108 protein-coding genes, 2 rRNA genes and 3 pseudogenes (2 of these 113 cut by a window edge) are annotated in these 94,829 nt (G+C 37.2%); 99 read left to right on the top strand and 14 right to left on the bottom strand.

All coding sequences use genetic code 11. From position 1 onward, the window contains the following. The 4 genes from FA707_RS00250 to FA707_RS00265 all read left to right on the top strand — a co-directional run. Nucleotides 1–1,016, top strand: the 3' portion of a protein-coding gene (locus FA707_RS00250) for an ABC transporter ATP-binding protein (protein WP_210409622.1). Its footprint begins 868 nt before the window's first position; 1,016 of the gene's 1,884 nt are visible here — the last part of the coding sequence; its start codon lies off the left edge, out of view; it ends in the stop codon at nucleotides 1,014–1,016. Between the two features lie 93 nt (nucleotides 1,017–1,109). Beyond that, on the top strand, nucleotides 1,110–2,279 hold the full coding sequence (locus FA707_RS00255; protein ID WP_136952350.1) for an iron-containing alcohol dehydrogenase: 1,170 nt from the start codon (nucleotides 1,110–1,112) through the stop codon (nucleotides 2,277–2,279). Between the two features lie 89 nt (nucleotides 2,280–2,368). Then, nucleotides 2,369–2,875, top strand: a complete 507-nt coding sequence (locus tag FA707_RS00260) for a hypothetical protein (protein ID WP_136952351.1) — start codon at nucleotides 2,369–2,371, stop codon at nucleotides 2,873–2,875. An 80-nt stretch (nucleotides 2,876–2,955) separates the two neighbouring features. Further along, nucleotides 2,956–3,687, top strand: coding sequence for an alpha/beta fold hydrolase (locus FA707_RS00265; RefSeq protein ID WP_168177318.1), 732 nt, complete (start codon nucleotides 2,956–2,958; stop codon nucleotides 3,685–3,687). A gap of 183 nt (nucleotides 3,688–3,870) precedes the next feature. Here FA707_RS00265 and gpmA read toward each other — a convergent pair whose 3' ends face one another. Both gpmA and rpiA read right to left on the bottom strand, forming a co-directional pair. Then, complete coding sequence (gpmA, locus tag FA707_RS00270; RefSeq protein WP_136952353.1) at nucleotides 3,871–4,557, bottom strand: 2,3-diphosphoglycerate-dependent phosphoglycerate mutase; 687 nt, start codon at nucleotides 4,555–4,557, stop codon at nucleotides 3,871–3,873. Nucleotides 4,558–4,594: 37 nt separating this feature from the next. Beyond that, a complete protein-coding gene (rpiA, locus tag FA707_RS00275; RefSeq protein ID WP_136952354.1) occupies nucleotides 4,595–5,272 on the bottom strand; it encodes a ribose-5-phosphate isomerase RpiA in 678 nt (225 codons plus the stop codon). Between the two features lie 357 nt (nucleotides 5,273–5,629). Between rpiA and rpsL the strand changes: the two genes are divergently transcribed. The 55 genes and pseudogenes from rpsL to FA707_RS00550 all read left to right on the top strand — a co-directional run bounded on the left by rpsL (nucleotide 5,630) and on the right by FA707_RS00550 (nucleotide 43,640). Then, the gene (rpsL, locus tag FA707_RS00280) at nucleotides 5,630–6,049 is read left to right on the top strand and encodes a 30S ribosomal protein S12 (protein WP_135253815.1); all 420 of its coding nucleotides are present in this window, start codon (nucleotides 5,630–5,632) and stop codon (nucleotides 6,047–6,049) included. 50 nt (nucleotides 6,050–6,099) lie between these two features. Next, nucleotides 6,100–6,570 (top strand): 30S ribosomal protein S7, encoded by a 471-nt coding sequence (rpsG, locus tag FA707_RS00285; protein ID WP_136952355.1) that lies wholly within the window; start codon nucleotides 6,100–6,102, stop codon nucleotides 6,568–6,570. Nucleotides 6,571–6,658: 88 nt separating this feature from the next. Beyond that, complete coding sequence (gene fusA, locus FA707_RS00290) at nucleotides 6,659–8,749, top strand: elongation factor G (protein WP_136952356.1); 2,091 nt, start codon at nucleotides 6,659–6,661, stop codon at nucleotides 8,747–8,749. A 123-nt stretch (nucleotides 8,750–8,872) separates the two neighbouring features. Beyond that, nucleotides 8,873–10,060 carry an elongation factor Tu gene (tuf, locus tag FA707_RS00295; protein WP_136952357.1) on the top strand — a complete coding sequence of 396 codons (1,188 nt, stop codon included), beginning with the start codon at nucleotides 8,873–8,875 and terminating at the stop codon, nucleotides 10,058–10,060. A 141-nt stretch (nucleotides 10,061–10,201) separates the two neighbouring features. Continuing rightward, nucleotides 10,202–10,984 carry a hypothetical protein gene (locus FA707_RS00300; RefSeq protein WP_136952358.1) on the top strand — a complete coding sequence of 261 codons (783 nt, stop codon included), beginning with the start codon at nucleotides 10,202–10,204 and terminating at the stop codon, nucleotides 10,982–10,984. Nucleotides 10,985–11,209: 225 nt separating this feature from the next. After that, nucleotides 11,210–11,518, top strand: a complete 309-nt coding sequence (gene rpsJ / locus FA707_RS00305) for a 30S ribosomal protein S10 (RefSeq protein WP_136952359.1) — start codon at nucleotides 11,210–11,212, stop codon at nucleotides 11,516–11,518. A gap of 25 nt (nucleotides 11,519–11,543) precedes the next feature. Then, nucleotides 11,544–12,176 (top strand): 50S ribosomal protein L3, encoded by a 633-nt coding sequence (gene rplC, locus FA707_RS00310; RefSeq protein WP_135253809.1) that lies wholly within the window; start codon nucleotides 11,544–11,546, stop codon nucleotides 12,174–12,176. Between the two features lie 26 nt (nucleotides 12,177–12,202). Continuing rightward, nucleotides 12,203–12,826, top strand: a complete 624-nt coding sequence (gene rplD, locus FA707_RS00315) for a 50S ribosomal protein L4 (protein WP_136952360.1) — start codon at nucleotides 12,203–12,205, stop codon at nucleotides 12,824–12,826. Continuing rightward, nucleotides 12,826–13,113, top strand: coding sequence for a 50S ribosomal protein L23 (locus tag FA707_RS00320; protein ID WP_136952361.1), 288 nt, complete (start codon nucleotides 12,826–12,828; stop codon nucleotides 13,111–13,113). The genes rplD and FA707_RS00320 overlap by 1 nt, the downstream gene beginning before the upstream one ends. 44 nt (nucleotides 13,114–13,157) lie before the next feature. After that, on the top strand, nucleotides 13,158–13,988 hold the full coding sequence (rplB, locus tag FA707_RS00325) for a 50S ribosomal protein L2 (protein ID WP_136952362.1): 831 nt from the start codon (nucleotides 13,158–13,160) through the stop codon (nucleotides 13,986–13,988). Between the two features lie 41 nt (nucleotides 13,989–14,029). Then, entirely contained in the window at nucleotides 14,030–14,308 is a 279-nt protein-coding gene (rpsS, locus tag FA707_RS00330; protein WP_136952363.1) for a 30S ribosomal protein S19, read from the top strand. 22 nt (nucleotides 14,309–14,330) lie between these two features. Beyond that, nucleotides 14,331–14,678 (top strand): 50S ribosomal protein L22, encoded by a 348-nt coding sequence (gene rplV, locus FA707_RS00335; RefSeq protein ID WP_136952364.1) that lies wholly within the window; start codon nucleotides 14,331–14,333, stop codon nucleotides 14,676–14,678. A gap of 12 nt (nucleotides 14,679–14,690) precedes the next feature. Continuing rightward, nucleotides 14,691–15,347 carry a 30S ribosomal protein S3 gene (gene rpsC / locus FA707_RS00340; RefSeq protein WP_135253803.1) on the top strand — a complete coding sequence of 219 codons (657 nt, stop codon included), beginning with the start codon at nucleotides 14,691–14,693 and terminating at the stop codon, nucleotides 15,345–15,347. Between the two features lie 2 nt (nucleotides 15,348–15,349). Further along, on the top strand, nucleotides 15,350–15,784 hold the full coding sequence (gene rplP, locus FA707_RS00345) for a 50S ribosomal protein L16 (protein ID WP_135253802.1): 435 nt from the start codon (nucleotides 15,350–15,352) through the stop codon (nucleotides 15,782–15,784). Beyond that, on the top strand, nucleotides 15,774–15,965 hold the full coding sequence (gene rpmC / locus FA707_RS00350; RefSeq protein WP_135253801.1) for a 50S ribosomal protein L29: 192 nt from the start codon (nucleotides 15,774–15,776) through the stop codon (nucleotides 15,963–15,965). The genes rplP and rpmC overlap by 11 nt, the downstream gene beginning before the upstream one ends. Nucleotides 15,966–15,986: 21 nt before the next feature. Beyond that, nucleotides 15,987–16,250: a 30S ribosomal protein S17 gene (rpsQ, locus tag FA707_RS00355; RefSeq protein WP_135253800.1), complete on the top strand. Its 264-nt coding sequence runs from the start codon at nucleotides 15,987–15,989 to the stop codon at nucleotides 16,248–16,250. Between the two features lie 51 nt (nucleotides 16,251–16,301). After that, complete coding sequence (gene rplN, locus FA707_RS00360) at nucleotides 16,302–16,670, top strand: 50S ribosomal protein L14 (protein ID WP_135253799.1); 369 nt, start codon at nucleotides 16,302–16,304, stop codon at nucleotides 16,668–16,670. A gap of 32 nt (nucleotides 16,671–16,702) precedes the next feature. Continuing rightward, a complete protein-coding gene (gene rplX / locus FA707_RS00365; protein ID WP_135253798.1) occupies nucleotides 16,703–17,014 on the top strand; it encodes a 50S ribosomal protein L24 in 312 nt (103 codons plus the stop codon). Nucleotides 17,015–17,041: 27 nt separating this feature from the next. Continuing rightward, the gene (rplE, locus tag FA707_RS00370) at nucleotides 17,042–17,581 is read left to right on the top strand and encodes a 50S ribosomal protein L5 (RefSeq protein ID WP_136952365.1); all 540 of its coding nucleotides are present in this window, start codon (nucleotides 17,042–17,044) and stop codon (nucleotides 17,579–17,581) included. Nucleotides 17,582–17,599: 18 nt separating this feature from the next. Next, complete coding sequence (locus FA707_RS00375; protein WP_016184192.1) at nucleotides 17,600–17,785, top strand: type Z 30S ribosomal protein S14; 186 nt, start codon at nucleotides 17,600–17,602, stop codon at nucleotides 17,783–17,785. Between the two features lie 36 nt (nucleotides 17,786–17,821). Continuing rightward, the gene (gene rpsH, locus FA707_RS00380; protein ID WP_135253796.1) at nucleotides 17,822–18,220 is read left to right on the top strand and encodes a 30S ribosomal protein S8; all 399 of its coding nucleotides are present in this window, start codon (nucleotides 17,822–17,824) and stop codon (nucleotides 18,218–18,220) included. Between the two features lie 30 nt (nucleotides 18,221–18,250). Continuing rightward, nucleotides 18,251–18,787, top strand: coding sequence for a 50S ribosomal protein L6 (gene rplF, locus FA707_RS00385; protein WP_136952366.1), 537 nt, complete (start codon nucleotides 18,251–18,253; stop codon nucleotides 18,785–18,787). Nucleotides 18,788–18,824: 37 nt separating this feature from the next. Beyond that, entirely contained in the window at nucleotides 18,825–19,181 is a 357-nt protein-coding gene (gene rplR / locus FA707_RS00390; protein WP_136954133.1) for a 50S ribosomal protein L18, read from the top strand. Nucleotides 19,182–19,201: 20 nt separating this feature from the next. After that, on the top strand, nucleotides 19,202–19,702 hold the full coding sequence (gene rpsE / locus FA707_RS00395; RefSeq protein ID WP_136952367.1) for a 30S ribosomal protein S5: 501 nt from the start codon (nucleotides 19,202–19,204) through the stop codon (nucleotides 19,700–19,702). A 13-nt stretch (nucleotides 19,703–19,715) separates the two neighbouring features. Then, nucleotides 19,716–19,895, top strand: a complete 180-nt coding sequence (rpmD, locus tag FA707_RS00400; RefSeq protein ID WP_136952368.1) for a 50S ribosomal protein L30 — start codon at nucleotides 19,716–19,718, stop codon at nucleotides 19,893–19,895. Nucleotides 19,896–19,934: 39 nt separating this feature from the next. Next, a complete protein-coding gene (gene rplO / locus FA707_RS00405) occupies nucleotides 19,935–20,375 on the top strand; it encodes a 50S ribosomal protein L15 (RefSeq protein WP_135253791.1) in 441 nt (146 codons plus the stop codon). Continuing rightward, nucleotides 20,375–21,673 carry a preprotein translocase subunit SecY gene (secY, locus tag FA707_RS00410; RefSeq protein ID WP_136952369.1) on the top strand — a complete coding sequence of 433 codons (1,299 nt, stop codon included), beginning with the start codon at nucleotides 20,375–20,377 and terminating at the stop codon, nucleotides 21,671–21,673. Before rplO ends, secY begins: the two co-directional genes overlap by 1 nt. Before the next feature lie 60 nt (nucleotides 21,674–21,733). After that, the gene (locus FA707_RS00415; RefSeq protein WP_136952370.1) at nucleotides 21,734–22,384 is read left to right on the top strand and encodes an adenylate kinase; all 651 of its coding nucleotides are present in this window, start codon (nucleotides 21,734–21,736) and stop codon (nucleotides 22,382–22,384) included. 202 nt (nucleotides 22,385–22,586) lie between these two features. Then, entirely contained in the window at nucleotides 22,587–22,805 is a 219-nt protein-coding gene (gene infA / locus FA707_RS00420) for a translation initiation factor IF-1 (protein ID WP_135253788.1), read from the top strand. Nucleotides 22,806–22,835: 30 nt separating this feature from the next. After that, complete coding sequence (gene rpmJ / locus FA707_RS00425; RefSeq protein WP_009488082.1) at nucleotides 22,836–22,949, top strand: 50S ribosomal protein L36; 114 nt, start codon at nucleotides 22,836–22,838, stop codon at nucleotides 22,947–22,949. A gap of 21 nt (nucleotides 22,950–22,970) precedes the next feature. Beyond that, complete coding sequence (rpsM, locus tag FA707_RS00430) at nucleotides 22,971–23,336, top strand: 30S ribosomal protein S13 (RefSeq protein ID WP_136952371.1); 366 nt, start codon at nucleotides 22,971–22,973, stop codon at nucleotides 23,334–23,336. A 30-nt stretch (nucleotides 23,337–23,366) separates the two neighbouring features. Then, the gene (gene rpsK / locus FA707_RS00435; RefSeq protein ID WP_136952372.1) at nucleotides 23,367–23,756 is read left to right on the top strand and encodes a 30S ribosomal protein S11; all 390 of its coding nucleotides are present in this window, start codon (nucleotides 23,367–23,369) and stop codon (nucleotides 23,754–23,756) included. A gap of 78 nt (nucleotides 23,757–23,834) precedes the next feature. Next, nucleotides 23,835–24,773, top strand: a complete 939-nt coding sequence (locus FA707_RS00440; protein WP_135253785.1) for a DNA-directed RNA polymerase subunit alpha — start codon at nucleotides 23,835–23,837, stop codon at nucleotides 24,771–24,773. Nucleotides 24,774–24,802: 29 nt separating this feature from the next. After that, on the top strand, nucleotides 24,803–25,183 hold the full coding sequence (rplQ, locus tag FA707_RS00445) for a 50S ribosomal protein L17 (protein ID WP_136952373.1): 381 nt from the start codon (nucleotides 24,803–24,805) through the stop codon (nucleotides 25,181–25,183). 336 nt (nucleotides 25,184–25,519) lie between these two features. Next, nucleotides 25,520–26,359, top strand: coding sequence for an energy-coupling factor ABC transporter ATP-binding protein (locus tag FA707_RS00450; protein WP_136952374.1), 840 nt, complete (start codon nucleotides 25,520–25,522; stop codon nucleotides 26,357–26,359). After that, nucleotides 26,335–27,210: an energy-coupling factor ABC transporter ATP-binding protein gene (locus FA707_RS00455; RefSeq protein WP_168177405.1), complete on the top strand. Its 876-nt coding sequence runs from the start codon at nucleotides 26,335–26,337 to the stop codon at nucleotides 27,208–27,210. The genes FA707_RS00450 and FA707_RS00455 overlap by 25 nt, the downstream gene beginning before the upstream one ends. Further along, a complete protein-coding gene (locus FA707_RS00460; protein WP_136952376.1) occupies nucleotides 27,207–28,004 on the top strand; it encodes an energy-coupling factor transporter transmembrane component T family protein in 798 nt (265 codons plus the stop codon). The genes FA707_RS00455 and FA707_RS00460 overlap by 4 nt, the downstream gene beginning before the upstream one ends. A gap of 68 nt (nucleotides 28,005–28,072) precedes the next feature. Further along, nucleotides 28,073–28,822 (top strand): annotated as a pseudogene (gene truA / locus FA707_RS00465) (tRNA pseudouridine(38-40) synthase TruA); the annotation flags it as partial. A 319-nt stretch (nucleotides 28,823–29,141) separates the two neighbouring features. Next, entirely contained in the window at nucleotides 29,142–30,431 is a 1,290-nt protein-coding gene (locus FA707_RS00470) for a GntP family permease (protein WP_136952378.1), read from the top strand. Between the two features lie 37 nt (nucleotides 30,432–30,468). Beyond that, entirely contained in the window at nucleotides 30,469–31,596 is a 1,128-nt protein-coding gene (locus FA707_RS00475) for a glycerate kinase (RefSeq protein ID WP_210409623.1), read from the top strand. Nucleotides 31,597–31,727: 131 nt separating this feature from the next. After that, the gene (locus FA707_RS00480) at nucleotides 31,728–32,771 is read left to right on the top strand and encodes a CdaR family transcriptional regulator (RefSeq protein WP_136952380.1); all 1,044 of its coding nucleotides are present in this window, start codon (nucleotides 31,728–31,730) and stop codon (nucleotides 32,769–32,771) included. Between the two features lie 275 nt (nucleotides 32,772–33,046). Further along, on the top strand, nucleotides 33,047–33,475 hold the full coding sequence (gene rplM / locus FA707_RS00485) for a 50S ribosomal protein L13 (protein WP_154299948.1): 429 nt from the start codon (nucleotides 33,047–33,049) through the stop codon (nucleotides 33,473–33,475). Between the two features lie 13 nt (nucleotides 33,476–33,488). Then, nucleotides 33,489–33,881, top strand: coding sequence for a 30S ribosomal protein S9 (rpsI, locus tag FA707_RS00490; RefSeq protein WP_136952382.1), 393 nt, complete (start codon nucleotides 33,489–33,491; stop codon nucleotides 33,879–33,881). 192 nt (nucleotides 33,882–34,073) lie between these two features. Then, on the top strand, nucleotides 34,074–34,952 hold the full coding sequence (locus FA707_RS00495; protein ID WP_136952383.1) for a hypothetical protein: 879 nt from the start codon (nucleotides 34,074–34,076) through the stop codon (nucleotides 34,950–34,952). Further along, nucleotides 34,936–35,418, top strand: a complete 483-nt coding sequence (locus FA707_RS00500; RefSeq protein WP_136952384.1) for a hypothetical protein — start codon at nucleotides 34,936–34,938, stop codon at nucleotides 35,416–35,418. The genes FA707_RS00495 and FA707_RS00500 overlap by 17 nt, the downstream gene beginning before the upstream one ends. 77 nt (nucleotides 35,419–35,495) lie before the next feature. Further along, complete coding sequence (locus FA707_RS00505; RefSeq protein ID WP_136952385.1) at nucleotides 35,496–36,830, top strand: FtsK/SpoIIIE domain-containing protein; 1,335 nt, start codon at nucleotides 35,496–35,498, stop codon at nucleotides 36,828–36,830. Nucleotides 36,831–36,962: 132 nt separating this feature from the next. After that, entirely contained in the window at nucleotides 36,963–37,277 is a 315-nt protein-coding gene (locus tag FA707_RS00510) for a hypothetical protein (protein ID WP_136952386.1), read from the top strand. A 189-nt stretch (nucleotides 37,278–37,466) separates the two neighbouring features. Beyond that, complete coding sequence (locus tag FA707_RS00515; protein WP_136952387.1) at nucleotides 37,467–38,276, top strand: rolling circle replication-associated protein; 810 nt, start codon at nucleotides 37,467–37,469, stop codon at nucleotides 38,274–38,276. A 22-nt stretch (nucleotides 38,277–38,298) separates the two neighbouring features. Further along, nucleotides 38,299–38,577 (top strand): helix-turn-helix domain-containing protein, encoded by a 279-nt coding sequence (locus tag FA707_RS00520; protein ID WP_136952388.1) that lies wholly within the window; start codon nucleotides 38,299–38,301, stop codon nucleotides 38,575–38,577. Between the two features lie 56 nt (nucleotides 38,578–38,633). Next, a complete protein-coding gene (locus FA707_RS00525; RefSeq protein ID WP_136952389.1) occupies nucleotides 38,634–39,863 on the top strand; it encodes a tyrosine-type recombinase/integrase in 1,230 nt (409 codons plus the stop codon). Nucleotides 39,864–40,118: 255 nt separating this feature from the next. Continuing rightward, nucleotides 40,119–40,472, top strand: a complete 354-nt coding sequence (locus FA707_RS00530) for a hypothetical protein (RefSeq protein WP_136952390.1) — start codon at nucleotides 40,119–40,121, stop codon at nucleotides 40,470–40,472. 25 nt (nucleotides 40,473–40,497) lie between these two features. Further along, nucleotides 40,498–40,941 carry a hypothetical protein gene (locus FA707_RS00535; protein ID WP_136952391.1) on the top strand — a complete coding sequence of 148 codons (444 nt, stop codon included), beginning with the start codon at nucleotides 40,498–40,500 and terminating at the stop codon, nucleotides 40,939–40,941. Nucleotides 40,942–40,956: 15 nt separating this feature from the next. Next, nucleotides 40,957–41,580, top strand: coding sequence for an HD domain-containing protein (locus tag FA707_RS00540; protein ID WP_136952392.1), 624 nt, complete (start codon nucleotides 40,957–40,959; stop codon nucleotides 41,578–41,580). Between the two features lie 19 nt (nucleotides 41,581–41,599). Further along, on the top strand, nucleotides 41,600–41,890 hold the full coding sequence (locus FA707_RS00545) for a hypothetical protein (protein WP_136952393.1): 291 nt from the start codon (nucleotides 41,600–41,602) through the stop codon (nucleotides 41,888–41,890). A 344-nt stretch (nucleotides 41,891–42,234) separates the two neighbouring features. Continuing rightward, nucleotides 42,235–43,640: pseudogene (locus tag FA707_RS00550) on the top strand (IS3 family transposase). Between the two features lie 134 nt (nucleotides 43,641–43,774). Here the strand turns inward: FA707_RS00550 and FA707_RS00555 are convergent. Further along, on the bottom strand, nucleotides 43,775–44,629 hold the full coding sequence (locus tag FA707_RS00555) for a MurR/RpiR family transcriptional regulator (protein WP_136952395.1): 855 nt from the start codon (nucleotides 44,627–44,629) through the stop codon (nucleotides 43,775–43,777). A gap of 147 nt (nucleotides 44,630–44,776) precedes the next feature. Between FA707_RS00555 and gnd the strand changes: the two genes are divergently transcribed. From gnd to FA707_RS00610, 11 genes are all read left to right on the top strand, one after another. Further along, nucleotides 44,777–45,673, top strand: a complete 897-nt coding sequence (gene gnd / locus FA707_RS00560) for a phosphogluconate dehydrogenase (NAD(+)-dependent, decarboxylating) (RefSeq protein WP_136952396.1) — start codon at nucleotides 44,777–44,779, stop codon at nucleotides 45,671–45,673. 17 nt (nucleotides 45,674–45,690) lie between these two features. Further along, nucleotides 45,691–46,698, top strand: a complete 1,008-nt coding sequence (locus FA707_RS00565) for a D-isomer specific 2-hydroxyacid dehydrogenase family protein (RefSeq protein ID WP_136952397.1) — start codon at nucleotides 45,691–45,693, stop codon at nucleotides 46,696–46,698. After that, entirely contained in the window at nucleotides 46,699–47,802 is a 1,104-nt protein-coding gene (locus tag FA707_RS00570; RefSeq protein ID WP_136952398.1) for an iron-containing alcohol dehydrogenase family protein, read from the top strand. Between the two features lie 10 nt (nucleotides 47,803–47,812). Then, nucleotides 47,813–48,649, top strand: a complete 837-nt coding sequence (locus FA707_RS00575; protein ID WP_136952399.1) for a PTS mannose/fructose/sorbose/N-acetylgalactosamine transporter subunit IIC — start codon at nucleotides 47,813–47,815, stop codon at nucleotides 48,647–48,649. 19 nt (nucleotides 48,650–48,668) lie between these two features. After that, a complete protein-coding gene (locus FA707_RS00580; protein ID WP_136952400.1) occupies nucleotides 48,669–49,529 on the top strand; it encodes a PTS system mannose/fructose/sorbose family transporter subunit IID in 861 nt (286 codons plus the stop codon). Nucleotides 49,530–49,550: 21 nt separating this feature from the next. Beyond that, a complete protein-coding gene (locus FA707_RS00585; protein WP_136952401.1) occupies nucleotides 49,551–50,057 on the top strand; it encodes a PTS sugar transporter subunit IIB in 507 nt (168 codons plus the stop codon). Between the two features lie 36 nt (nucleotides 50,058–50,093). Continuing rightward, nucleotides 50,094–50,951, top strand: coding sequence for a hypothetical protein (locus FA707_RS00590; RefSeq protein ID WP_136952402.1), 858 nt, complete (start codon nucleotides 50,094–50,096; stop codon nucleotides 50,949–50,951). 31 nt (nucleotides 50,952–50,982) lie between these two features. Then, nucleotides 50,983–51,423, top strand: a complete 441-nt coding sequence (locus FA707_RS00595) for a PTS sugar transporter subunit IIA (RefSeq protein WP_136952403.1) — start codon at nucleotides 50,983–50,985, stop codon at nucleotides 51,421–51,423. Nucleotides 51,424–51,443: 20 nt separating this feature from the next. After that, nucleotides 51,444–52,511, top strand: coding sequence for a mannonate dehydratase (gene uxuA / locus FA707_RS00600; RefSeq protein WP_136952404.1), 1,068 nt, complete (start codon nucleotides 51,444–51,446; stop codon nucleotides 52,509–52,511). 19 nt (nucleotides 52,512–52,530) lie between these two features. After that, nucleotides 52,531–53,172 (top strand): bifunctional 4-hydroxy-2-oxoglutarate aldolase/2-dehydro-3-deoxy-phosphogluconate aldolase, encoded by a 642-nt coding sequence (locus FA707_RS00605; protein ID WP_136952405.1) that lies wholly within the window; start codon nucleotides 52,531–52,533, stop codon nucleotides 53,170–53,172. A 112-nt stretch (nucleotides 53,173–53,284) separates the two neighbouring features. Further along, nucleotides 53,285–54,007 (top strand): HAD family hydrolase, encoded by a 723-nt coding sequence (locus tag FA707_RS00610; RefSeq protein WP_136952406.1) that lies wholly within the window; start codon nucleotides 53,285–53,287, stop codon nucleotides 54,005–54,007. Nucleotides 54,008–54,176: 169 nt separating this feature from the next. On the opposite strand, the gene FA707_RS00615 is transcribed toward FA707_RS00610, so the two are convergent. The 3 genes from FA707_RS00615 to FA707_RS00625 all read right to left on the bottom strand — a co-directional run bounded on the left by FA707_RS00615 (nucleotide 54,177) and on the right by FA707_RS00625 (nucleotide 57,032). Further along, complete coding sequence (locus FA707_RS00615; RefSeq protein ID WP_168177319.1) at nucleotides 54,177–55,013, bottom strand: S41 family peptidase; 837 nt, start codon at nucleotides 55,011–55,013, stop codon at nucleotides 54,177–54,179. 226 nt (nucleotides 55,014–55,239) lie between these two features. Further along, a complete protein-coding gene (locus FA707_RS00620) occupies nucleotides 55,240–56,019 on the bottom strand; it encodes a PHP domain-containing protein (RefSeq protein WP_136952408.1) in 780 nt (259 codons plus the stop codon). 110 nt (nucleotides 56,020–56,129) lie between these two features. Next, entirely contained in the window at nucleotides 56,130–57,032 is a 903-nt protein-coding gene (locus FA707_RS00625) for a LysR family transcriptional regulator (protein WP_136952409.1), read from the bottom strand. A gap of 183 nt (nucleotides 57,033–57,215) precedes the next feature. Here FA707_RS00625 and FA707_RS00630 point away from each other — a divergent pair, with 183 nt between their 5' ends. The 11 genes and pseudogenes from FA707_RS00630 to FA707_RS00680 all read left to right on the top strand — a co-directional run bounded on the left by FA707_RS00630 (nucleotide 57,216) and on the right by FA707_RS00680 (nucleotide 67,667). Beyond that, nucleotides 57,216–58,403: an acetyl-CoA C-acetyltransferase gene (locus FA707_RS00630; protein ID WP_136952410.1), complete on the top strand. Its 1,188-nt coding sequence runs from the start codon at nucleotides 57,216–57,218 to the stop codon at nucleotides 58,401–58,403. Between the two features lie 19 nt (nucleotides 58,404–58,422). Continuing rightward, nucleotides 58,423–59,094 carry a CoA transferase subunit A gene (locus FA707_RS00635; protein ID WP_136952411.1) on the top strand — a complete coding sequence of 224 codons (672 nt, stop codon included), beginning with the start codon at nucleotides 58,423–58,425 and terminating at the stop codon, nucleotides 59,092–59,094. Further along, nucleotides 59,078–59,707 (top strand): annotated as a pseudogene (locus FA707_RS10500) (3-oxoacid CoA-transferase subunit B); the annotation flags it as partial. The gene FA707_RS00635 and the pseudogene FA707_RS10500, both read left to right, overlap by 17 nt. Before the next feature lie 21 nt (nucleotides 59,708–59,728). Further along, nucleotides 59,729–60,502, top strand: a complete 774-nt coding sequence (locus tag FA707_RS10505) for a 3-hydroxybutyrate dehydrogenase (RefSeq protein ID WP_136954134.1) — start codon at nucleotides 59,729–59,731, stop codon at nucleotides 60,500–60,502. Between the two features lie 79 nt (nucleotides 60,503–60,581). Further along, entirely contained in the window at nucleotides 60,582–61,919 is a 1,338-nt protein-coding gene (locus FA707_RS00650) for a GntP family permease (protein ID WP_136952412.1), read from the top strand. 188 nt (nucleotides 61,920–62,107) lie between these two features. After that, the gene (locus FA707_RS00655) at nucleotides 62,108–62,986 is read left to right on the top strand and encodes an AraC family transcriptional regulator (RefSeq protein WP_136952413.1); all 879 of its coding nucleotides are present in this window, start codon (nucleotides 62,108–62,110) and stop codon (nucleotides 62,984–62,986) included. Nucleotides 62,987–63,078: 92 nt separating this feature from the next. Next, nucleotides 63,079–64,158, top strand: a complete 1,080-nt coding sequence (locus FA707_RS00660; RefSeq protein WP_136952414.1) for a Gfo/Idh/MocA family protein — start codon at nucleotides 63,079–63,081, stop codon at nucleotides 64,156–64,158. An 18-nt stretch (nucleotides 64,159–64,176) separates the two neighbouring features. Next, nucleotides 64,177–64,917, top strand: a complete 741-nt coding sequence (locus FA707_RS00665; RefSeq protein WP_136952415.1) for a sugar phosphate isomerase/epimerase family protein — start codon at nucleotides 64,177–64,179, stop codon at nucleotides 64,915–64,917. Beyond that, on the top strand, nucleotides 64,914–65,639 hold the full coding sequence (locus FA707_RS00670) for a ThuA domain-containing protein (protein WP_136952416.1): 726 nt from the start codon (nucleotides 64,914–64,916) through the stop codon (nucleotides 65,637–65,639). Before FA707_RS00665 ends, FA707_RS00670 begins: the two co-directional genes overlap by 4 nt. Continuing rightward, entirely contained in the window at nucleotides 65,639–66,607 is a 969-nt protein-coding gene (locus FA707_RS00675) for a sugar phosphate isomerase/epimerase family protein (protein ID WP_136952417.1), read from the top strand. The genes FA707_RS00670 and FA707_RS00675 overlap by 1 nt, the downstream gene beginning before the upstream one ends. 13 nt (nucleotides 66,608–66,620) lie before the next feature. Next, entirely contained in the window at nucleotides 66,621–67,667 is a 1,047-nt protein-coding gene (locus tag FA707_RS00680; protein WP_136952418.1) for a Gfo/Idh/MocA family protein, read from the top strand. A gap of 57 nt (nucleotides 67,668–67,724) precedes the next feature. Here the strand turns inward: FA707_RS00680 and FA707_RS00685 are convergent, their stop codons facing one another. Then, nucleotides 67,725–68,858, bottom strand: coding sequence for a trans-sulfuration enzyme family protein (locus FA707_RS00685; RefSeq protein ID WP_136952419.1), 1,134 nt, complete (start codon nucleotides 68,856–68,858; stop codon nucleotides 67,725–67,727). Nucleotides 68,859–69,167: 309 nt separating this feature from the next. Here FA707_RS00685 and FA707_RS00690 point away from each other — a divergent pair, with 309 nt between their 5' ends. From FA707_RS00690 to FA707_RS00700, 3 genes are read left to right on the top strand one after another with little or no spacing between them, the layout of a single operon-like run. Continuing rightward, a complete protein-coding gene (locus FA707_RS00690; protein ID WP_136952420.1) occupies nucleotides 69,168–69,527 on the top strand; it encodes a Rid family detoxifying hydrolase in 360 nt (119 codons plus the stop codon). A 13-nt stretch (nucleotides 69,528–69,540) separates the two neighbouring features. Further along, the gene (locus FA707_RS00695; protein ID WP_136952421.1) at nucleotides 69,541–70,875 is read left to right on the top strand and encodes a CoA-disulfide reductase; all 1,335 of its coding nucleotides are present in this window, start codon (nucleotides 69,541–69,543) and stop codon (nucleotides 70,873–70,875) included. Nucleotides 70,876–70,899: 24 nt separating this feature from the next. Beyond that, nucleotides 70,900–72,312, top strand: a complete 1,413-nt coding sequence (locus FA707_RS00700) for a cation:dicarboxylate symporter family transporter (RefSeq protein ID WP_136952422.1) — start codon at nucleotides 70,900–70,902, stop codon at nucleotides 72,310–72,312. Between the two features lie 56 nt (nucleotides 72,313–72,368). On the opposite strand, the gene FA707_RS00705 is transcribed toward FA707_RS00700, so the two are convergent. The 3 genes from FA707_RS00705 to FA707_RS00715 form a co-directional block, all read right to left on the bottom strand. Then, a complete protein-coding gene (locus tag FA707_RS00705) occupies nucleotides 72,369–73,025 on the bottom strand; it encodes a helix-turn-helix transcriptional regulator (protein ID WP_136952423.1) in 657 nt (218 codons plus the stop codon). Between the two features lie 181 nt (nucleotides 73,026–73,206). Further along, entirely contained in the window at nucleotides 73,207–74,577 is a 1,371-nt protein-coding gene (argH, locus tag FA707_RS00710) for an argininosuccinate lyase (protein ID WP_136952424.1), read from the bottom strand. 44 nt (nucleotides 74,578–74,621) lie between these two features. Next, a complete protein-coding gene (locus FA707_RS00715; RefSeq protein ID WP_136952425.1) occupies nucleotides 74,622–75,815 on the bottom strand; it encodes an argininosuccinate synthase in 1,194 nt (397 codons plus the stop codon). A gap of 232 nt (nucleotides 75,816–76,047) precedes the next feature. On the opposite strand from FA707_RS00715, the gene FA707_RS00720 reads away from it, so the two are divergent. Beyond that, complete coding sequence (locus tag FA707_RS00720; protein WP_136952426.1) at nucleotides 76,048–76,986, top strand: AEC family transporter; 939 nt, start codon at nucleotides 76,048–76,050, stop codon at nucleotides 76,984–76,986. Between the two features lie 108 nt (nucleotides 76,987–77,094). Then, complete coding sequence (locus FA707_RS10570; protein ID WP_281277685.1) at nucleotides 77,095–77,223, top strand: hypothetical protein; 129 nt, start codon at nucleotides 77,095–77,097, stop codon at nucleotides 77,221–77,223. A 45-nt stretch (nucleotides 77,224–77,268) separates the two neighbouring features. Here the strand turns inward: FA707_RS10570 and citG are convergent, their stop codons facing one another. The 3 genes from citG to FA707_RS00735 all read right to left on the bottom strand — a co-directional run bounded on the left by citG (nucleotide 77,269) and on the right by FA707_RS00735 (nucleotide 80,342). Then, on the bottom strand, nucleotides 77,269–78,162 hold the full coding sequence (citG, locus tag FA707_RS00725) for a triphosphoribosyl-dephospho-CoA synthase CitG (protein ID WP_168177321.1): 894 nt from the start codon (nucleotides 78,160–78,162) through the stop codon (nucleotides 77,269–77,271). Beyond that, nucleotides 78,143–78,841 carry a GntR family transcriptional regulator gene (locus tag FA707_RS00730; RefSeq protein ID WP_136952428.1) on the bottom strand — a complete coding sequence of 233 codons (699 nt, stop codon included), beginning with the start codon at nucleotides 78,839–78,841 and terminating at the stop codon, nucleotides 78,143–78,145. Before FA707_RS00730 ends, citG begins: the two co-directional genes overlap by 20 nt. Nucleotides 78,842–78,998: 157 nt before the next feature. Next, nucleotides 78,999–80,342, bottom strand: a complete 1,344-nt coding sequence (locus FA707_RS00735; RefSeq protein WP_136952429.1) for a CitMHS family transporter — start codon at nucleotides 80,340–80,342, stop codon at nucleotides 78,999–79,001. Nucleotides 80,343–80,578: 236 nt separating this feature from the next. On the opposite strand from FA707_RS00735, the gene FA707_RS00740 reads away from it, so the two are divergent. The 11 genes from FA707_RS00740 (at nucleotide 80,579) to FA707_RS00785 (ending at nucleotide 89,480) form a co-directional block, all read left to right on the top strand. Continuing rightward, entirely contained in the window at nucleotides 80,579–80,905 is a 327-nt protein-coding gene (locus tag FA707_RS00740; protein ID WP_136952430.1) for a hypothetical protein, read from the top strand. A gap of 10 nt (nucleotides 80,906–80,915) precedes the next feature. Continuing rightward, nucleotides 80,916–81,308: an acetyl-CoA carboxylase biotin carboxyl carrier protein subunit gene (locus FA707_RS00745; RefSeq protein WP_136952431.1), complete on the top strand. Its 393-nt coding sequence runs from the start codon at nucleotides 80,916–80,918 to the stop codon at nucleotides 81,306–81,308. A 21-nt stretch (nucleotides 81,309–81,329) separates the two neighbouring features. Next, nucleotides 81,330–82,451 carry a sodium ion-translocating decarboxylase subunit beta gene (locus FA707_RS00750; RefSeq protein ID WP_136952432.1) on the top strand — a complete coding sequence of 374 codons (1,122 nt, stop codon included), beginning with the start codon at nucleotides 81,330–81,332 and terminating at the stop codon, nucleotides 82,449–82,451. A 21-nt stretch (nucleotides 82,452–82,472) separates the two neighbouring features. Next, on the top strand, nucleotides 82,473–82,598 hold the full coding sequence (locus tag FA707_RS10575) for an OadG-related small transporter subunit (protein ID WP_281277686.1): 126 nt from the start codon (nucleotides 82,473–82,475) through the stop codon (nucleotides 82,596–82,598). A gap of 21 nt (nucleotides 82,599–82,619) precedes the next feature. Continuing rightward, a complete protein-coding gene (citC, locus tag FA707_RS00755) occupies nucleotides 82,620–83,627 on the top strand; it encodes a [citrate (pro-3S)-lyase] ligase (protein WP_136952433.1) in 1,008 nt (335 codons plus the stop codon). After that, nucleotides 83,617–83,922: a citrate lyase acyl carrier protein gene (gene citD / locus FA707_RS00760; RefSeq protein WP_136952434.1), complete on the top strand. Its 306-nt coding sequence runs from the start codon at nucleotides 83,617–83,619 to the stop codon at nucleotides 83,920–83,922. Before citC ends, citD begins: the two co-directional genes overlap by 11 nt. Continuing rightward, nucleotides 83,910–84,797, top strand: a complete 888-nt coding sequence (gene citE, locus FA707_RS00765; protein ID WP_136952435.1) for a citrate (pro-3S)-lyase subunit beta — start codon at nucleotides 83,910–83,912, stop codon at nucleotides 84,795–84,797. The genes citD and citE overlap by 13 nt, the downstream gene beginning before the upstream one ends. Beyond that, entirely contained in the window at nucleotides 84,798–86,327 is a 1,530-nt protein-coding gene (gene citF, locus FA707_RS00770; protein ID WP_136952436.1) for a citrate lyase subunit alpha, read from the top strand. After that, the gene (citX, locus tag FA707_RS00775) at nucleotides 86,308–86,847 is read left to right on the top strand and encodes a citrate lyase holo-[acyl-carrier protein] synthase (protein ID WP_136952437.1); all 540 of its coding nucleotides are present in this window, start codon (nucleotides 86,308–86,310) and stop codon (nucleotides 86,845–86,847) included. Before citF ends, citX begins: the two co-directional genes overlap by 20 nt. Before the next feature lie 13 nt (nucleotides 86,848–86,860). Further along, nucleotides 86,861–88,255, top strand: a complete 1,395-nt coding sequence (locus tag FA707_RS00780) for an oxaloacetate decarboxylase subunit alpha (RefSeq protein WP_136952438.1) — start codon at nucleotides 86,861–86,863, stop codon at nucleotides 88,253–88,255. A gap of 85 nt (nucleotides 88,256–88,340) precedes the next feature. Next, complete coding sequence (locus FA707_RS00785) at nucleotides 88,341–89,480, top strand: NAD(P)-dependent malic enzyme (RefSeq protein WP_136952439.1); 1,140 nt, start codon at nucleotides 88,341–88,343, stop codon at nucleotides 89,478–89,480. A 104-nt stretch (nucleotides 89,481–89,584) separates the two neighbouring features. Here FA707_RS00785 and FA707_RS00790 read toward each other — a convergent pair whose 3' ends face one another. Continuing rightward, nucleotides 89,585–91,609, bottom strand: a complete 2,025-nt coding sequence (locus tag FA707_RS00790; protein ID WP_136952440.1) for a KUP/HAK/KT family potassium transporter — start codon at nucleotides 91,607–91,609, stop codon at nucleotides 89,585–89,587. 854 nt (nucleotides 91,610–92,463) lie between these two features. On the opposite strand from FA707_RS00790, the gene FA707_RS00795 reads away from it, so the two are divergent. Together FA707_RS00795 and FA707_RS00800 are read left to right on the top strand one after the other, a co-directional pair. After that, nucleotides 92,464–94,024, top strand: a 16S ribosomal RNA gene (locus FA707_RS00795). A gap of 237 nt (nucleotides 94,025–94,261) precedes the next feature. Further along, nucleotides 94,262–94,829: ribosomal RNA gene (locus FA707_RS00800) — 23S ribosomal RNA — on the top strand; it runs 2,349 nt beyond the window's last position. The 16S and 23S rRNA genes sit together here, the layout of an rRNA operon.

Consider the following 94,829-nt stretch of genomic DNA (forward strand, 5'->3'; position numbering starts at 1 on the left):
GTGGAGTGATGGCGATTAAAGAAACCATCACAGTCGGGGTAGTCGTAGCCTTAGCTTCTTACTTGAACCGCCTATACGGACCGATTACGTCACTTTCGAACATTCAAGTTGATGTTTTAACAGCGCTAGTGTCATTCGAGCGAGTTTTTGAAATTTTAGACTTAGAACCAAGCGTAAAAGAATTACCAAATCCAGAAGATTTAAGAACATTCGTTGCTGACAATGGTTCAAGTATTACGTTTGAAAATGTTAGTTTCCGTTATCCTAAAGATTCTGAAGTGAGCTTAGGTAGTTTAGAAACGATTTCTGATGAGCGTGGCGATAGCGATGAAATGATTCTGAAAAACATCAGCTTCAACATTGAGCCAGGTCAAATGGTGGCCTTAGTTGGACCAAGTGGTGCTGGTAAATCAACCTTATCTGGTTTAATTTCTCGTATGTATGATCCAAACGAAGGAACTGTAAGTATTGCGGGTAAATCATTGAGAGATGTGAGTCTAGATTCAATTCGCGAAACAGTCGGTGTCGTGAGTCAGGATGCCCATATGTTCCATGATACAATCGCGGCCAACTTACGTTATGCAAAACCGGATGCAACGGAAGAAGAAATGATTTTTGCGCTGAAAGAAGCCTATATTTATAATCTAGTGGAAGATTTACCTCAAGGGTTAGAAACCGTGATTGGAGATCGTGGTTATCGTTTAAGTGGTGGCGAACGACAACGTTTAGCGATAGCTCGTCTATTATTGAAATCACCAAATATCGTCGTATTGGATGAAGCAACAGCTCATTTAGATAGTGAAAGTGAACACTTCATTCAAGAAGCATTTGAAACAGCTTTGGCTGGTCGTACATCAGTTGTCATCGCCCATCGTTTATCAACTATCCGTAAAGCAGATAAGATTATTGTCTTGAAGAGCGGAGAAGTGGTTGAAATGGGAACACATGATGAATTGATTGCTAAAGAAGATGGTGTCTATCATGAATTACATGATTTACAATTTAGCGACGACTAATCATCGGTAACGTTTTCAATAGAAATCAAATAGGGTATAATGGGTAGCGTACAGTGATGTGCGCTACTTTTTTAATTATAAGGAGGAAACATCATGGAAAATTTTCAATTTTATGCCCCAACTAAGGTGTTGTTTGGCCGTAATCAAGTCGAGCAATTACCTGAGTCATTAAAAGCCTATGGTCAAAATGTGTTATTAGTATACGGTGGCGGCAGTATTAAGAAAAATGGTTTATACGATAAAATCCAAACCTTGCTAGGTGAGGACTTTAATCTTTTTGAATTAGCGGGGGTCGAACCTAACCCGCGTATTGAAACGGTGCGTAAAGGTGTCGCTATGTGTCGTGAACATCAAATCGACGTAATTTTAGCAGTAGGTGGTGGTTCTACTATTGACTGTTCTAAAGGGATTGCGGCCGGTACGTTTTACGACGGGGATCCTTGGGACTTTACTGGCGACAGTTCATTAGTAACTGAGGCCTTGCCAATCGTAACGATTTTAACGTTAGCAGCAACGGGCTCTGAAATGAATGGTGGTTCAGTGCTAAGTGATATGAGTAAAAATGAAAAGTTAAGTTTCCATAGCCCCTTAACGATTCCGAAAGTTTCAATTTTAGACCCAGAAAACACGTACAGTGTGCCAGCTTATCAAACAATGGCGGGTTCCTCAGATATTTTCAGTCATCTGATTGAAAACTACTTTAGTAAAGCTAAAGGAGCAGAAGTACAAGACCGTATCGCGGAAGGCTTAATGAGAACGGTGATGCAATATACACCGATTGCTTTAGAAGAACCAACAAACTACGAAGCGCGTGCTAATTTAATGTGGGCGAGTTCACTAGCGTTAAATGGTCTAACTGGTCGCGGTAAATCAGGCGCTTGGACGTGTCATGCGATTGAACATGAATTAAGTGCATTCTATGATATTACACATGGTATCGGTTTAGCTATTGTCACTCCACGTTGGATGGAATACGTGTTAAACGAAGAGACTGTTGATAAATTCGCAATGTTTGCCGTGAACGTGATGGGCTTAGCGGTAATTAACGATAAATACGCATTAGCTAAAGCCGGTATTCGCGAGTTGAAAAACATGTTTACTGCTTGGGGTGTTCCGATGACGTTACCAGAAGTAGGCATTGATGAAGAAAAACTATCCCTAATGGCTCAAAAAGCGATTGAACATAGTGCCTTATCAACGAGCTCATATGTCACGTTGACAGCGGAAGATGTACATCAAATTTTGACAAACTGTTTAGTCTAGTGAATTGCGAGGAACTGGCGTCTTGAAGGCGTCAGTTTTTTATTACAAAAACGTTTATTTAAAGGTTGTTTTAAGAAAAGAGGGGTAGTATGCGAAAGATAGTATTGGTAATTAGTTTATTTGGACTAGTTGTGTTAGCAGGTTGTCGAAAAGATGACATAGGAGATAAGGTCCAAGAATTAGCACCAGAAATTCATCAAGTGATTTCGGGATATCGCGTTAATGAGAGTGGGTATCTGGCGTACACTGATCAACAGGCAGAATCACATGTCGTGTTTGGCACGCAAAAGAAAGGGCAATATTTAGTCGTTTATTTGTGGTCATTATTGGAAGGTTTTGATCAAGCGGAAGGGTTGGAGGCTGTAACCGGAGAAAGTGTTCCTCTAACGATGAAACTGTTGAATGAAGGTGGTGACTATCAAGTGGCTGAAGTTATCTATCCGGTGGACGGTGAAGGGTATGGTGATTCTATAGAGGAGATGTTTCCTAAAGAATACTACCAACAATTAATGAATGAGTCCGTAGAAGAGCATAATGAACGGATTAATAAATTATCAGAAGAAAATAAAGTCAAAATTGATTTTAAGGATAACTAATTAAATTAGTGAAGCACTAGAGTCGCAAGATATTTATGTTTGCGTTACACTATGGCAAAGATATGAAGAAGGTGACGGCAGTGGACAAACAGTTGGTGACAAGAGATGGGGCAGTCATTGCCTACCAAATATTAGGCCAAACAAATAAAGAAGTGGTGTTGTTTTTGCATGGCAACAGTCAAAATCATCATTATTTTATTAAACAAAAGCAACGCTTCAGCCAACAGTTTAAGACGATTTGGTTAGATACGCGTGACCATGGACGTTCGACCAATCCCCAAGAGACGTTAACCTTTGAGATGATTGTCGAGGATTTGCACGAATTAGTCGTGCGGGAACATATCACCAAGCTTTCGATGGTCGGATTTAGTGACGGCGCTAACGTTGCCTTGTTATTTGCCAAGTATTATCCGAGTTACGTTAAAAAATTAGTCTTGATCTCACCTAATGTGACAGTTGCGGGAATCAAGGCCTTCCAACGTTATAAGACTGAACTGTTGTTGAAAGTGTTGCGAGGCCTATGTCTAAAGAAATGGGCGCGACGAGTTCAATTATCCTTAACTGACACAGGGTTGAGCAAAGATGATTTACAGCAGTTCACCTTTCCTATTTTACTAGTACAAGGTGAGCGTGATGTCATTTATGCGGGGCATTTAGAAAAAGTTGCTGAGCAATTGTCGCATGCAAAATTAGAAATTGTGAATTACACCGGACATTCGGTGCCGTTTTTAAGGCCACGTTGGTTTAATGAGCGTGTTCTGTCTTTTTTGAATGAAACTACTAGTGTGCATATAGAAAAAAGGGAGCTGTGACATTTTTTTGTCACAACTCCCTTTTATATATAACGACATTTGTGAGGCACAACCTCTTGGTAAACGGTGTTCCTAAAGCAGCTTCTACGGAATTAAGCCGAAATATCTTGGGAATTTGAGAAGCAATTCCCAGCTATTCCTACTAAATTCTTGAAGCTAATCGCTTTAGGCACAACCTCTTGTTTATAAATAATATTTTTGATGATAACTCAAGTCGTCGTTTAACTCGTAAACAAGCGGTTTTCCAGTAGGAATTTCTAAGTCGAGTACTTCTTCTTCGGTTAATCCTTCGAGATGCATCGCTAGTGAACGTAACGAATTACCGTGAGCGACAATCAAAATGGTCTCGTTGTGTAATAATTTAGGCGCGATATGATCTTGCCAAAATGGTAAGGTACGAACTAACGTTGTCGCTAAACTTTCACCACGTGGTATGACATGTGGGTCGATATCGTGATAACGTGGGTCTAAGGCTGCATCACGTTCGTCGCCAGGTTCTAACAAGGGTGGTAAGACATCATACGAACGGCGCCATAATTTGACTTGCTCCTCACCATATTTAACAGCAGTGTCGTGTTTGTCTAAACCTTGTAAGGCGCCATAGTGTCGTTCATTTAAGCGCCATGACTTAAATTCAGGCACCCATAATTGTTCGATTTCTTCCATGACAATATGAGCGGTTCTAATAGCACGTTGCAAGACAGATGTATACACTTCGTCAAACTGTAGATCATGAGCTTTTAAAGCTTGCCCTGCTTGCCGAGCTTCTTCAATTCCTTGGTCACTCAAAGGGACGTCGGTCCAACCAGTGAATCTGTTTTCAAGATTCCAAATACTTTGACCATGTCGAATAAAAACGATTTTTTTCATGAAGTATCGCCTCCTAATGTATTAAACAACTATAATGCTAAGCGCGGGGAGTTAGTGTTTCTACGCCTGATGGACGTCCAATAATCACTGTGTTGACCATATCTAAGAATAAGCCGTGCTCAACAACTCCGACTTGATTTGTTAAGTAAGCCGCTAATTCCGTTGGGTTTTCGATTTTTCCTAGTTGTAAATCGATAATGTAGTTTTGGCTGTCAGTTTTTACTATCTCGCCAGTTTCGTTAGTTCTTAAAACAGGGTTCAAGCCTTTCGCGCTAAATTGGCGCATTAATTGGTCAGAACCGTATGGAATGACTTCAACCGGTAAGGGAAAAGCCCCCAAGTGTTCCACCATTTTTGATTCATCAACAATCCAGATTACTTTATCAGAATAAGTTGCGACAATTTTTTCGAACAATAGGGCAGCACCGCCACCTTTAATCCCTTGGAAGTCAGCGCTAATTTCGTCAGCGCCGTCAATGGTTACGTCTACATGTTCGACTTCATCGATACTCTTTAAAGGGATGCCTAGTGCTAGCGCTTGGGCTTCGGTTGCTTTAGAAGTGGTAACGCCTGTAATGTTTAAACCTTCTTCTTTTACACGACGACCGATTTCTTCTACCATATAGTAAGCAGTAGAACCTGTTCCTAAGCCAACGGTCATCCCATCTTTAACATAAGTTGCTGCTTCAATTCCAACTAATTGTTTTAAATTCATGAAAATAATTCGCTCCTTTAATTTAATACCTTTATCTTACCGCTTTAATGACTAAAAAAACAGTCTTGTCCTAGTTAAACGGTTAATTTCTCTGTAATTATTTTACTGTTAGTTTAATAAAAAAAGGATAAATAAATTTAAAGATAAATTGTTGACAGAAAAAAAACGCCGTGGTAAGATATTGAAGGTGCTTTATGTACAGGTTTATATTTAAATATGAACGTTCTGACTGTCTACAGAAAAGCATTTTAAAAGATAAATATATTTGCAAGTTAGCTTGCAAAACTTTTTTATCTCAAAAAATGAACCACCAGGATGTGTGGTACTAGAAAGACAGCTAGGGAAGGAGGAAAAATAATGCCAACAATTAATCAATTGGTACGTAAATCTCGTAAACCAAAAACAACTAAATCTGACTCACCTGCGTTAGGTAAAGGCTATAACAGTTTGAAAAAAGCTCATACTAACACAAACGCTCCTCAAAAACGTGGAGTTTGTACTCGTGTAGGTACTATGACGCCTAAAAAACCAAACTCAGCTTTACGTAAATTCGCCCGTGTACGTTTATCAAACAACATTGAGGTGACTGCTTACATTCCAGGTATCGGTCATAACTTACAAGAACATAGCGTGGTTTTAATCCGCGGTGGACGTGTAAAAGACTTACCAGGGGTACGTTATCACGTAGTTCGTGGTGCTTTAGATACAGCTGGTGTAGCTGATCGTAAACAAAGCCGTTCTAAATACGGTGCAAAACGCCCTAAAGCAGCAAAATAATTTTAAATTAAAACACATAAAAAATTAGAATTCTGGAAGGAGGAATTTGAATGCCTCGTAAAGGCCCTGTCTCAAAACGTGAAGTATTGCCAGATCCAATTTACAAATCACAAGACGTTACTCGTTTAATTAACCGTGTAATGGTAGATGGTAAACGTGGAACTGCTGCAAGCATCATTTACAACGCATTTGATATTATTAAAGAATCAACAGGTAACGACCCATTAGAAGTTTTCGAACAAGCAATGGATAACGTTAAACCTGACTTAGAAGTTAAAGCTCGTCGTGTGGGTGGTTCTAACTACCAAGTACCAGTTGAGGTACGCCCAGCTCGTCAAACAGCTTTAGCATTACGTTGGATCGTAGACTTCTCTCGTAAACGCGGAGAACACACTATGGATCAACGTCTAGCTAAAGAATTAATGGACGCTGCTAACAATACAGGTGCTTCAGTTAAAAAACGTGAAGACACTCATAAAATGGCAGAAGCGAACAGAGCATTTGCTCATTTCCGTTGGTAAGATTTTCAATACTTTTTATTTGAAGTATTACGAACAATTTATTATAATCGGATAATTTATTACTGACATATGGAGAGGAGAAATTACTGTGGCTAGAGAATTTTCACTTGAAAAAACTCGTAATATCGGTATCATGGCTCACGTTGATGCGGGTAAAACTACTACAACAGAGCGTATTTTATACTATACTGGTAAAATCCATAAAATTGGTGAAACACATGAAGGTGCTTCACAAATGGACTGGATGGAACAAGAGCAAGAACGTGGTATTACTATCACTTCAGCTGCTACAACAGCACAATGGAAAGGTTACCGCGTAAACATCATCGATACTCCAGGGCACGTGGACTTCACAATCGAAGTACAACGTTCTCTACGCGTATTAGATGGAGCAGTAACAGTTCTTGACTCACAATCTGGTGTTGAACCACAAACTGAAACAGTTTGGCGCCAAGCAACAGAATATAAAGTACCACGTATTGTATTCTGTAACAAAATGGATAAAATCGGTGCAGACTTCCTATACTCTGTAAAATCTTTACATGATCGTTTAGGAGCTAATGCTCACCCAATTCAATTACCAATCGGTTCAGAAGAAAACTTCACAGGAATTATCGACTTAGTTAAGATGAAAGCCGAAATCTATACAAACGATTTAGGAACTGACATCCAAGAAACTGATATTCCAGAAGAATACATGGAACAAGCTAAAGAATACCGTGAAAAATTAGTGGAAGCAGTAGCAGAAACTAACGAAGACTTAATGATGAAATACCTTGACGGTGAAGAAATCACTGACGAGGAATTAGTTGAAGGCATTCGCCAAGCAACAATCAACGTTGAATTCTTCCCAGTATTAGCTGGTTCAGCTTTCAAAAATAAAGGGGTACAGTTGATGTTAGATGCTGTTTTAGCATACTTACCTTCTCCATTAGATATCGATGCTATTAAAGGTACTGATTCTAAAACTGGTGAAGAAATCACTCGCCCTGCTGATGATTCAGCACCATTCGCATCATTAGCATTTAAAGTTATGACTGACCCATTCGTAGGTCGTTTAACATTCTTCCGTGTTTACTCAGGTGTACTTGAAAGTGGATCTTACGTATTGAACGCTTCTAAAGATAAAAAAGAGCGTATCGGACGTATCCTACAAATGCACGCGAACACTCGTGAAGAAATCGATACTGTTTACTCAGGTGATATTGCTGCGGCAGTTGGTCTTAAAGATACTACTACAGGGGACACGCTATGTGCGATGGACTCACCAGTTATCTTAGAATCAATTGAATTCCCAGAACCAGTTATCCAAGTCGCTGTTGAACCAAAATCAAAAGCTGACCAAGATAAAATGGGTGTTGCTTTACAAAAACTTGCAGAAGAAGATCCATCATTCCGTGTTGAAACTAACGTTGAAACAGGGGAAACAGTTATCTCAGGAATGGGAGAACTTCACTTGGACGTTCTTGTTGACCGTATGCGTCGTGAGTTTAAAGTTGAAGCTAACGTAGGGGCTCCTCAAGTATCTTACCGTGAAACATTCCGTGCACCATTAACACAAGCTGAAGGTAAATTTGTACGTCAGTCTGGTGGTAAAGGTCAATACGGACACGTTTGGGTTGAATTCACTCCAAACGAAGAAGGTAAAGGCTTCGAGTTCGAAAATGCAATCGTTGGTGGTGTGGTTCCTCGTGAATACATCCCAGCTGTTGAAAAAGGATTAGCTGACTCTATGGACAACGGGGTTCTTGCTGGATATCCATTAGTTGATATTAAAGCAAAACTTTATGATGGTTCATACCATGATGTCGATTCTAACGAAACTGCTTTCCGTGTAGCTGCCTCTATGGCATTAAAAGCTGCAGCTAAGAAAGCTAACCCAGTAATCTTAGAGCCAATGATGAAAGTTACTATTACTGTACCAGAAGATTTCTTAGGAGATATTATGGGACACGTAACAGCTCGTCGTGGACGCGTTGAAGGTATGGAAGCTCATGGTAACTCACAAATCGTGAACGCTATGGTTCCATTATCAGAAATGTTTGGTTACGCAACTACATTACGTTCTGCAACTCAAGGACGTGGTACATTCATGATGGTATTCGACCACTATGAAGACGTTCCTAAATCTATTCAAGAAGAAATCATCAAGAAAAATGGTGGATCTTCAGCTGAATAATAGCTAGGGCTATTCATTTTAGGGAAAATCATGTAAAATATAATTTGAGATTAAACTCCCGTCTGTGTGGCGGGAGGTTTATCGAATAAAAAAACATATATATATTAGGAGGAACATATTAAAATGGCTAAAGAAAAATTTGACCGTTCTAAACCCCATGTAAATATTGGTACAATCGGACACGTTGACCATGGTAAAACTACATTATCAGCTGCTATCGCAACTGTATTAGCAAAAGCTTTAGGTGGAGAAGCTAAAGGTTACGATGAAATCGATAACGCTCCAGAAGAAAAAGAACGTGGAATTACAATTTCTACTTCTCACATCGAGTACGAAACTGAAAACCGTCACTACGCTCACGTAGACTGCCCAGGACATGCTGACTATGTTAAAAACATGATCACAGGTGCTGCTCAAATGGACGGAGCTATCTTAGTAGTATCTGCTGCTGACGGCCCAATGCCACAAACACGCGAGCATATCTTATTATCTCGTAACGTTGGTGTACCATACATCGTTGTTTTCTTAAACAAAATGGATATGGTTGATGACGAAGAATTATTAGAATTAGTAGAAATGGAAGTTCGTGACTTATTATCAGAATACGAATTCCCTGGTGACGATACTCCAATCGTAGCTGGTTCTGCTTTACGCGCTTTAGAAGGCGACGAAGAATACGAAGCTAAAATCTTAGAATTAATGGCTGAAGTTGATGCTTACATCCCAACTCCAGAACGTGACCATGACAAACCATTCATGATGCCAGTTGAGGACGTGTTCTCAATCACTGGTCGTGGTACTGTTGCGACAGGACGTGTTGAACGTGGACAAATCAAAGTTGGTGACGAAGTTGAAGTTATCGGTATTGCTGAAGAAACTTCTAAAACAACAGTTACTGGTGTTGAAATGTTCCGTAAATTATTAGATTACGCTGAAGCTGGAGACAACATCGGTGCATTATTACGTGGTGTTTCACGTGATGATATCCAACGTGGTCAAGTATTAGCTCAACCAGGAACTATTACTCCACATACAAAATTTAACGCTGAAGTATACGTATTGAGCAAAGAAGAAGGTGGACGTCATACTCCATTCTTCGGTAACTACCGTCCTCAATTCTACTTCCGTACAACTGACGTTACAGGTGTTATCGAGTTACCAGAAGGAACTGAAATGGTTATGCCTGGCGACAACGTAACAATCGACGTTGAATTAATCCACCCAATCGCTATCGAAGAAGGAACTCGTTTCTCAATTCGTGAAGGTGGACGTACTGTAGGTTCAGGTGTTGTTTCAACAATCAAAGCTTAGTCTTTGCTAACTTACAACGTTATTAAGCTAGTAGCTTCGGCTACTAGCTTTTTTTTTGTTCCAAAAATAAAATTTTAGTTGTTTCACCTGTATAAATAAGGTATCCTATAAAATGAATGAAGAAAAATTGGAGGTTTCGAAATGAATAAAAAGAGCTTTCTGATTCTGTTATTATCGGCTATTTTTGCTTTGGGCTCAATTGTAATTGGTGTAAAATATTCTAAAGATCAAACAGAAAAACTAACAGCTAATCTCGTGGGTGAAACAATCTCTACCGAAAAAAATAAAACAAACGAGAAACAAACAAAAACAACGAATGAAAATACAGATAATAAATTAAGTGCGGAAGATTTATATTTGAATGATAAGCACGTGTATCTTGCTAAAAAGATAAGTGACAAAAAAATTAGCGAAGTAAAAAAAGTTGTTAAAGATTCAGAGGAACAATTGATGTTAGTTGAAAATGCTAAAACTAAGTGGGCAGCATTAAAAGAAGTTAACAATTTGTTTAACGATAATGTCCTAAAAGGCGATAAAGTAACTGAAGCTAGCTTTAAAGATGAAACAAATGAAACGGATATCGAACGTGTACGTAATATAATAGAAGAAACTTTATCTGACGATGCGTTTAAAACCACATTATTAGCTATTCTATCAGGCGAAGAAGTATCTGTAGCAGTCGAAACAAATGAACAAACGGATAGTGAATCAGTTGCAATCGAACCAGGAACAGATGAAGCCTACGCGGAATCATTAGTTGCTGTTTTAGTAGGAGAAGAAGGTGTTCGACCATCAATGGAATTTACATACGAAGACTATACAAATGCGAGTGCAGTAGTGGATGGTTTAGCTGAAGGTGAAGCTAAAGATTACTTACGTGCTCAATTAGCAAGAGTCCTTGAAGCCTATCCATGGTTGCAATAAAAATTAAAAAAATAATCAAAAAAAGCTTGCATGCAGGCTTTTTTTTTTGTATACTATTAGAAGTGTTGTGCATAGACAATCACGACACAGGGGGCTATTCGAAGAAAGCCTTCAGGCTGGGAAGCGAAAGGTTGCGACACGCCCGGAAGAGTTGCCATGGAAGGTCGTATCGGATATTTTCGTGGAGCTATGTCTAATTTTAAAGTAGGCGAAGGAGGGAAAAATATGGCAAAGCAAAAAATTCGTATTCGTTTAAAAGCGTATGAACACCGTATCTTAGATCAAGCGGCGGAGAAAATCGTTGAAACAGCAAAAAGAACTGGGGCAGACATTTCTGGACCAATTCCATTGCCAACAGAGCGTTCTCTATACACAGTAATCCGTGCGACACATAAGTACAAAGATTCTCGTGAACAATTTGAAATGCGAACTCACAAACGTTTAATTGACATTGTGAATCCAACACCAAAAACAGTTGATGCTTTAATGAAGCTAGACTTACCAAGCGGTGTAAATATTGAGATCAAACTATAAAAAATAAGATGATGGAGGTGTAATCATGACCAAAGGAATCTTAGGAACAAAAGTAGGTATGACACAAATCTTTACTGAGAACGGTGAGCTAATCCCTGTAACAGTTATCGAAGCGGCTGCTAACGTTGTTTTACAAGTTAAAACAAACGAAACAGACGGTTACGAAGCTATTCAGGTTGGTTTCCAAGACAAACGTGAAGTTTTATCAAACAAACCTGCTATGGGTCATGTTGCAAAAGCAAGTGCAACTCCTAAGCGCTTCATTAAAGAATTTACTGATGTTGAGCTAGGAGAATACGAAGTAGGACAAGAAATTAAAGTGGATGTTTTCCAAGCTGGAGATATCGTAGACGTTACTGGTACCACTAAGGGTAAAGGTTTCCAAGGGGTTATCAAACGCCATGGACAAGCTCGTGGACCAATGAGTCATGGTTCTAGATATCACCGTCGTCCTGGTTCAATGGGTCCTGTAGATCCGAACCGCGTATTTAAAAATAAAAAATTAGCTGGTCAAATGGGTGGCGACCGCGTGACAATTCAAAACCTTGAAATTGTACGTGTTGACGTTGAGAAAAACGTTATCTTAATCAAAGGTAATGTACCAGGTTCTAAGAAATCATTAGTTCAAATCCAGCAAGCAGTTAAGTCTGCTAAATAATTGTTGAAGGAAGGAGGAACTAAGGAATGACTACTGTAGCATTATTCAAACAAGATGGTACTAAAAATGGTGAAATCGAATTAAACGACGCTATTTTCGGTATCGAACCAAATGAAAGTGTCGTATTCGATGCAATCATCATGCAACGTGCTTCTTTAAGACAAGGAACACACGCAGTTAAAAATCGTAGCGCAGTCCGCGGTGGTGGCCGTAAGCCATGGCGCCAAAAAGGAACTGGTCGTGCACGTCAAGGATCAATCCGCTCACCACAATGGCGTGGAGGTGGCGTTGTATTCGGACCAACACCACGTTCATACAGCTACAAACTTCCTAAAAAAGTTCGTCGCTTAGCAATTCGCTCAGTATTATCTGAAAAAGTTGCTGAAAATAATTTGGTGGTAGTAGATGGATTAACATTTGACGCACCAAAAACTAAAAACTTCAAAGAAGTTTTAGCTAATTTAGAGGTATCTACAAAAGTATTAGTAGTTTTAGAAAGCGGAAATGATTTCGCAGCTTTATCAGCTCGTAACTTACCAAATGTTTCTGTAGTTTCTGCTGATAACGTATCTGTTTTAGATGTAGTATCTAACAACAAAATGTTAATTACTCAAGCCGCTCTTACTCAATTAGAGGAGGTACTTGTATAATGGAATTACATGACTTAATTAAAAAACCAGTTATTACTGAAGCTTCAATGCTTGCTATGGACGAGAAAAAATACACATTTGATGTAGATACTCGTGCTAACAAAACATTAGTTAAACAAGCTGTTGAATCAGTATTTGGTGTAAAAGTTGAAAAAGTTAACATCATGAATGTTAAACCTAAATTCAAACGTATGGGTCGCTACGCTGGTTATACTAGCAAACGCCGTAAAGCAATCGTGACTCTAACTAAAGATTCAAAAGATATCGAATTATTTAGTGCTGAATAAGCAACTAAAATAGCTACTCATTTTTAAGTAGGAGGGAATTTAACGTGGGCATTAAACACTACAAACCAACCACGAATGGTCGTCGTAACATGACATCCCTAGATTTTTCTGATATTACAACTAATAAACCAGAAAAAACATTGTTACAATCATCTAAAAACAACGCTGGTCGTAACAACATGGGACGTATCACTGTACGCCACCAAGGTGGAGGACACAAACGTCAATACCGTTTGATTGACTTCAAACGTAATAAAGATAACGTCGTAGCAACAGTTAAAACTATTGAATACGATCCAAATAGAACAGCTAACATTGCGTTAGTTCACTATGAAGATGGTGTGAAAGCATACATCTTAGCTCCAAAAGGACTACAAGTAGGAGACAAATTAGTTTCTGGACCAGAAGCGGATATTAAAGTTGGTAACGCGTTACCATTAGCTAACATCCCTGTAGGTACTGTAATCCATAACATTGAAACTAAACCTGGTAAAGGTGGACAATTAATCCGTTCTGCTGGTACTAAAGCGCAAGTTTTAGGTAAAGAAGGCAAATACGTATTAATCCGCTTAAACTCTGGTGAAGTTCGTATGATCCTAGGAACTTGTCGTGCGACAATCGGTTCTGTAGGTAACGAGCAACATGAATTAGTAAACATCGGTAAAGCTGGACGTAGCCGTTGGATGCGTAAACGCCCAACAGTACGTGGTAGCGTAATGAACCCTAACGATCACCCACACGGTGGTGGTGAAGGTAAAGCACCAATTGGACGTCCATCACCAATGACGCCATGGGGCAAACCTACATTGGGTTACAAAACTCGTAAGAAAAATAAGAATGATAAGTTAATCGTTCGTCGTCGTAAAACAAAATAATTAGGTTATAACTAACCGTAAATTTTGAGAGGAGGTTCACCATGGGACGTAGTTTGAAGAAAGGACCTTTTTGCGATGATCATTTAATGAAAAAAGTATTAGAGCAAAAAGATTCAGAGAAAAAACAAGTAATCAAAACTTGGTCACGTCGTTCTACAATCTTCCCTAACTTTGTAGGGTTAACTATCGCAGTTTATGATGGTAGAAAACATGTGCCAGTTTACATTCAAGAAGACATGGTTGGGCACAAATTAGGTGAATTTGCACCAACAAGAACATACAAAGGTCACGCCGCTGACGATAAAAAAACAGGCCGCTAATTATTGAGGGGAGGAATTGCAAATGACAGAACAAATTACTTCAGCAAGAGCAACTGCTAAAACAGTACGCACTTCACCTCGTAAATCACGTTTAGTGATCGACTTAATTAGAGGTAAAAGCGTTGCGGAAGCTATTTCAATCTTGAAATACACTCCAAACAAAGCAGCTGGTCTAATTGAAAAAGTATTAATGTCTGCTGTAGCTAATGCAGAAAACAACTTTGATTTAGATGTTGAAAAATTGGTAGTATCTGAAGCATTTGTTAACGAAGGACCAACGATGAAACGTTTCCGTCCACGTGCGAAAGGTTCAGCTTCACCAATCAACAAAAGAACAAGTCATATTACAGTAGTAGTGACTGAGAAATAGGAGGGACATTCAGTGGGTCAAAAAGTACATCCAATAGGAATGCGTGTTGGCATTATTCGCGACTGGGATGCTAAATGGTATGCCGAAAAAGAATACGCAGAATACTTACACGAAGACTTAAACATCCGCAAGTATATTGCGAAAAACCTAGCTGATGCCGCAGTTTCAACAATTGAAATCGAACGCGCTGCAAACCGCGTTAACGTATCAATCCATACAGCTAAACCAGGTATGGTAATTGGTAAAGGCGGATCAGAGGTTGAGAAGTTACGTAAAGAATTAAATGCATTAACTGGTAAGAGAGTGCATATTAACATTGTAGAAATTAAAAAACCTGACTTGGATGCTAAATTAGTCGGCGAAGGAATTGCACGTCAATTAGAAAACCGTGTTGCTTTCCGTCGTGCTCAAAAACAAGCAATCCAACGTACAATGAGAGCTGGAGCTCAAGGGATCAAAACTATGGTTTCTGGTCGTTTAAACGGAGCTGATATCGCTCGTTCAGAAGGTTACTCAGAAGGAACTGTTCCTTTACACACATTGCGTGCAGATATTGACTACGCATGGGAAGAAGCAGACACAACTTACGGTAAATTAGGCGTTAAAGTTTGGATCTACCGTGGAGAAATCCTTCCAGGAGTTAAAAACACTGAGAAAGGAGGGAAATAAACATGTTAGTACCTAAACGTGTAAAACACCGTCGTGAATTCCGTGGGAAAATGCGTGGTGAAGCCAAAGGTGGTAAAGAAGTAACTTTTGGTGAATATGGTTTACAAGCGGTTGATTCTAAATGGATTACAAACCGTCAAATCGAAGCGGCTCGTATTGCGATGACTCGTCATATGAAACGTGGAGGGAAAGTATGGATCAAAATTTTCCCTCACAAATCATACACTTCTAAAGCTATCGGAGTTCGTATGGGTAAAGGTAAAGGGGCACCTGAAGGTTGGGTAGCACCTGTTAAACGTGGTAAAATCATGTTTGAAATCGCTGGTGTATCAGAAGAAGTAGCACGTGAAGCATTACGTTTAGCTTCTCACAAATTACCAGTGAAAACTAAAATTGTAAAACGCGAAGAAATGGGTGGTGAATCGAATGAAGGCTAATGAAATCAAAGAATTAACCACTGCTGAATTACAAGCTAAAGAAAAAGAATTTAAAGAAGAATTATTCAACTTAAGATTCCAATTAGCTACTGGTCAATTAGAAGATACATCACGTATTAAAAAAGTACGTCAATCGATTGCCCGCATTAAAACTGTTTTGCGTGAGCAAGAAGTTAAGTAATAGTGGAAGGAGGCCATACGTATGACTGAAAGAAATGAACGTAAAGTTTATCAAGGCCGTGTTGTTTCAGATAAAATGGACAAAACTATTACAGTTGTTGTCGAAACAAGAAAAACACACAAAGTATACGGTAAACGTGTTAAATATTCTAAGAAATACAAAGCACACGATGAAAACAATGTTGCAAAAGTTGGAGATATCGTGAAAATTATGGAAACTCGTCCATTATCTGCTACTAAACGTTTCCGTTTATTAGAGGTAGTTGAAGAAGCGGTTATCATTTAATCGAGATTTTCCTATAGATTGTAAGTTTAAATCTGAAAGGAGGATACTATAGTGATCCAAACAGAAAGTCGTTTGAAAGTAGCTGACAACTCAGGTGCTAAAGAAGTCTTAACAATTCGTGTTCTTGGTGGTTCAGGCCGTAACAACGCTAACATCGGTGACATCATCGTTGCTACCGTTAAAAGTGCTACGCCAGGTGGAGTTGTTAAAAAAGGTGAAGTTGTCAAAGCTGTAATCGTAAGAACAAAATCAGGAGCTCGTCGTGCTGACGGTTCATATATTAAATTTGATGAAAATGCATGTGTAATTATCCGTGACGATAAGAGCCCACGTGGAACTCGTATCTTTGGACCTGTTGCTCGTGAATTACGTGATAGTAACTTCATGAAAATTATTTCATTAGCACCAGAAGTATTATAATTACATGTTAGTTAAAGGAGGTGCGAGACAATATGTTTGTTAAAAAAGGCGATAAAGTAAAAGTTATCACTGGTAAAGACAAAAACAAAGAAGGCGTAGTATTAACTGCGTTCCCTAAAAAAGATCAAGTCATCGTTGAAGGAATCAACATGGTTAAGAAACACCAAAAGCCTAGTGCTACTGCTCCTCAAGGTGGAATTATCGAAACTGAGGCACCAATTCACGTATCAAACGTAATGGTGGTTGACCCAACTACTGGCGAAGCAACTCGTGTTGGCCACAAAGAGGTAGACGGTAAAAAAGTACGCGTTTCTAAGAAAACTGGAGAAGTTTTAGATAAGTAATAGTAACGAAAGGAGGGACCGACGGAAATGAACCGCCTAAAAGAAAAATATTTAAACGAAGTAACTCCTGCTTTAATGGAGAAATTCAATTATAGCTCAATCATGCAAACACCAAAAGTTGAGAAAATCGTTATCAACATGGGTGTAGGTGAAGCTGTATCTAACACAAAAACTTTAGATAAAGCTGTGGAAGAATTAACGTTAATTTCAGGTCAAAAACCTGTTATTACGAAGGCAAAGAAATCAATTGCTGGATTTAGATTACGTGAAGGTATGCCTATCGGCTGTAAAGTAACTTTACGTGGCGAAAGAATGTACGAATTCTTAGATAAATTAGTAACTGTTTCTTTACCTCGTGTACGTGACTTCCATGGTGTAAGCACTAAATCATTCGACGGTCGTGGTAACTACACTTTAGGTGTTAAAGAACAATTAATCTTCCCTGAAGTAGACTACGATTTAGTAGATAAAGTACGTGGTATGGATATCGTTATCGTTACAACTGCTAACACTGACGAAGAATCACGTGAATTGTTAACACAACTTGGAATGCCATTCCAAAAATAATAAAAGGAGGCGAACTACGTGGCTAAAAAATCAATGATTGCTAAAAACAAACGTCCAGCTAAATTCTCTACTCAAGAGTACACTCGTTGTGAACGTTGTGGTCGTCCACATTCAGTTTATCGCAAATTTAAACTTTGCCGTATTTGCTTCCGCGAACTTGCCTATAAAGGACAAATTCCCGGCGTGAAGAAAGCTAGCTGGTAAACCTATAATCCCGCATAGAAGGAGGTACATAATTCAATGGTCATGACAGATCCAATCGCAGACTTACTAACGCGCATTCGTAATGCTAACATGGTTAAACATGAAATGTTAGAAGTTCCTGCATCTAAAATCAAACTTGATATCGCGAACATCCTTAAAAACGAAGGATTCATCCGCGATGTTGAATACATCGAAGATGACAAGCAAGGCGTTATCCGTGTTTTCTTAAAATATGGTCGTAACGAAGAGCGTGTTATTACAAACTTAAAACGTATTTCAAAACCAGGACTAAGAGCTTATGTTAAAGCTGATGAAGTTCCTAAAGTATTAAACGGACTAGGTATCGCAATCATTTCTACTTCAGAAGGTGTAATCACTGATAAAGAAGCTAGACAACGTAAAATTGGTGGCGAAGTATTAGCTTACGTTTGGTAATCAGTAAAAGTATATAAGGAGGTGTCTTGAGTGAGCCGTATTGGTAATAAATCAATAATCATTCCTGCAGGCGTAACAGTTGAACAAAACGGAAACGTTGTGACTGTTAAAGGTCCTAAAGGTGAATTGAGCCGCGAATTTGCTAGCCAAATCGCAATCAATATCGAAGGAAATGAAATTACTTTAACTCGTGAAAACGATGCTAAAGAAAACCGTTCATTACACGGAACAATGCGTTCTAACCTATTCAACATGGTGACAGGTGTAAGTGAAGGTTTTGCTAAAGAATTAGAACTTATCGGGGTTGGGTACCGTGCACAAATGCAAGGATCAAAACTTGTATTGAACGTTGGATACTCTCATCCAGTTGAGTTTGAAGCTCAAGAAGGAATTACAATTGAAGTTCCTTCAAATACAAAAGTTGTAGTTAAAGGTGCTAACAAAGAACACGTTGGTGAATTAGCTGCTAACATCCGTGGAGTACGTCCTCCAGAACCTTATAAAGGTAAAGGAATTTGCTATGTTGGTGAATTTGTACGACGTAAAGAAGGTAAGACTGGTAAATAGTCTTAACCGCAAAAAATAAATTAAAGAGGTGACAATTGTGATTTCTAAACCAGATAAAAATAAAACACGTCTGAAAAGACATAAACGTGTAAGAAAAAACATTTCTGGTACTGCTGAGTGCCCACGCTTAAATGTGTTCCGTTCGAACGCTAACATCTACGCTCAATTAATTGATGACGTAGCGGGTGTGACGCTAGCAAGTGCCTCTACCTTAGATAAAGAAATTTCAGGTGGAACTAAAGTTGAACAAGCTGCCGCAGTTGGTAAATTAGTTGCTGAACGCGCAGTTGCAAAAGGAAATAAAAAAGTAGTCTTCGACCGTGGTGGTTACCTTTACCATGGCCGTGTTGCAGCACTAGCTGAAGCAGCACGTGAAAATGGACTAGAATTTTAGGAAAAGGAGGATTACCATTCATGGTTTATATCGATCCAAAAGGTTTGGAATTAGAAGACCGCGTTGTAGCTATCAACCGTGTTACTAAGGTTGTAAAAGGTGGACGTCGTTTACGTTTTGCTGCATTAGTAGTAGTTGGAGATAGAAACGGACACGTAGGTTTCGGTACTGGTAAAGCACAAGAAGTACCTGAAGCAATCCGTAAAGCGATTGAAGACGCTAAGAAAAACTTAATTGAAGTACCAATGGTAGGTTCTACCCTTCCTCATGAAGTAATTGGAAGCTTTGGTGGTGGACGCATCTTAATGAAACCTGCTGTAGCCGGTTCTGGAGTTGCTGCTGGTGGCCCAGTTCGTGCCGTCTTAGAACTTGCAGGTGTTGCTGATGTAACATCTAAATCATTAGGTTCAAACACTCCAATTAACGTTATTCGTGCGACAATCGAAGGAATGTCTCGCTTAAAACGTGTTGAAGAAGTTGCTGAATTACGTGGCAAAACTGTAGAAGATATCATCGGATAAGGAGGACATGGTAATGTCAGAATTAAAAATTACTTTAAAACGCAGCGTTATCGGACGTCCTCAAAACCAACGTGATACAGTTAAAGCTTTGGGCTTAGGTAAAACTAACAGCTCAGTAGTTAAGCCTGCTAACGAAGCAATCAAAGGTATGGTTAGAACTGTTTCACATTTAGTGGACGTTGAAGAAGTTTAATATTTAAAAGTTAGACTACAAATAAGGAGGTGCCCAAGTATGAAACTTCATGAATTACAACCTTCAGAAGGATCAAGACACGTACGTAACAGAGTTGGACGCGGAACTTCATCTGGTAATGGTAAAACAGCTGGTAGAGGTCAAAAAGGTCAAAAAGCTCGTTCAGGCGGTGGCGTTCGTTTAGGATTTGAAGGTGGTCAAACACCATTATTCCAACGCTTACCAAAACGTGGATTCACAAACATTAACCGTAAAGAATACGCTGTAATCAACTTAGACGTTTTAGAAAAATTCGAAAACGGAGCAGAAGTTACTCCTGCAATCTTAGTTGAAGCTGGTATTGTTAAAGATGAAAAAGCTGGTATCAAAGTATTAGCTAACGGTTCTTTAACTAAGAAATTAACAGTGAAAGCTGCTAAATTCTCTAAAGCTGCTCAAGAAGCTATCGAAGCAGCTGGTGGATCAATCGAGGTGATCTAATGTTTAAACTATTGAAAAGTGCGTTTAAGGAAAAAAGCATTCGTAGTAGAATTCTATTTACGTTGTTCATTCTGTTCGCTTTTCGACTAGGAGCTCATATAACGGTTCCAGGAGTGGATGTTAAAGCATTAGCAAAACTAAGTTCAAATCCATTATTTAACATGATTAATACAGTAAGTGGTAGTGCTATGGAAAATTTCTCATTGTTCGCAATGGGAGTTTCTCCATATATTACTTCTTCAATTATTATTCAATTACTTCAAATGGACATCGTGCCGAAGTTTGTCGAGTGGTCTAAGCAAGGAGAAGTTGGCCGTCGTAAATTAAATCAAGCAACACGTTATTTAACGTTATTCATGGGATTCATGCAATCTATCATGTTAACTGCTGGATTTAACCAATTTGCGGGTCGCAGTTTCTTAATCGAGAAAGGTCTAAAGACTTATATCGTGATTGGTATCATCTTAACAGCCGGTACAATGTTAGTTACTTGGTTGGGAGAACAAATTACTGAAAAAGGAATCGGAAACGGTGTTTCAATGATTATCTTTGCCGGTATTATCTCTCGTGTGCCAAAAGGAATTAAATCAATTATTGAAGATTACTTTATTAACGTTAAGTCAGAAAACTTATGGAAATCCGTGATTTTTGTTGTTTTATTATTATTAGCAATTTTATTAATCGTGACGTTTGTTACATACTTTAACCAAGCAGAGCGTAAATTGCCGATTCAATATACAAAGAGAGTTGCTGGAGCTCCACAAAGTAGTTACCTACCGTTGAAGGTAAATGCAGCTGGTGTGATCCCAGTAATCTTTGCTAGTTCATTGATTACGACACCAGGTCAAATTTTATCGTTGTTTGCTAACTCAAAAGGTGGCGAAACTTGGTATGAAATATTAAGACAAGTGTTTGACTATAGTACGCCTTTAGGTGGCACTATTTACGGTATTCTTATCGTAGCCTTCACTTTCTTCTATGCTTTCGTGCAAGTAAACCCTGAGAAAGTGGCAGAGAATTTACAAAAACAAGGTAGTTACATTCCAAGTGTGCGTCCCGGGAAAGGTACTGAAGAATACATTTCAAACGTGTTAAAACATTTGAGTGTTGCCGGTGCTATTTTCTTAGCCGCTGTTGCTTTAATTCCAATTCTTGCGCAAAACGTCTTTGACTTACCAGCCGCTATCGGTTTGGGAGGAACAAGTTTGTTAATCGTGATTGGGGTTGCTTTAGAAACAGCTAAACAATTGGAAGGTTTATTGATGAAACGCCAATATACAGGCTTCATCGTGGAGTAAGAGCGAAGTGCTGGAGAGTATTCTTCAGCACTGCCTCGAACTTACTAGGAGGATCAACCAATGAACATTCTTATTATGGGGTTACCCGGTGCTGGAAAAGGTACTCAAGCAGAACGTATCATCGACACTTACCACATTCCACATATTTCTACTGGAGATATGTTCCGTGCGGCAATGAAAAATGGTACTGAACTTGGAAAATTAGCTAAGTCATATATTGATGCAGGCAACCTTGTACCAGACGAAGTCACAAATGGTATCGTGAAAGAACGTCTAGCTGAACAAGACACTGAAAAGGGCTTTTTACTAGATGGTTTCCCACGTACATTTGATCAAAGCAGTGCGTTAGAAGAAATTCTAACAGATTTAGGCAAAAAGATAGATGCTGTTATCGAAATTCATGTTGAAGAAGACGTCTTAATCGACCGTCTAGCTGGACGCTTTATGTGTAAAGATTGCGGTGCAACTTATCATAAACTTAACCACATGCCTAAAGTAGAAGATACTTGCGATCGTTGTGGTGGACACAATTTCTACCAACGCGAAGACGATAAACCAGAAGTGGTTAAAAATCGTTTGGCGGTTAATATTAAAGATAGCGCGCCAATTTTGGCATACTACAAAGAAAACGGCCTTCTACATACTATCGATGGAAATCGTGATATTGATGTTGTATTCGAAGATGTTAAAACAATCATCGACAACATTTAATAACTTCAAGCCCGAAAGAGAAAACACTTGAATGCTTGTGAGTTAAATTAGGTCAATTTGCCCTATGGTTATTAAGACAAAGGCTTTAAATATTTTTAGCTTTATGTTATAATAGACAAGTTGAGTTTTCTCGACTATGTCCGAGTGCCATAGCGATTTTTATCGTGAATGATAACAAACAAGTAATAAGGAGGTACTCAAAGTGGCAAAAGAAGATGTGATTGAAATTGAAGGAACAGTTGTTGATACTTTGCCGAATGCGATGTTTAAAGTAGAACTAGAAAATGGCCATGAAGTTTTAGCTCATGTTTCTGGTAAAATCAGAATGCACTACATTCGAATCTTACCAGGAGATAAGGTAACAGTTGAACTGTCACCGTATGACTTGACTCGCGGTCGCATTACTTATCGCTTTAAATAGTGCACTCCGTAAAATCAAGGAGGTATAATCATGAAAGTAAGACCATCAGTAAAACCAATTTGCGAAAAATGCAAAGTAATTCGCCGTAAAGGTCGAGTTATGGTTATTTGCGAAAATCCAAAACATAAACAACGCCAAGGTTAATAAGTAGGAGGTGTAATATACATGGCTCGTATTGCAGGAGTAGATATCCCTCGTGAGAAACGAGTTGTTATTTCATTAACATACATTTTTGGTATCGGTAAAAATACCGCTCAAAAAGTGTTAGCTGACGCTGGAGTATCAGAAGATATTCGTGTTCGTGACTTAACAAACGATCAATTAGATAAAATCCGTGCTGAGATTGATAAACTTAAAGTTGAAGGTGACTTACGTCGTGAAGTTAACTTAAACATCAAACGATTAATGGAAATCGGTTCATACCGAGGAATCCGTCACCGTCGTGGTTTACCAGTTCGCGGACAAAACACAAAAAACAATGCACGTACTCGTAAAGGCCCAGCCCGTGCTATCGCTGGCAAGAAAAAATAATAATTAACTTATGAAGGAGGTTAGAACTTCATGGTAGCAAAAAAAGTTAGCAGAAAACGTCGTATCAAAAAGAATATTGAAGCTGGTATCGCGCATATCCATTCAACATTCAACAATACTATCATTATGATTACAGATGTACACGGAAATGCTATTTCATGGTCATCTGCTGGATCTTTAGGATTCAAAGGTAGTAAAAAAGCTACACCATTCGCAGCCCAAATGGCAGCTGAAGCAGCTACAAAAACAGCTATGGAACATGGTTTGAAAACTGTTGAAGTTACAGTTAAAGGCCCTGGTTCTGGTCGTGAAGCAGCAATTCGTTCATTACAAGCAACAGGTTTAGAAGTGACTGCAATTCGTGACGTAACACCAGTTCCTCATAATGGATGCCGCCCTCCAAAACGCCGTCGTGTTTAATGAGCGTCTTTCATTTTGAACGTAACTTGAACGTCATTGAACTGAACACTTTTCGTTTTGAAAGGGGTATAGACAAAAATGATTGAATTTGAAAAACCACGAATCACCAAAATTGATGAGGATAGAGATTATGGCAAGTTCGTCATTGAACCACTTGAAAGAGGTTATGGGACTACTTTAGGTAATTCTCTTCGTCGTATTTTACTGTCTTCTTTACCCGGAGCAGCTATCACTAATTTACAAATTGATGGCGTATTACATGAATTCTCAACCGTCCCTGGCGTGAGAGAAGATGTAACTCAAATCATTTTGAACATTAAAGGATTAGCATTAAAGCTTTATGCTGAAGAAGAAAAATCCCTTGAAATAGATGTTACTGGTCCAGCTGTTGTCACAGCAGGCGACATTATTGTCGACAGTGATGTTGAAATTTTAAATAAAGATTTATACCTATGTACTGTTGCAGAAGGTGCAACTTTCCATGCAAAATTGGTTGTAAAACCAGGTCGAGGCTATGTACAAGCTGAAGAGAATAAAACAGAAGATATGCCAATCGGTGTATTACCTGTTGACTCAATTTACACACCAGTGCGTCGTGTAAATTATCAAGTGGAAAATACTCGTGTCGGACGTCGTGATGACTTCGATAAATTAACCCTTGAAGTTTGGACAGATGGATCAATTAAGCCACAAGAATCTATTAGCTTAGCTGCTAAAATTCTTACTGAGCATTTAGATATCTTCGTAAATCTAACGGATGAAGCTAAACATGCTGAAATCATGGTAGAAAAAGAAGAAACTCAAAAAGAAAAAATGCTTGAAATGACGATTGAAGAGTTAGACTTATCAGTTCGTTCATACAACTGCTTGAAGAGAGCAGGTATCAACTCTGTACAAGAATTAACTAATAAATCTGAAGCTGAAATGATTAAAGTTCGTAATTTAGGACGTAAGTCTCTAGATGAAGTTAAGTTCAAACTTAACGAATTAGAACTTTCATTACGCCAAGACGACTAGAATTTTTCTTAAGTAAGGAGGGAAACAACGTGAGTTATCGTAAATTAGGCCGTACAAGTAGTCAACGTAAAGCAATGTTACGTGATTTAACTACTGACTTATTGATCAACGAAAGAATCGTAACAACTGAAGCTCGTGCTAAAGAAGTTCGTTCTCTTGCTGAAAAAATGATTACTTTAGGTAAACGTGGAGATTTACATGCACGCCGTCAAGCTGCTGCTTTCGTAAGAAATGAAGTTGCTGATGTTCGTGAAGAAAATGATGGAATCGTTGTTGAATCAGCTTTACAAAAGTTATTCAACGATATCGCTCCTCGTTATGCTGAACGTAACGGTGGTTACACACGTATCTTAAAAACAGAACCACGCCGCGGAGACGCAGCAAAAATGGTTATTTTAGAACTTGTCTAACATAAAAACTATACCATCACTTTATTGATGATTTATTTAGAGTGTTATGATGTTGAGTCAATTCATTTTGACTTAAGTCTAGCTCGTGGTGGCTACTCCCTAACTTGTGGGTTAGGGAGCTAGCGTTCATCATAAAGTGTTTTTTTTATACATTTTTACATCGTTTGTGTTTTCACAAAAGAAATAGGCTGAATTTGCTTATTTAATTGAATTTTTCAGGTTTTTTAGGTACTATAAGTTATGATAATAAAATGATTATCAGGGTTAGCTAATATAAGCTAGCTTATTTTTTTATATTTTTAGAGTAATGTCAAATACATAGATATGGTGAGAAAAATGAAACCAATTATTGAATTAAGTAAGGTAAATTTTAAATATCAAGAAGATGATGAGCGTCAAGCTTTAACAGATGTGACATTGAATGTTTATCAAGGTGAATGGTTAGCGGTAATTGGACATAATGGTTCAGGTAAATCAACATTAGCGAAAACAATCAATGGCTTAATCGTGCCATCTTCTGGTGAAGTTGTTGTCGACGGGTTACCTATGAACGAGGAAAATGTCTGGGAAATTCGTAAAAAAATCGGAATGGTGTTCCAAAATCCTGATAACCAATTTGTGGGATCAACTGTTGAGGATGATGTTGCGTTTGGTTTAGAAAATCATGGTGTCGCTCGTGACGATATGTTACGTATTGTTAAAGAATCGCTTGAAAAAGTGCGTATGAGTGACTTTGCTTCTAAAGAACCGGTCCGTCTATCTGGTGGCCAAAAACAACGAGTAGCGATCGCCGGTGTGGTTGCGTTAAGTCCAGATGTGATTATTCTCGATGAAGCAACAAGTATGCTAGATCCAGAAGGACGTATGGAAGTTATCAATACGATTCAAGAGATTCGTGAAGAGAAAAATATTACTGTAATCTCCATCACACATGATATTGATGAAGCAGCAAATGCAACACGTGTCTTAGTGATGCGTGAAGGTCGCGTTTTCCAGGAAGGGCTGCCTGAAGAAATTTTTTCAGCGGGTCAAGATTTAATTGAAATGGGCTTAGACTTGCCGTTTCCAGAAAAATTAAAAGCTGAAATGCGCGCTCAAGGTATCGAAGTGCCCGCAGATTACATGTCAGAAGAAAGGATGGTGGAATGGTTATGGACATCCGCTTTGAACAAGTAGGGTTTACTTACCAACCCCATACACCTTTTGAACAAAGAGCGTTGTATGATATTAATTTAACGATAAAAGAAGGCTCGTATACGGCGCTAGTTGGCCATACGGGGAGTGGGAAATCAACTTTCTTACAACATTTAAATGCGTTAGTTAAACCAACTAAAGGGACCGTTAATATCGGGGATCGCGTGATTACGCCAGAGACTGATAATAAAAACTTAAAACCCATTCGTCAGCAAGTAGGGATTGTGTTTCAATTCCCAGAAGCGCAATTATTTGAAGAAACAGTGGCTAAAGATATTGCGTTTGGTCCGAAAAATTTTGGCCGTAGTGAAGTAGAAATTAAGGCAATTACCAAAGAAGTGATCGAGCTTGTTGGTTTAGATGAAAGTTATTTAGAACGCTCACCATTTGAATTATCAGGTGGACAAATGCGACGCGTGGCGATTGCCGGAGTTTTAGCGATGGAACCATCTGTTTTGGTGTTGGATGAACCAACGGCTGGACTTGATCCTAAAGGCCGTGAAGACATGATGAATATGTTTAATCGCCTACATGAAGAAAAAAATATGACTATCGTTTTAGTGACACATTTAATGGATGATGTTGCAGATTTTGCTGATTATGTGGTCGTACTTGAAAAAGGTACAATTATTAAGCAGGGTTCACCACGAGAGGTCTTTAATGATGTTGATTGGTTAGAAGCAAAACATTTAGGTGTACCAACTGCCACACGTTTTGCTAATGAGTTAGTCAAAAAAGGCTTTGTCTTTGAGCACTTACCTCTAACGACAGAAGAGTTAGTCAGTGCGTTAAGGAATCAAGAGTTTGAATTAGAAGTAGGTGACCAAGCATGACAGATAAACTAATTTTTGGTCGCTATATGCCGGGAGATTCAGTCATTCACCGAATGGACCCGCGTGCCAAATTACTATGTAGTTTTTATTTTATCGGAATTATTTTCTTATGTAATAATGTCGCGTCGTACGCGTTAATGTTTGCTTTTACGATGTTGGCGATTTTTTTATCAAAAGTCGATATGAAATTTTTCATACGTGGTGTGAAACCAATGATTTGGTTAATTTTATTTACGGTGATTTTACAGTTGTTCTTCACACAAGGCGGCGAGGTCTACTGGAAATGGGGCGTCTTTTCGATAACTGAGTTCGGGATTCAAAATGCCTTATTCATCTTCTGTCGTTTCGTGTTGATTATCTTCATGTCAACGTTACTAACGTTAACGACACCACCATTATCACTTTCTGATGCGATTGAGTCGTTATTACGTCCACTAAAAGTGATAAAATTCCCAGCGCATGAAGTATCCTTAATGCTTTCGATTGCGCTACGTTTCGTACCAACGTTAATGGATGAAACGGAAAAAATCATGAACGCCCAACGTGCACGTGGGGTTGATTTCAATGATGGGAACTTGATGGATAAGATGAAGGCGATTGTGCCGTTATTAATTCCGTTATTTATCAGTAGTTTTAACCGTGCCGAAGAATTAGCGACTGCGATGGAAGCACGTGGTTATCAAGGTGGCGAAGGTCGTACGAAATATCGTCAGCTGAAATGGGCAATGCGCGATACGCTATGTGTGTTAGTCTTTGCACTTCTGACAGTAGCCTTGATTTGGTTAAGAAAATAAACAAGAGAATATGATGATGTGTAAGGCTGCGGCAATAGTTGCCACAGCCTTTTTTAGGAGGAAAAGAAATGGTTCGATACAAAGCAGTAGTGGCTTATGATGGCACGCGTTACAGCGGTTTTCAGACCCAAGGAGATAGTTTAACCGTGCAATTAGCACTCGAAACCACACTAAAAAAATTAAATAGCGGTAAGCCTGTCTACGTACATGCGTCAGGCCGTACCGATTCGGGCGTACATGCGTGGGGACAAGTGATTCACTTTGATTTACCGCAAGCACGTGACGTGGAGAAATTACGTCATGCGTTCGATACGCAATCACCAGAAGATATTGCCGTACGTTCGGTTGAAATCGTTGAGGATACTTTCCATTCACGTTACTTAGCGACTGAAAAGACGTATCACTATCGCTTAGACATTGGACGCCCACGAGTGCCATTTAAACGTCACTACGCGGCTTTTTATCCGTATACCGGTGATTTAGACGTAGAGCGCATGCAACGCGCGATGCAGTATTTAATTGGCACTCACGACTTCACGCCGTTTTGTGCGACAGGCAGTTCGGTGGAAGACCGTGTACGAACAATTTTTGAAGCGCGTATCGAAGAAGATCAAGTTAATCAGGAACTATTATTCGTCTTCCGCGGCACAGGTTTCTTATACAAAATGGTACGTATCTTAGTCGGAACTTTGATGAAAATTGGCCAACATAAATTGCCTGAAGATGCGTTTAAGTTAGCGATTGATCATCAAAGTAAAGACTACATTGGTCCAACTGCTCATCCAGAAGGTCTATACTTGATGGAAGTGCGCTATGACGGTAAGCCTAAAAAAGCCTATCAAGCAGCGGAGTACATTGATGAGAAGACAGAGAATGAAGGCGTAACTGATATGATAGACGTTATAGGATAAAAAATAACTGAATAAATGATTATAAGTTGTCATTAACAAGGAGGTTAGTGGCAGCTTTTTTAGAGTTTGTAAAAAAAGTGTTATGCATAATTTAAATGCTAGCCAAACCTTGTGCATTTGCACAAGGTTTTTCTATTTTTATTCTATAGTTTATCTAAATGAAAACGCTATAATAACAACTATAGAAAACGTTTTCCTTTTATAAAGAAACTTGGGGGTTTTAGAAATGGCAGAAGCAATTCATTGGTATGGGGCAGTTAGTGGTATTATATTAGCAATTATTCTGATTTTAAAAAAAGTGAATCCAACTTACTCATTAATTATTGGGGCAATAGCTGGCGCGTTAATTGGGGGTTCTGATTTAGCAGAAACTGTAAGCGTTTTGATTACAGGGGCACAAAGTGTAATGGGGACAGTGATTCGTGTCCTAGCAGCGGGTATTTTTGCCGGAATTATGATGGAATCTGGTGCAGCGGTTTCGATTGCACGCACTATCGTTAATAAATTAGGTTCTAAGTTTGCGATTGCTGCGTTAGTTTTAGCAACGATGATTATTACCGGTGTGGGTGTCTTTATTCCGGTGGCGGTTTTAATTGTGTCACCAATTGCGATGGAAGTGGGGAAAGAAACGGGTATTTCTAAACTAGCATTGTTATTAGCAATGTCTGGTGGTGGGAAAGCTGGAAATATTGTGTCACCTAATCCTAATACAATCGCCGCAGCAGGTGGGTTTGATGTAAGTTTAAGTTCAGTGATGATGTATGGTTTTGTCCCTGCCGTTTTCGGGGTATTGATGGCAATATTATTAGCTAATTTAATTAAAAACAAAGGTCCTAAAGTGGCTGAGAGTGACTTTGAATCAGGATCCGATGATAAAGAGTATCCAAGCTTTGGTAAAGCTTTAGTGGCGCCAATTGTCGCAATTATTTTATTAATGTTACAACCAATCGCGCAACTATTAAACATTACAAGTTTAGCAAACTTCGCATTAGATTCAATGTACGTCTTACCAATTGCCGGTTTAATTGGCTTACTAGCAATGAAACAAAGCAACCAAACATTAAGTTATATGAGTATTGGTTTAGAAAAAATGACACCAACTGTCTTAATTTTAATCGGTGCCGGTGCCATTGGTGGTGTGATTACTGCTTCAGACTTATCGGTTCAAGTCGTAAACTTGATTAAACAATCAGGTATTTCAGGAACATTATTAGCACCAATTGCTGGTATTTTAATGGGTGGGGCGACTGCTTCAACTTCTACTGGTGCGATTTTAGCAAGTGGTTCATTCGGACAAGCTATCCTAGATATGGGCGTGGCACCTGTTTCAGCAGCTGTGATGGTTCATACTGGGGCAACGGTTATTGATCACTTGCCACATGGTACTTATTTCCATGTAACAGGTAATGCGATGAAATTATCAATGAAAGAACGTATGCAAATTGTCGGCTACGAGTCACTAGTTGGTTTAACCATGACCATTGTCGCAACGATCGTTTACGGTTTTATTTTCTAACTAATTAAGAACAACATTTGAAAGAAGGACAATCAAGATGAAAACATTTGTATTAGCACCCGACTCATTTAAAGAAAGTATGACAGCTAAAGAAGTATGTGTATCAATGGAGGCTGGCTTAAAACAACAATTTCCAGACGCTAAATTTGTTCATGTTCCAATGGCAGACGGTGGTGAAGGAACGATGCAATCTTTAGTTGATGCGACAGACGGACGCGTTGTTGAATTAGACGTTAAAGATCCATTAGGCCGCACAGTAACTGCTCAATACGGGATTTTAGGAGATGGTCGCACAGGTGTGGTAGAAATGGCGTCAGCTAGCGGGATTCATTTAGTATCACCAGAAGAACGTAATCCTTTATTAACATCAACTTATGGCACTGGTCAGTTAATTAAAGCGTGTTTAGATGAAGGGGTTAGCAAAATTATCGTTGGCATCGGTGGGAGCGCAACAAACGATGGTGGTTCAGGTATGGCCCGTGCGTTAGGGGCAAGATTCCTAGCTAAAGATGGTCATGAAGTGCCACAAGGTGGCGGTTATTTATCAGAAGTCGCAACGATTGATGTTAGCGAACTGGACCCTCGCTTGAAAGAAACTGTCCTAATGGTTGCGTGTGATGTAACAAATCCATTATGTGGCGCAGATGGTGCCTCAGCAGTTTTCGGACCACAAAAAGGTGCAACACCTGAGATGGTGCAACAACTAGATGCTAGTTTAGCGCATTACGCAGAGTTAATTAAGACGCAACTAGGTGTCGATGTAAAAGATGTGCCAGGTGCCGGTGCAGCCGGTGGGTTAGGTGCAGGGTTATTAGCTTTTACAAATTCAACACTAAAAAGAGGGATTGAAATCGTCATTCAATTTACTGGTTTAGAAGAGTATATCAAAAAAGCCGACTATGTTTTCACCGGTGAAGGTGGGATGGATTTCCAAACAAAATTTGGGAAAACACCATACGGCGTGGCTAAAGTCTCACAAAAACATGGTAAAAAGGTAATTGGTTTAGCGGGTAATATCGGTCAAGGGATTGAAGAATTATATGATGAAGGCTTTACGTCAATTTTTGGTATCGTACCAGGCATTGTCGGTTTAGAACAAGCTTTAAAAGAAGGGCCAAAAAACGTTGAGAGAACGTGCCAAAATATCGCCCAATTATTAGCTTAAACGACCAAGATAAGCGTATAATGAAAAAGAGATGATGGAAGTAGGAAACGAATAAACCACCAACTTCCACTGAGACAGTAGGGGTGTGACATCGTCACAGCCCCTTCTTCGTTTGTTTAGGAGGAGTACGGATGATATCAAAAGAGTTAGCGCAAAAGGTCGCTAATCAAGTGATGAAAGACATTGACTATAACATTAATGTCATGGATGATGACGGCCGCATTATCGCAAGTGGTGATGCTAAACGGATTGGAGATATTCATCAAGGCGCGAAAAAAGTGATGGCTTCTAAGACGCGCAATGTCATCTATGAAGACACTGAAACCGAGAAAAAAGGTATTAACGATCCAATTTTTATTAACGATGAATGTGTCGGGGTAGTAGGGATTAGCGGTAATCCTGCTGATGTGATGAAGATTAAAAATGTTGTGAACTCTTTATTTTATTTTTTAATTAGTCGTGAAATTGAGATGACTAAACAATTTAGTGAAAAAGAGTATCGTCAAAAAATGATACGCAAAATGATTTATCAAGAAAAAGGTTTGACTAAAGAAGAACAAGAGTATTTAATTCAACAAGGGTTTGATTATCATGAAGAAAAATATATCATCGTGACGGATGCTCAGTTAAAACCTTATACGGATCGACTATTTTATCATCAAAAAAGCAGTGGCTTGTTAGTGTTGATTTTATCTAAGAAGCAGACAGACTTAAAGGGTGGACTGTCGGAAGTTTTGAAAACAATTGTTAAAGAGATGACCTATTGTGGCGTTAGTCTTGTGAAAGATGACTTTTACCATGGTTACCATCAAGCACGTGGTACACTAGCTTTTATTAAAGCTGTTAAGCAGTCTCAAGGTATTCACTTTTATGAAGAGAACCGCTTGTTTGTTAACGTGTTGCGAGAAGAAGCCCTAAGTAACGAACAGCTGAATCCAGGTATTCTGAGAATGCGGGCAGACGAAATGTTATGCGAAACATTACTAAGTTTCTTTGAACATGATGGGCACATGAAAGAAACCGCTGAAGCGTTAATTATTCATCGTAATACGCTATTGTATCGCTTGAATAAAATTAAAGAATTAACAGGTATAGATCCTACAACCTTTAAAGGGTTGAGCAACCTAATTTATGGATTGGTTTTAATAGAAAAAAATAAAGGTTCCGTAGTGTAAAAAGGTAAACTATCACTAAGAGCACACCCGGATAAGTTGTTATATCAGTCTTTTTAATAAAAAGCACTAAAAAGCCCATAATCACAAGGATAATCAAGGGAGCGAGTGACGTAAGTTTTTTGAAAAAAAAGCAAACAAACATTTGACATTAAGAGAATAAACGGTTAATATGATAGATGGTATTGTTTGCCCCATGATAAGCCCCGGAAACTTGTTATGAAAGTCAAACATTTAGTAGATTGAAATTGGAGGAAAACAAAGTGCGTACAACATATATGGCCAAAGCTGGCGAAGTAGAACGTAAATGGTACGTAGTAGACGCAACAGATGTCCCAATGGGTCGTTTATCTGCAGTCGTTGCATCTATCCTACGTGGTAAAAATAAACCAACATTCACACCTCATGTGGATACTGGTGACTATGTAATCGTAATTAACGCTGACAAAGTAAAATTAACAGGTAAAAAAGCAAGTGATAAAATTTATCACCGTCATTCTGGATTCCCAGGTGGTTTAAAATCTATCTCTGCTGGTGAATTACGCGACAAGAACTCTCGTCGTTTAATCGAATTATCAGTTAAAGGTATGTTGCCTAAAAATACTTTAGGACGTCAACAAGGGTCTAAATTATTCGTTTACGGTGGCGCTGAACATAATCACGCTGCACAACAACCTGAAGTTTTAGACATTACTAACCTAATTTAAGGAGGGAATTTCATTGGCTAAAGTACAATACAGCGGCACTGGCCGTCGTAAAAGATCTGTAGCGCGCGTACGCTTAGTACCAGGTACAGGTAAAATTATTATGAACAATAAAGACATCGAAGAATATATTCCACATGCTGACCTACGTGAAGTAGTTAACCAACCATTTGCGGTTACTGACACTAAAGGTGCATATGACGTTTTAGTTAACGTTAACGGTGGTGGATATGCTGGACAAGCTGGCGCAACTCGCCACGGTATCGCTCGTGCGTTACTACAAGTTGACCCAGACTTCCGCGCTCCATTAAAACGCGCTGGATTATTAACACGTGACTCTCGTATGGTTGAACGTAAAAAACCAGGTCTTAAGAAAGCACGTAAATCTTCACAGTTCTCAAAACGTTAATATATCTTATATATCAACAGTTCAAAGACATTTTCCAATTATTTGGAAGGTGTCTTTTTTTGTGTATTGGGACCAATAGTGGGACGTTTTTCAAAAAAATAGCTTGCGTTAATATAATAATTAATGTATATTTGTGTTAACACGTTTTTGCTTGTTTTTAAAATATTGGGATTAGATAGGAGATAAAGTTAAGTGAAAGACATTGTGGTAGAATGGTTAGAATATTGTGATTTGAATGGTATTAAGCCTTGGGAGTATGATTTTAAAAATGAAGTATTGATTGAAGGGAATAGTTTAAATCAAAATCCAATAGTAAGTATATTTGAATGGTATATAAATAAATCAAACAAATTTTTAGTAGGAGTAGAAATAGAAAATACTGATTTAGCATCAGAAATTTATAGGCTTTTATGGGAGATTAATGAAGATGCAATGTCAAAAAAAAGAAGTTCATTAGATAGGGATGTTATGAATTCTTTTTGGAATATTTATAAAGCCGATATAAAATTAAGTTATGGTTTATATCTAAATAAATGGAGCGACAATAAAATAAATGAAAAAGCTATACAGTTTTTAATAGACAATTACCCTACTTATATTTCTACAAATAATAGAATTTTTCTCTATTCTAAATACACCCATACAATTGGAAATTTTATCATTGAAACTAAAGGATTTAATATGGGAAGAAAGCAAAATGATTATTGGGATCTAGCTTTAAAATTATTGTATGATTTTTTTAAAATAATGGATAAAGATGTATGGATAAAATTTATTGATACATTCATGTTACATTCATTTGTAAATAGTGATTATTCTTTATCGTATTATTGGGATAGAAATAATAATGATTTAGGACCAAATAATGAAGAGGAAATAGTACGATTTTTAAGAATTTCCACTAAATCAATTGAACAACGTGGCAAACAAATGATTAAAAAAATATGCGAAGATAAAAATAAAATAGAATATAAGTTTTATAAAAATTATTTGGTGGATTTAGAAGTGAAATATGCGGAAGATATCAAAAAAGAGTTTGAGGAGGAGTTATCTAATGCCGAGAGTAAATAAAACAGTTCGTTTAGCTTACGAAACAAAGTTATGGATAGACGAGCTAATAAGTAAAAAAGAATTAGAGTTAAGAGAAGAAATTAATAAGGGATTAATACCTAAGTTAGAGAAACATTTATTTGAGAATAGTACGGATATACTGAATGGTGTATCTTGTAACGTAGTGCTAAAAGTTACAAGTGGAAGTATAATTGAACAAGCATACCGAAATACTAGACACTATACTAATGATGAATGGAAAAAAGTAGTGAGAAATATGGAAAGAAGTTTGAAAGAAGTAAATATGTATAAAGAAACAACTGTAACTCCTAGATTATATTTAGATGAAGATATTTTAACGGCGTTAGAATCCTACCAGGATGAATGGCGTTCTAAAGAACCAGGAAAAAGATTAATTAAATTGAGTTATGTAATAAAGGTAGTAGTATTTGCTGATTATTATAATAACTTTAACAAGAATATATAGGCTAAATGCTTATATATTTTTGAGTAATATGTTTATTTGTGTTAACACTAAACGATTATGTAGAGGGGGTAAGGGTATTGTTTAAAAGAAAAGAATGGATTGAAGTAGTATATCCAAGAAGACATCATTTAGGATTACTGTTTCTATATTTGATTTTTGTTTTTATTAATACCTCACTGATAGGAAAAGCAAATGGTTTATTATCGGTAATTTTATTATTAATGAGTATATATATGCATTATAAATTAGTTAAGGTATATATGAAACGTAATAAATCAAAGAGTAAGATGATAGAACGACAAATACAATATATGATTCATACATTAAATTTGTATGATGAAGAGTATGTTGAAGTTACGAAAAATAATAAAGCTAGTATGGAAAAAAAGATATGTAGAGTTATAAGAATTTATTATAAGTTGGACCATAGAAAAGTGTATGTAAGGGTATATCGTGATGGGGATAGATTTACTAAAATATCTAGTTCTAAAGAGTTTTACGAAAGTTTAGAAGCAGCTTTGGGGATGGAATTAGAAAAAGCTATAAAGAATATAAGATATATAGAATTTTCGTTTTTACGATATAAAGATAAGAGAATAAATGTATCGACTGGAACTAAACTATCGCAAGGTACTAAGGTCATGATTACCGAATCTTTGAGTTATGATGTTTCTAAAGTTAGTCATGGTTTAACAGTAGGTTCAACAGGGTCTGGAAAAAGCTTTTTTATTAATTCTAAAATATTGGCGTATGCACAGATGTCAGATAAGAAATATAACTCATGGGATGGAGCAGATATTAGGATTTGTGATCCTAAGGCTAGTGATTTGTATCTGTATAAATTTGTTACAGGCTTTGGACCAGAAAAAGTTGCGTGTGAACCTAATTTAATTGCAAAAATGATTAGGGAAGTTTCTGAGTTAGTTGAAAAACGGTATAGAGAAATGTTTAATGATATTTCTTCTTTTGGTAAGACATTTGTAGATTTTAGAGGATATCCACCAGTAGTAATATTTATAGACGAATATGCGGCATTAATGAAGACGGTAGACAAGAAGAATAAAGAGGAAATAGAAAAACATTTATATAATATTGTGTTAAAAGGGCGTGGATGCGGTGTTTTTGCAGAAATAATTTTACAACGTCCTGATGCTTCAATTATTCCTGGACAAATACGTGACCAACTTCAAGTTAGAACAGGGTTATCTAATTTGTCGCAAGAAGGAAAACAAATGTTGTTTGGTTCTACCGATATAGAATATAAAACAGTAAATGTTAAAGGAGGTGGTTATATTTTTATTGATTCAGTTACAGAACAACCAGTTTATTTTGAAACGCCATTTATTTCAAAAGACTTTGATTTTTTGGATGAGATAGACAAAATTTATAAAAAGAGATTAGGTATAAATTGATAACAGGTATATCTAATTACATCTGTTATTCGAATTGTAATTAGGGGGGTTCTAATTGCAATTTGAATAACGGATTTTCATCAACAATGTTGTTGATGATTAAAAACATAAAAATAGGAAGAGGTATAAATTATGAAATTAAACGATTTTTTAAAAGCGGATTTATTAGGAAATAAATTTTTAGCAGTAAAGGGATACGCTGAGGTGTTAGATAGAGAAACAGAACAATTAGCAGCGTATCGATTGAATGTATCTATTCAAGATGAATCTAGTGATTTCTTTATGGAAATGATTCAAGTTAAAGTAAATAATTTACATCCTACTGTTAGTGTAGAAGAATTAAAAAATAATAGAACAATGGGAGTTGCTTTAAAAGATTTGAATGTAGGGCAATTTAATGGGAATTTGTGGTTTTCATGTACTGATGTACTACCAGTAACTAAATAGATATAGAGTAATGCTTAGAGAAGAATAAGGACAATGACTGCCAACGGAGTTGAGCAAGCGGAGCGTGTCAGTGGAACGGTTGTCCGTTTCTTTTCTTTAGCATTACGGAAGGAAATGCAATTTCCTTCCTAGTATATTTATTATATAAACAAAGATATGGCGAAAAAATACTAGTTAGGTTTGATTTTGATGAACTATTATAATCAAAGAATTGTTCATACCGGACCATATGTTGAAATATGGGATTATGAAAAGTCTATTAGTCTAAACTCTGATACTATTGAGGGTGAAAAAGTTGAGATTGGAGAATCAAAAAATAAAAATCAGAAGAGAAAATCATTTGACGAATTAGATGAGCAAGAGCAACATGAAAGACTAAGAAGAATGAATAAAACTAGATTAGATGCAAAATGGAGATTGTTAAGGATTGTTGACTGTAATTTTGATAATAGTACGTCTTTTTTAACTTTGACTACAAAAGAAAATATTGTTATACGTGATGAGTTTACAAATATGTTTAAGAAGTTTGTTAAAAGATTCAATTATCATGTATATAAAACTAAGAAGAGTCAGTTAAAGTACATAGGTGTACTGGAGAGGCAGAAGAGAGGTGCTTGGCATGCACATGTATTATTATTCAGTGTGCCATTTGTTGAACACAATAAGTTATTAGGGTTATGGGGACACGGAGCTATTAGGATAAATAAATTAGATCATTTGGATGACTTATCAAATGCTGGTCGCTATGTTGTAAAGTATATGGAAAAAGGTATAGGTCAAGAACTAGTTGAAAGTTTTGGGAAAAAGGCATATTTGTATTCTAGAAATCTAAGTAAGCCTATAGAATCTAAAATGTATTTAGATAAACCATTGGATTTAGAAAAGTCTGTAGTTTTGTATGAAACAGAATATGAGGGGAAAATATTCAGAGGGGGCCATTTAGTTAATAACAAGGTTAGGTATAGAAAAGTATTACTTACTAAGGAAGATGAAAAATAATTTTTTGAGAAGGTGATTTTTTATGAATGAAGTAAAAATAATTTTAGAAGATAATCAATTAGATACACTGCGAAATACGATTTATATTTCCTTGATTGATGAAATTAATCGTGCTAGAAAAGATGTAGGATTAGAAAAAAGATATATGAATAAGAAAGAAATATGTGAATATCTTCATGTTGCTAATAATACGTTGGATAAGTGGTTAGAATTAGGATTACCAAGAATAATGATAGGTGGTTCAATAAGATATGATAAGCGTTCAATAGATGAATGGATGAAACAATTTTTACAAAAATGATAGTTTAAGCTTAGGATATTCAAATATACTTTAGCTTTTTAATTGGGGGAATTAAACTGGCAATTACAAAAAATAAAAGTGGAACTTATAGAGTGGAAGTTTATTATCCTAAAGAGGTTCAAGAAATTACTGGTGTGAAAGGAAGATATAAAAAAACTTTTAAAACGCTTAGAGAAGCTAAAGAAGATGAGAAAAAGATACTAGAAAAAATACAAAGAGTGATACAAGAAAAAAATTCTAGAGCGTTGGAAATAAAAGGTAATATTAAATTTAAAAAGTTTTATGAAGAGATATGGTTGGATATGTATAAGAGTGGGTCAACAGGAAGAACAAGACAGATACCAAGTAACGTAACAGTTCAAAATACGAAAGATATATTTCGAATTCATATTTTACCTATGTTTGGTGACTATTCAATAAACTGGCTTAATGAGAATAAAGAATTTGTTTTAAGACAATTAACGGCATTATCTCAAACCTATGCCAATATTAAAATTGTAAAAGGATATGTTAATCAGGTTTTTGAAATGGCAGAATTACTTGATTACATTGAATATAATCGAATAGAAAAAGTAATAAGATATGTTTCAGCTCCTAAAAAACAAAAGTTAAAAGAAGAACGTGAATTAGTAGGGGAATCGATGACAGCTCGAGAACTTATTGAATGGTTAGACGTAGTAAATAATGAATACAATGAAGGAATATTGAGTATGCAAGATTATGTTTTATTTATGCTTACTTTGAATATTGGGGATCGTAAGAGTGAAAGCTATGCTTTACAGTGGAAACATATAGACTTTGAGAATGGCTATATATTATTAACACAAAATTTATCAAAAGTTGGAAACCTTAAGTCAACAAAAGGCAAGAAAAATACCAAAATTGCAATACCTTCATTTTTGATAGAGTTATTAAAAGAATGGAAAGAGTATCAAAAAATAGAACTGAAACAAATTGATATTAAACAGACTAAGGAACAATTCCTATTTACTTATGTTAATGGTAAAGGAGAAATTAACGTACCTGTACATATTGATTATTTAAATTATCGTTTGAATTCAATTCGTAGAAGAAATCCTGATTTAGTAAAATTAAATCCTCATAAATTACGACATACTTATTCAACCCTGGCAAGAGAAGGAGGAGCGTCTATGAGTGAAATTTCAGAGGCTCTAACACACTCTGACACTAAGATAACTGAAACGTATGTAAATACTCCTAATATAGTTAAATTATCAATGTACGAGAAATTTGAGGGTAGATTAAATGAGGAGCGTAGAAAATGATATTAGAGGAGAGCATAATATGAAGACTTTGTTAGTTGGAGATATACATTTAAAAGTACGTCTAATTTTACCAATCATAGAAATAAAAACATAAGAATTAAAATGTGAAGAAATCATATTTACAGATGCTTATGTGGATGATTATTTTCAGGGGTTTTATGTTAATCTATTTATAGATGATTTAAATTATTTATTGAACTGGAAACAAAAAATGGAATCTAAAGGAATTAATTGAAAAGGTGAGGGACTTAAATAATGAAAAAAATAGGCATATTTTTTATTAACAATAATGAGATTATTGTTGATTCAATCTCTTATGAGGAAGGTAGATATTTAAATGGTTTATATGATAGTAATGCAGACCATTGGCAATTATTTGACTCTCTTTCTTATAAATTTAATACAGACGATTATATTGATGTGCCTCGAGGAAGAGTGATTTATAATGAAATCAGTGATAATAGTATTATTTATCTAGATAAGTGCTTTTTATCAAATGATGAAGTATTGGATAAAATTATTGAAGTGTTTGGAATAGAAAAATATGTATTAAAGGCAGATATTCATTATCAGTGCCCAAATTGTTTAGAAGATATTTGGAAAGACTAGAAAAAATCGAAATGGGGAAAATAGAATGAAATATTTATTATTAGATATAGATGATACGATTGCACCTTTAAAAGTTGGTGGTCCAGATATGGTTATAATTGATAGTATGGGAATGGAGTTGGCTATTCCTCAATATATAGCTGATTGGCTAAAGAAAGCATCTGAAAAGGATATTAAAATTTATTGGTGTACAGACCGTCCGCCTATCCTTGGCTATTTAATTCAGAAAACTATAGGTTTTGAAACTGAAGGACAATTAGAATTCTATAATACAAAAGCTTATGAATGGAGTAAACTTTACGGAATAATAGAATTTTGTAATGAACATGAGAATGACTTAGTTGTGTTAGCCGATAATCTTGTGGAAAGAATGACTAAAGGTGTTGAATTACCAAGTAATTTGAAAACAGTTTTACCGTCAGACGCAACATTAACTATTGAAGATTTGAAAATTATTGATAGCCTATAGAATTGAAGTTAAAAAATGAAAGATATGGGTTATGAGCTATATGATTATGTTAAATTCAAGACTAAAGAAAAGAATATTATTGGATATGTAGTCAGTAAGTATTTTAATGGTGAAGGAGTCATTCATTTTTATGATATATATTCTGAAATAGAAGAAGCTTATATTAATCATGTTCCAGAGTCAGAGTTACATTTATTAGCTAAATCAAATAGTATGGCATGTAAAGCATTGAAATTAGCCGTTAATGTGCATAAAAATCAAGTAGATTTAGTCGGTGAGCCTTATATTAACCACATTGTTGCAGTAGGGGAAAAGGTAAAAAAATTTAAGGATGATGATTTGCTAACAGTTGCATATTTACATGATATTTTAGAGGATACGTATATAACAGAAGATATCTTAAGATGTATATTCCCTGATGATATTGTAGATGCTGTTAGAAGCATCACTAAATCTGATAAGTATCAACCTTATGAAGAATATATACAAATTGTTAAGCTAAATGAATTATCCAGGATTGTAAAATTGGCAGATTTAGAACATAATTTAGTACTATCTAGGATAAAAGATTATACTTCCAAAGACTTATTAAGAATAAAGAAATATAGAAAAGCAGTAAAAGAATTATCAAATCTGTAATAATAGAGGATGATATCTAGTGGATAAATTTAAGTTACGTTATATTTGTGAGAATTGTGGGAAAATTGGTTTGTATCATAACGCAGAAGAAGCTCATGAAGAAGGATGGGATTACCCTCCTAAAATCGGAGAATATGGCGTTATAGGACCTAGAACTTGCGGAGAATGTGGTATAGATACTACACTATATTGGGCAATAATTACTGATGAAATTAAAGAACTTTCTCAAATGACATTGAAGCAAAAAGCAACCTTTAATAGAATTTTACATGAACCAGCCAGTATTATTATAAGTGATCTTAATGAGTAGTGACGTAGTAAAAATAGAAGAATTATAAGGGACTGTTATTGGGACCATTTAACTGTAGAAAAATGAAATTTATATATAATAAATTTGTATTAATAATTATTTCTTATGGATAATACAAGGAAAAGAAACTAGATGAATACATAAAGTCATAAACCAGGTCTTAAGAAAGCACGTAAATCTTCACAGTTCTCAAAACGTTAATCGTTGTTATATCAACGTTTCAAGACACTTTCCAATTGTTTGGAAGGTGTCTTTTTTTTTCAAAAAAACAGCAATGAACGACTAGGTTTTGTACTGCCCCCAAAAAGTTAGACCAAAAAATCTAACTTTTGGGGGTATTTTTTATGGTGAAATATGATGAAGAATTTAAAATGAAAGTAGTTATAGATTATTTAAAAGGCTATGATGGTTATCAATATTTAGCTAATAAGTACCAAATTAAAAATAAATCTCAAGTTGAGCATTGGATACGTACTTATAAGGAATTTGGTGAGTCTGGACTACGTCGTAGTCAAATAAATAAAAGTTATTCTGTTCAATTTAAGTTAGATGCGATAGAGTTATATGAAACAAGTGGAAAATCCTATCGTGAAATTAGCAACGGTTTAGGAATAACAAACTATTCTCTTTTAGCTGGATGGGTAAAAAAGTTCAGAGAGAATGGCATTCAAGGACTTTCCAGTAAGAAAGGTCGACCAACTAATATGCCTAAAAAAACTAACAAATCAGCAGCATACCCAGCTAATCAAACAGATCAAGAGCGGATTGAAGAATTAGAAAAACGAGTTCGCTCATTAGAAATACAGAATGCCTATTTAAAGGAATTGAGGAAGCTAAGAAAAATGGAAGCCCAACAACAAATGAAACACTTGCGAAAATCATCCATAGCCTCCGAGGACAATTCAAATTAGTTGAGCTTCTAACAGAGTTAGAATTCCCAAAAGCTACTTATATGTATTGGCAAAAACGTTTTGAAATGGATAATCCAAAGAAAGAATTAGAGGAAGAAATTACCAGTATTTTTTATGAACATGAAGAACGATATGGTTATAGACGTATTACCAACGAACTTAAAACTCGAGGAAGAACGGTTAACCATAAAAAAGTTTTGAGAATTATGAAGAAATTAGGATTGAAAGTCATTAAGTTTATGCGTAAGTCTCGTAAATATAGCTCATATAAAGGTAAAGTAGGGCTAATAGCAAAAAATAGAATTCACAGAAAATTCTATACGTCTATCCCTCATCAAAAAATCACAACTGATACAACGGAATTCAAATACTATGAAAAAAATAATGGGATTTTAACCGTTAAAAAACTCTACTTAGATCCCTACTTAGACATGTTCAATAGCGAAATTATTTCTTACGCTATTTCTAATCACCCGAACGCAAAATCGATTGAGCAAGCTCAATTAGCAGCTATTGAACGAACAAGCGATTGTCCCTATCGTCGAACTTTCCATTCTGATCAAGGATGGGCTTATCAAATGAAAAATTATTCTAAATGTCTAAAGGATAATAAAATATTCCAAAGTATGTCCCGTAAGGGAAACTGTTTAGACAATTCTCTAATGGAAAATTTCTTTGGGTTATTAAAGCAAGAAATGTATTATGGTAAAGTCTTTCATAGTTTTGAAGAATTAAAAGAGGCAATAGAAAAATGGATTCACTACTACAATCATAAGAGAATTAAAGTGAAATTAGATGGTTTAAGCCCAGTGGCTTATCGACTAAAATTAGCTGCATAAAATAAAAAATCGGAGCAGATTTCTCTACTCCGAATAAAGTCTAACTTTTGGGGTTCACTACATTTCATCACTGTTTAATAAATTATTATTTGTGAGTATTATGTCATTCTACAATTACCTCTGCCTCAACTATGCTATTTTTTATTCTCCAATATATTATCTCGTATCTTAGCTAAAGATAAATGTGATTGTTCTTTATTTAAGAACATCAGGATGACATATAGTGAATCCATTATCACTAATTGTGAGATGCGTGAAGCGAGTGCTTCTGAGCGAAATTCGGTTTCTTCTGAAATTGACAAGAAGACGATATCTCCTAGTTTAGCTAACGGAGAAGTTGCATGACTTGTTAGGACAATTACTTTTGCGCCGGCTTTTTTTGATATTTCAGCTAAGTTGACAGTTTCTTTAGAATTACCCGAATGTGAAATACAGATGACACAGTCGTGCTCGTTCAATAAAGAAGCTTCCATTAATTGAATATGATAATCAGTACTATGAATGACCGTCTTAGGTGATCGTAAAAATTTATGATAGGCATCAGTGGCAACAATCTCTGACCCACCAATTCCAAATAAATAAAGCCTTTTAGAATTTTGGATAAGCTCTACAGCAGCTACTAAGTCATCTTCCTTTAGTAACTTTTTAGTCTGAGCAAGAGTTTGGCTGTTAGAATCAAAAACTTTTTGGGCCATGATTAACGGGCTATCTTCTTCACATATGTTTTGATGAATATCTATATTGGTGAATTCATTTTGTTGTATCAGCAAATCCAGTTTGAATTCTTTAAATCCGTTGTATCCTAATTTCTTTGTAAATTGAAACAGTGTAGAATCCGCTATTTCTAGTTCTGCTGAGATATCACTGATTGAACTATGAGAAATAGTAGATGGATTTTCAATGATATAGTCAGCAATTCTTTTTTCTGTAGGACTTAAATAAGTATAAAGCGTTTTTATTTTTAACGGAATAGAAATATTTGGCTCCATTACTCGTTCCTCCTTTGATGAATAAAATATATAAACTCTTTAAGTATAAGATACACGTTCTTTTTTAAAAAATCAATTTTTTTAAAAACGCTTTACAAAAAAAACTTTTTTTGTATAATAGAGTTATAAAGAGATGGAGGCGTTTTCATGGAGATAGGAATAATTGGATTTGGTAAAATGGGTTTGAATTTGGCTTATAACTTGAAAGATCATGGTTATCTTGTCAAAGGAACAGATGTTAATCCAGAAGCAAGAGAACAAGCTGGTAATTACGGAATTGAATCACATGACTCATTGGAACAACTGCTTATGTCGTTTTCGGGAAAAAAGACTTTATGGTTGATGTTGCCTGCGGGGAAGATAACGGATACGGTTTTGGATGAGATTGCACCGTTTGTCTCAAAAGATGATGTGATTATTGAAGGTGGTAACTCAAATTACAAAGATTCAATGAGAAGAGCTAAAGCATTTGCGGAACAAGGCATCCATTATTTTGACTGCGGTACATCAGGAGGTATATCAGGTGCTAGAAATGATGCGTGTCTAATGATTGGCGGCAATCCTGAAGTATTTAAAGAAATAGAAAAAGTGTTTGAAGATGTTTCAGTTAGCGATGGCTATCTATATGCAGGAAAATCAGGTAGTGGTCACTTTCTAAAGATGATTCATAACGGAATCGAATATGGTATGATGCAAGCTATCGGTGAAGGCTTTCAATTGGTAGAACAAAGTGAATTTGACTTTAATCTTGAAGAGGTTGCGAAAGTTTGGAATCATGGCTCAGTCATTAGAGGTTGGTTGATGGAAATCATTGAGCAGCAATTTTCAAACAGTCCACATTTAGAAGAATACAAGGGAACAGTAGCTGCTTCTGGAGAGGCAAAATGGACGGTAGAAACAGCTTTAGAAATGGATGTTGCAGTTCCAACTATTGCGTTGAGTTTGTTTATGAGAAACTTATCTCAAGAAGAAGATAGTTTTTCAGCTAAAGTGGTTTCTGCTCTTAGAAACGGTTTTGGTGGTCATGAGATTGTGAAAAAGTAAGTCTAGGGGGCTGACATATGAAAGGATTCAAAATAGCAATCGTGAATTCAAGTAGCTTTGGTAAAAAGTTTCCGAATCATTTGGAGCGACTGCAAAAGGTTGGGTATGTTGCAAACGTTGATGTTGACGGTGAGATAAGTGGCAAAGAACTGGCGGAAGTGTTGGCTGGGTACAATATAATTATCGCGAGTGTCACACCGTTTTTTACAAAAGAATTTTTTGACAATAAAGATGAACTGTTGTTAATTTCGCGACATGGGATTGGTTATAACAATATAGATATAGAAGCAGCAAAAGAACATGATACGATTGTGTCGATTATTCCAGCTTTAGTTGAAAGAGATGCTGTTGCAGAAAATAATATTACAAATTTGTTAGCATTATTAAGATGTACAGTAGGTTCTAATCAAAGAGTGAAGGAAAACAAATGGGAAGAGCGAGCGGATTTTGTTGGGCGAACATTGTTCAACAAGACTGTTGGAGTGATAGGTGTTGGAAATACAGGTAGTTGTGTGGTTGAAACTTTAAGAAATGGTTTTCGTTGTAATGTTCTAGCATACGATCCTTATAAATCAGAGCTAGAAATTCAAAGTTTTGGAGGTAAGAAAGTCGAGCTAGATGAATTACTTGAAGCTTCAGACATTATTTGCTTATGTGCGAACTTAACAGATGAAAATTATCATATGATTTCAACTGAGGAAATTGCGAAAATGAAGGACAATGTTTATCTATCTAATAGCGCAAGAGGTGCTCTGCTAGATGAAAGCGCTATAATAAGTGCGCTTCAGTCAGGAAAGATTGCTGGTCTAGCAACGGATGTCCTAGAAGAGGAACCAGGAAGAAGCAATCATCCATATTTGGCATTTGATAATGTTGTGATTACGCCTCACACGTCAGCTTATACATTAGAATGTTTAGAACAAATGGGTGAAAAATGTGTAAGAGATGTCGAACAAATAGTACAAGGAGAATTACCAGAACGTTCAGTTCAAGTCTATAGTAAATATATCGAAGGGGGGAGTTAGATGCTTAATGATTTAAACGTCAAAGTTGGACCACAGTTTTATTGTTATCGCGAGGGAGCGATTGATAAAGTACCGGAGCTACTAACGGAATTTCATGCGAAAAATATTTTAATAGTACATGGGACTATTTCGTGGGAAAAGGCACAAAAGAAAATCAATTTTTTATCGGATGAACAATATAATTGGTACTTTCATCAATATACAGGTGAGTGTAGTTACTATGGTGCGAATTTGATTTTAGAGCTTGTAAAAAAACACGACATTGATTTTATTATCGGGGTTGGTGGTGGTAAATTGACAGATCTAGTGGGTTATTCGGCTCATATTAGTAATGTGAATTTTGGAGTTATTCCTACATTAGCCAGTAATTGTGCGCCATGGACACCCTTATCCGTAATGTATAAAGAATCGGGTGAGTCGGAGGGCAAAACAGAACATTTTTTAAGGCAAGCTGCCTTCTTAATTACGGATCCCTATTTAATTATTGATTCGCCTAAAGAGTACTTTATTGCCGGATTAGCCGATACTATAGCTAAATGGTATGAATCAAAAGCGATATTAGATCAATCGCATTTAAAAGAAGAACCCTTTCTGATGATGGCATCTTACACGGCACAGATTTGTAAGGAAGAAATCATTGAACATGCTGAAAAAGCGATAAGTGATATGGAAAAACAAGTTGTTACCGATGATTTTGTTCATTTATCAGAAATCGTTTTTGGTGTTGCCGGCTTAGTCGGTGGGTTAGGCGATAAGTACGCACGTAATGCAGCTGCTCATGCAATGCATGATGCATTAAGTAAATACATTCCGGCTACCCATCATTTTTTACATGGTGAAATTGTCGCATACGGTATTTTTTATCAAATGGCTTTAGAAAATAAATGGCATGAAATTGATCAACTCTTACCATTTTATGAGTCATTAAAATTACCAAAATCATTAAACCATATGGGACTATTTCCTGATGATGAAACAATCATTGATGAACTAGTCGAATTTATTCATTCGAAAAGTAAGGTCCATTTGATTCCAGTGAATACCGATCGAGATAGTTTGAAGCAAGGGATTTACGCATTAGAAAAATATAACAATCAGAATTAGGAGGGTAAATATGGATACATTAACAGTTACTCAAAGTTTGTTAATTGCTTTGTGGGTTGCAGCAGTTATGTCTAGATGGTTAGGTGGGGGAGCTACTTTAACACTAAGGTTTTCTCCATTAATGACAGGATTGGTTGTAGGGATTATTATGGGTGATGTTCCGCAAGCAATGATCGTTACAGCAGCGTTACAGATGATCTATATGGGTGTGTTTTCACCAGGGGGATCAATGCCAGCAGAACCTTCAATCGCAGCTGCTATTGCAGTACCGGTAGCGTTGTTAGGTAATTTAAAACCTGAAGCAGCGATTGCCGTAGCAGTACCTGTTGGATTATTAGGAAGTTATTTATATCAATTGAGATTCTTTATTAATACGTTTTTAGGTAAATATACAGATAAAGCGGTGGAAGATTTAAATTCAAAAGCTATTACTAGATCAGTTATTTTATATCCTACATTGGCATCATTCTTATTATTTGTTCCATTAGTGTTTATCGCATTATACTTTGGAGCACCAGTAATTGCTGATGTTATAACCGCTTTAGAAGGAACTGTAATTATTCACATTCTTGAAGTAGTTGGTGGTGGTTTAGCAGCGATTGGTATTGCGACAACGATTTATGTTATTGGTAGAAAAGATTATTTAGTTTTCTTCTTCTTAGCATACTTCATGAGTGTGGTACTAAAATCTCTGGAAATTACTATGGTAACATATGCGATTTTTGGATTATTGATTGCGTTAATTTTTGTTCAATCTCAAAAAGGAAAAGCTGTATCTGTATCTAACAATCAGTCATCACCAACACCGATGGATGATGATGACGACGATTATGATGATGGATTCTAACATATAGGGAGGGTATAAGATGACTGAATTAGTTAATAAACAACAAACAGCTGCACCAGAAGAAATTACTAAAAAAGATGTAACCAAAGCCTACTTAAGATGGCATTTTGCAAATGAAATTCCCCATTCTTTTGAACGCTATTTGGCACCATCGTTACTATATGCTATGATGCCTATTCTAAAAAAATTATACAAGAATGACGATGATCTAAAGGCAGCTTACAAGAGACAATTATTATTCTTTAACACTCAGTTAAGCTGGGGTGGTGGTGTAATTACCGGTCTGATGTCATCAATGGAACAACAACGTGCTGAAGAAGAGTACAAGAATGAAGAAATTTTGATGCAAGATGATTTAATGTATAACACGAAAGCTGGTTTGATGGGAGCGTTAGCAGGAATTGGTGATGCGATCGATTCAGGTACTGTTCAATACATTTTTATCGCGATTGCGGTACCATGGGCGCAACAAGGTAGTGCACTAGGAGCATTGTTCCCATTTATCTGTTTTGCATTGTATCAAGCAATATTAGGTGTTTTCTTTGCTAGACAAGCATTTTCAATGGGACGCAATGCAACTGGTTTAATGCAAAATGCTGGCATTCAAACAGCTATTGAGACATTATCAGTACTTGGATTATTTATGATGGGAATTCTGGCTGGTAATTATGTTAAAGTTTCTTCAGCCTTGCAATTTAAAATTTCAGGAAAAGAGTTCGTTATTCAAGATATTTTAGATTCGATTATTCCAGGATTATTACCTTTACTAGTAGTTATGGGCGTGTACTGGTTCTATAACAAAAAAGGTTTGAAAGTAACACAAGCTTTGCTTTGGTTGACATTGATTTTAATCGTATTAGCCGCAGTAGGCATATTATAGAAAAGGACGGGGTTAGTTATTATGGGACAAGTTAATTTAGCAAGAGTAGATGAAAGATTAATACATGGACAAGTGATGGTCACACTTTCTCAAAAAAGTGGGGTTAACTCAATTTTTGTTGTAGATGATGTGGTAGCAAAAGATAAATTTATGAGAGACTTATATAAAAATGCCGGTAGCAGAACGGGGCAAAAGACAATTGTTGTTACAAGTGAAAAGGCAAAATTCTACTGGGATGAATACAACTTTAAAGACTATAACTGCATTTTAATAGCTAAGACAGTTAGTGTTATTTATGACTTAGTGACGAGTGGTGTTCCGATGAAAGAATTGAATATTGGAGGTATCGCTCAAAAAAATCCAGATGAGGACCTTTTAGTAACGAAATCAGTTTATTTAAATAAAGCTGATGCTGAAAAATTAAAAGACTTGAATGAAAATTACGGAGTGCAAGATATCTACTTCCAAGCAACTCCTTCAGCACCAAAAACGAGTTTAAAGGATGTTTTAAGTAAATTTGGTTTGTAATAACCAATAACCAACGCGTTAGGAAAAGGTGATACGATGAAACTAGATGAAATATTTAAAGACTGGATATTTAGATACCAATATATTTATAATTCAAGACTGACTGATAAGAAAAAAACTCGTTTCATAAAATCGTTGTTTACAGATATTATGAAATTTAGACAAGACGTTCAGATCATTGAATATAATAGCGATAAAGGAAGTTCACTTAGAAATATCTATGTTGGTGATATTGAAACAGCAGATGAAATCGTATGCACCTATTATGATACAGCCCCTAATTTTTTAGGGGACTATCATTTATTTGATAGGAATAAACAAAAAGCTAGCACAACTAATTTTATTTTATTATCTTCAACTTTAACGATTTTGCTTGGCGTAGTGGGTACGTATTTATATATCAAATTTATTGCAGATAAATTTGAGTTTCTATCGATTCAAACATTAGGATTGGTTGGTCTGTATGGTTTGTACTTTTTAATGCTAAGCAACGTTGTTAAAGGCAATATTTTAAATAAAAATTTAATACGTAATACATCTTCAATATTAACTATTTTAGATTTAATTAGGTCAACAAGTAATACCAAAAGAGCCTATGCATTTATTGATGATGGCTGTTACGGTGATCGAGGGTTGGAACCTTTGCTTAATCAGAAGAAAAAAAGAGCTAAAATAATATATTTAGATTCTATTGGCGCACAGGCACCCCTTCATATTGAGGAAAATATCCAAATAAATGAAACGCAAGCAAGTGAGAATATAACTTATGTATTTAGCGCTAATCCTAGCGAAAGCGACGATTATACCGCGTATTTTTTATCAAAAAAAGATTTAAAAGAGAAAAAAATAAATATAGAGAATATTTCTAAACTGAATGATTTTTTAAAAGGTTAATGGATAGTCACTATATAAACAGGAGGAAAATATGTTAGGAATAGTAATCGTAACACACGGGAAGTTTAGTGATGGATTGAAAGATTCCGCAGAAGTTATCATGGGAGCGACGAACAACATCGCTACTGTAAATTTAGGTCATGGTGAGGATGTTAAAAATTTAAATAAGAAGATTAAAGAGGCGTTGAATGAAGTTAATCAAGGAGAAGGTGTGGTTGTATTAACTGATTTAGTCAGTGCTAGTCCATATAATCAAGCGTTACTTGCTATTAATGATTTAGAACCAGAGTTAAAAGACAAGGTACATGTTATAGGTGGTGTGAACCTGCCAATGCTGTTAGAAACAATTAATCATCAATTATTAGGATCATCAATTGATACTATTGCTAGTGGTATTGTTTCTCAAGCTAAAGAAGGCATTAATAATTGGCATTTTGATGCGCAAGAAGATAACGAAGACGAAGATTTCTAGGAAGAAAGAGGACTGTATAGATGAAATGGGCATTTAGATGGTACGGTGAAAAAGGGGATTCCATCCCTTTAAAACATATTGGTCAAATTCCAGGGATTAACGGTATTGTTGGAACATTGCTTAATAAATTACCCGGTGATGTTTGGGAAATTGATGAAATTACTGAATTGAAACAATCAGTAGAAGCCAAAAATTTAGAGTTACTCGGAATTGAAAGCGTTGCTATTCATGATGCAATAAAAGCCGGTACAGATGAGAGAGATATGTACATTGATAATTACATCAAAACGGTTAGAAATTTGGCAGCATGTGGAATTAATTTAGTTTGTTATAGTTTTAAGCCAATCTTCGGTTGGGCTAAAACAGAGTTATTTTATGAAAATGAAGACGGTAGTTTTTCACTATTATATGATCAAGCAGTAGTGGATAATATGGATCCAAGCGAGATGTATAAGTTGATTAATAGCCAATCAAAAGGCTTTAAACTGCCAGGTTGGGAAGAAGAACGACTAATTAAATTTAACAGCTTAATTCAATTGTACGAGGGAGTTACTGAAGAAAAGCTGTTTGACAACTTAGTCTATTTCTTAGAAAGAGTGATTCCTGTTTGTGAAGAAGTCGATGTTAAATTAGGTATTCATCCGGATGATCCACCATGGGAATTGTTTGATTTACCAAGAATTACCAAAAATTTAAATGATTTAGAAAAAATTATTAACATTATCGATTCGCCATGTAATGGTATAACATTATGTACAGGCTCATTAGGAGCTAATCCGGAAAATGATATGGTCGAAATTATTAATAAAATCGGACATAGAATTAATTTCGTTCATTTAAGAAATGTTAAATTCTTAGGTGAGCGTAAATTTAAAGAGAGCGCACATTTAAGTACAGAAGGTTCTCTTGATATGCACGCAATGATGAAAGCCTTAGTTGATGTTGGTTTTGATAGCGTTATTCGTCCGGATCATGGTAGAACGATTTGGGAAGAAGAGGTAATGCCTGGTTATGGTTTATATGATAGAGCCATGGGGATTACATATTTACAAGGACTGCATGAATCTATTGTAAAAATGAACGGGTAATAAAGGAGGAGACGATTTATTGAAAAATACTAGTGAAAATCTATTAGAACAATTAGCGTCAACCCAATTACTTCCACTATACACGGTGAATAATTTAACGTATTTAGATAAGCTAGAACATTTATTAGTCACAAATGACATTAGATTTATAGAGGTAACATTTAGAACAAAATTAGTTTTACCAGCAATTGAAAAGTTATCAGCCTCTGGTAATTTAATTGTAGGTGCTGGAACAGTTCGAACGCTAGCAGAAGCAAAAGCTGCAGTAGAACATGGTGCAAAATTTATCGTGTCACCTGTTGTCATCCCAGAAGTGATAGCCTATTGTTTGGAAAATGATATCCTGATTGTTCCAGGAGTGGCAACACCTAGCGATATCCAAAAAGCAGTGGAGTGTGGCATTAAAACTGTTAAATTCTTCCCTGCAGATATTTATGGTGGGTTAAATGCCATTAATGCGCTTAGTGGTCCTTATTATGATGTTAATTTTTTACCAACGGGTGGAATTAATCAAAAAAATTTCTGTGATTATCTTAATAATGAAAAAGTAATAGCTGTGGGAGGCTCATTTATTATTTCTGAGAAAGAATTGATGCAGGAAAACAATCAGTTGTTAGAGGATAAACTGACAGAACTTTTGGATAAACTAAAGAATAAATAATATGAACATTTATTTTTGAGCGTTAGTGACTAAGTGAGATTAGAGCCCTTAGGTTTCTTATCTCACTTTTTTGCTATAAATGGCAAACTTAAATATTGGAGGAGAGTATGACATGTACGATAAATCACTGATTATATTTGATATGGATGGTTTAATATTTGATACAGGAAGATTAGCTTATGCTTCATACCTAGATGCTGCAAAAAAATTCGATTTTGAATTAAAGCCAGAAGTATATTATTATTTAACTGGGAGAACCGAAGAGGATATTCGAATAGAGATGAAGAATATTTATAATCGTTCTGATGAAGTTGAGTTGTGGCGCGATTATATTAATCAAACAAAAGAAGAAATCTTATTAAAAGAGAAAAGAGTGTATAAAAAAAGAGGTCTTATTGAATTGTTGTCTTATTTAAAAAATAATAATTATCTAATCGCACTAGCATCCTCAGCTTCTAGACAGAAGATTGACTATTATTTTGAATTAGAAGAACTATCACAACAGTTATTTGATACAATTGTTTCAGGTGATGATGTAGTAAAAGGAAAACCTGAGCCAGAAATCTTTTTGAAGGCGTGTGAAATTTTAGATGTGTCTCCAGGCAACGCAATAGTTTTGGAAGATTCTACAGAGGGCTTAAAGGCTGCAAACAGAGCTGGTATATTTTCAGTTTATATTGAAGATAATTTGGATGATTTACCATCACATGAGGGTAAATATCGACTGAACCAATCGGTAATGAATTTAGAACATTTAGAGAAAAAGATTTATGATTTAGAATTACCCAGCTTGTTGGAGTTGATTGATTATTTGAATCAGAAGGTTAGTATGTAAATTTAGATGTCTAACTTTTGAAATCTATTTTTTGTATTTAGAATGGTGGACGGTCATGTACTCAAAGATGATTTTTTGATGATTACTGAGATGATAAAATGGCTAACTAATGAGATAGAATAAATGTCTAATAAAAAATAAACAGCCGTTACCTATACGTAGCGGCTGTTTATTTTTTATTAAATATTTTTGTCAACCACTCCCAAGCCACTTGTTCCGGATGTTCTGTCACAACATCTGCTTCAATCGGTTGTTCTTCATATATCTTGCCATTTAAGTCTTTAGCTTTTACGCCAGCTAAGGCGACATAATAATTTTTGTATAGTTGAAACGATGCGACACCAGTTGCCAGTCCGGCTGTTGCTTCACCAAATTGTTTTACGTGCGGCTGTCCTTTAAAAGCAACGAGTAAAATCTCCGCGGCACTAGCGGTTCCACCGTTAGTTAAAATGGCAATCGGCAGATTTAGGTATTTAGTCTGTTCATTAAGACTTAGGATTTCCTCGTCATCAATGATTAAATGATTTTCTGCTAGTTTAATTGGGAACTCTTGTTGTTGGTTATCGACGTAATAGAGCAAATCACCTTTAGGGAACAAAGAGGTAACTGCTCCAAACATTGGGATAATATTACCTCCAAGATTATTTCTTAGATCAATGATAACGCCTTTGAGTTCGCTTGCTTGGGCGAGTTGTTTAGTAACACTTTGAATGTAGTCGTTAATCAGCTGGGCATCATCTGAACTAAAGGTCGGTAAATAAATGGTCGCAATCCCTTTATTGATGCGAACAGACGGTGAAACTGGCGTAAAATTAGGTGCACCATTAAGTTCTTCATCGCTAAAAGCTTTTATAAATGAGTGATGCCCACCAGCAATTACGGCAGCACTATTTAACACAGGTAAGGCTTCCTCGAAGCTGTGGGCTTGTTTGGCTAGGGCCTTGAATTCAGGGATTTGTGCTTTAAAATCATGTTCTGTGGAATAAATACCGTAACGTTCCATCATAAAAAGAGCATCATCTACTAAGCGGGTTGTACTAGGTTTGAACAAGTAAATCGGTTTTTTTAGAAAAATGATGCCTAATTTTCCACTAAATAAGAAAGTGAAAGCTAGCAGCAATAGTATGAGATATATGATACAGCGTTTTTTCATCGTTAGGTTCAATTGCTTATTCCTCTCTGCACGTTCAGTCTAGGTAGTCAATGTTTCCCACATTAGATACATAACATAGTTAAAACCTGACTAACCTCAATTTTCCTTGTTGATAGGTTGCGAGTTCATTAATACCGAATCCTTTTAAGAAATGTTTCATTTGGTCATAGCCTAATTCATAATCTTCCGCGCGATGAGCGTCAGAGCCTAAGCTAAATAACTTACCGCCCAGTGATAAATAAAGTGGTACGGCATATTCATAGAGAGCTTGGTTGTGATAGCTAACAAAGCTTTTAGCATTTAATTCAAACGCTAATTCTTTATTGATTGCCGCTTTAAAAACAGGTATCAAGTAAGGTTCGGCATAGTGCTTGAACGTTTCAACATCTAGCGTTAAGCGTCGCACACCATAATCAAAATGTGTCATAATGTTGGCTGGATCGACGGTTTTAATGGCTTCAAGTAGTCGTGTATAGTAATCCTTAATTAACGTTTCGGGCTCTAAAGTTAACACAATATCGTCCATAAAGTCGTATTCACCGTTTTGATGGACGCTTAATAGTTGAACATCGTAGTCATGACCGGCTAAATAGTTCTGAATTAACGGCCAATGTTCCGGTACAAAACCAATTTCAATCCCTTTTAAAATAGGAATATCTTGTTGGGCATTTAGACGGTCGACTTCTGCCGCATAGTCGGCGTAATTCGGCATACTATCCTCAAAGTTGTCCCAGGGGTTTTTAAAGTCAAGATGCTCTGTAGTTACGAGAACCTTAGGGGAACGTGCTAAGTAGTTCTCAAATGTTTCACTTGAATCAAACGAATGATACGTGTGCAAATGTTGATCATAATAGGTCATTGAATTCCCTCCTTTGCAGTCACTGTACCACATTTGAACAATCATAAAAAGCTTCGTTTAATAAAATTGCTATTTTTTAATTTAATAAGCGAATCAATCAGCTGATTCGCTTATTTGGGGTCGATAAAAATGGTGAGAAGTAAGTCTAAAACGAATTGTTCAAGGGCCGTGTAATGTTGTTTTTTTAAGCGACAAAGTGTTACCCTCCAAGGAATAGGCTCATTCATGCGTTTGATTATTAAATCGTCTAAGTATTGTTGTTTAACTAATGGTTGCGGGATGAAGGCAATCAAGTTATCGTTCATGCGCACCGCGTTAACTAAGAAATCCCAAGAGCTAGTTTCTAAACTGATGGTCTGATCGAGTTGTATCTGTTCAAAGCGCGCTTTTATGAGGTGATGATTCATGAATGATTCGTCAAAAATTGCGATGTTTTGATTATGAAGGTCCGGCCAGTTAATCGTCTTTTTTTGGCTCAGATGGTGATTGGGTGACATAAGAAGGACTAACTCAGAAGTTTGAATGAGATACGTATCAATCAATTTGCGAGAGAGTCCTTCGGGATGAAGTAAAACGGCTAAATCAACCGTTTCTAGCAGTAAATCTTGCTTGAGTAATTCGGTGTTTTTTTCTTGAATATCAAAGTGGATTTCGGGATGTTGCATCATAATTTTTGGCAAAATAGAGGAAAAAACTACTGACAGTAGAAAGGGAGGGAGGCCAATCGTAACGGTTCCTTTAATGTCAGTTTGGTGGTTATGAAGATTATGTTGCATTCTATAATATTGTTTAATAAGTTCTTGAGCGTCTTGATAGAAAATTTTTCCGGCTAGCGTGAGTCCGAGTAGCTTGTTTTGCTGACGTTGGAACAATTTAATGCCTTCTTTTTCTTCAAAATTATTGATCATGACACTTAGCGTCGGTTGTGAGATATAGAGGCTACGGGCGGTACGACTGAGATTGAAGTCATTTTCGACAATTGCGATAAAATAACGCAGATGTTTAATATCCATGGTGTTAACCTCCTTAGATATCCCTACTTTAAGTTTAGAAGGGTCAAAGTCAAAAAGCAACGGAAGTCTTTGCCATAAAAAAAAGCAATCGCCCCCTAAAAAATCGGTATTTCTCAATCATTAATGGTCTTGCTATGCTTAATATGTAGGGTTGGTTTTTTCTTTGTAAAGGAGATGCTCGATATGAAAAAAGAAGTGGTAATTGTTGCGGCGGGACGGACACCAATTGGTTCATTTGGTGGTAGCTACAAAAATGTTTCTGCGGTCACTTTAGGGCAAACAGTGGTTGAGGGGCTACTTGAACAAATTAATTTGGAACCGAATTTAGTGGATGAGGTGATTTTTGGGAATATTTTAAATGCGGGATTAGGTCAAAATGTAGCGCGTCAAATTACGATCAATGCGGGACTGCCTGATAGTGTTCCAGCGATGACCATTGATATGCTTTGTGGTTCTGGTTTAAGAGCGGTCGAGCTGGCGGTGCAAAGTATTTTGTGTGGCGATGCAGATATTATAGTAGCAGGCGGGACAGAAAATATGAGTCAGGCCGGGTATTTGCTGCGCGATTATCGTTGGGGAGGTCGTCTGGGTGATGGTCAAATTGTTGACACACTCGTTTATGATGGCTTGACTGATGTATTTAATCAGTATCATATGGGGGGAACGGCTGAAAATATTGCCAAGAAGTATGAAATAACGCGTGAAGACCAAGATCGATTTGCCGAAACTAGCCAGCAACGGGCGACACAAGCGCAACAAAGTGGTCGCTTCCAAGATGAAATCATTCCAGTCATGGTGCCACAACGTAAAGGTGAAGATTTAGTGGTCAGTGAGGATGAATATATCAAACCAAATACCACACTTGAAAAATTAGCGCGGCTACGTCCGGCCTTTATCCGTGATGAGACAGGTACGGTCACAGCGGGAAATGCTTCAGGGATTAATGATGGTGCGGCAGCGGTAATTGTGATGAGTGCAGAAAAAGCTAAAGAACTAGACTTGCCAATTTTAGCTACGATTAAAGGTTATGCCAATGTAGGAGTTGACCCTAAAATTATGGGGACAGGACCGATTCCTGCTACTCGCAAAGTGTTAGCTAAAGCGGGTTGGACGCTAGCGGATTTAGAGTTAGTTGAAGCTAATGAAGCATTTGCTGCCCAATCTTTGAGTGTGATTCGTGAACTAGGTTTAAATCCTGACATTGTTAATGTTAATGGTGGAGCGATTGCGCTAGGTCATCCGATAGGTGCCAGTGGTGCGCGTATTTTAGTCACGTTACTTTATGAAATGGCTAAGCGTGATGTAAGCAAAGGATTGGCGACGCTTTGTGTCGGTGGAGGACAAGGAACTGCGCTACTTGTAGAAAGGTAACCATGAAGGGGATGGGATAATGGCTAAGAAAATAACATTAGCAGAAGCGACGCGTCTAATTAAACCGGGTCAACGGGTGATGGTAGGTGGTTTCATGGCTAACGGAACACCGGAAGCGTTAATCGACGCTTTAGTCGCTAAAGGTGTCAACGACTTAACGTTAATCTGTAATGACGCCGGCTTCCCTGATAAAGGGGTAGGCAAAATGGTGGCAAAACATCAATTCTCAAAAATTATTGCCTCACATATTGGGCTAAATAAAGAAGCGGGCCGTCAAATGAACGAAGGCGAAACAAACATCGAATTAGTCCCTCAAGGTACATTGGCTGAGCAAATCCGAGCAGGGGCTTTTGGTTTAGGCGGCTTTTTGACACCAACTGGGCTTGGGACGCTAGTTGAAGAAGGCAAGACGAAATTTGAGGTCGATGGTCAATTATATTTACTCGAAAAACCAATCAAAGCAGATGTGGCGTTAATTTTGGCTGATCTGGCAGATGAATGGGGGAATTTACGCTATAGGGGATCAGAAAATAATTTCAATCATTTAATGGCGATGAACGCTGATGTCACAATTGTCTGGGCGCGTAAAGTAGTGCCTATCGGGACGATTGCGCCAAGTGATGTGCAGACGCCTCATATTTTTGTCGATTATTTAGTGGATGGAGGTGCGAGCGATGACGAAACTAAGTAAAGCGCAACTACAGGAACGTATCGCCAGACGAGTAGCACAAGAATTACCGAATCACTCCTTAGTAAATTTAGGAATTGGCTTGCCAACTAAAGTAGCCAATTATTTGCCAGAAGGCGTGACGATTACGTTGCAATCCGAAAATGGTTTTGTAGGCCTTGATAAAGCGGGTGATGAGCCAGATCCAACCATTGTTAATGCCGGTGGTCAAGTGGTTGGGATTGTTGACGGCGGTGCCTTTTTTGACAGTGCCACATCATTTGGGATTATTCGTGGCGGACATGTTGATGTAACGGTGTTGGGGGCGTTGCAAGTCGATGAACAAGGCAATATTGCCAACTACTTAATACCAGGTAAAATGGTGCCGGGGATGGGTGGTGCGATGGATTTATTAGTAGGGGCTAAAAAAGTCATCGTCGCAATGGAACACACTAATAAAGGCAAATGGAAAATTTTGAAACAGTGTAATTTACCGTTAACCGCTGTTAAAGTCGTCGATTTAATTATTACGGAGATGGGTGTTTTTTCTGTCGGAGAAGCGGGTGTTGTGGTGGAAGAAATTCATCCAGATTATACGTTAGCAGAGGTACAGGCAGCCACGGAAGTTACGTTAATAACTAAAAAAAGGAGAATTAATATGTCCAAACAAGTTGTTTTTATTACAGGTTCAGCAAGCGGTATAGGTAAACAAATTGGTGAAACCTTCCTAAAAGAAGGCAAAATCGTGATGTTTTCCGATATTAATCAAGAAAAGTTAGATGAAGTAGTGAAAGACTATATTGCGCAAGGTTATGACGCAGATAGTGTGTTGTGTGATGTGACCAGTGAAGACGCCATTAACGCTGCGATTGACACAACGGTTGAACGATACGGCCGTCTAGATATTTTAATTAATAACGCAGGTCTACAACACGTTTCGATGATTGAAGATTTCCCGACTGAAAAATTCGAGTTCATGATTAAAGTCATGTTGGTGGCACCGTTTATCGCTATCAAACGCGCCTTTCCAATTATGAAAAAACAAGGGTTCGGGCGGATTATTAGTACTGCTTCCATTAATGGTTTGATTGGTTTTTCGGGTAAAGCCGCCTATAATTCAGCTAAACATGGCTTGCTAGGGTTAACGAAAGTAGCTGCGCTTGAAGCAGCTGATTCAGGCATAACCGTCAATGCTATTTGTCCCGGTTACGTTGACACACCACTTGTTCGTGGCCAATTTGATGATTTATCAAAGACACGTAATATTCCGCTAGAAAAAGTTTTAGAAGAGGTGCTGTATCCATTAGTGCCACAAAAACGTTTACTAGATGTGCAAGAAATTGCTGACTATGTGTCTTACTTAGCTAGTGACAAAGCAGACGGCATTACTGGACAACCAATTGTATTAGACGGAGGTTATACCGCTCAATAAAGATCTGAGTGAGTTAGAAGGGTTAGTAACATAATTGAAAAAGTGTTGCTAACTTTTTTTTGATGAAAGGAGCAAGACGATGGAGATGATTGCGCCGATTGGTGTGCTAATAGGGCTAGTCGCGATTATTTATTTTACAGTGAAAGAAATCAATATTTTAATCGCTGCCCCGCTAGCCACTTTAATTGTGATAGTGTTGAACAATATGTCAATTGTTGATTCTTTGTTGGGAAAAGAAGCCAATAACTACATGGGAGCCCTGTCAACGTATGTGATGAATTATTTTGCTATTTTTTTACTCGGTTCGATTTTGGCAAAATTAATGGAAGTAAGTGGAGCGACAACCGCCATTGCTGATTTCATATTAAGCAAGGCTGGTTATGAAAATCCTTATCGCGTACTCGTGGCAATTTTTATTATTAGTGCCATTTTGACGTATGGTGGAATCAGCTTGTTTGTCGTAATGTTTGCTATTTTACCATTAGCACGCTCGTTATTTAGAAAAATGGATTTGTCTTGGAATTTGATTCAAGTACCGCTGTGGTTAGGAATCGCAACGTTTACGATGACGATTTTACCTGGAACACCGGCAATTCAAAATGTTATTCCGATTGAATACTTGAATACCTCCTTAACATCAGCTTTAGTTCCCAGTTTGTTAGGAAGTATTGGTTGTGTTATCTTCGGATTATTTTATATGAACTATTGTTTGAAAAAGAGTTTAGCAGCCGGAGAAACCTACGCGACTTATACCGATGGTGGTGAAGAAGAATTGACTGAAAAAGCTTTACCGCCTTTTATATCCAGTATTGCGCCATTAGTTTTATTAGTAATAGTTGCCATTAGTGGCAGTTTATTCGGCAACGAGTTTATTAAAAAAAACATTATCTACGCCGCCTTACTAACGGGAATCGTGGTGGCGTTAGTGTTGTTTTGGTCATTTATTGATAAAAAAATTGCGACCTTAAGCGTTGGGGCAGGTGGCTCGCTGGCGCCAATTTTTGCGACAGCTTCAGCGGTCGCCTTTGGAGCAGTTGTAATGGTCGCGCCAGGATTTGAAGTTTATTCGGATTTGATTTTGAATATACCTGGCAGTCCGCTAATTAGCTTAACGGTTTTAACATCAGCCATGGCGGCAATTACTGGGTCATCTTCAGGAGCGCTAGGGATTGTTATGCCTAACTTTGCGCAGTACTATTTAGACGCTGGTGTACATCCAGAAATGATCCACCGCGTCGCTGCCGTTGCCTCGAATATTTTAACGATTGTCCCCCAATGTGGTGTGTTTCTAACGTTTATAAGTTTGACAGGCTTAACCCACAAAAATGGCTTTAAGCAAACCATTATTACCGTATTTGGCAGTACGTTGATTGCGGAGGTAATAATAATTTTGGTGGGGGCTTTGATGTACGGGTAGCTGCTTGGATGAAAAAATACTGATCGTTTTTTAAAGATTTTTTTATAATAAAGGTCATTTATGTTAAACTCAAATTATAACGATTTTATTAGCGGTTAAGGTGAGTTTTGGCATAAGTGACCTTCATAATTGTGTAATTAATTATGGTGAATATTAGTCATAAATTAAATGAAAATTAAGGAGAAACCATGAGTAGAAGTTCATTTTTTGAAATCCCTAATTTAGATGTACGTTTTCCATTTCGCTCTTTTTTGGATAACGGTCAAAGTTTTGTTTATCCGCATTGGCATAAAGAGGTGGAGTTTATTCGTGTTATTAAAGGTACGGTAAAAATTGGCGTAGATGATCAGCTGCTAACCTTGGCTGAAGGCGATATTTATTTTTTAGATAGCGGTGTGCCTCATTACTTTTTAGCTTCTCCAGAAAGTGTACGCGCAGTTTATCAATTTGATTTGTCGTTATTTAGTAGTATTTTATTTGATCAAAATTTTGGTGAGACTATCACAGAGATTTTTGCGAGTCGTGAAAATTGGAGTCGAAATTGGCAAGATGGGACAACACAAACAATGCATGAATTGTTAAATAGATTATTAAGTAATTACGAGCAATTTCATCAGAATAATTTATACGAATTGCTTCTTGATTTACATCAATTGTTACGTATTATGTTGAAAGAATTGCCTCATAAACAGCAAAAAAGTCGTGCGGTGATGACACTGAATTCATTAAAAGATAAAGAAACAATCGCTAAAATGGACACAATTTTTTCTTATTTAGAAGCTAACTATCATCAAAAAATTAGTTTGGAAGAAATTGCGCAGACCATTGGCTTTAACTCACAATATTTTTCACGATTTTTTAAAAAACAAACGGGTATCACCTTTACGGAATTTTTGACGGAATATCGGATTAATATTGCTAAAGCATTGCTGAGTAGTGAAAACAGTTCGATGATTGAAATCTCTGAAAAATCAGGCTTTAACAGTGTCAAAACCTTTCATCATGTCTTCAAAGATAACGTAGGTATTTCGCCTAAAAAATACCAAAAGTCAATATCTGGGAATTAAAAACTATCCATTGGGAAGAAATCTTTCTTGTTTTTTTATATAGTGTTATTAATAAAGAAAACACTTACAAAAAACAGGAGGGATTTTTTATTATGTCAGTTAAAGTTGGAATTATCGGTTGTGGAGGAATTGCGAATGGCAAACACATGCCAAGTTTAGCAAAAGTAGAAAACGTGGAGATGGTTGCTTTTTGCGATATTATCGAAGAACGTGCAGTTAAAGCAAAAGCGGATTATGGCATAGCCGATGCGAAAGTCTATACTGATTACCGTGAAATGTTAGCGGATACATCAATTGAGGTGGTTCACGTATGTACCCCGAATAGTTCGCACGCAGAAATCTCGGTAGCGGCAATGGAAGCTGATAAACATGTTATGTGTGAAAAACCGATGGCTAAAACGAGCGAAGAAGCACGCCAAATGGTCGAAGCTTCAAAAAGAACAGGCAAAAAACTAACAATCGGTTATCAAAATCGTTTCCGTACAGATTCTCGTTACTTACATGAAGTGTGTGAAGCAGGCGAATTAGGCGATATTTATTTAGGAAAAGCCAAAGCTATTCGTCGTCGTGCCGTACCAACATGGGGCGTATTCTTAGATGAAGAAGCTCAAGGTGGCGGTCCGTTAATTGATATCGGAACACATGCCTTAGATTTAACGTTATGGATGATGGATAATTACAAACCAAAATATGTGGTCGGCAATGCTTACCATAAATTATCAAGTACAAAAAATGCGGCAAACGCTTGGGGTTCATGGGATCCTGAGAAATTCACAGTCGAAGATTCAGCGTTTGGTTTTGTAACAATGGAAAATGGCGCAACGATTACCTTGGAAGCAAGTTGGGCCTTAAATGTCCGCGACGCTGGTGAAGCTCAAACAACGTTATGTGGAACAAAAGCAGGGGCTGATATGATGGACGGTTTACACATTAACGGTGAGAAAAACAGCTTATTATACGATCAAAAAATTGAATTAGAAACTGGTGGTGTTGATTTTTATGACGGTTCAAGCAGCAGTCCAGAATATCTGGAATCCAAACAATGGATTGACGCAATCGTTAACGATACGGAGCCAGTCGTGAAACCAGAACAAGCGTTAGTTGTAACAGAAATTTTAGAAGCTATGTACTTATCATCTAAAACAGGTGAACCTGTTTTCTTAAATCGCTAAGAAAAGGAGCAAAACTAAATGACGAAGACGGCCTTGCAATTATGGAGTGTTAAAGAAGCGTGTGTGGAAAATTTTGCGAAAACATTGTGTGAAGTAGCGGATATGGGTTACGAAGGAATTGAATTTGCCGGTTATTATGACATGCCCGCAGAAGCGTTACGTGAGTTATTAGAGGAGCTAAAGCTTGAAGTAGCAGGTTCGCATATTCCAATCGAACGTTTAAGAGAGTCGTTTGATGACGTGGTGGCGTATGAAAAAACAATTGGCAATCAACGTATTGTCGTACCATGGCTTCAACACGAAACTACCGATGAGTGGTTGGCAGCTTTTGAAGAATTAACGATGTTCCAAGAAAAGTTAGCAGCGCGTGATATGACGTTGATTTATCACAATCATGCCCATGAATTGTTGGATTTTGAAGCGTTTAATGTATTGGCTGAGATGGCAAACCATGTCCCAACGATTAAATTTGAAGTCGACACTTATTGGATTGCGTATGGCGGTCTGGACGTTTTAGACTGGCTAAATACTTATAAAGAGCGAGTAGAATTATTACATATTAAAGAACTGATGGGCACAGGTGATGCGCGCGAAAGTACGGAAATTGGTAACGGCGTGTTACCTATTAGTGACTATGTCGCATTTGCGCAAGAATACGCAATTGAATGGTTGATTATCGAACAAGAAGCGTTCCAAAATCACACACCACTTGAAAGTGCTCGTCTTAATGTTGAACGATTGAAGGAGTTAATGTCATGATTAAAGTTACCGTTTGGAATGAATACCGACACGAAAAACAAAGTGAACAAGTAAGAGCCGTTTATCCTGAAGGAATTCACGGTCAGTTAAAATCATTTTTACAAGAAGAATTTGAGGTAACAACTGCGACCTTGGACGAGCCAGAACATGGTTTAACCGAAGAAGTATTAGCCTCAACTGATGTCTTAGTGTGGTGGGGACATATTGCGCACGGCGAAGTTCAAGATGAGATTGTTAATCGTGTTCATCAGCGCGTTTTAGAAGGAATGGGCTTAATCGTTTTACATTCAGGACACATGTCGAAAATTTTCATGAAACTAATGGGGACATCTTGCGATTTAAAATGGCGTGAAGCCGATGAAGTGTGTCGCATGTGGAATGTAAACCCTAGCCACCCGATCACTGAGGGCGTAGGTGAATTTATTTATTTAGAAAAAGAAGAAATGTACGGCGAGCACTTTGATATTCCAGCGCCAGATGAGTTGTTGTTTGTGAATTGGTATCAAGGGGGCGAAGTCTTTAGAGGCGGTTGTACGTTTAGACGCGGCAACGGGAAGGTTTTTTACTTCCAACCAGGTCATGAAACGTATCCTTCTTACTACAATGAACAAGTGCAACGTGTGATTCAAAATGCGGTGAAATGGTGTCGTCCAACAACTAACGCGTATCCAAAATATGGCTATCATCAACCGTTAGAACAAATTTCAAAGGGGGAAGCATAATGAAATTAGGCGTCTTTACACCAGTTTTTAATCAATTAAGTTTTGAAGAAATGATTGAAAAAGTTGCGGAATCAGGCTTAACGGCAGTTGAAATCGGCGTTGGGGGAAACCCAGGAAATGCCCACTGTGACGTTGAAACATTACTAGCCAGTGAAGAAGCGCGCGCGATTTATTTAACTAAATTAGCTGAAAAAGGTTTAACGATTAGTGCCTTTAGTTGTCATAATAATCCGATTGATCCTAATCCAGTGGTCGCTAAAGAAGCTGATGAAACGTTAAGAAACGCGATTAAATTGGCGTCGTTAATGGGTGTCCCAGTCGTTAATACGTTCTCAGGTATTTCGGGTGCTAACGAAACGGATACGGCGGTTAACTGGCCGGTTTTACCATGGCCGACTGAATACGGCGATAACTATAACTTCCAATGGGAGCAACGTTTAATTCCTTATTGGAAAGGAATTAATGATTACGCGACTGAGATGGGTGTTAAGATCGGGATTGAATTACACGGTGGTTTCTTATGCCACACGCCTTATACGATGTTGAAATTACGTGAAGCAACTGGTGAAGCCATCGGTTGTAATTTAGATCCAAGTCACTTATGGTGGCAAGGAATTGACCCAGTTGGTGCGATTAAAATTTTAGGTAAAGCTGGCGGGATTCATCATTTCCACGCGAAAGATACTTACTTAGACCAAGACAACATTAACATGTACGGCTTAACGGATATGCAACCTTATGGCAATGTCCAAACACGCGCTTGGACCTTCCGTTCAGTGGGCTGTGGTCATAGTATGCAGGAGTGGTCAGACATTATTAGCGCTCTGCGTTTATACGGCTACGACTATGTCTTGAGTATTGAACACGAGGATCCATTAATGTCGATTGATGAAGGGTTCCAACGTGCGGTGACGAACCTACAATCAATTATGATTCATGATCAACCAACTGAGATGTGGTGGGCTTAAGGAGGAACTAACGATGAAAAAAATAAAATTTGTTGTTATCGGTTTTGGGGGCATGGGCAGTTACCATGCACGCGATTTAATTGGCAAAAACGAATTTGTTGAAACATACGGTGTTTATGATATTGACGGCGCTAAAAATCAACAAGCAACAGAGGAAGGTTTTAACGTTTTTGAAAGTTATGAAGCTGTTTTAGCAGACGAACAAGTTGACGCAATCTTAGTGGCAACGCCTAATGACGTCCATAAAGACTTAGTCATTCAAGCCTTACATGCGGGGAAACATGTGGTTTGTGAGAAACCTGTGACGATGAGTGTCGCTGATTTTGATGAAATGGTAGAAGTAGCGGACGAAACAGGACAAACGTTAATGGTCCACCAAAACCGACGTTGGGACCGTGACTTCTTAATGATTCGTGAATTGTATCAAAACCAAATAATTGGGGAGCTATTCCAACTTGAATCACGCGTTCACGGTGCCAATGGTATTCCTGGTGACTGGCGCCATCTACCAGAATACGGTGGTGGCATGGTCTTAGACTGGGGTGTGCATTTACTAGATCAACTACTTTTCTTAGTAGATAGCCCCGTTAAATCAGTCTATGCCGATTTAAGCTACGTCTTAGGCGATCCCGTCGACGATGGCTTTGTCAGCTTTATTACCTTCGAAAATGGTTTACGCGCTCAAATCGAAGTCGGCACTAGCAACTTTATGAAGTTACCACGTTGGTACGTTAAAGGCACACAAGGAACAGCCTTAATTCAAGATTGGGATTTAAGTGGCCAAGTTATCAAACAAGTTGTGACCGATGAAAAAGTCGAGCCAACACCAATCCAAGCTGGCCAAGGCTTAACTAAAACAATGGCCCCACCATCTGAAGAAATGATTGAACCTTTAGCATTACCAGAAGGCATTGCCGAATTCCCAGAATTTTACGAGAACGTCTATCAAGTTATTAACGGCTTGAACGAACCAGTCGTTAAAAATCAAGAAGTTAGAAACGTCTTACAGTTGATTGAAGAAATTTTTGAATCAGCTGAAGGGAATCGTGTAGTGAACTAATTGACAAAGAAAAACCGACTGTTTAGGCAGTCGGTTTTTACTATATGAATGTTGATATTAATCAATGCACGCTTCTAAATCCGCCAGTAAATCTTCCAAATCTTCAATCCCGCATGACAAGCGAACTAGCGTTGGTGTTACGCCCATTTTTAGGCGTTCTTCTTCGGGCATGCAAGCATGTGACATGTTCCATGGGTATGATAAAATTGATTCCACGCCCCCTAGGCTGACCGCGACAATTGGGACATGACAGTTATTAAAGAGTTTTTCAATTTGCGCCACTGTTTCTAATTCGAAGGATAGAACGGCCCCACCATCTGTTGCTTGTTTCATATGAATCTCATGATGTGGGTGTGAACTTAGTCCAGGGTAATAGACCTTGGTAACGGATGTTTTTGATTCTAAAAATTCAGCAATCGCTTGAGCGTTTTTAACCGACTGTTGCATACGCAATCCCATCGTTTTAACGCCTCGTAATAATAACCACGCGTCTTCAACTCCTAGAATCCCTCCAAGTACTTTTTGGTGAACCTTCAATGTTTGATATAAGTTTTCAGAATTTGTAGCCAATAGTCCAGCTACGACATCACTGTGGCCATTAATAAATTTAGTGGCGCTGTTGATACTAATATCCGCTCCTAAAGCAAGTGGTTGTTGTGATAGCGGTGTCATAAATGTGTTGTCGCAAGCGGTTATAATGTCGTGCTTTTTGGCAATCGCGCAAACGCTGCTGATATCTGTAATCGTTAATAATGGATTAGAAGGTGACTCTAAATAAAACATTTTTGTATTCGGTTGGATAGCTGTTTCCCAAGCATGAATATCAGCTTCGTCAACAAACGTATAACTTACGCCAAAACGTTCTAAAAATTCTGTGACTGTTTGGAATGTTCCGCCATAGATGTTTTTCCCTAATACTAAGTGATCGCCGTTAGAAAGTAAAAATAATACAGCATTAATCGCTGCCATACCTGATGAAAAAGCTAATCCGTAATGTGCGTTCTCCAAAGATTTGATACATTCTTCCGCTGCGTCGACCGTTGGGTTAGCAAACCGTGTGTAGCTATACCCTGTATGATTAAAGACGTCAGTTTGATGAAAAGTTGAAGCTTGATACTTAGGAATAGATGAGGCACCGGTCACTGAATCGATGACAGGATAGCCGTGCAATAATTTCGTATTGATTTGCATGAAAACTTCCTCCGAATCGTTAGTTTGTTTAATAAATATTCGTTAACTATATCTTACTGTATAAACGTACCATGTGGAAAAAAAGAAAGTCAACTAAAAGTTGATAAAAAATTATCATAATTTATCAAAAATTAAAATTAGATGAAAGTTAGTGAAAAAATGAACATAAACTATAATATAACGTTTAAAACGTTTTCTGTTTCTTATAAGTTTGTTGACGTACGTTTTTTGATATGCTAAATTTTTAGTGAAAGAACAATCATCATAAAATTTTATCATGATAATAACTAATCGAATGAGGAGATTATTATGTCAAAAATACCAGCAGCAATTGGACCATACGCAACTTATCGTGAAGTGGGAGATTTAATTTTTGTATCAGGTCAATTACCAGTTAATGGGGTAACAGGTGAAATTGAAGCAACAGATATTAAAGGACAAACCAAACAGGTTATGGAGAATATTCAATTAATTTTAAATGAAGTGGGGGCTAATTTTGATCAAATTGTAAAAACAACTTGCTTCTTGAGTGATTTAAGTGGGTTTGTTTCGTTTAACGAAGTTTACGGCTCGTATTTCACGAATGAATATCCCGCTAGATCAGCGTTCCAAGTAGCAGCGCTGCCTAAAGGTGCGTTAGTAGAAATTGAATTTGTTGTGAAAAAATAAAGGGGATTGATGAATGGAAATTATTGTAATTGGAGGGATCGCGGCAGGTATGAGTGCGGCAGCTAAGGCTGCTCGCACCAACAAAGATGCGACCGTAACGGTTATTGAAAAAGAAAATTACGTTTCATTTGGTGCCTGTGGTTTACCTTATTATTTAGGTAATCAGTTTGAAGATGAGCAAGAAATGTTTGCGCGCACACCGGAACAAATGCGTGCGTCAGGCATTAATTTATTATTGGCGCATGAAGTGACTGCCGTTGATTTTGAGAGCAAAAAGTTAACAATAACAAATTTAACAACGAATGAGACCTTGGTTAAAACATACGATCGGCTAATGTTAGCAACCGGTGCAACACCGATTGTGCCACCGATTCCGGGCATCGAATCATCAAACGTTTACACTATTACAAAACCAGAACGTGTGATGACGTTGAAAGCAGATTTAGCTGATTATCAAAACATCGTGGTTATCGGTGGTGGATTCATCGGTATTGAAGTAGCCGATCAGTTAGCGATACAAGGTAAAAAAGTAACGGTTATTGAAGCCGATAATGTCATTATGGGAGGGCCGTTTGATCCAGAATTCTCCAATAAAATTATGGAAGCAGTGAGTGAAGAAGGCGTTATCATTAAGACACAAGAACGTGCACAAGAGTTTGTCACAGCTGATGGTAAGGTGACATTAGTTAAGACGGACAAAGGTGAATACCCAGCTGATGTAGTGATTGTGGCAGTTGGTTTCAGACCGAATACTGGCTTTTTATCAGGTCAATTGGAGATGCTCGCTAATGGTGCGATTGTGATTGATGAGTACGGTGAAACCTCTATCCCAGACGTTTATGCGGCGGGTGATTGTGCGACGATTCATCATCGTTTAGCTGGCACAATGTATATTCCACTCGCAACTGTTGCTAATAAAATGGGGCGTATTGTAGGAACTAATATTGCCTCTAATTCTGAAGAACGTATGGCTTATATCGGAGCGTTAGGCAGTAGTGCCATTAAAGCTGGCGCTTATGAAGCAGCAAGTACTGGTTTAACCGAAAAACAAGCACGTGGTTTAGGGTTAGATATCAAAACGACCTGTATTGAAACCAACAACCATTCGAATTATTATACGGTTCAAGAGAAAATTACGATTAAATTAGTCTACGATGCTAACAGTTATGTGTTATATGGCGCACAGCTGTTTGGTAAAAATGAAACGGTCTTACGTTTAACAGGTTTAGCGACAGCCGTTCATGCAGGTTTGACGACCAAAGAGTTAGGTTTTATTGATTATGCGTACGCACCACCGTTTGCTTCAACTTGGGAAGCCATTAACGTGGCAGCCAATACAGCAAAATAAAACAACTAAAGAGGAGATGGAAGGATGATTGATGTACCGTTTTTTACCCAGTTTTTAAAAATGAGTAACTTTTTCACGATAGGAGCGATTGTCTTATTAGTCATTGCCCTATATAGTTTGAAAGTTATGAAAGAGAAAAAAGTTAATTTCTCGAAACGAATGATCATCGCGTTAGTAATCGGTTTAGCAATTGGTGTAATAATTGATTTAATAGGAAGCAATAATAGTATTTATGTTGATTACGCACGTGGTGAAATTTCAGTTTGGTATGGCTTACTAGGAAGTGGTTTCCTTAAATTAGTACAATTACTTGCAATTCCAGTGGTATTTTTATCAATTATCAAAGTAGTCATTGACGTTAAAGGGGAACGTATTAAACATTTAACGGGTAAAACATTTGCAACGCTTTTAGGTACGACGGCTATTTCGGCTATTGTAGGTATTTTGGTAGTTAAATTATACGGATTGAATGGCGCTGATTTTGCGGCTGATTTAACCGAACAAAAAGTTGAATCAATGGCGAATATCGCGTCTCAAAGTTTCCCAGAATTTTTCTTAAATTTAATTCCTAATAATATTTTTAGTGTGATGAGTGACAATGGAAGTATTGTATCAGTCGTAATTATTGCGGCGATGTTTGCAGTAGCGATTCGTTTCTTACAAGTGAAGAAACCAGAACAAGTCGCGCCATTTGTGACATTATTAGATTCATTAAAAGTAACCGTGAACTCAGTTTTAACTAACGTTATCAAATTAATGCCTTACGGTGTCGTTGCGTTAGTAAGTAACACCATCATTTCAAATGGTATTCAAGCGATTACTGGGATGCTTGGTTTCATCGCAGCGTTATACACAGGTGTGTTTATCATGTTATTGGTCTACATGGTGATTTTAATGGCGATGGGTGTCAATCCATTTATTTTCTATAAAAAAGCGTTCACTACTCTGTTATTTGCCTTCTCATCTCGTTCAAGTGTTGGGACATTACCATACACTATCACAACATTAGAGCGTGACATGGGTGTATCAGGTGAAACAACTAACTTTGTGGCAACTTTAGGAACTGCTGTTGGGATGAATGGCTGTGCCGGTGTTTTCCCAGCGATGCTAGGAACGTTAATTGCGTCAGCAGTTGGGACTGAAATGAACTTCTCATTCTTCGTATTAGTTGTTTTGGTTGTAACAGTTGGATCAATCGGGATTGCCGGTGTTCCCGGAACGGCAACTGTAGCAGCGACCGTTACTTTAAACGGTTTAGGTTACGGTCACACGATTGCAAGTATCGGAGCTATCTTCGGGATTGATCCGATTGTTGACATGGGTCGTACGATGTTAAACGTTGCTGGTTCAATGGTATCAGCGATTATGGTTGATAAGTGGGAAGGGACGTTTGATAAAGACGCCTTTAATCGCGAAGTGAAGCCAGTTGAGGAATAATAAATAAGTCAAATAAACAAGCAGTTTAGCACATTATCTCGTGCTAAACTGCTTGTTTACTTGTGGTTGACGATTTTTAAATAGCGATAAATACTCGGTTCGGAAATATGGAAAATTTCGGCGACTCTAGCGACCGCACCTTTGACTTGGAAAACACCTTTATCATTGAGGTCACGGATAATGGTTAGTTTTTGTTCTTTGTTTAAGGGATGAGTAGGATGGATAAGCTCCCAACTAATCGTTGTTTTAATGATATCTTCTAGCGATTCCTCTAATACTTCAACAGTGTCCAGCGGCTGTTCTTCGTTGAAGTGTACCGGGCTAGTCTGTGTTAATCCGACAAGCGATAAAATATTTGTCGCAAGTTGTTCATATTTACTAACATCCTGATTAATACAGAGTAATCCTTCTAATTGGTTGTTTGATCCTTTAATAAAGAACGTTGCACCACGTAACTCATGCCCGTTAATTGTTTGAGATTTGTAGTTCACAATGAATTCTTGGGTTAGATGATGGTTAGACTGGATAAGTTCTAACGCAAAACCAGTAACAGGAGAATTCAACGTTCGTCCGCTAATATGATTATTTTCAATAGCAGCAATATGATAGTTATCCTTTTCTAAAACATGCAGAATAACTTCAAAATTTTCGCCGAGTGCTTTGCCTAGAAATTTAGTCAGTGATTGATAAAAGTGCAATGTTTCTTGTTTCATGACGCCTCCTAAGTAACCGTAATCATTATATAATCATAACACAAAACCTGATTCAGTATTAGCTTAAACAAGCGCTACATCACAAAAATAAATCAGATAGCGCGAAAATTACAAAGTAATCGTGCTATCTGATAATGTTTGCCAGGATAGTGATGCTCGTATATGGATTGGCGTATTGCTGTTACAGTGATTGCTTAGCTTGTGTAATTTGTAATCTAACTTGTTCGAAACTAGTGCCGCCTGCTGAATTTCGGCGTATCACTGCTTGGCGCGCATCAAGTACCTCATAAATATCGGCTTCAATTAACGGTGAAACGGCTTGATAGTCGCTCAAAGGAATATCTTGGAGATAGTTGCCATTTTGTGTGCATTGTAAGACTAACTTACCAACTATTTCATGAGCTTGGCGGAAAGGTAGCCCTTTATTTGCTAGGTAGTCTGCTAATTCAGTCGCGTTTGAAAAGTCTTTTTGGGTCGATGCTTGCATGTTATCGTTTTTAACCGTCATTGTGTCAATCATACCGGCCATAATTTCAAGGCTAGCGCTGACTGTTGCCACAGTATCAAACATGCCTTCTTTATCTTCTTGAAGATCTTTATTGTATGCTAGAGGTAAACCTTTCATAATCGTCAACAAGCCGAATAAATTACCATAGACGCGTCCTGTTTTTCCACGGATTAATTCGGCCATGTCGGGATTTTTTTTCTGAGGCATAATTGAGCTGCCAGTTGAAAAAGTATCGGTCAATTCGACAAATTGATACTCATAACTACACCACAATATTAACTCTTCGCAAAAACGTGAGAGATGCATCATAAGTAGCGAACTATTGCTTAAAAATTCTAAAATAAAATCACGATCACTTACCGCATCTAAACTGTTCGCATAAATTCCACTAAAGCCTAATTCATTAGCAGTTAATTCTCTGTCGATAGGGAAAGTGGTCCCGGCTAGCGCCGCACTGCCTAGTGGTGAGAGATCAATACGTTTTAAACTTTCATTGAAGCGTTCATAATCACGCGTCAACATGTGATAGTAGGCCATTAAGTGATGCCCGAATGAAATCGGTTGGGCATGTTGTAAATGGGTATAGCCAGGTACTAAAGTTTCGATATGTTCTTCGGCTTTAGCAACTAACACCGAACGGAAGTGCTTGATTTTTTCGATAATCGCGCTGACTTCTTCTTTGAGGTATAAATGCATATCGGTGGCGACTTGGTCGTTACGGCTACGGGCAGTGTGAAGTTTGCCAGCGATTGGTCCGATTTCGTCATGTAACATTTTTTCGATATTAAGATGGATATCCTCATTTTCAATGGTGAACGTTAATTCGTTATTGGCCAGTTTTTTTTGTAAATTCGTTAGGCCGTTACTAATCAGAGTACTTTCTTCAGGTGTTAAAATGCCTGTTTCACCCAACATTTTCACGTGGGCTAAACTTCCTAAAATATCTTGTTTAGCTAAGGCCTGATCGAAGCTGATGGATGCACCAAAAGCGTCAATCCAGGCTTCGTTTTTGCCGTCAAAACGGCCACCCCATAATTTTGTCATCGTCTGTTCCCCCTTAAAAGGTTCTCGTTGTAGGTACTAGTAGATTAATTGATTTGTTGTTGAACTTCAGCGTGCACTTTTGAGGGTAAGCCCCACAATTTGATAAAGCCAATGGCAGCCTGTTGATCAAAGGTATCAGCCGATGTATAGGTCGCCAAGTTTTCATTGTATAAGCTATTCGTCGATTTACGTCCTTCAACGATGACGTTACCTTTGAATAACTTCACGCGAATTACCCCATTTACATATATTTGCGTTGATTTAAGAAAAGCAATTAACGCCTCAGTCAGTGGATTAAACCATAACCCGTCATAAATAATTTGGCTTAATTTTTGTTCAATCATTGGTTTGAAATGAGCTAATTCACGCACGAAAGTTAAATCTTCCAGTTCCTTATGCGCCAACATTAAAGTTATTGCACCAGGACATTCGTAGACTTCACGTGATTTAATGCCCACTAAACGATTTTCGACATGGTCAATACGACCGATTCCATGTTTACCAGCCAAATCGTTTAACGTTAAAATCAACTGACTAAGTGGTAAGGGTTGACCATCAAGTGCAACAGGTACACCTTCTTTAAACGTGATTTCGATAATATCGGCTTGATCAGGTGTCTCTTCTAATTCAGCCGTTAATTCGTAAGCACCGGTTGGTGGTGTCGCCCAAGGATCTTCTAAGACGCCACATTCACACGCACGTCCCCATAAGTTTTGGTCAATCGAATAAGGAGAGTCTAAATTGGCTGGAATGGGAATATTGTGTTCTTGTGCGTACGCAATTTCTTCTTCACGTGACCATTGCCACTCTCTAACAGGTGCGACCACTTTTAATTCAGGAGCGAGAGTGTTAATCGCTACTTCAAAACGAACTTGGTCATTTCCTTTTCCGGTACAACCGTGCGCAATTGTTGTGGCACCTTCTTGTTTGGCTAACTCGACTAATTTTTTTGCAATTAGCGGGCGTGATAAGGCGGAGACTAATGGATATGACTGCTCATAATAAGTATGACCTTGTAAGGCAATTAGTGCATATTCATGCGCAAATTCTTCTTTTGCATCGATAGCATAAGAGGCTATCGCGCCAACCTTTAATGCCTTATCTTTAATGAATGCTGTATCTTTTCCTTCCCCAATATCTAAACAGCACGCGACGACGTCATAATCTTTTGATAACCATTTAATCGCAACAGATGTATCTAAACCACCTGAATAAGCTAAAATTATTTTTTCTTTCATCCTAAACACTCCTCATCTTCCCTTTGTTGATAGATTGGACCTATCATACCACCACGTTTTGTATAATTCAATATAAAAGTTCATAAATATTCAATATTATTGGATATAAAGGATAAAAATGCAATTAAGTTGAATATAACGGTGTTTCGAATAAAATGGGAATTTCATGACTCAATTGGTGTTTTATGTGTTAAAGTGGGGGAAGTAAGTTTATTAAAATGGAGGGTTAATTTTGGTAGCGACTTATTTAAATATTTTGGTTATATTTGCCATGATTATAATTGGATACATTTTATCTGCAAAAAAGTGGTTTAATAACAAGATGATTGATGCATTTTCTAAATTGGTTTTAAACATTGCGTTACCGTTAAACATGTATTTGAATATGATTGAAAAATTCGAGCATGATGAATTTTTAACTTTAGCGACGGGGATTGTCTTACCAGCGGTGTCGATTGTCGTGACATTTATTTTATCAAAAGTTTTTTGTTCTTTATTTAAAGTCAGTACCAATCGTAGAGGTGTATTCCAGACTATGTTTACCGCGTCGAACACGATTTTTATGGGATTGCCAATTACAACGGCAGTCTTTGGGGAACACGCAATCCCGTATGCTTTGCTGTACTATATGTGCAACACGTCGTTCTTTTTTACTGTGGGTATTAGTTTGATTGCGAGTGACCGAGAAGGGGCGAGTATGACGTGGAAGTTTGATTGGCGTGATCTTGTTCGAAAGTTATTAAATCCAGCACTAGTTGGTTTTTTTATCGGCTTATTATGGATGTTGTTAGAGTTGCCAAAAATTAAACCATTACTTGACTTTAGCCGCTATATGGGCGGGCTAACGACGCCATTATCACTTTTTATCATTGGAATGATTGTTTATCAAACAGGTTGGAAAAGCATTAAATTTAATCATGAGGTGGCGGGAGTCTTATTGGGTCGTTATCTTGTATCACCATTAGTTGTTTATTTGTTATCCTTTATTATTCCGGTACCAGTATTGATGTTAAAGGTCTTCATGCTGCAATCAGCCATGCCAGTTCAAAATTCAATGGCCATGTTAGCTAGAGCTTACGGAGCAGATGAAGTCTTTGCCACATCGAGTTTAATTTATTCGATTTTATCCTATTTAGTGGTTATCATCGTTTACTTGTTCCTATGGATTTAAGCTTTTTACTTGAGATGATAGACAAACGTCTTGATTGTGTTAAAATAAGTGGTCGACTAATTAAACGTCAATTGTCTGTAATTGGAAAATAAAGGAGTTTAAATCAGCATGAGTTCAAAAGATAAAATGTTAGAATTAATTAAGAAAAAACAAGGCGGCGGTCGCTCAAAAGAGATGCAAGAACCAAAAAACACGCGCAAAAATATGCGTCGTGGGCCGAAAATTTATATTAAATAAGAAAAAACTGCTCGAGTCGTACTTATATACGTCTTGAGCAGTTTTTTATTTATTAGAAATATTAAAATGATTACGAGAAAAAGTTCTAACTTCTTCAATAAAAATGTATAAGCCTAAGATATCGGCGGCGCCTCCAGAACTTAAGTGTTGGGTGATTAATTGATTATCGAATCGTAAAATTTCTTCGATAAAAGCATCTTCAGAATCGTTTGACAAGTAGCGTTCAAACATACTGTGTGCTCTATGTTGCACCATTTTCAACGCTGCATGTCCTCCACGATTTATAATGTTAGAGTCTTCCAAAATGCTCATAATATAGAGTAATGCTAAGAGATAATGTTTTTTTTTATTCTTGTTTTGAGAGAGTATTTGATGATGCGATAGGACGTTGTTTAAGGTAGGAAATCCAGCTTCAGCTTCTCCTCGAATTCCTTTGATACCATGTTTAAGATAGAGTTTTTCACCATGAGTAAGTTCTTTTTTTGTTTCGAGGGTCTCAAAGTCTTGCTGACTTAAGTCGGTTGTCATTTTTTTAATATAGTTAAAAACTAAGCCTAAAAAAAGTGGATAATCTTCGGGTAAACCATTTTTTAAGTGGTAACCCATGGAAGATAGTAACAAAGCCAACGAAAAATTTGCCCCTTTGTGGGTGTTGACTTGTTCTGTGGTGGCAAACATATCTTTTTCAGCTTCTATTCCTATAATGCGGATTTTTTTAAATAATTCTGTGGGGCTTCCTTTATGATAATAGCCTTCTGTTAAGTATTGATTAAAATATTTTTCTAGAGAAAGAGCGCTTTTAATAAATAGAAAGAAGTCCATATCATCATGAGCACCAGAATTAGCGGTATCAACTAGACCTGGTTTTGGGGTAAGGGTTGCTTCTATAATTAAGGCTTCTGTGGCTAAATTAGCAATCTTATTTAGAATATAAAACACCTTCCATTTCTTTGATAATAAAATGCAACGAGTAGTCCAAATGTTCTTCAATAATCAAACGAATTTGTTCTTCGTCTTGATTCAGCATCCCTTTATAGATAAGAAAGTGCTCATAAAGTGCTTTATCTCTTCGAGGCTTATCGCTAATAGATATATCTCTAAAATACATAAGGTATTCACGTAACTTTAAAACAATCGATTCTAAACGTAGCATCTGGCTTTTTCTTAAAATAAATTCATTGAATTCTGTAAATTTTTCTAGAACAGCAGGAATATCATTTTCATTATTAAGTCGTTCCGTTTCATCTAACAGTGCCTTTAGATTTTTAAAATCTGTAGGGGTCATTAGTTTAGCGGCAGTAATAGTAGCTAAGACATCTAGGGCTTTACGAATGTCATAAATTTCATAAGCATCCTTGATTGAAATCCCTTTAACGATGATACCGACACCTTTAATTCGAACAACAAGTCCTTCATCAGCAAGTTTTTCTAATGCATAGCGAATTGGCGTACGGCTAATGTTTAGTTGAGCAGAAAATTCTTTTTCGTTAATACGACTGCCTGCGGGGATTTGACCTAGAATAATAGTTTTTCTAAATGCGTGGTATACGATGGTTTTAAGAGGGGCGCTTTCTGAAAAATCAAGATGGCGATTGACAACATCAATTAGTTCGTTCATATCTAATGCTCCTTTAGTCTTTTAATATATTTTTTCATAAAAACCTCGTTTATACAATAGTAAGTTGTTTCTTATATTTTTAAGCATAAAAACTCCTAAAGGTAAGAATATTAATCTTACGTTCAGGAGTTAATTGACTAAATAATCAAAGTTGAGATTATTGTGGGAGGTAAAGTGGCATATGTCCAGTTAAGATAATCGTTACTACAAAGATAACGAAGATGCCCAAGGCCCATTTAGCAGATTCTTTTTGCCACTGTCCCATATCTAAACCTGTTAAACGTAATAGTAAGTAAATAAAAGCAACCAATGGACTTAATAAATGGAAAGCTTGTCCCATTAAAGATGCTAGTGCCATTTGCATATCGGTAAATCCGTATGAACGGCCAGCTTCAGCTAAAACTGGTAACACACCAAAATAGAAACCATCGTTTGAAATGAAGAACGTTCCAGGTGCGGAGATTAAAGCGATAATTAATCCCCAGAAACCAGCCAATTGTTCTGGGATGATTTTTGTAAAGCTTTGTGCTAATGCATCAGCCATACCAGTTCCTTGGAAAAGTCCCATAAAGACGCCAGCTGCAAAAACTAAAATTACTACTTGAACAGCATCCCCACCATTTGCACCGATACGAGCTGATTGATCTTTTAAGTTAGGATAGTTAACCATTAAGGCCAATACTGTTCCAATTAAGAATAAGAATAAAGGTGGTAGACCTAGGCTATAGAATGAATCAGTAATTAATAATCCAATCAGTAAAAGTGTTAAAACAACATTGAACCACCATTTTTCAGGTCGTCTAAGAGCTAGTATTTTCTCGTCTGTAATCGCTGACATTTCTTGGAGTTCTGAGTCAGAAAGCGTTTTAATTCCGAGGCGAGCACGTTCTTTTCTTCCCATGATTGGTGCGACAATAAAGGTAACATATAAAACTGCAATAATCATGCCAGGAATTAAATAGCCTAAAATTTCTGCTCCAACTTTTAAAACACTCATTGCACGAGCGGTTGGTCCACCCCAAGGTAATAAATTCATAATCGTGTTTTGTAGAATGACTATTACACCTAGATTCATTAATTTCATGTCCAATTTTTTGTAAATAGGAATAAACGCAGAACAGCAAATTAAGGTTGTGGTAGTGCCATCTCCATTCAATGAAACAGCGGCGGCTACAATAGCTGTGGCTATTAATACTTTTAAGGGATCCCCTTTAGCTAATTGAATCATTTTATTAGTGATTGGATCAAACAATCCGGCATCTAACATAATAGAGAAATATAAAATTGCAAATAGTAACATAATCCCTGTATTAGAGGTTGTTTTAATCCCTTCTAATACAAAATCCCCAAGGCTTCCTTTATTTGATACTTTCGTAGCCATAGCGATGATTGCGAAAATTAAAGGAATGAGAACTAGAGATGTAAACGGTGACATTTTCTTTTTCATGATAACAAACATGAAAAAAATGATCATTAAGTAAGACAAAATCGTAAGCAACATGTTTTTCCTCCTAAATTATTATTTTAATACGGTAAGTGTAATCAAATAATTTTAAATAAACAATGGTTACTGAAACTAAAAAACAATAAAAAAACAAAACATATATTTTTTAGGATGATCAATGTTTGTTATTTCAAAAGAACAATTTAAAAACTTTTTTCATCTTACTTTTGATGGCGTTTTCACTATAATTAGTGGTGAGATCCGTTTGGAAATGAGTAGGAGGTGGAGATTAGATGTCCTTTTTAAAACGGTTATTTAGGAAAGAAACAGAGGACGTTGCGACAACGAGCTCAGTTGATAGCGAGCAAGAAAAAGAATCATGGGAAGTGGTTCCTAAGTATACAGAAGTTACGGATGTGTCTGAATTGATGCATGTTTCGCTGGTAAGTAGTGTTCTTGCAGCGGGAGATTGTCTTGAAAGTCATTTTAAGATTAAAAATATCAAACAGTTGAATCCTGAAATCGAATTAGTTACGTTAATCGCTACAGCCATAGCGACGGGCGCAGAGCCAGAAAAACAATTTGTTGTAAAATCAATTAAACAAAAAATACAAAAATAGGAGAATGAAGATGTTAAGAAAATTCAAAATCAAAATTGATGGTAAAGAATACATGGTTGAAATGGAAGAAATTGGTGGAGTAGCAGCACCATCTACAGTGGCCTCACCAGTAACTTTAGAAGTAGCACCAACTCAATCAGTTCCTGAAGTGGCTGTTGTAGATAGCCCGCCTACAACTACAGGAGACACGAGTGATGCGATGGTTTCTCCGATGCCAGGTGCAATCTTAAAAATTCTAGTTAAGGTAGGAAATCAAGTAAAAGAAAATCAACCGTTGTTAATATTAGAAGCAATGAAGATGGAAAATGAAGTCGTTGCAAGACAAGATGGTGTGATTACTGATATTTTTGTTAATCAAGGGCAAAATGTTAATGCGGGTGAACCACTAATTACAGTTAAATAGGGACAAGGAGGAAGAGACAAATTGGAAACGTTAATTGAAGGTATTACATCGATTACGATGGGACAGATTATCATGATGCTGATTGGTAGCATCTTAATGTATTTAGGAATCAAGAAAGAATACGAACCAACTTTATTAGTTCCTATGGGATTAGGAACAATTTTAGTTAACTTTCCTGGAACAGGCGTTTTAACTCAAACTTTGGGAGGCGTCCAGCAAGAAGGTGTTTTTGAAATATTATTTAAAGCCGGAATTGGAACGGAATTATTCCCGTTGTTAATTTTTATTGGTATCGGTGCGATGATTGATTTTGGACCGTTATTACAAAATCCATTTATGCTCTTATTTGGAGCAGCCGCTCAGTTTGGTATTTTCTTTGTTGTTGTAGTAGCAGTGTTATGTGGGTTTGACATTCGTGAAGCAGCCTCGATTGGCATTATTGGAGCAGCTGATGGACCAACAGCAATTTTTGTAGCTAATACGTTGGCAGAAGATTTATTAGGGCCAATTACCGTTGCAGCTTATTCATATATGGCGTTAGTTCCAATTATTCAACCAATTGCAATTAAAGCTGTTACGACGAAAAAAGAACGCCAGATTAGAATGCACTATAAAGCAGAAAATGTTTCACAAACCACAAAAATTCTATTCCCTATTATCATTACGGTTGTGGCAGGTTTCATCGCACCTATTTCATTACCATTAGTTGGCTTCTTGATGTTTGGTAATTTATTACGTGAGTGTGGGGTGTTAGATCGTTTATCATTAACAGCTCAAAATGAGTTAGTAAATATTGTCAGTATTCTATTAGGTTTAACCATCTCATTTAAAATGCAAGCGACAGAGTTTTTAAATTTACAAACGTTAATGATTATTGCTTTTGGTCTAGTCGCTTTTATTATGGATTCAATCGGTGGTGTTTTGTTTGCTAAATTATTAAATTTATTTAGAAAAGAAAAAATTAATCCGATGATTGGAGCAGCGGGGATTTCAGCTTTCCCAATGTCTAGCCGTGTCATTCAAAAAATGGCAACTGAGGAAGATCCACAAAATTTTGTTTTAATGTATGCTGTAGGAGCAAATGTTTCAGGACAAATTGCTTCAGTAATTGCTGGTGGATTATTACTAGCATTCTTCTCATAAAGTGAAAAGGAGGATTATATAATGAACGTTGATACAGAAGCGTTAAAAATCGCCTTCGAATTGATGATTTTTGGTATGGGTGGCGTATTTCTAGTATTATTTATGTTATTTTTAGTGAGTAAGTTATTATTGAAATTTTTTCCATAAAATTAGATTGGAAGTGTTCATATGGAAACGAAGCGCCTTTGGCTAGATCGAGATGCCACTATGAACATAAAGTGGCAACACTTATTAGAAATAAATCAGTTGGCAGCGGATCACTTAGTTGATTATACAATTGGTATTTTCAAAGGACAGCAATTAATTGCGACAGCCAGTGCGTATCAAAATATTATTAAATGTGTGGCAATTGATTTAGCGTATCAAAACAACAATTTATTGAGTGAACTTTTGAAAAAAATGCAAGAATACTTTGCTGAAGAGGGAATCTTACATTATTTTGTTTATACTAAACCTGAAACGAGCTCTTTTTTTGAAAGTGTAGGTTTTAAATTGATTATAGAAACCAAACAAGTGAGTTTTATGGAATTTGGATTACCTGATTTCAGTCGTTATCGCGAAGAATTACTTCAGAAAAAACGTTTGACTATTGGAAATGGTGCTATTGTGATGAATGCCAATCCATTTACTAATGGCCATTTGTACCTGGTTGAGACTGCGGCTAAAGAAAGTCCAGTGGTTTATGTATTTGTGTTGAGTGAAGAAGCGTCACTATTTGATCATGCAACACGTTTAGAACTTGTAAAGCAAGGAACCGCCCATTTAAACAATGTCGTTGTACTATCAACGAAGGATTATTTGATATCGAGCGCAACGTTTCCTTCTTATTTCTTAAAAGAGCAAGCCGAATTAGACATTGCTCGCGTGCAAGCACAGTTAGATGCGACTCTTTTTAGAGATAAAGTAGCACCACTTCTGGATGTTGCTATCCGTTTTGTGGGAGATGAACCGTTGTCTGAAGTGACAGAGGTATACAATCAAGCAATGTTGGAAGTTTTTGGAAACCAACTAGAGTTGAAAATTATTGACCGTAAGAAAATTGATGAACAAGTGATCAGCGCAACGAAAGTACGTGAATATTTAAGGATAGGTAATTGGAGCAAAGTTAAACAAATGTTGCCGCCCACAACTTATCAGTACTTAAAAAATAATGAGGTGAACATAATTGGAAATTAAATTTAGTGCTAGTGCAGGGACAACTGAATCAAGTGATGTCTTGGTGATGATTGCTCCTCATCTTGATAATAAGTTGGAAATTAAACTTGAAAGTAGTGTTGAAAAACAATTTGGGCGTCTAATTCGTAAAAAAATTGAAGAAGTTTTTAGTAAATTAGAGGTCACTTCAGCCAAAGTTGAAGTTATTGACAAAGGAGCTTTGGATTGCACAATCGAAGCGCGGACTATTACGGCTATTTACCGTGCTGCGGGTGAAGAAGTTAACTGGGAGGTATTACAAACATGGAACGATTAAGAAGAACAATGATGTTTGTACCGGGTTCTAACGCAGCAATGTTAAGAGATGCTGTTTTATATGGGGCAGACGCAGTAATGTTTGATTTAGAAGATGCAGTATCGTTGAAAGAAAAAGATAGTGCTCGTTTATTAGTTTTTAATGCTTTGAGAACATTTGACTATTCTACAGTTGAAACAGTCGTCCGTATAAACGGATTAGAAACAGTAGGAGGTCAAGATATCGAAGCCATGGTACTGGCAGGTGTCGATGTAATTCGACTACCCAAAACTGAAACAGCTCAGGATATTGTAGATGTTGCTGCAGTAATTACTGAAATGGAAGCTAAATATGGCATTGTTAATGGTAGCACTAAAATGATGGCGGCTATTGAGTCAGCAGAAGGCGTGCTGAATGCCCGTGAAATTGCTAAGGCAAGTTCACGTTTGATAGGAATTGCCCTAGGTGCAGAAGATTATGTTACTAACATGAAAACAAAACGTTATCCTGATGGACAAGAACTATTCTTTGCTAGAAGTTATATTTTACACTCTGCTAGAGCGGCAGGGATTGCTGCAATTGATACGGTATATTCAAATGTTGATAATACTGAAGGTTTCTTAGAAGAAGTTCGCTTAATTAAGCAATTAGGATTTGATGGTAAATCAGTCATTAATCCTCGTCAAATTCCATTAGTCAACCAAGTTTATACGCCAACTGCTGAAGAAATTCAAGAAGCAAAAGAAGTAATCTGGGGGATTAGAGAAGCAGAAGCCAAAGGTTCGGGTGTTATTTCTGTCAACGGTAAGATGGTTGATAAACCAATTGTAGAACGAGCACAACGAGTTATTGCTTTAGCCAAAGCAACAAACTTATTGAAAGAGGGGGAATTTTAAATGAAAAATGAAGTGAATCGTGAAATTCCTGAAGAAATTGTTGTGAAGTATGGGAAGTTTGAAGGGGAATTTGTTAACATCAAACCTTATCAAGAAAGTACACGTCAAGTTACGCCTGTAAAACCTAAAGAAACAAAGCTTTTATCTAGTATCAAAGAAGCTATCATTAAGTCAGGGTTAAAAGATGGCATGACGATTTCTTTCCATCATCATTTCCGTGAAGGGGACTATGTAATGAACATGGTGATGGCAGAAATTGCTGCACTAGGAATTAAAAATTTAAGCTTAGCACCAAGTTCAATTGCAAATGTACACGAACCCTTGATTGAACATATAAAAAATGGTGTAGTCACTAACATCACTTCAAGTGGTTTGCGTGATAAAGTGGGAGCCGCTATTTCAGAAGGAATAATGGAAAATCCTGTCGTCATTAGATCTCATGGTGGTCGTGCACGTGCAATTGCAACTGGAGATATTCATATTGATGTAGCTTTTTTAGGAGCGCCAAGTTCAGATGAATATGGAAATGTGAATGGAACAGTTGGGAAAGCAACATGTGGTTCTTTAGGCTATGCGATGATTGATGCGAAATACGCAGATAAAGTAGTTGCCATTACGGATACATTAGTTCCTTATCCTAATACACCCATTAGTATTCCACAAACGGATGTTGATTATGTTGTAGAGGTTGAGGCAATTGGAAATCCAGAGGGTATTGCTAAAGGGGCGACACGTTATACAAAGAATCCTAAAGAATTACTGATTGCTGAATATGCAGCAAAAGTCATTATTGGTTCATCATACTATAAAGAAGGTTTCTCTTTCCAAACAGGCACAGGCGGTCCATCTTTAGCAGTAACCCGGTTCTTAAAAGAAGCTATGGTAAAAGATGGCATTAAAGCAAGTTTTGTTTTAGGCGGAATTACTAATGCAATGGTGGAGTTATTAGAAGAAGGACTTGTTAAAAAAATTATTGACGTACAAGACTTCGATCATCCATCGGCAGTTTCTTTAGGGAAAAATGAGCATCACTATGAAATTGATGCGAATATGTATGCTTCTTCAGCTAGCAAAGGAGCGGTCATAAATCAGTTAGATGTAGCTATTTTATCTGCTTTAGAGGTTGACTTGGATTTTAACGTTAATGTAATGACCGGTTCAGATGGTGTGATTCGTGGAGCGTCTGGAGGGCACTCTGATACTAGTGCAGCATGCAACATGAGTATTATTATTGCGCCACTTATTCGTGGTAGAATTCCAACGGTAGTAGAACGCGTTAATACAGTTATTACACCAGGAAGTAGCATTGATGTTGTAGTGACGGAGATTGGTATTGCTGTTAATCCATCACGACAAGATTTAGTTGAGCACTTTAAGAGTTTAGACATTCCCCAATATACTATTAAGGAATTACAAGAAAAAGCCTATCAAATTGTTGGGCATCCATATCCAATCGAATATGGAGAGAAAATCGTTGCGCTGATCGAATATCGTGATGGCACAATGATTGATGTTGTTAGAAATGTGTGAGAATAACATTTTTGAGGGGCAAAAAGTTAGCTTGATTGAGATGCTTGATTGTCGTGAGAAGCGCGTATATAAACAAACGGAGTTGCTAGAGAATTATCCCAACAACACCTTAATTTGTGCGACTTTAAATTTGCCGGGTGAAGTTAAAAACAATGATTTTTGGAGCGAAGCGTTTATTCGGCATACAGATTTCTTAATTGATGAATCATTTTCAAACAAAATTTGTGCAGGGAAGGTTGATTTGTTGAAAACGGGACCAGAGAGGTTGATTGTAGTAGATGAATCACCTATTAAAACAAAAGAAATCTTAATTGCTTTTGAAAATAAACAAAAAATTGGTCGATTATTTGATTTAGACGTTATATATCTGGAAGATAGCCAGCTCAAACAAGTTAGTCGCCAAGATTTAGGGTTGCCACCTAGGAAATGTTTTATTTGCGAGGATGTGGCAAAAAATTGTAGTCGTAGCCGGAAACATTCGATTATTGAAATGCAACAAGAAATGGTGAATTGGCTATAGAAAGGGAACAAAAATGAAGACAAACGTACTATTTACTGAAACAGTTTTACGAGATGGACAACAAAGCCAAATTGCAACACGTATGCCTTTTGAAGATATGGCACCTATTTTAGAAACAATGGATCAAGCTGGTTTTCATGCTTTAGAAGTGTGGGGTGGCGCAACGTTTGATTCTTGTATCCGTTTCTTGAATGAAGACCCTTGGGAAAGATTACGAAACATACGAGCAGTGGTCAAAAATACCAAACTACAAATGTTACTAAGAGGTCAAAATTTATTAGGTTATAAAAATTATTCAGATGATGTAGTGGAAGCTTTTATAAAGAAATCAATTGAAAATGGAATTGATATCATTCGAGTCTTTGACGCATTAAATGATACACGTAATTTACAAAAATCGATTGAAGCAATAAAAAAATATGGTGGTCATTGTCAGGCAGCAATTTCTTATACAACAAGTGATTTTCACACTATAAATTACTACGTTGATTTAGTTAATGAGTTAGTGGATATGGGGACAGACTCAATTTGTATTAAGGATATGGCAGGGGTGTTAACGCCAAAAGATGCGTTTGATTTAGTGAGCGCTATCAAACAAAACACCTCACTACCCTTAGAGGTACACACGCATGCAACTAGTGGTATATCTGAAATGACGTATCTTAAAGCGGTAGAAGCAGAGGCAGATATTATCGACACTGCTATTTCCTCTTTTTCTGGTGGAACGAGTCAACCAGCAACTGAATCGATGGTTATTAGTTTGGAAGACTTAGGTTATAATACCCATGTTTCTTTATCAAAATTAGAAGATATGGCCTCTTATTTTAACACTGTTCGTGATAAGTTTAGAGAAACAGGTATTCTGAATCCTAAAGTGAAAGATACAGACCCGAAAGCTTTGATTTATCAAGTGCCTGGTGGGATGTTATCCAACTTGCTGAGTCAATTGACAGAGCAAGGTATGGCTGATCGTTATGAAGAGGTGTTAGCAGAAGTTCCTAAAGTAAGAGCGGATTTAGGTTATCCACCACTTGTAACACCGTTATCTCAAATGGTTGGAACACAAGCAGTATTGAATATTATCAGTGGTGAACGATATAAAGTAGTGCCTAAAGAAATCAAGGATTACGTTAAAGGACTATATGGTCGTCCGCCAGTAGCAATCGCACCAAATATCATAGAAAAAATTATTGGTAATGAAGAAATTATTACGGTTCGTCCAGCTGATTTACTAGAAGATTCTTTACCTATTTTAGAAAAGGAAATTAAAGAGTATGCTCGTTCTTTAGAAGATGTCTTAATGTATGCTCTGTTTCCGCAACAAGCACGCGATTTTTTAGGTCGTCGCGAAGATCCGTTTTATGACGTGCCAATTCAAGAAGTTGAAGTGTCATTAGATTTATCATAATAGTTTCCCATCTTAACTTTAATTGCTAATTTGAGGTTGAGATGGGTTTACTATTTTAATTGGTAGGGAAAGAAGAGGTAATCAAATGGATGAGAAAGTATTAGAAATCCATAAAAAACACACAGGGGTTTTAAGTATTAAAAATGAGATTGATATTAGTGACGGAGATGATTTAGCTTTAGCGTATACGCCAGGTATTGCTTATTTAAGTAAACTCATTCAAAACCAACCAGAAAAAGCGCAAGAATATACAGTGAGCGGTAAGGTGATTGCCGTTGTGACCGATGGTAGTGCAGTATTAGGGTTAGGAAATGTGGGTGCACGAGGTGGCTTGCCAATTGTTGAAGGTAAGGCGTTGATTTATAAATGTTTCGCTGACGTTCAGGCGTTCCCACTTTGTATCAAACAAAAGAGTGTCTCAGAGTTTATTCAGACTTTTCAAAATATTGAATATAGTTTTGCGGGTATACATTTAGAAGACATAAAAGCGCCGGAGTGTTTTGAAATTTTAACAGAATTGAAAAAATGTTTAGATATTCCAGTTTATCATGATGATCAAGAAGGAACCGCTATTGTTGTATTAGCGGGGCTAATTAATGCCGCTAAACTTAGAAATACTCATTTAAGAAAGCTAAAAGTATTAATTAATGGTGTTGGAGCCTCTGGATTGGCAACTGCAAAACTACTAAAAAAAGCTGGTATTACTGATATGACATTAGTTGATGTTAACGGAGTATTAACACCGGATAATTGTTTGAATCAATTTCAAAAATCTTTTGTTGAGGAATTAAATGGTCATAGTACTGCGACTGAATTAAAGGAAGCAATAAAAGGTCAAGAAGTCTTTATAGGATTGTCAGAAGGTGGCGTGTTAGATGAAGGAATGATAGACATGATGGCTGATAATCCTATTATTTTTGCGTTAGCTAACCCAGTACCTGAAATTGATCCAAGAATAGCTAAAAAGGCTGGAGCTAAAATAATAGGAACAGGTTCTTCAAATTATCCTAATCAAATTAATAACGTGTTAGCTTTTCCTGGATTGTTCAAAGGGTTGTTAAAAGGAAGTAAAAAAGAAGTCTCTGAATCATTACAAATCAAAGTTGCTCAAACCATCGCTGATTTTGTAGAAGAAATTAGTGTCGATCATTTTATTCCGAGTGTCTTTGATGAAGGATTAGCGGAAAAAATTGCTGATGTTGTCTCAGATTTTAAAGAAGATTAAGTTTACACAGCATAAAGTTTTTGATAAAAGCGAATGTTACTAGGCTCAAAAAAATCCAAAACGGACAAAAAGCGTTGCTTATGTCCGTTTTGGATTTTTTGTTTTTATAATTCCTCTGAGCTGAATTTTTGATTCATCTTCATCGTCAAGTGATAGTTTTCTGGAATATCTTGGCTATTGTCAATAACTAGTGGTACGCTTTCTTTAACTACGTCACTGTATTGCAAGCCAAACCAGTTTTCTGTTGATGTAGTAATCGATTTAATGGCTAACTTAAATTGATAAACATTCTTCTCAAAATTCGTTAAGCCGCTAGTTCCTTTATAAAGGCCGTCATTAATTAATACAAAACAAAAATCACCAACATTACGTTCTGGATTAATAGAAAACTCTTGGTCTTGCTTATCAATTAAACCTTTTGCCATCATTTCCTTAACGATTTGACGCATGTAAACATTAACTTTTTGACTCATTCTAAATCCTAAACGTAACTGAATGCTGACGACATGTTTGCTGCCAAATGTTTCAACATAATATTCTTTCGTATAAGGCTCGTCTGTAACGTAAAGGTTAACGAACCAGTAAACTTCAGCACGCTTTGGTTTTTTGTCCAAAATAGAATACAAAATTTTACGATCGACTAATTGCTCAGATAAGTCGTCAGTTAAATAAACGACATTCGTTTGGTAAAATGGGATATTTTCTGTTTTGGATAATCGCTCTAATTGGTTGATATAATCTTGAAGCGGTACTTTTTTTGCCACTTTTTCTTTAATTTTATTACTCAAGTGCCAGGTTAACATGATAGAGAAGAGAAGGGCCGCAATTAAAATAGCGACATAACCACCATGTAAGAATTTAGCTGCACTAGAGAAGAAAAAGATGCTTTCAATTAAGCTAAAGAAAATTAAGAAGCTATATGCAAAAATTTTTGGTGCTTCATGTTTTAATAAGTAAACCCACAGTAAAATCGTCGTCATTAACATCGTAATCGTGATGGCTAAACCATAGGCTGCTTCTAATTTGTGTGATGACTTAAAGCCGAATACGATTAAACAACATAGTAAACATAACAACCAGTTAATGACCGGTAAGTACATTTGCCCTTTTTGTGAAGTGGGGTAAACGATTTTTAATTTAGGGAACAGTTTTAGTTTAATGGCTTCAGAAACTAAGGTGAATGAACCAGAAATTAACGACTGTGACGCGATAATTGCAGCTAAAGTTGCAAAAATAACCGCAATAAGAGAGAGTTGGTCAGGCATCATACTAAAAAACGGATTTAAATCCTCGGTTTCTAAGTAATCAACATTTGTGCGGTTTTTCATTAGCCAAGCTCCTTGACCTAAGTAGTTAAGAACTAAACACAACTTAATGTAAGGCCAACTGGCATAAATATTACGACGGCCAACGTGTCCCATATCAGCATATAAGGCTTCAGCCCCTGTTGTAGCTAGGAAGACACTACCTAAAATTAAAATACCAGCCTTATTGGCAGGACTCATGAGCAATTCAAAAGCATAATAGGGGTTTAATGATTTTAAAATAAGCCATTCTCCTGGTAAGTTATATAAACCAACCAATCCTAGGAACGTAAACCAACCTAGCATAATTGGTCCAAAGGCTTTTCCGACTTTTTCTGTTCCGTAACGTTGAATCGTGAATAATAAAATAATAATAGTAATAGCAATCATCACAATAATATCTTGATTGTTACCAAAACGGTCGTAAAAAATGGGTAACCCTCGTAGCCCTTCCACAGCAGTAGTAATCGTAACTGCTGGAGTTAACACGCCATCTGCCAGTAAAGCGGCTCCTCCAATTAATGCAGGGAAGATTAGTGCCGGCGAGATTTTTCTCACTAATGTATAAAGTGAAAAAATACCTCCTTCACCATGGTTATCAGCACGTAACGCAATTAAAACATATTTAACAGTTGTCATTAGGGTAACTGTCCAAATAACTAACGAAATCGCGCCAATGATAAATTCGTCATTCATACTATTTAAGCCACCATTACCTGAAAGAATTGCCTTCATTACATATAATGGACTTGTACCGATATCGCCATAAACAACCCCCATAGCAACTAATAAAGAAGCAATTGTGACTTTTTTTGTTTGATGCATGTTGTTCAATCTCCTTTTCTAAAATAATAAAAGACCTAACTAACACACGCTATGTGTGATAGTTAGGTCTTGCAAATTACGTTTTAAACCAGTCTAATCGACATCATAGTTGACTTAAAACCATAAAAGTTATGTTGCTACTCCCCTAAATATATCGTTGATTATACGCCCAATAAATATAAATGCAAGTGGTTTTGAGAAAATAGTTAATTAATTTCTAAAGGATTACACAATTAATGAAATTACTCCTTCTTTAGATAAGATATTGATTAAATATAAAAATAATAAAAAATAGCTATTATATAGAAGAAAAAACTTTTTATATGCTTTTAGTGTAAAGTTAGCTTTAATAATAATTGCAGCTGAACGACGATTAATATCATGAATCAAGTTTCTTAATGAGTAGTAGTGAATGATAAAACCAAATTATTTTAAAATAAAGCTTGTGTTATTTGGTAATAAGGTATATGATAGACAAAGTTGTCCCAGAGGCAACAGAACTGCTAAAAAATAATCGAAAAAACTTTTTGAAAAACTTTTAAAAAGTTGTTGACCTAGTCAACTAATCGTGCTATTATTTAGAAGTTGTCAGCGCAACAGCGTTGAAAAAACAAAATAAAAAAACTTTTAAAAAGTTGTTGACTTAGTCAACTGAACGTGATAAACTAATGAAGTTGTCACGAAAGACAATGACTTAAAAAGTAGACCTTTGAAAACTGAACAATGAATAAGACAAACCAAATGTGTAGGGTGTTTTACAAAGTGTAAAACAAAACCAAACAATTTTTAAATTTTAGTGAAGTAATTCGCTAGCAAACATAAATGAGCGACATCTTCGGATGTTATCAAAACTTTTTATTGAGAGTTTGATCCTGGCTCAGGACGAACGCTGGCGGCGTGCCTAATACATGCAAGTCGAACGCATTTTGTTTCACCGGAGCTTGCTCCACAGAAACGAAATGAGTGGCGGACGGGTGAGTAACACGTGGGTAACTTGCCCATCAGAGGGGGATAACACTTGGAAACAGGTGCTAATACCGCATAATTCTTTTGACCGCATGGTCGAATGATGAAAGGCGCTTTCGGGTGTCGCTGATGGATAGACCCGCGCTGCATTAGCTAGTTGGTGAGGTAACGGCTCACCAAGGCCATGATGCATAGCCGACCTGAGAGGGTGATCGGCCACACTGGGACTGAGACACGGCCCAGACTCCTACGGGAGGCAGCAGTAGGGAATCTTCGGCAATGGACGAAAGTCTGACCGAGCAACGCCGCGTGAGTGAAGAAGGTTTTCGGATCGTAAAACTCTGTTGTTAGAGAAGAACAAGCGTGAGAGTAACTGTTCACGCCTTGACGGTATCTAACCAGAAAGCCACGGCTAACTACGTGCCAGCAGCCGCGGTAATACGTAGGTGGCAAGCGTTGTCCGGATTTATTGGGCGTAAAGCGAGCGCAGGCGGTTTCTTAAGTCTGATGTGAAAGCCCTCGGCTCAACCGAGGAAGGTCATTGGAAACTGGGGAACTTGAGTGCAGAAGAGGAGAGTGGAATTCCATGTGTAGCGGTGAAATGCGTAGATATATGGAGGAACACCAGTGGCGAAGGCGACTCTCTGGTCTGTAACTGACGCTGAGGCTCGAAAGCGTGGGGAGCAAACAGGATTAGATACCCTGGTAGTCCACGCCGTAAACGATGAGTGCTAAGTGTTGGAGGGTTTCCGCCCTTCAGTGCTGCAGCTAACGCATTAAGCACTCCGCCTGGGGAGTACGGTCGCAAGACTGAAACTCAAAGGAATTGACGGGGGCCCGCACAAGCGGTGGAGCATGTGGTTTAATTCGAAGCAACGCGAAGAACCTTACCAGGTCTTGACATCCTTTGACCATTCTAGAGATAGAACTTTCCCTTCGGGGACAAAGTGACAGGTGGTGCATGGTTGTCGTCAGCTCGTGTCGTGAGATGTTGGGTTAAGTCCCGCAACGAGCGCAACCCTTATTGTTAGTTGCCATCATTAAGTTGGGCACTCTAGCAAGACTGCCGGTGACAAACCGGAGGAAGGTGGGGATGACGTCAAATCATCATGCCCCTTATGACCTGGGCTACACACGTGCTACAATGGACAGTACAACGAGTCGCGAGACCGCGAGGTCAAGCTAATCTCTTAAAGCTGTTCTCAGTTCGGATTGTAGGCTGCAACTCGCCTACATGAAGCCGGAATCGCTAGTAATCGCGGATCAGAACGCCGCGGTGAATACGTTCCCGGGCCTTGTACACACCGCCCGTCACACCACGGGAGTTTGTAACACCCAAAGTCGGTGAGGTAACCTTTTAGGAGCCAGCCGCCTAAGGTGGGATAGATAACTGGGGTGAAGTCGTAACAAGGTAGCCGTATCGGAAGGTGCGGCTGGATCACCTCCTTTCTAAGGAATATTACGGAATACACAGGTTAGGATTATTCATTGTCAGTTTTGAGAGGTTTACTCTCAAACATTCGTTCATTGAAAACTGGATATTGAAACAAAATTAAAACAAACCGAAAACACCGCGTTGAAACGAGTTAATAAACAAAGTTCAATAGCTAAAACATAGGGTTGATGGAGCTGACTATCGCTAGTTGGTGGAAATCAAGAGTCTAGCACGAAAGTGGTAGCAAATAAGGTTAAGTGAATAAGGGCGCACGGTGGATGCCTTGGCACTAGAAGACGATGAAGGACGGGACCAACTCCGATAAGCTTTGGGGAGCTGTACGTAAGCTATGATCCAGAGATTTCCGAATGGGGCAACCCAGCAGCTTTTATAGGCTGTTACTCCTAACTGAATACATAGGTTAGTGAGGGTGAGACGCAGAGAACTGAAACATCTAAGTACCTGCAGGAAGAGAAAGAAAAATCGATTTCCTTAGTAGCGGCGAGCGAAACGGAAACAGCCCAAACCAACGAGCTTGCTCGTTGGGGTTGTAGGACTCAGCTGTGGTAGCTGTGAGTAGTAGTTGAATCGACCTGGAAAGGTCAGCTAAAAAGGGTGAAAGCCCCGTAAACGAAACTAGTCACACACCTATGAGTATCCTGAGTACGGCGGAACACGTGAAATTCCGTCGGAATCCGGGAGGACCATCTCCCAAGGCTAAATACTCTCTAGTGACCGATAGTGAACCAGTACCGTGAGGGAAAGGTGAAAAGCACCCCGGGAGGGGAGTGAAATAGAACCTGAAACCGTGTGCCTACA

The sequence above is a fragment of the Vagococcus zengguangii genome, assembly GCF_005145005.1.
Classification (GTDB): domain Bacteria; phylum Bacillota; class Bacilli; order Lactobacillales; family Vagococcaceae; genus Vagococcus_A; species Vagococcus_A zengguangii.

What these genes read in the sequence shown, in the direction of transcription:
- FA707_RS00255 (WP_136952350.1), top strand. Translation starts at nt 1,110, where the DNA reads ATGGAAAATTTTCAATTTTATGCCCCAACTAAGGTGTTGTTTGGCCGT.
- FA707_RS00260 (WP_136952351.1), top strand. Translation starts at nt 2,369, where the DNA reads ATGCGAAAGATAGTATTGGTAATTAGTTTATTTGGACTAGTTGTGTTA.
- gpmA (WP_136952353.1), bottom strand. Translation starts at nt 4,557, where the DNA reads ATGAAAAAAATCGTTTTTATTCGACATGGTCAAAGTATTTGGAATCTT.
- rpiA (WP_136952354.1), bottom strand. Translation starts at nt 5,272, where the DNA reads ATGAATTTAAAACAATTAGTTGGAATTGAAGCAGCAACTTATGTTAAA.
- rpsL (WP_135253815.1), top strand. Translation starts at nt 5,630, where the DNA reads ATGCCAACAATTAATCAATTGGTACGTAAATCTCGTAAACCAAAAACA.
- rpsG (WP_136952355.1), top strand. Translation starts at nt 6,100, where the DNA reads ATGCCTCGTAAAGGCCCTGTCTCAAAACGTGAAGTATTGCCAGATCCA.
- tuf (WP_136952357.1), top strand. Translation starts at nt 8,873, where the DNA reads ATGGCTAAAGAAAAATTTGACCGTTCTAAACCCCATGTAAATATTGGT.
- FA707_RS00300 (WP_136952358.1), top strand. Translation starts at nt 10,202, where the DNA reads ATGAATAAAAAGAGCTTTCTGATTCTGTTATTATCGGCTATTTTTGCT.
- rpsJ (WP_136952359.1), top strand. Translation starts at nt 11,210, where the DNA reads ATGGCAAAGCAAAAAATTCGTATTCGTTTAAAAGCGTATGAACACCGT.
- rplC (WP_135253809.1), top strand. Translation starts at nt 11,544, where the DNA reads ATGACCAAAGGAATCTTAGGAACAAAAGTAGGTATGACACAAATCTTT.
- rplD (WP_136952360.1), top strand. Translation starts at nt 12,203, where the DNA reads ATGACTACTGTAGCATTATTCAAACAAGATGGTACTAAAAATGGTGAA.
- FA707_RS00320 (WP_136952361.1), top strand. Translation starts at nt 12,826, where the DNA reads ATGGAATTACATGACTTAATTAAAAAACCAGTTATTACTGAAGCTTCA.
- rpsS (WP_136952363.1), top strand. Translation starts at nt 14,030, where the DNA reads ATGGGACGTAGTTTGAAGAAAGGACCTTTTTGCGATGATCATTTAATG.
- rplV (WP_136952364.1), top strand. Translation starts at nt 14,331, where the DNA reads ATGACAGAACAAATTACTTCAGCAAGAGCAACTGCTAAAACAGTACGC.
- rplP (WP_135253802.1), top strand. Translation starts at nt 15,350, where the DNA reads ATGTTAGTACCTAAACGTGTAAAACACCGTCGTGAATTCCGTGGGAAA.
- rpmC (WP_135253801.1), top strand. Translation starts at nt 15,774, where the DNA reads ATGAAGGCTAATGAAATCAAAGAATTAACCACTGCTGAATTACAAGCT.
- rpsQ (WP_135253800.1), top strand. Translation starts at nt 15,987, where the DNA reads ATGACTGAAAGAAATGAACGTAAAGTTTATCAAGGCCGTGTTGTTTCA.
- rplX (WP_135253798.1), top strand. Translation starts at nt 16,703, where the DNA reads ATGTTTGTTAAAAAAGGCGATAAAGTAAAAGTTATCACTGGTAAAGAC.
- rplE (WP_136952365.1), top strand. Translation starts at nt 17,042, where the DNA reads ATGAACCGCCTAAAAGAAAAATATTTAAACGAAGTAACTCCTGCTTTA.
- rpsH (WP_135253796.1), top strand. Translation starts at nt 17,822, where the DNA reads ATGGTCATGACAGATCCAATCGCAGACTTACTAACGCGCATTCGTAAT.
- rpsE (WP_136952367.1), top strand. Translation starts at nt 19,202, where the DNA reads ATGGTTTATATCGATCCAAAAGGTTTGGAATTAGAAGACCGCGTTGTA.
- rpmD (WP_136952368.1), top strand. Translation starts at nt 19,716, where the DNA reads ATGTCAGAATTAAAAATTACTTTAAAACGCAGCGTTATCGGACGTCCT.
- rplO (WP_135253791.1), top strand. Translation starts at nt 19,935, where the DNA reads ATGAAACTTCATGAATTACAACCTTCAGAAGGATCAAGACACGTACGT.
- secY (WP_136952369.1), top strand. Translation starts at nt 20,375, where the DNA reads ATGTTTAAACTATTGAAAAGTGCGTTTAAGGAAAAAAGCATTCGTAGT.
- FA707_RS00415 (WP_136952370.1), top strand. Translation starts at nt 21,734, where the DNA reads ATGAACATTCTTATTATGGGGTTACCCGGTGCTGGAAAAGGTACTCAA.
- rpmJ (WP_009488082.1), top strand. Translation starts at nt 22,836, where the DNA reads ATGAAAGTAAGACCATCAGTAAAACCAATTTGCGAAAAATGCAAAGTA.
- rpsM (WP_136952371.1), top strand. Translation starts at nt 22,971, where the DNA reads ATGGCTCGTATTGCAGGAGTAGATATCCCTCGTGAGAAACGAGTTGTT.
- rpsK (WP_136952372.1), top strand. Translation starts at nt 23,367, where the DNA reads ATGGTAGCAAAAAAAGTTAGCAGAAAACGTCGTATCAAAAAGAATATT.
- FA707_RS00440 (WP_135253785.1), top strand. Translation starts at nt 23,835, where the DNA reads ATGATTGAATTTGAAAAACCACGAATCACCAAAATTGATGAGGATAGA.
- FA707_RS00450 (WP_136952374.1), top strand. Translation starts at nt 25,520, where the DNA reads ATGAAACCAATTATTGAATTAAGTAAGGTAAATTTTAAATATCAAGAA.
- FA707_RS00455 (WP_168177405.1), top strand. Translation starts at nt 26,335, where the DNA reads ATGGACATCCGCTTTGAACAAGTAGGGTTTACTTACCAACCCCATACA.
- FA707_RS00460 (WP_136952376.1), top strand. Translation starts at nt 27,207, where the DNA reads ATGACAGATAAACTAATTTTTGGTCGCTATATGCCGGGAGATTCAGTC.
- FA707_RS00470 (WP_136952378.1), top strand. Translation starts at nt 29,142, where the DNA reads ATGGCAGAAGCAATTCATTGGTATGGGGCAGTTAGTGGTATTATATTA.
- FA707_RS00475 (WP_210409623.1), top strand. Translation starts at nt 30,469, where the DNA reads ATGAAAACATTTGTATTAGCACCCGACTCATTTAAAGAAAGTATGACA.
- FA707_RS00480 (WP_136952380.1), top strand. Translation starts at nt 31,728, where the DNA reads ATGATATCAAAAGAGTTAGCGCAAAAGGTCGCTAATCAAGTGATGAAA.
- rplM (WP_154299948.1), top strand. Translation starts at nt 33,047, where the DNA reads ATGGCCAAAGCTGGCGAAGTAGAACGTAAATGGTACGTAGTAGACGCA.
- FA707_RS00500 (WP_136952384.1), top strand. Translation starts at nt 34,936, where the DNA reads ATGCCGAGAGTAAATAAAACAGTTCGTTTAGCTTACGAAACAAAGTTA.
- FA707_RS00510 (WP_136952386.1), top strand. Translation starts at nt 36,963, where the DNA reads ATGAAATTAAACGATTTTTTAAAAGCGGATTTATTAGGAAATAAATTT.
- FA707_RS00515 (WP_136952387.1), top strand. Translation starts at nt 37,467, where the DNA reads ATGAACTATTATAATCAAAGAATTGTTCATACCGGACCATATGTTGAA.
- FA707_RS00520 (WP_136952388.1), top strand. Translation starts at nt 38,299, where the DNA reads ATGAATGAAGTAAAAATAATTTTAGAAGATAATCAATTAGATACACTG.
- FA707_RS00530 (WP_136952390.1), top strand. Translation starts at nt 40,119, where the DNA reads ATGAAAAAAATAGGCATATTTTTTATTAACAATAATGAGATTATTGTT.
- FA707_RS00535 (WP_136952391.1), top strand. Translation starts at nt 40,498, where the DNA reads ATGAAATATTTATTATTAGATATAGATGATACGATTGCACCTTTAAAA.
- FA707_RS00540 (WP_136952392.1), top strand. Translation starts at nt 40,957, where the DNA reads ATGAAAGATATGGGTTATGAGCTATATGATTATGTTAAATTCAAGACT.
- FA707_RS00555 (WP_136952395.1), bottom strand. Translation starts at nt 44,629, where the DNA reads ATGGAGCCAAATATTTCTATTCCGTTAAAAATAAAAACGCTTTATACT.
- gnd (WP_136952396.1), top strand. Translation starts at nt 44,777, where the DNA reads ATGGAGATAGGAATAATTGGATTTGGTAAAATGGGTTTGAATTTGGCT.
- FA707_RS00565 (WP_136952397.1), top strand. Translation starts at nt 45,691, where the DNA reads ATGAAAGGATTCAAAATAGCAATCGTGAATTCAAGTAGCTTTGGTAAA.
- FA707_RS00570 (WP_136952398.1), top strand. Translation starts at nt 46,699, where the DNA reads ATGCTTAATGATTTAAACGTCAAAGTTGGACCACAGTTTTATTGTTAT.
- FA707_RS00575 (WP_136952399.1), top strand. Translation starts at nt 47,813, where the DNA reads ATGGATACATTAACAGTTACTCAAAGTTTGTTAATTGCTTTGTGGGTT.
- FA707_RS00580 (WP_136952400.1), top strand. Translation starts at nt 48,669, where the DNA reads ATGACTGAATTAGTTAATAAACAACAAACAGCTGCACCAGAAGAAATT.
- FA707_RS00585 (WP_136952401.1), top strand. Translation starts at nt 49,551, where the DNA reads ATGGGACAAGTTAATTTAGCAAGAGTAGATGAAAGATTAATACATGGA.
- FA707_RS00590 (WP_136952402.1), top strand. Translation starts at nt 50,094, where the DNA reads ATGAAACTAGATGAAATATTTAAAGACTGGATATTTAGATACCAATAT.
- FA707_RS00595 (WP_136952403.1), top strand. Translation starts at nt 50,983, where the DNA reads ATGTTAGGAATAGTAATCGTAACACACGGGAAGTTTAGTGATGGATTG.
- uxuA (WP_136952404.1), top strand. Translation starts at nt 51,444, where the DNA reads ATGAAATGGGCATTTAGATGGTACGGTGAAAAAGGGGATTCCATCCCT.
- FA707_RS00610 (WP_136952406.1), top strand. Translation starts at nt 53,285, where the DNA reads ATGTACGATAAATCACTGATTATATTTGATATGGATGGTTTAATATTT.
- FA707_RS00615 (WP_168177319.1), bottom strand. Translation starts at nt 55,013, where the DNA reads ATGATGGAACGTTACGGTATTTATTCCACAGAACATGATTTTAAAGCA.
- FA707_RS00620 (WP_136952408.1), bottom strand. Translation starts at nt 56,019, where the DNA reads ATGACCTATTATGATCAACATTTGCACACGTATCATTCGTTTGATTCA.
- FA707_RS00625 (WP_136952409.1), bottom strand. Translation starts at nt 57,032, where the DNA reads ATGGATATTAAACATCTGCGTTATTTTATCGCAATTGTCGAAAATGAC.
- FA707_RS00630 (WP_136952410.1), top strand. Translation starts at nt 57,216, where the DNA reads ATGAAAAAAGAAGTGGTAATTGTTGCGGCGGGACGGACACCAATTGGT.
- FA707_RS00635 (WP_136952411.1), top strand. Translation starts at nt 58,423, where the DNA reads ATGGCTAAGAAAATAACATTAGCAGAAGCGACGCGTCTAATTAAACCG.
- FA707_RS10505 (WP_136954134.1), top strand. Translation starts at nt 59,729, where the DNA reads ATGTCCAAACAAGTTGTTTTTATTACAGGTTCAGCAAGCGGTATAGGT.
- FA707_RS00650 (WP_136952412.1), top strand. Translation starts at nt 60,582, where the DNA reads ATGGAGATGATTGCGCCGATTGGTGTGCTAATAGGGCTAGTCGCGATT.
- FA707_RS00655 (WP_136952413.1), top strand. Translation starts at nt 62,108, where the DNA reads ATGAGTAGAAGTTCATTTTTTGAAATCCCTAATTTAGATGTACGTTTT.
- FA707_RS00660 (WP_136952414.1), top strand. Translation starts at nt 63,079, where the DNA reads ATGTCAGTTAAAGTTGGAATTATCGGTTGTGGAGGAATTGCGAATGGC.
- FA707_RS00665 (WP_136952415.1), top strand. Translation starts at nt 64,177, where the DNA reads ATGACGAAGACGGCCTTGCAATTATGGAGTGTTAAAGAAGCGTGTGTG.
- FA707_RS00670 (WP_136952416.1), top strand. Translation starts at nt 64,914, where the DNA reads ATGATTAAAGTTACCGTTTGGAATGAATACCGACACGAAAAACAAAGT.
- FA707_RS00675 (WP_136952417.1), top strand. Translation starts at nt 65,639, where the DNA reads ATGAAATTAGGCGTCTTTACACCAGTTTTTAATCAATTAAGTTTTGAA.
- FA707_RS00680 (WP_136952418.1), top strand. Translation starts at nt 66,621, where the DNA reads ATGAAAAAAATAAAATTTGTTGTTATCGGTTTTGGGGGCATGGGCAGT.
- FA707_RS00685 (WP_136952419.1), bottom strand. Translation starts at nt 68,858, where the DNA reads ATGCAAATCAATACGAAATTATTGCACGGCTATCCTGTCATCGATTCA.
- FA707_RS00690 (WP_136952420.1), top strand. Translation starts at nt 69,168, where the DNA reads ATGTCAAAAATACCAGCAGCAATTGGACCATACGCAACTTATCGTGAA.
- FA707_RS00695 (WP_136952421.1), top strand. Translation starts at nt 69,541, where the DNA reads ATGGAAATTATTGTAATTGGAGGGATCGCGGCAGGTATGAGTGCGGCA.
- FA707_RS00700 (WP_136952422.1), top strand. Translation starts at nt 70,900, where the DNA reads ATGATTGATGTACCGTTTTTTACCCAGTTTTTAAAAATGAGTAACTTT.
- FA707_RS00705 (WP_136952423.1), bottom strand. Translation starts at nt 73,025, where the DNA reads ATGAAACAAGAAACATTGCACTTTTATCAATCACTGACTAAATTTCTA.
- argH (WP_136952424.1), bottom strand. Translation starts at nt 74,577, where the DNA reads ATGACAAAATTATGGGGTGGCCGTTTTGACGGCAAAAACGAAGCCTGG.
- FA707_RS00715 (WP_136952425.1), bottom strand. Translation starts at nt 75,815, where the DNA reads ATGAAAGAAAAAATAATTTTAGCTTATTCAGGTGGTTTAGATACATCT.
- FA707_RS10570 (WP_281277685.1), top strand. Translation starts at nt 77,095, where the DNA reads ATGAGTTCAAAAGATAAAATGTTAGAATTAATTAAGAAAAAACAAGGC.
- FA707_RS00730 (WP_136952428.1), bottom strand. Translation starts at nt 78,841, where the DNA reads ATGAACGAACTAATTGATGTTGTCAATCGCCATCTTGATTTTTCAGAA.
- FA707_RS00735 (WP_136952429.1), bottom strand. Translation starts at nt 80,342, where the DNA reads ATGTTGCTTACGATTTTGTCTTACTTAATGATCATTTTTTTCATGTTT.
- FA707_RS00740 (WP_136952430.1), top strand. Translation starts at nt 80,579, where the DNA reads ATGTCCTTTTTAAAACGGTTATTTAGGAAAGAAACAGAGGACGTTGCG.
- FA707_RS00745 (WP_136952431.1), top strand. Translation starts at nt 80,916, where the DNA reads ATGTTAAGAAAATTCAAAATCAAAATTGATGGTAAAGAATACATGGTT.
- FA707_RS10575 (WP_281277686.1), top strand. Translation starts at nt 82,473, where the DNA reads ATGAACGTTGATACAGAAGCGTTAAAAATCGCCTTCGAATTGATGATT.
- citC (WP_136952433.1), top strand. Translation starts at nt 82,620, where the DNA reads ATGGAAACGAAGCGCCTTTGGCTAGATCGAGATGCCACTATGAACATA.
- citE (WP_136952435.1), top strand. Translation starts at nt 83,910, where the DNA reads ATGGAACGATTAAGAAGAACAATGATGTTTGTACCGGGTTCTAACGCA.
- citF (WP_136952436.1), top strand. Translation starts at nt 84,798, where the DNA reads ATGAAAAATGAAGTGAATCGTGAAATTCCTGAAGAAATTGTTGTGAAG.
- citX (WP_136952437.1), top strand. Translation starts at nt 86,308, where the DNA reads ATGTTGTTAGAAATGTGTGAGAATAACATTTTTGAGGGGCAAAAAGTT.
- FA707_RS00780 (WP_136952438.1), top strand. Translation starts at nt 86,861, where the DNA reads ATGAAGACAAACGTACTATTTACTGAAACAGTTTTACGAGATGGACAA.
- FA707_RS00785 (WP_136952439.1), top strand. Translation starts at nt 88,341, where the DNA reads ATGGATGAGAAAGTATTAGAAATCCATAAAAAACACACAGGGGTTTTA.
- FA707_RS00790 (WP_136952440.1), bottom strand. Translation starts at nt 91,609, where the DNA reads ATGCATCAAACAAAAAAAGTCACAATTGCTTCTTTATTAGTTGCTATG.